Source organism: Neisseria sp. RH3002v2f (assembly GCF_014596375.1).
Taxonomy (GTDB): Bacteria; Pseudomonadota; Gammaproteobacteria; order Burkholderiales; family Neisseriaceae; genus Neisseria; species Neisseria cinerea.
Genome location: NZ_MAYZ01000022.1, coordinates 1 through 115343, shown reverse-complemented (window position 1 = coordinate 115343; position 115343 = coordinate 1). Strand labels below are relative to the sequence as shown.

Sequence of the window (115343 nt, the reverse complement as noted above, 5' to 3'; positions counted from 1 at the left end):
GAATTGACCGTTACCGCACCCAACCGCAGCGGACGGGCAATCAAACTGAATGCAGACGGGCAACATTACCGGCTTTCCTGCTATGGGTTCGACGGTTTGTGCGCGGAAGGCAATATCGGTAGAACCATCAGGGTGGAGCAGGTTAGAACCGTTTTAAGCGACACCGTCGGAAAAGGTTTTTTAAACGGCGTTCTGTTGGAATACCGCAACAGTGGCAGTATCCATACCAATAAGGAGTTCGCACATCCGGAAGGCCGCCTTATCAAAGTGTTGGCACAACCTGCCATTTTCAGCCTGAAACTGGGTATTTTGCTTTTATTGCCCGCCATTTTTCTGCGTTTGAAAAGAATGTGAAAACAAATTGGCGGGAAGGAGAAAATACCCGCGTGGCAATTTTACGTTTTGGGTTATGAGGATAACCGTTATAATCACAACTTTACAGTCTGCATAGAGAAAAACCGATGCCTTGGAATATCCCCATCTTCCTCACATGGTTGAGGGTCTTGCTTATTCCCGTCTTGATTTCCCTGTTCTACCTGCCTTTTTCATGGTTTGAAGAGGAAACGATCAATCTTGCCGCCGCTATAATTTTTGCTATCGCCGCATTGACCGATTGGTTTGACGGATTCTTGGCAAGGTTGTGGAAACAGACATCGGATTTCGGCGCCTTCCTCGATCCCGTTGCCGATAAACTGATGGTTGCCGTATCTTTGCTGTTGCTGGTGAAGCTCGACCGAACTTACGTCTTGTTTGCCATCATCATTATCGGCAGGGAAATCACTATATCCGCACTGCGAGAATGGATGGCGCAAAAGGGTAGGAGGAATAGTGTTGCTGTCGCCACAATCGGCAAGTTTAAAACTGCCGCACAAATGCTGGCAATCTTCCTGTTACTGTTGAATTTTCCCAAATTATATGGATTTGATTCCGTTTTTGTTGGCAATGTATTGATGTTTATTGCATCTTTATTGACAGTTTGGTCGATGTTGTATTATCTGAAGATGGCATGGAAAGAAATTACCTAAAAAATAATAAAAATAGCTTGACGGCAGAAACGGAATCCATAATAATTGCGTCTTCTTCGATGTCGGAGAATGATATAGGGCGGGAATAGCTCAGTTGGTAGAGCGCAACCTTGCCAAGGTTGAGGTCGCGAGTTCGAGACTCGTTTCCCGCTCCAAAAAAATCATTCTCTTACAATCAATGCGGGAATAGCTCAGTTGGTAGAGCGCAACCTTGCCAAGGTTGAGGTCGCGAGTTCGAGACTCGTTTCCCGCTCCAGAGTTTTATTTTGAATGTGTCAATGCGGGAATAGCTCAGTTGGTAGAGCGCAACCTTGCCAAGGTTGAGGTCGCGAGTTCGAGACTCGTTTCCCGCTCCAAAAAATTGATACGTTTGAATTTGCGGGAATAGCTCAGTTGGTAGAGCGCAACCTTGCCAAGGTTGAGGTCGCGAGTTCGAGACTCGTTTCCCGCTCCAAGTTTTGAGATAAGCCAGTTTTAGGCGAGATAGCAAAGTGGTTATGCAGCGGATTGCAAATCCGTCTACGCCGGTTCGATTCCGACTCTCGCCTCCATTATCGTACTATGGCGGGGTGGCAGAGTGTTTATGCTATGAGGAGTGCAATCTTCATACAGGCCGGTTAAAATCCGCGCCCCCGCCTCCACCTTTCACAAATGCCCGGGTGGTGAAATAGGTAGACACAACGGACTTAAAATCCGTCGGGACTAAACATCCCGTGCCGGTTCGATTCCGGCTCCGGGCACCAATAACTATCTGGTTTTATTGGAAAACTTAGGTTCTAAATTTCTAATTGACAGCTTGTTTATAAGGCTGTCTTTTTTATTTGCGTCTGATTTATGTCTAATAAGACAAGTACCTGTAAAACTTGAGGATATCTCTGCGTTATCTGCCCCATATAAAAATGCTGCGTTTCCCGCACGACAGGTTGAGAAAATAAGTCTTTAAAACTTCCGAAGGTATATTTTCCTTCAAGCCCTTATGCGGTTTTACTGTCTCATAAAAATTCACAAAACGGCACAGTTTTTTTGCCGGTATTCCGAATATTTAAACAGAAAATTATTTCCATCAAAGTGTGGCTATCCATTCTGCTTTGCCGAGATACTCCATGCCGTTATCCGAGTGGGTGTGGGGCAGGAGTCAATGATACCGTGGAAAAGAGACTTGTTACACCTGTTTCGTGCGGTCAGGTAGAATGATCATATACGGTTCTTGGGAATAGCCGTTAATGGTGATGAACGGGCGATTTTTTGGGGCGGTTGCTTTCTGATTGGTGCAGTACTAAATTGGCAGGGAACATTTGAACAACGGTTAAGTAAAGTTTTTTGTTTGATTTTTAAAATAATTAGTAAATTGGGATTTATCCTGGTTGTCTAGGGACGCCCTTATTTTTACCGCTCTGATAAGTGTGGGCGATGTGGTCATCTATGTTTAAAAAAAAAGAGGAAGTACAATTAATGTGGAAAGAAATTTTATTGAATTACGGCATTTTTCTGCTTGAACTGCTTACTGTTTTCGGAGTAATCGCACTTGTTGTGCTGATTATCATACAGAGCAAGAAACGGCATGAAAACGGGACGGTTGTACTGACGGATTTGTCGGAAAATTATCAAAAACAACAACAATCGTTTGAAACTTTTTTCTTGAATGAGGAAGAAGCCAAGCATTGGGAAAAAGAAGAAAAGAAAAAGGAAAAAGAAAAAGTTAAGGCACAGAAAAAGCGTTTGAAAGAAGGGGTTGAAAAATCTGCCGAAACGCAAAAACCCCGCCTTTTCGTGTTGGATTTTGACGGCGATTTGTATGCGCGTGCCGTGGGGGCTTTACGCAACGAGGTTACTGCCGTGCTTTCGATTGCCCGGTCCGAAGATGAGGTTTTGCTCAGATTGGAGAGTCCCGGTGGAGTGGTTCATGGTTACGGTTTGGCAGCCTCCCAGCTTCGGCGTTTGCGGGAACGCAATATTCCGTTGACTGTCGCCGTCGATAAGGTGGCTGCAAGCGGAGGTTATATGATGGCATGTGTTGCAGATAAAATTGTTTCCGCTCCTTTTGCCATTATCGGTTCGGTGGGCGTGGTTGCTGAGGTTCCGAATATTCACCGCCTGCTGAAAAAATACGATATCGATGTGGATGTGATGACGGCGGGTGAGTTTAAGCGTACGGTTACCTTTATGGGTGAAAATACGGAGAAGGGGAAGCAGAAATTCCAGCAGGAACTGGAGGAAACGCATCAGTTGTTTAAGCAGTTTGTCAGCGAGAACCGCCCTCAATTGGATATTGAGAAAGTGGCAACGGGTGAGCATTGGTTCGGTCGGCAGGCGTTGGAGCTGAATCTGGTCGACAGTATTTCAACCAGTGATGATTTGCTGTTGAAAGCGTTTGAAAACAAGCAGATTATTGAAGTGAAGTATCAGGCGAAGCAAAGCCTGATTCAGCGCATTGGTTTGCAGGCGGAAGCCTCTGTTGAGAATCTGTTTGCCAAGTTTGCGAATAGGCGGGCGGATGTGATGTAATTTGACATTGTCGGATGACAATGCCGTCTGAAGCGTATTCAGACGACATTTTTCAAGTTCCGGCTTTGATGTTCCGTTCCGCCTACCCCTATCCGTTGTCCGATGTCTTTCAAATTGGAATATTGTTCGACCAATCGCGGCACGTCGTCCAAACTCATGGCAAACATCCACAGATAAGTGCTGACCGAATAGACATGCCCCGCGCTGCCGTAGCCTTTGAGTGTCATCATTACAAAAGCAAAGCCGAATAAAATACTCATCGCCGCGCCGACGCAGAGATAGCCGAAGGCTTCGCGATTGGAAATCAGCACACGCAGGCGCGCAATCAGTCCGTAATGGCGGTACAGCTGCCGCCGGTCGCCTTTTCGGATAAAGTGGTTGTCGCGTTCCAAGCTGTTGTTCAGGCGGAAATACAGGTTTTCGCTGATGGCGGCAAAACGTGGCAAAAGCCATAAAAACAACGCAAGTATGCATACCGCCAACACTCCGACCCAAAATTCCAGCACCAGCAGCATGATGCACGCGCCGAATATGGATACGACGGATGTCGCGGCAATCGGCAGGTGTTCTTCAAAAAAGCTGACAAACTCACGCGACAGGGCAACCCGCGCTGTTACCGCCGAATGCGGGACTTGCCGCTGCCGCTGTTCCAACACAACCGGCACGGCGATTTCGGTATAAATCCGCGTAAACGTGCGCGTATCGGCAATCCGCCGTGCCGCACCGACCAGCCACATTAAAAGCACAACCAAAGCGTACAGCAACGCCTGCCACACCTTCCCCGCACTTACGGCATTAATTGCCCAGCCGCCAAACACCGGATACACCAGCATCAAAATGTTTTCCAGTCCGACCAGAGAAAACGTGCCGAGCAGACGCTTGCGGTGGGTTTGGGCTATGTGTTTCAACATTTTCCACATATTTGTTCTTCCTATTTTTTATTTTCCGAGATTGTTTTTTCCATCACTTCCGCCAGTGCATCCAAATCGGCAAACAGCTGAGTTGTGCGCTTGTCGCCGAATGTGGCAAATACTTTGTTGCTGAATTCCTGCGCGTTTTCTGTTAAAGGTGCGGCATGAGCTTTGCCTTTTTCGGTCAGCGACAGCAACCGTTCGCGCCGGTCCTGTTCGCCTTCCTGCCATTCAATCAACCCTTGTCCGGTAAGGGTTTTGCATACGCCTGAAACGGTCTGTTTGGGCAGACTCCACTCTTCGCCGATATGCTTTTGCGTGCGGCTGCCTTCGGTTGCCAGGGTATAAAGTACGGCAAAGAGGTTGTAATTCAGATCCTGCTGCCAGATCCATTTGTCGAAGACATTGCAAATCAGGTTGATACGGGTTCCAAGTTGGTCGAGTTGGTTCATAATTGGTCTTGATATTGACTAAATTTGTGCAGGTTATAGTCATAATCAGGACTAATTTTAAGCGTGGGGCGATAAAAATGCCGTCTGAAAATATTTCAGACGGCATTTTGTTTGGAAAGGGAAGTCAGTGTTCTGCCAATTTCAGGTAAACGCCGGAAACGTCCTGTTCGCCGTAGCCGGCTTCGACTGCTTTGCGGTAGCTGGCAGCAACGGTTTCGATGGCGGGCAGGGTGTTGCCTGCCTGTTCAAGCTCTTTGACGGCGAGGTTGAGGTCTTTGGAGGCGTGTTTGAGGGCGAAGGCGGGCGGGAATTCACGGTTTGCCCACAGGGATTTTTTGGTTTGGAACATGGGCGAGTCCATTGCCGAGCCACCGATGGCCTCAATAATGGCGTCGGTATCGATGCCGAACTGCAGAGCCATCAGCATGGCTTCGCTGTACGCTTCGCCGAAGATGCCCAAAAGTGAATTCAAGACAAGTTTTGCGCCCGAGCCTTTACCCACCTCTCCGAAGTGGAAAGTTTTCTTGCCGACAAGGGAAAATACTTTCTGCAACGGGTTTAAAACAGTTTTATCGCCGCCGAACAGAATGAGCAGCGTACCATTGGTGGCCGGACCGACCGAACCGGAAACTGGGGCTTCGGCAAATTGTCCGCCGGCAGATTCGACAAGTTCTTTGACGGCAAGGTTTTCGGTTGGTGAGATGGTGCTCATATTGACGATTATTTTGCCTTGGAGTTTTGTGAGCATTTCTCCTGCTAGGATGTCGCGTACTGCAGCATAGTCGGAGACCATTAGGAAAATAACGGGATAGTCGCGGACAAGTTCGATGGTGCTGCCATAGACCTTTGCACCTTTGGCGGCAAGGGAATCAGTTTTCCCGGGCGAGCGGTTGTATATGCCGACTTCGATATTGCCGCCCAAAAGCCGTGTTACCATGGGGTTGCCCATTTGACCCAAACCTATCCAGCCGATTCGTGTATATTCGTTTACAGGCATGTATCTGCTCCTTTGTTTGTAGTGTTCTGTAATCTTATAGGCTCCGATGCCGTCTGAAAAGCCTGCTTCTGATTTTGCAAGGTAGAAATGCGGAAGATTACGGTATCCGGTTCCTTTTGAATGCAGAACCTACGATCATATGTTTTTGGGGCGGATATAGGCTTTATCCGAGCCATTGGCAAATTTTAATCCCGGCAGGGATTTCTGCTGCAGCCCTAATGTTTCGGCAACATCCTTTTCTTGGGTAAATGTAAAGCGATAGGCAGTCAGGGTTTTACCGTTTCTGACGGTCTCTTCCGTCTCGAAACCTGCTACCTTATAGGCACATACGACCGCGTTGTCCGAATCCGTATCAATACCGATGAGATATTTCACTTTTTTGGCCAAATCTTTGGCAACCGTCCAAGTGCCGCGTGCCCGATTTTCACGTTCTGCGGCAGATTCGTTACGGTTTGCGGCTTGAGGTAGTTTGACTGCCAAAATCAGACCGTCCGGATTCAGTTTGCCAACATCTGCCGGCTCGAAGCAGAAACGGTTTTCCCAATCTTCGGTACGGATGCCTTGTATCGAACCGTCAAGGTTCTTCAGCTTTTTACCGCAAACGCTGCGGGCAAATGCAATCAGAGACTGTTGTGCGACCAGTGCCTCACTTTCGGTTAGGTGATGGGCCAAGATAAAGCGTCCGAGCTTGCGGCATTTGGATACGGCTTTTGCCGTAGGTGCGTCGAAATGGTCAAATTCGAAAATACGGTTGCCACAGCCTGTACCGATATACAGTACTTTGCCTTTTTTCAAATCGGTCAGGCAGTACACGTAAAAACGGTTGGTACCGCTACCCAAGGCAGCCTGTGCGCTTTCAGAAAAACCTTTGTCCTCAGTATCCATATCGTCCTCCGTTATAGTTGTGGGAAAAAACAGAAATGCCGTCTGAAGAAAACCATGCGCCGTCCAAACCTTTAAAGATATGGGTAACAGGTTCGGGCAATGCTTATTTTACCTTCGGCGTGTTATCGCAGAAAACTAAATCCAAAACCATGCCATTTGACCTGTCGAGCGGCACAAACCTAATCAGGCTGTAAGTTTGGCAAGGTTGACGCAGACACCTTATTGTGTAAAACGATATACGTTTATTCTGCATATTGCGCGTAATTTTTGGGCGTTATCCCGATTACGAAGCTGCTTTACCGACAAGGCGATGGCTGGCGAACTATCCGGTATGGTATGTAAATACATTATGTCTTGGAATGATGATGCCGTTTGAACGGTTTTGTGGTTCAGACGGCATACAGTTGTATTTAGAGCAGGGTTCTTACGTCGGCAGCAATGGTTTCCGGCTCGCTTCCGTAAGGAGAGAAAATCGCTACCTCCCCGTTTTTATCAATCAGATAAGCACCGGAAGAGTGGTCGACCAAATAGTTTTCGCTGTCGTCTTTTTGATTGACCTTGGCAGAAACTACGCGGTATTGCTGTTTGATAACCGGCAGGCTTTGATCGCCGGTCGCGGTCAGTCCGATGAAGTTGGGATTGAATTGTTTGGCGTATTTGCCGATGATTTCAGGCGTATCCCGTTCGGGGTCGATGCTGACGAACACGACTTTCACATCTTTAGCCTGATCACCAAGTTGTTTTAGCGTGTCGCTGTATGTCAGCAGCTCGGTCGGGCAGACATCCGGGCAGTGTGTATAACCGAAAGACAGAATCACCACTTTACCTTTTAAGTCGCTCAGGCTGAACGGTTTGCCATCGCCATCGGTCAGCGTAAAGTCGCCGCCGATATCTTCCTGGCGCATATCTGTGCCGCGTGTTTGAGGTTTCGGTGAGTTTTCGGCAGCAGATGCAGCAGACGCGGCAGATGCAGTAGCTTGTGCCACATTGTTTTCTTGAGGTTTGCAGGCAGCAAGCGATGCAAGGGCGAAGATACTCAGCAGGAAGGAACGTGGTATAGAAAGCATGACAATCTCCTAATAAATGTAAACAACCGAATTCGTACAGAACTTGAATGTTTCCATCTTAACGCGTTTATTAGATTAAATGTAGCATTTTTTGTACTGCAGTATGGCAGTGGTCATCAGAGTTAATGCGGCATAATTTTTATTCAGTAGGTTTCTTAAATTACGGTGTAGATGTGGCATGGTTTAATTATCTTTAGAATCAAATAGTAAATAATAATTGGTAAAAAAAATCAACAAAAGGGTTTACAGAGTTTTAAAAGCCATTATAATAGCGACTTCTTCACCAGCCCAGGTGGCGAAATTGGTAGACGCAGGGGACTCAAAATCCCCCGCCGCAAGGTGTGTCGGTTCGAGTCCGACCCTGGGCACCACAACCGCTTTTAGAGCGGTTATTTTTTTTGTCTATCGTACTCCGTACCGTAAATCACAGTCAAAGCAGATAAAGTGTTCATGTGGTTTTGTATCTATAATCATCTAATCCTATCTGTTTCCGTATAATTGAATCAACCTGTATAGCAGACGCAATCTGAAAATACCTCCGGAAATATACCGTGAAGGCTGCTAAATAAAGAATGGCTAATCTGTTAAAGTAGGGAGTAATGTACGTTCTTTGTATTCGGTATGGGAGTGTGAAATGTCAACAATGTAGTTGTTTGCTGTTTCTCTGATTTATAAAAATTCATATAAATCATAATATAATAATTTTACAGATATTTAATGTTAAAAAGTAAAAGATTTTTCCTTGCCTGAATCTTCAGTTTGCGTTATCGTTGACGCTCTTTCATTTCATAAACTCTGTGTTTCTTCCCAATTGATTGGATGGTCTGTCTGTTACCGTGTTCCCTCAATGCGCGTACCCTAAATCGCTGCTTGGCGGAATTGCATTACAGGTGCTGTGGTAAAGCAGTTCGTCCCTATTGGTTTGAAACCATATAAAAGAGGTCATTATGCAATTATCAGGTGCACAAATCATAGTGCAAAGTCTCAAAGCCGAAGGCGTAGAGTATGTTTTTGGCTATCCGGGCGGCGCAGTCATCGAAATCTACGATGCTATTTTCCAACTCAATAAATTCAAGCACATTCTGACCCGACACGAGCAGGCGGCGGTACACGCGGCAGATGCGTATGCGCGCGTCAGCGGTAAAGTCGGTGTCGCGCTGGTTACTTCCGGTCCGGGAGTTACCAATGCGCTGACCGGCATCGCCACTGCATACAGCGATTCGATTCCGATGGTGGTTATCAGCGGACAAGTCGGCAATTCGCTTATCGGTACGGATGCGTTTCAAGAGGTGGATACGGTCGGCATTACCCGTCCGTGCGTCAAACATAATTTCTTGGTAACCGATGTCAACGAGCTTGCCGAGACCATCAAGAAAGCATTCCAAATTGCCGCCAGCGGCCGTCCCGGTCCGGTTGTGGTTGATGTTCCCAAAGATGTAACTCAGGCGATGGCGAAATTCAGCTATCCGCAGGAAGATATCTTTATCCGCTCTTACCAACCCGTTGTTCAAGGTCATATCGGGCAGATTAAAAAAGCCGTTCAAATGTTGGCTTCTGCCAAACGTCCGGTTGTTTATTTCGGTGGCGGCGTGGTATTGGGCAATGCTTCGGAAGAGCTGACAAAATTCGTCCGCATGATGGGCGCACCGTGTACCGGTACGCTGATGGGGCTGGGCGCATATCCTTCAAGTGACCGACAATTCTTGGGTATGCTGGGTATGCACGGTACTTACGAAGCCAACCTCGCCATGCAAAACGCAGATGTCGTGTTGGCAGTGGGTGCGCGTTTTGACGACCGTGTCGTATCCGTTCCGTCCAAATTCTTTGAAAAAGCTAAAAAAATCATTCATATTGATGTTGACCCGTCCAGCATTGCCAAACGCGTCAAAGTCGATATTCCGATTGTCGGCGACGTGAAAAACGTGTTGACCGAAATGATCGGCTTGTGGGGCAAACAAGATACGACCCCTGCTCCCGATTCTTTAGACAAATGGTGGAAAAGCATCGAAGAATGGCGTTCGCGTAACTGCCTGTGGTTTGACAACGACAGCGAAATCATCAAGCCGCAATACGTCGTACAGAAACTTGCCGAAATCACCAACAACTCCGCCATCATTACTTCGGATGTAGGGCAACACCAAATGTTCGCGGCGCAATATTATCCGTTCGAACGCCCGCGCCAATGGCTTAACTCCGGCGGATTGGGCACGATGGGCGTAGGTTTGCCGTATGCAATAGGTGCGAAACTTGCCGCTCCTGATCAAGATGTGTTCTGTATTACCGGCGAAGGTTCGATTCAGATGAACATCCAAGAATTGTCAACCTGTTTCCAATACCGCGTTCCGGTGAACGTCGTTACCCTCAATAACGGCTACCTCGGCATGGTTCGCCAATGGCAGGAGCTGTACTACGGCAACCGCGAATCGGAAACCTATTTCGATTCTCTGCCTGATTTCGTCAAATTGGCGGAAGCATACGGACATATCGGCATCCGCGTGGACAAAAAATCCGATGTTGAAGGCGCATTGTTGGAAGCGGTCAAACAAAAAGACCGTCTGGTATTTATCGACTTCTTGACCGATAAGAAACAAAACGTGCTGCCTATGGTCGGCAACGGCAAAGGTTTGGACGAAATGGTCCTGCCGCCGCATATGCGCGAAAACCCGAAAGCGTAAGGAGAACGACAATGCGACATATCTTATCTGTTCTGATGGAAAACGAATCAGGCGCGATGAGCCGCGTGGTCGGTCTTTTCTCCGCTCGAGACTACAACATCGATTCCTTGGCGGTAGCTCCGACCGAGGACAAAACGCTTTCACGCATGACCATCGTTACCCACGGCGACGAGCATGTTATCGAACAAATCACCAAGCAACTCAATAAATTGATTGAGGTGATTAAAGTGGTCGATTTGAACGAAAGCCGTTTTGTCGAACGCGAATTGATGCTGGTAAAAGTCCGCGCCGTCGGCAAAGACCGCGACGAATTTTTACGTCTGACAGAAATCTACCGTGGCAGCATCATCGATGTAACTGACCGCAGCTACACCATCGAAATCACAGGCTCAACCGACAAACTCGACTCTTTCCTCGAAACTGTCGGACGCACCCAGATTCTGGAAACCGTACGTACAGGCGCAGCCGGCATCGGCCGTGGCGAGCGTATCTTGAAAATTTAATACCGCCGTTTTTCAGACGGCAATATGCCGTCTGAAAAACAAAGCGGTAGGAGAGATTGATGTCAAACATTAAAATCGTCGCACTGGTTACTGTTAAACCCGAATACACGGAAACGCTGAAACCCTTGTTCCAAAGCCTGGTCAAAGCCAGCCGCGCGGAAGAAGGCAACGTCAGCTACGACCTGCATCAGGAAATCGGCAAGCCAAACCGTTTCGTTTTCGTCGAAAACTGGAAATCTCAGGCTGCCATCGATGCGCACAATGCCAGCGAACATTTTCAAGGTTTCGTTAAAGCCATCGATGGCAAAACCGACGCGCTCGAAATTGTTTTGATGGAAGATATCTCCGTTTAACCCTTTACCCTCAATCCAACCGTCCGGCATTCTCAACACAAAGCCGGAACTCATTTTATTCAAAGGAAATCAAATGCAAGTTTATTACGATAAAGACGCCGACCTATCTCTGATTAAAGGCAAAACCGTCGCTATCATCGGCTACGGTTCACAAGGCCACGCACACGCAGCCAACCTGAAAGACTCAGGTGTCAACGTAGTCATCGGTCTGCGTCACGGTTCTTCTTGGAAGAAGGCAGAAGCCGCTGGTCATGTTGTTAAAACCGTTGCAGATGCGACTAAAGAAGCCGATGTGGTTATGTTGCTGTTGCCTGATGAGACCATGCCTGCCGTTTATCATGCTGAAGTTGCCGCCAACTTGAAACAGGGTGCAACCTTGGCTTTTGCGCACGGTTTTAACGTACATTACAACCAAATTGTTCCCCGTTCTGATTTGGATGTTATTATGGTTGCTCCTAAAGGACCGGGTCATACTGTACGCAGCGAATATAAACGAGGCGGCGGTGTTCCTTCATTGATCGCCGTTTACCAAGATAATTCCGGCAAAGCCAAAGATATTGCCCTGTCTTATGCGGCTGCCAATGGCGGTACCAAAGGCGGCGTGATTGAGACGACTTTCCGCGAGGAAACCGAAACCGACCTGTTCGGCGAGCAAGCGGTGTTGTGCGGCGGTGTGGTCGAATTGATTAAGGCCGGTTTTGAAACTTTGACTGAAGCAGGTTATGCACCTGAAATGGCTTACTTCGAATGTCTGCACGAAATGAAATTAATCGTCGACTTAATCTTCGAAGGCGGTATTGCGAACATGAACTACTCTATTTCCAACAATGCAGAGTACGGCGAATATGTTACCGGTCCCGAAGTAGTAAATGCATCGAGCAAAGAAGCCATGCGTAACGCCCTGAAACGCATCCAAACCGGCGAATATGCGAAAATGTTTATCCAAGAAGGTAATGTAAACTACGCATCTATGACTGCCCGCCGCCGTTTGAATGCCGACCATCAGGTTGAGAAAGTTGGTGCTCAATTGCGTGCGATGATGCCTTGGATTACAGCCAACAAACTGGTTGATCAAGATAAAAACTGATTTTTCCTAATCAAACAAACTGCCTGTCTTATGACAGGCAGTTTTCTTAGTGCAGCTTTTAAAGGTTTTGGCTTTTTCTCATCATCTTGGCAAAGCGGGGAGGATAAGATGATATTCTGGAAAACGGTGTCAGTCGCCCAAAGCTGCAACCATCACTGCCTTAATCGTATGCATCCGGTTTTCCGCTTGGTCGAACACGATGCTGGCAGGGCTTTCGAATACTTCTTCCGTTACTTCTACACCGTTTAAGCCGAAGGTTTCATAAATCCATTCTCCGACTTTGGTTTCCCGATTGTGGAAGGCGGGTAGGCAGTGCATGAATTTGACCTTCGAGTTGCCCGATACCGCCATCAGCTCGGGGGTAACGCGGTAATCTTTCAATAAATCAATGCGTTCCTGCCATACTTCTTTTGGCTCGCCCATGCTGACCCATACGTCGGTATGGATAAAATCTGCGCCCTTAACAGCTTCTTTCGTGTTTTCGGTCAACAAAATCTTTCCGCCAGTTTCTTCGGCAACGGCGCGTGCGCGTGCAACGATGTTTTCAGACGGCCACAAGGTTTTCGGAGCGCCGATACGCACGTCCATGCCGAGCTTCGCGCCCAACACCAGCAGCGAATTCGCCATGTTGTAACGCGCATCGCCGATGTAGGCAAATGCGGTTTGGTTCAAAGGTTTGCCGCTGTGTTCACGCATGGTCAGCGCGTCGGCGAGCATTTGGGTCGGGTGGAACTCGTTGGTCAGACCGTTGAATACGGGCACGCCGGCGTATTTCGCCAATTCTTCGACAGTTTCCTGAGCGAAGCCGCGATATTCGATGCCGTCGTACATCCTGCCTAATACGCGGGCAGTGTCTTTGATGCTTTCCTTATGCCCGATTTGGCTGGCGGACGGCTCTAAATAAGTCACTCCCGCTCCTTGGTCGCGCGCGGCAACTTCAAACGCGCAGCGCGTCCGAGTAGAGGTTTTTTCAAAAATCAGGGCAATGTTTTTTCCTTTCATCCGCTGCGCTTCGCACCCTGCCTTTTTGGCGGCTTTCAATTCGGCGGCAAGGTCAAGGTAGGCGGTGATTTCTTCCGGTGTGAAGTCTAAGAGTTTCAGGAAATGGCGGTTTTTCAGGTTCATATTATCGTCTGCCTTGTATGGCGGATGGGGAGGATTCATTATACTGCCCGTTAAAAGGGGAGATTGGCAGAATATTATAATGCCGTCTGAAAAACTTTCAGACGGCATGGTTGCCAACCCCTTATATCACGGGGTTGCTCCGGTTAAACATTCACCGTTTCGGCCACTTCGTTGTAGCTGTCAATTTCGTTGAAGTTCATGTAGCGGTAAATTTGGTCACCTTGTTCGTTGATGATGCCGATGTTGGCTTGGTATTCTTCAACGGTCGGGATTTTGCCCAGTTTGGAGCAGATTGCCGCCAACTCAGCCGAGCCGAGGTAAACGAAGGTGTTTTTACCCAAACGGTTCGGGAAGTTGCGGGTCGAAGTGGACATGACGGTTGCGCCTTCGTGTACTTGGGCTTGGTTACCCATACACAATGAGCAACCCGGCATTTCCATACGCGCGCCGGCGCGACCGAGCACACCGTAGTGACCTTCGTCGGACAACTCTTTCGCGTCCATTTTGGTCGGCGGCGCAACCCACAAGCGGACGGGGATGTCGCTCTTGCCTTCCAAGAGTTTGGAAGCGGCGCGGAAGTGACCGATGTTGGTCATGCACGAACCGATGAACACTTCGTCGATTTTGGTGCCTGAGCGTTCAGACATGAAGCATACGTCGTCGGGGTCGTTCGGGCAGGCGATAATCGGCTCTTTGATGTCGTCCATATTGATTTCAATCACGGCGGCGTATTCGGCATCTTTATCCGCTTCAAGCAGCTCCGGATTCGCCAGCCATTTTTCCATGGCTTTGATACGGCGTTCCAAAGTGCGCGGATCTTGATAGCCGTTGGCAATCATGTTTTTCATCAATACGACGTTGGATTTCATGTACTCGATAATCGGCTCTTTGTTGAGCTTCACGGTACAGCCGGCGGCGGAGCGTTCGGCGGATGCGTCAGTCAATTCAAAGGCTTGTTCCACTTTCAAATCAGGCAGGCCTTCGATTTCGAGGATGCGGCCGGAGAAGATGTTTTTCTTACCGGCTTTGGCAACAGTAAGCAGACCTTGTTTAATCGCGTACAGCGGAATGGCGTTCACCAAATCGCGCAGGGTTACGCCCGGTTGCAGCTTGCCGCTGAAGCGTACCAATACAGACTCGGGCATATCGAGCGGCATTACGCCGGTGGCTGCTGCGAAAGCAACCAAGCCGGAACCGGCAGGGAAGGAAATACCGATAGGGAAACGGGTGTGGCTGTCGCCGCCGGTGCCGACGGTATCAGGCAACAGCAGGCGGTTGAGCCATGAGTGGATTACGCCGTCGCCCGGACGCAGAGATACGCCGCCACGGGTAGAAATAAAGGCGGGCAGTTCTTTATGGGTTCTGACATCGACAGGTTTCGGATAAGCCGCGGTGTGACAGAAAGACTGCATCACCATATCGGCGGAGAAGCCCAAACAAGCCAAGTCTTTCAACTCGTCGCGGGTCATCGGGCCGGTAGTGTCTTGCGAGCCGACAGTCGTCATGCGTGGTTCGCAATAAGTACCCGGGCGCACGCCTTGTCCTTCTGGCAGACCGCAGGCGCGACCGACCATTTTTTGTGCCAAGGTAAAACCGGCTTTGCTTTCGGCAGGCGCTTGAGGCAGACGGAATTCGGTAGAAGCAGGCAGTTTCAGTGCGTCGCGCGCTTTGGCGGTCAGACCGCGACCGATAATCAGGTTGATACGACCACCGGCTTGCACCTCGTCCAACAATACTTGTGATTTCAAGCTGAACTCGGCAACGGTTTCGCCGTTTTTCACGATTTTGCCTTCGTAAGGCAGAATGTCGACGACATCGCCCATTTTCAGCGCGGAAACATCGACTTCAATCGGCAATGCACCGGAATCTTCTTGAGTATTGAAGAAAATCGGTGCAATTTTGCCGCCCAAGCACACGCCGCCGAAGCGTTTGTTCGGTACGAACGGGATGTCTTCGCCGGTATGCCAAATGACGGAGTTGGTCGCAGATTTACGTGAAGAACCGGTACCGACCACGTCGCCGACGTAGGCAACGGGATGACCTTTAGCTTTGAGTTCTTCCAACAGTTTAATCGGACCAACTTCGCCCGGTTTATCGGGATTGATGCCGTCGCGCGGGTTTTTCAGCATGGCCAGCGCGTGCAGCGGAATATCGGGACGGCTCCACGCGTCAGGCGCGGGAGAGAGGTCGTCCGTATTGGTTTCGCCGTCAACTTTGAAGACGGTAACGGTGATTTTTTCGGGAACTTTGGCGCGTGAGGTAAACCATTCGGCATCCGCCCAAGATTGCAAAACTTCCTGAGCGTATTTGTTACCTTTTTCAGCTTTTTCCTGAACATCGTGGAAAGAATCGAACATCAGAAGCGTATGTTTCAAGCCTTTAGCAGCGATTGGCGCGAGTTTGTCGTCGTCCAAGAGTTCGATTAAGGCGTGAATGTTGTAACCGCCGAGCATCGTACCTAAGAGTTCGGTCGCATATTCGGGGGAAACCAACGGGCTGGATACGCTGCCTTCGGCAACGGCAGCCAGGAATGAGGCTTTGACTTTGGCGGCATCGTCCACACCGGGCGGAACACGGTGAGCAAGCAGTTCGACCAAGAACTCGCCTTCGCCTGCGGGCGGGTTTTTCAGCAGCTCGACCAAATCGGCGGTTTGCTGCGCGTTCAAAGGGAGGGGTGGGATACCGAGGGCGGCGCGCTCGGAGACGGCTTTGCGATAGGCTTCTAACATCTCTTTGTTCCTTTTTTCTGTTTTTTCTTCTGACCGTTGCAAATGATTTGCAATCAAAGAATTGTAAACAATCCTTTTGGGTATCATAGACCAGTTTTAACAAAAATGGAACTGTTATATTGCCCGATATAATAGAGCTTGACTATCTGTCGGTATGGACATGTCAATGAAAATGAATGCCGTCTGAAAAGAAGTTCAAACGGCATGTTTTTAACGTTTTTCCTGCCTCCGTATCAGCCAAACGGCGAGCAGGGCGAAGGCTATGGTGGGCAGTGCGCCGGCGAAGAAGGGCGGGACGCCGTAGAGTTGGCTGGTAAAACCGAAAAGCCGTCCGGCGAAGTGGAACAGCAAGCCTAAGCAGATGCCGCCGAAGAGTTTCAAACCCATATTGCCGTGGCGGGTGGTTTGCGGGGTGAAGGCGAAGGCGACGAGTGCCATCACCCAGGCGGCGACGGGGTAAACCAATTTGCGCCACCAGGCGATGGCGTAGATTTGGGTGTTTTGGTTGTTGTTTTCGAGGTGGCTGATGTAGGTGGTCAGTTCGCTGATGGACATTTGGTCGGGTTTGACGAGCAATACGTCCATCAGGTTGCGCTTGACGGCAATCGGCCAGGTTTCTTCGGCGGCGGTGGAGACTTCGACTTTGTCTTCGCCAAGTGTGCTGCGGCGGATGTTTTTCAACTGCCAACTGCCGTCGTTGTTTAAAACGGCGGATTCGGCTTCTGTTGCTTGCGTCAGCTCGTTTTTGTCGTTGCGCGCCCAAATTTTAATGCCCAGCAGGGTGTGGTCGGGCAGCATTTCACGCACGTTGATGATGCTGTTTTTTTCTTTCAGCCAAAGGCCGGTATTGCCGGTGCTGATTTTGCCGTTGATGGCGGCAGATTTGATGTTTTCAGCTTTTTGGCTGAGGACGGGGGCAATCCATTCGCCGAGTGCGGCGGTGGCGAGGGCAAAAATCAAACCGAACTGCGACAGAATCAACAGCAGCTTTTTGGTGCTCATGCCGCTGGCTTTGATAACGGTCAGCTCGCTGCCGGAAGCCAGTTGACTGAGGGAAATCAGGCCGCTGATCAAAACGGCAAGCGGCATCAGTTCATATGCGCGCGCGGGCATCTGCATGAGGACGTATTGCCCCAACTTTGCGCCGTTATAGCTGCCTTTTCCAAGATCGCCGACTTCGTTGATGATTTCAAAAAAGCTGTACAAAGCGAGGAAGGCAAGGAGGGCGTAAACCGCCATAACCGCCATTTGACGGATGATGTAACGTGAAATCAGGTTCATTTTCCGCCTTTCAATGTCAGACTTTTGGCAACCGCCTGCCAGAAGGGTTGGCTAGGCATACTACGCACGCGCAGCAGGACGACGGCAATCACAAACATGATGATGTGCATAGGCAGCAGTCCGAGCCAGAAATGGATTTTGCCGTCTTCCACGGCATTGCGCAGAAATGTCAGCCCGTTTTGGTAAACCAAAAACAAACCGATGGCAATCAGGATATTGTAGGTATGGCCGCTGCGCGGATTGAAATAGGAAAGCGGCACGGCAAGCAGGCACAGCAACAAAACGCTGACAGTCAACGAAATACGCCACATCAATTCCGCCTGGTGTTGGGGATTGCTGCTACCAATCAGTTGTGCGGTCGGAATGGTTCGGCGGTGTGAAACAGGGTCGATGAGTTTGGGCGTGGTGCTGATAATCAGGCTGAGGTGTTGGAAAGAAACGCGGTTGTAATCGGCTTTGCCGGGCGTACCGCTATAACGGTAGCCGTCGCGCAATTCAAGCGTGCGTTTGTTGTCGGTCAGCGAAAAATTGCCCTCTTTGGCGAAGATAATGTTGTCGTTGCCGTTTTTGTCCTGCTCGCGCAGGAACAGGTTTTTCATGATGCCGGATTCGGTATCGAAGGTTTCGACAAAATAAACCCTGCCGTTGCGCTTGCCCAAGTTATTGAACTCGCCGGCTTCCACCAAAGACAACTCCTGCTTCTGCTTCAAAATTTCGGCATATTCGCGGCTGCGCAACTCTGCCCACGGCATTACCCAAAGCTGCATGACGGCAATCAAAATGGCAAACGGCACGGCAAACTGCATGACCGGGCGTATCCATTGTTTCAATGCCAATCCGCAAGAGAGCCAAACCGACATTTCGCTGTCGCGCCAGTAGCGGGTCAATACGGTCAACGTACTGATAAATGCGGTCAACACCAGCAAAAGCGGGGTCATGCCGATGACCCAGAAGCCGACCAATGCCAACACGGCATCGATGGCGACGCGCCCGTCGGCGGCACGACCGAGCAGGTTGATTGCCTGCGTGGAGACCAACACCGCCAGGAGGACGACGAAAATGCCGACAGCGGTAAAGGAGAGTTCTTTGATGAAGTTTCTTTGATAAATCATAGAATCGCGGCTAGGAGCGGTAAGCGGTTCGGCGCAGGCGGATTGTCTGCGCAAGGTTTCAGACGACCTCTCAAATGGAGTACAATCTTTCCAACCGTTTTCAGACGACCTCTTGATGCAAAGGGTCGTCTGAAACTACCCGAAACCATCTCAATCAGGAGAATAAACGTGGAATTTAGCACAAAAGCCGGAACCTTGCAGCCGCAACAGGCAGGCGCACAGTTATTTGTCTGCACCGAAGCAGCGCAATTAAACCACCCGACCTCCCTTGCCCTTTTGTCTTCCCTTGAAGAAGGTCAAAATTTCGCCGACACCAAAATCCCGACGGACAACGGTTTGCAGGCAGTCGCCGTCGTCCGTCTCGAAAAAACCGACCGCGCCGCGCTGAACAAAGCCGCAGCCGAAGCCGCCAAATGGGCGCAAAATCAAGAAACGGTTAATGTGGACATCCATGCCTTCGATGAAGCGCAAGCGGCAGCCGTTGCCGAAGCGTTTGCGATTGCGTTCGGCAATGCTGCCTACCGTTTCGACCGCTACAAAAAAGAAGCAAAGCCCGCCAAATTCGCACAAGCCGTGTTCCACACCGCACACGAAGCCGCCGTCAAAGAAGCCCTGCGCGTCGCCGAAGCACAGGTTTACGGACAAAGCCTCTGCCGCGATTTGGGCAACGCCGCGCCCAACGAATGCACGCCCGAATTTTTAGCGCGCACAGCCAAAGCCGAAGCCGAAAAACTCGGTGCACACGCCAAAATCATCGAAAAAGACTACATCAAAGAAAACATGGGTTCGTTCTGGTCTGTCGCCAAAGGCAGCGTCGAAGACCCATATTTGGTCGAACTGAGCTATTTCGGTGCAGCCGACAAAGAAGCCGCCCCCGTCGTCTTGGTCGGCAAAGGCATTACCTTCGACACCGGCGGCATTTCCCTCAAACCCGGTCTGAACATGGACGAAATGAAGTTCGACATGTGCGGCGCGGCAACCGTCATCAGTACCTTCTGCGCCGCCGTCAAACTACAACTGCCGATCAACCTGATTGCCGTCGTCGCCACTTGTGAAAACATGCCTTCCGGCGCGGCCAACAAACCGGGCGATGTCGTGAAAAGCATGAAAGGCTTGACCATCGAAGTGTTGAACACCGATGCCGAAGGCCGTCTGATTTTGTGTGACGCGCTCACTTACGCCGAGCAGTTTAAACCCAAAGCTGTTATCGACGTCGCCACCCTGACCGGCGCGTGCATCATCGCCTTGGGTCATGATGTCAGCGGCGTGATGGGCAACGATCAGGATTTGGTCGACAGCCTGCTCGCTGCCTCCCGCAACGTGGACGACAAAGCATGGCAACTGCCGCTCTTTGAGACCTATAAAGACCAGCTCAAATCCAATTTTGCCGACATCCCTAATATTGGTACACCCGGTGCAGGCACGATTACCGCCGCCACCTTCCTGTCTTACTTCACCGAAGATTACCCGTGGGCACACCTCGACATCGCGGGTACGGCATGGAAATCCGGCAGCGAAAAAGGCGCGACCGGCCGCCCCGTTCCCTTGTTGCTGAACTATCTGCGTCATCTTTAATGGTATCATGATGCCGTCTGAAGCCTTTCAGACGGCATCATCCTGTCAAATACTCAAACAATATGCCGAAAGTTACCTTTTATACCCATGTTGACCAAATCCCCCTTTTTACCTGTCGGTTGATTGCGCGCGCCATCCGGGACGGGGGTAGGGTGCTGGTGTGGTCAGACTCGTTCGGGCAGGTTCAAGAATTGGACAAAACACTCTGGCAATATGAAGCGGAAAGTTTTGTTCCTCATGAAGTCTGGACAACAGAGTATCCGATGCCGACGGATACGCCGGTTTTGTTGGCGGCCGGCGATAGGATTCCCGAAATTGCGGAAAATATGACGGTTCTTAATTTATCGGATGATTTTTGGAATGCTGCGCCCGTATTGCCGGAACGTATCTTGGAAATCGTCGGCAGCAGCCTTGAGGAACTTGCCGAGGCACGTGGGCGTTTTGCCGCCTACCGTAAAAGCGGTTTCCACATCGAACACCACGGCATGGGTGGGAGGGGTTAATGCCATCTTGCCGCTATACTTACAAAATTTAAACAGCTTTGATTCTATTTGATTCAAACTCGGCTATAATCCCGTTTTTCCGACCTTATTAACAGCGAAGAGCTATTATGAACAAAATTTTCAAAATCAGCGCACTGACCCTTGCCGCCACTTTGGCACTTTCTGCCTGCGGCAAAAAAGAAACCGTACCCACATCATCCGCATCTGAGCCTGCCGCAGCTTCTGCCGCGCAGGGCGATACTTCTTCAATCGGCAATACCATGCAGCAGGCAAGCTATGCTATGGGTGTGGACATCGGACGCTCCCTGAAACAGATGAAGGAGCAGGGTGCGGAAATCGATTTGAAAGTCTTTACCGAAGCACTGCAGGCAATGTATGACGGCAAAGAAATCAAAATGACCGAAGAGCAGGCTCAGGAAGTGATGATGAAATTCCTGCAGGAGCAGCAGGCTAAAGCCGTAGAAAAACACAAGGCGGATGCGAAGGCCAACAAAGAAAAAGGCGAAGCCTTCCTGAAGGAAAATGCCGCCAAAGACGGTGTGAAGACCACTGCTTCCGGTTTGCAGTACAAAATCACCAAACAGGGTGAAGGTAAACAGCCGACAAAAGATGATATCGTTACTGTGGAATACGAAGGCCGCCTGATTGACGGTACCGTATTCGACAGCAGCAAAGCCAACGGCGGTCCGGCAACCTTCCCGTTAAGCCAAGTGATTCCGGGTTGGACCGAAGGCGTCCAACTCCTGAAAGAAGGCGGCGAAGCCACGTTCTACATTCCGTCCAACCTTGCTTACCGCGAACAGGGTGCGGGCGAAAAAATCGGTCCGAACTCCACTTTGGTATTTGATGTGAAACTGGTTAAGGTTGGTGCACCCGAAAATGCACCTGCCCAACAGCCGGCACAAGTCGACATCAAAAAAGTAAATTAAGTCCGAATCCATGCCCGAAACAGGTTTTCGGGCATTTTTACGGTCAATGCCGTCTGAATTGCGCATCAAGCGTAGGAAACAGACGGTGCATACTCCAAAAAGTACACCCATATGAAGAAGATCGTCATTCTGATTTCAGGGCGCGGCAGCAACATGCAAGCCATCGTCAATGCTGCCGTTCCAAATGTCCATATCGCTGCCGTGTTAAGCAACAGCGAAACGGCGGAAGGACTGAAATGGGCGGCTGGTCAGGGTATTCCGACCGACAGCCTGAATCATAAAAACTTTGAATCACGACTTGCCTTCGATACGGCCATGATGGAAAAAATCGATGCATATCAACCCGACTTGGTGGTTTTGGCAGGTTTTATGCGGATTCTGACCCCCGAGTTTTGCGCCCATTACGAAGGCAGGCTGATGAACATTCACCCGTCCATCCTTCCTTCGTTTACCGGGCTTCATACGCACGAACGCGCTTTGGAGGCAGGTTGCCGCGTTGCCGGCTGTACTATTCATTTTGTTACGGCCGAGCTGGATTGCGGCCCGATTGTATCGCAAGGGATTGTGCCGATACTTGATGGTGATACGGCAGACGATATTGCCGCACGGGTTTTAGCTGTCGAGCATAAACTTTACCCGAAAGCTGTTGCCGATTTTGCCGCCGGCCTCCTGAGCATCGAGGGTAACCGTGTGAAGAAAAAGGAAAGTGCGGATGCCGCTTGTTTCTTGCTGGCATGAACCGAAAGGGAGCAAATGATGAAACCTCTTAAAAATGTATTTTCAGCCGTCATTTTATCTGCCGCATTACCGTATGTGTATGCGGCAGAGCTGCCTCAGTCTGCCACGCTGCACTATTCGGGCAGTTACGGCATTCCTGCCACTATGGTGTTTACGCGCAGCGGCAACGGCTACAAAATCGTTTCGACGATCAAAGTGCCTTTGTACAATATCCGTTTCGAATCAGGAGGTACGGTTAGCGGCAATACACTGCATCCTGCCTACTACAAAGATATACGTGGCGGAAAACTATATGCGGAAGCCAAGTTCGCCGACGGTAGCGTAACTTACGGCAAAGCCGGAGAGAGTAAAACCGAGCCAAGCCCCAAGGCTATGGATTTATTCACATTGGCATGGCAGCTGGCGGCAAACGACGCGAAACTTCCCTCCGGTCTGAAAATTACCAACGGTAAAAAACTTTATCCCGTTGGCGGCCTGAATAAAACAGGCGTAGGCAGATACAGTATAGACGGTGTGGAAACCGAGATTGTCAAATATCGTGTCAAAAGGGGTGATGATACGGTAACTTATTTCTTTGCGCCGTCCCTGTATAATATTCCGGCACAAATCGGGTACAACGACGACGGCAAGACCTATACATTGAAACTCAAGTCGGCGCAAATCAACGGTCGGCCGGTCAGACAGTAGGCAGGCTTTAGAAGGAAGATTGCCGCCTTTTTTGGTTTTTTTGTATAGACCGCTTGGAATTGTTTACAATAATGCCATATAAACGGCGGTTTTAATGTTATTTTTAGGAACTCCATCATGCAGATTACATCAAAATGGATAGACGGGATGTGTTTTGTCGGTACGACTGAAGGCGGGCACAGTGTCGTTATGGAAGGTGCGGCGGCAGAAGGTGCGGTCAAGCGGGGACCCAGCCCGATGGAGATGCTGCTGTTGGGCGTGGCGGGTTGTTCGAGTATCGATGTTGTGATGATTGCCGAAAAACAGCGTCAGAAAGTTATTGACTGCCAGGCGACGGTAACGGCGAAACGGGCAGACGATGCGCCGCGCGTGTTTACTGAAATCCACATCCATTTCAAGGTAATCGGGCATGATTTGAAAGAATCGGCCATTGAGCGCGCCGTTCAGATGTCTGCCGAAAAATACTGTTCGGCTTCGATTATGTTGGGCAAAGCGGCAAAGATTACCCATAGTTTTGAAACTGTCGAGGCGGAGAAATAAGCATCAGACGGCATCATGAGGAAAATATCCGATGCCGTCTGAAAGGAAAAGGAATGGCGGATAAGTCAGAAGTGCATAAAAAAGCAGATATATTCAGGCTACACCCCCGAATATATCTGCTTGCTTCTTTCTCTCTCTACCAGCCTTTATAATACTTGGCTTTGTCTGCACATTGTGCAGCCTTGATTTAAGATTGTCAACAATTTTTAATTATATCTTAAGAAACTTTTGAAAGCGTGAAAATACGGGAGACATCATGAACCTTGAAAACGACAGCATTATCCATGCGCCCACAACTTCTTCCCTGATTCTTGAAGAGCGGCACGATTCGGAACTTTTCCGTGTTTACGCACGTATTTTGGACGGTATTACCGACCATGTGCTGCTTCCGGGTAAGAAGCTGACCGAATCCGAGCTTTGCCGTCAGATGGTGTGTTCGCGAAATACGGTTCGGGGTGCGTTGTCACTTTTGGCGCACGATAAGATTGTCGATTTACAGCCCAACAGGGGGGCGTTTGTTCATGTTCCCGACCTGAAGGAGATGCGTGATGTATTCAATGCGCGCATTGAGATGGAGACAATGATTTTAAACATACTTGCCGGGCTGCCTGATTTGGAAACCTTACTCAAACCGCTTTATGCGATGATAGAGCGCGAAGAGGAGGCATCCGGAAAAGGCGACCGCGTGGGTTGGAACCGCCTGTCCAATGCGTTTCATGTCGAACTGGCCCGGTTGTTGGGCAACGATGTGCTGTTTGATATTATGAACACGCTGTGCGCGCGATCTTCCCTGATTGTCGCCGTGGCGGGCGTGCACCGGAAGGAAAAGCACGCAATCAATACGCACACGCATTCCGAACATCGGGAAATCCTCGACCTGCTGCTGGCGGGTAAGCGGAACAGGGTGGTCAAGATTCTACGCAAACATTTGGGCAAATGCATGGAGCGTTTGGAAAAGACTTTGGAAGTTTAAGTTTTGGAACGGCCGGCCGTCTGAGTGTGTTCAGGCGGTTTTTTAATGGCAGTTCGGATGTCGTCTGAAATATGGATGCGGGTATTTACAATTTTCAGACGGCATTTTCAAGCCGAACATATTATGCGGCAATAAAGGAGAACAGGGGATGAACAGCCTGATGACGTTGCTTTCGGTATTGGTACCGATGTTCGCCGGATTTTTTATCCGTGTTCCCAAACCTTATCTGAGCGTGTTGGACAGAATGTTGTCGGTTTTGGTGTATGCCGTGCTTCTGCTAATCGGTGTATCGCTTGCACGTGTGGAAAACTTGGGTACGCAGTTGGACGATATCGCACTGACGACCTTATGGTTGTTTTTTTGTACGGTAGGGGCGAACCTGATTGTCTTGGCAGTTTTAGGAAAGTTATTTCCGTGGCGGCCGAATGGGAAAGGGAAGGGTGTTTCGGTCGGTGTGTCGGGCAGTGTGAGGCAGCTCGGATGCGTGGTGCTCGGTTTTGTGTCCGGTAAATTGATGCGCGATATTTGGATGCCGTCTGAAAACGCGGGCATGTATTGTCTGATGCTGCTGGTGTTCCTCATCGGCGTACAGCTCAAAAGCAGCGGCGTATCGTTGCGGCAGGTTTTGGTCAACCGCAGGGGGATTCGGCTGTCGGTCTGGTTTATGCTTTCATCTCTTTCAGGCGGGCTGCTGTTTGCCGCATCGGCAGACGGTGTGTCGTTGACGAAAGGTTTGGCGATGGCTTCCGGCTTCGGTTGGTATTCCCTCTCGGGTTTGGTCATGACCGAGGCTTACGGGGCGGTATGGGGCAGCATCATGCTGCTGAACGATTTGGCACGAGAGCTGTTTGCACTGGCATTTATTCCACTGCTGATGAAGCGTTTTCCAGATGCGGCGGTGGGAGTCGGAGGTGCGACCAGTATGGATTTCACATTGCCCGTGATTCAGGGTGCGGGTGGTTTGGAAGTCGTACCGGTAGCGGTCAGCTTCGGCGTGGTGGTCAATATCGCCGCCCCGTTTCTGATGGTGGTGTTTTCTACGCTGGGCTGAACGCGGTAAAATCCACATTCGTAGGAAATGAAATAAAAACATATGAAACTGAAAATTCAAAGGCACGGACAAATTTTGAGCCTTGTCCAAAAATATCAGTTTATGACGGTTGACGATCTTGCCGCCAGATTGGAAGTTACACCGCAGACGATACGCCGTGATATTCAGGAATTGAGCGAAAGCGGCAGGCTGAAGCGTTATCACGGCGGCGCATCATCAAACGGAAGCCTGTCAGACAGCCTGCCTTCAAACCGCCAGATTCAATGTCAAAATGAAAAAAATGCCATTGCCCGGCTGATTGCGGAACATATTCCTGACGAGTCATCATTGTTTGTCAGTATCGGTACGACCATGGAGGCAGTGGCATCGGAGCTGGTGAAGCGACGCAGCAGCCTGCGGATTATTACCAACAACATCCACGTCGCCTCCATCGTTTCGGCACGTACGGATTATACGGTCATTATCACTTCCGGAGTCGTCCGCCCTTTGGACGGCGGCATTACCGGCGTGGCGACCGTCGATTTCATCAACCAGTTCAAAGTCGATTATGCCGTGATGAGCACACACGGTGTGGAAAGCGACGGTTCGCTTTTGGATTACGATTACAAGGAAGTCAGCGTCATGCAGGCGATGATTGCCAACGCGCGCGTCCGCTTCCTGGGTGTCGATCATAGCAAATTCCGCAGCAACGCGTTGGTCCGGCTTGGCGACATTACGGCGTTTGACAAAGTATTTACCGACCGGTTGCCCGATACCGTCATGCAGAAGATGCTGAAAGAGGCAGGTGTGGAATGTTTGGTTTCCGATGCCGTCTGAACGCTATGTCAAAGCCTGCAAGTCGGGTACAATAAACACATTCCCAAACCGTTTCAGACGGTATTCCGATAACATTTATGCCGTCTGAAACCATCCATTTGAAGAAAACCATGCTCAATAAAGACCAATTCGCGGACAACCACTTCATCCGCACCCTCATCGAAGAAGACCTCAAAAGCGGCAAACACAATGCCATCCAAACCCGTTTCCCGCCAGAACCCAACGGCTACCTGCACATCGGCCACGCCAAATCCATCTGCCTGAACTTCGGTTTGGCTTATATTTACGACGGCTTGTGCAACCTGCGTTTTGACGATACCAATCCTGAAAAAGAAAACGACGAATACGTCAACGCCATCAAAGAAGACGTCGAGTGGTTGGGCTTCCATTGGGCGGGCGAGCCGCGTTTCGCTTCCAACTATTTCGATCAGCTCTATGATTACGCCGTCGGTTTAATCAAAGACGGCAAAGCGTATGTCGATGATTTGACGCCTGAAGAAATGCGCGAATACCGCGGTACGCTGACCGAAGCAGGCAAAAACAGCCCTTACCGCGACCGCAGCGTCGAAGAAAACCTCGACCTGTTCACGCGTATGAAAAACGGCGAGTTTCCCGATGGCAGCAAAACCCTGCGCCTGAAAATCGACATGGCATCAGGCAACATCAATATGCGCGACCCCGTCATCTACCGCATCCGCCGCGCCCATCACCACAACACTGGCGACAAATGGTGCATCTACCCGATGTACGACTACACGCATTGCATTTCCGATGCCATCGAAGGCATCACGCATTCCTTGTGCACACTCGAATTTGAAGCCCACCGTCCGCTGTATGACTGGGTGTTGGACAACATCCCCGCGCCGCACGCCACACGTCCGCGCCAATACGAGTTTTCCCGTTTGGAGCTTCTGTATTCCATCACGTCCAAACGCAAGCTGAACCAACTGGTTTCAGACGGCCACGTTTCCAGCTGGGACGATCCGCGTATGCCGACCATTTCCGGTATGCGCCGCCGCGGCTACACGCCCGAAGGCCTGCGTCTGTTTGCCAAACGCGCCGGTATTTCCAAATCTGAAAACATCGTCGATATGAGCGTATTGGAAGGTGCGATTCGCGAAGAGTTGGAAAACTCCGCTCCGCGCCTGATGGCAGTCTTGAACCCGCTCAAAGTAACACTGACCAACTTTGAAGCCGGCAAAACCCAAAGCCGCCGCGCCGCGTTCCATCCGAACCACGAGGAAATGGGCGAGCGCGAAATCCCCGTGTCCCAAACTATCTACATCGAAGCGGACGACTTTGCCGAAAATCCGCCTAAAGGCTTCAAGCGCCTGATTCCCGGCGGCGAAGTGCGTTTGCGTCACGGCTATGTGATTAAGTGCGATGAAGTCGTAAAAGACGAGGCAGGCAATGTGGTCGAACTCAAATGCAGCATCGACCACGACACCTTGGGCAAAAATCCAGAAGGCCGTAAAGTTAAAGGCGTGATTCACTGGGTGTCCGCCGAACATGCAGCCGAAATCAAAGTCCGCCTGTACGACCGCCTCTTTACCGTCGAGCGTCCCGATGCCGTACGCGGCGAAGACGGCGAATACCTGCCGTTTACCGATTTCCTTAATCCTGAATCCATCAAGGAAATCACCGCTTACGCCGAACCTGTCGCAAAAGATTTGCCGGCAGAAAGCCGTTGGCAGTTCGAGCGTATCGGCTATTTTGTTACCGACCGCAAAGACCACAGCAAAGACACGCCGGTGTTTAACCGCACGGTCACGCTGAAAGATTCTTGGCAGCCTAAGTAAAACCTCATCCTTGCCGTCTGAATATTGTTCGGACGGCATTTCTCCTTTACCCGCGAAATGCGGCACATTCGGCACACCGGAAAGGAAACATGATGAAAGTCCTCTTTATCGCCGACCCTATGGCAAGTTTCAAAACTTACAAAGACACTACCTACGCCATGATGCGCGAGATGGCAAAACGCGGCTGGCAACTGTTTCACACATTGAGCGGGGAATTGTCTGTAAACGGCGGTTTGGTAACGGCACAGGCATCGGCATTTGAATTTTTGGGTGCAAAAGCCGATGATGATCATGCGTGGTTCGAATCCGCTGGGAAAGTTCAGACGGCATTAAAAGAATTTGATGCCGTCATTATGCGCACCGATCCGCCGTTCGATATGCAATACCTCTACGCCACACAGCTTCTGACGCTGGCGGAGCAACAGGGCGCGAAGGTCTTTAACAGCGGACAGGCGATGCGTGACTTCAATGAAAAACTGGCGATTTTGAATTTCAGCCGGTTCACTGCGCCTACGCTGGTAACGACCCGTTCTGCCGATGTCCGCGCATTTTTGAAAGAACACAGCGACATCATCATCAAACCGCTCGACGGCATGGGCGGTATGGGCATTTTCCGCCTGACCGAAAAAGACCCTAACATCGGCAGCATCCTCGAAACCCTGATGCAGCTTGATTCCCGCACCATCATGGCGCAACGCTACCTTCCCGAAATCGTACACGGTGACAAGCGCATCCTGATTATCGGTGGAGAAGTCGTCCCCTATGCTTTGGCGCGTATTCCTCAAAACGGCGAAACACGCGGCAATCTGGCGGCAGGAGGGCGCGGCGTGGCGCAGGAATTGAGCGAACGCGACCGAGAAATTGCAGAGACTCTGGCTCCCGAGCTTAAACGGCGAGGCATCCTGCTTGCCGGTTTGGACGTTATCGGAAGCAACTTGACCGAAGTCAACGTAACCAGCCCGACCGGATTCCAAGAAATCATGAAACAAAAAGGTTTCGATGTGGCAGCAGTGTTTGCAGATGCCGTTGCCGAGTGGTCTGTACATTAAAAACCATGCCGTCTGAAATGTTTTCCTGTTTTCAGACGGCATTTTTGAAAAGATTTTTATGAAACCGTCTTCTTATGCGACTAGTAAAAAAGGCAAAAGCGGCATCAGGCGCATCATCAACGCTTTCGACTACTCTATAGACGGCATCGCCGCCGCCTACCGTTATGAGGCTGCATTCCGTCAGGTTTTGTGGCTGAACGTGCTGCTGGTGTGCGCGGCATTTTTTTGGGTTTCCGAAACGTCCCTCCGCCTGCCGTTGGTTATCGCGTCTTTTGTATCGGTCATTGTCGAATTGGTCAATACCGCCATTGAAGCCGCCGTCGATCATACGTCGACTGAGAGGCACGAACTGGCCAAACGTGCCAAAGATGCAGGTTCTGCCGCACAACTGGTTGCCATGCTGATGTTGGCGGCGGTTTGGCTGCCTGTCCTTTTTGGATAAAATACTTGCGGCAGGTTTTATAATCATTTAGGATTAGTATGTAGTATTTATTATTCGCTTAATCTATATCAAATTTCCGAACGGTATTTGTCTGTAAGATGAGCGCATCCTCGTTTGACATTTAAGGAGTAGAAAGATGAAAAAACTATTGGCAGCCGTAATGATGGCAGGTTTGGCAGGAGCGGCTTCCGCGGCGGGCGTTCATGTTGAAGACGGCTGGGCGCGTGCCACCGTCGAAGGTATGAAAATGGGCGGAGCGTTCATGAAAATCCACAACGACGAAGCCAAACAAGACTTTCTGCTCGGCGGAAGCAGCCCTGTTGCCGAACGTGTCGAAGTGCATACCCATATCAATGATAACGGCGTGATGCGTATGCGCGAAGTCAAAGGCGGCGTGCCTTTGGATGCGAAGTCCGTTACCGAACTCAAACCCGGCAGCTATCATGTCATGTTTATGGGTTTGAAAAAACAATTAAAAGAGGGTGAGAAAATTCCCGTTACCCTGAAATTCAAAAATGCCAAGGCGCAAACCGTACAATTGGAAATCAAAACCGCGCCTATGCCGGCAATGGACCACGATCATCACCACGGCGAAGCGCATCAACACTGATTGTCTAATATATCCGAATGCCGTCTGAAGGAATGTCCCTTTCCTTCAGACGGCATTTTTATACCTGTTGGCAAAGTATGTTAGAATATGCCTTTAAAAACCGCCGTTTCCAACCATATTCTACGCATGAATACGACAGCAAACACCACCAATATCATCGTCGGACTCTCTGGCGGTGTCGATTCTTCCGTAACCGCCGCCCTACTCAAGCAGCAGGGTTATCAAGTGCGCGGTGTATTCATGCAAAACTGGGAGGATGACGACAATGACGAATATTGCAGCATTAAACAGGATTCGTTCGATGCGATCGCCGTTGCCGATATTGTCGGTATCGATATCGACATCGTTAATTTCGCCGCGCAATATAAAGACAAAGTCTTTGCTTATTTTCTTCAGGAATACAGTGCGGGGCGCACGCCGAATCCGGATGTGTTGTGCAATGCCGAAATCAAATTCAAATGCTTTTTGGACTATGCCATAGAGCAGGGAGCCGATATCATCGCCACCGGACACTATGCGCGCAAAGAAGTCCGCAATGGCGTGCATTACCTGCTCAAAGGTTTGGATCAAAACAAAGACCAAAGCTATTTCCTCTACCGCCTCAAGCCTTTCCAACTCGAGCGCGCGATTTTTCCGTTGGGCGGTTTGGAAAAACCCGAAGTCCGCCGCCTTGCCGCCGAATTTAATTTGCCGACTGCCGCTAAAAAAGACAGCACCGGCATCTGTTTCATCGGCGAGCGTCCGTTCCGCGAGTTCCTGCAGAAATACCTGCCGACCGACAACGGCAAAATGGTGACACCCGAAGGGAAAACCGTCGGCGAACACGTCGGGCTGATGTTTTACACGCTCGGACAGCGCAAAGGATTGGGCATCGGCGGCGCGGGTGAGCCGTGGTTTGTCGCCGCGAAGGATTTGACGAAAAATGAACTCATCGTCGTACAAGGTCATGACCATCCGCTGCTCTATACCCGCAGCCTCGTCATGAATGATTTGAGTTTTACGCTGCCCGAGCGTCCGAAAGAAGGGCGCTACACCTGCAAAACCCGCTACCGCATGGCGGACGCGCCGTGTGAATTGCGTTATCTAGACGATGAAACGGTCGAGCTGGTGTTTGACGAACCGCAATGGGCGGTCACGCCCGGTCAATCCGCTGTGCTGTATGAGGGTGATGTCTGCTTGGGCGGCGGCATCATCCAATCAACCGACAAGCCTGTCATCATCACGCGATAAAGGTAATGCCGTCTGAAACGGTTTTCAGACGGCATAGTTCTGCTTCATTTTACTCTAAAAGACCGAAAATTATGGAAAAAATCTGGTTAGACAGTTACGAACAGGGTGTGAATGCCGAAATCGACATCACGCAATACGGTTCCGTCAGCGATGTATTTTGCCAAAGTGTCAGGAAATTTGCCGGTCAACCTGCTTTTCAAAACATGGGCAAGACGCTGACTTATGCCGAAACCGGCAAACTGGCAACAGATTTTGCTTCTTATCTGCAAAACGTCCTTAAATTGCCTCGAGGAGAGCGTGTGGCAATAATGTTGCCCAATGTACTGCAATATCCGGTTGCGCTTTTTGGTATTTTGCAGGCAGGTTTGGTGGCGGTGAACACCAATCCGCTCTATACCCCGCGCGAGCTGGAGCATCAGTTGAAAGACAGCGGCGCGACCGCCATCATCGTTTTGGAAAATTTCGCCAACACGTTGGAGCTGGTGTTGCCGCGCACGCAGATCAAACACGTCATCGTCGCCTCCGTCGGTGAAATGTTCGGGCTGCTTAAAGGTTCGCTGATCAATTTCATCATCCGAAAAATCAAGAAAATGGTTCCCGAATACCGTATTCGGGAAACCGTTTCCTTTCAGACGGCATTGAAAGAGGGGGCGAAGCACGTTTTCCAACCTGTCGCATTAAACCGCGAAGATACCGCGCTGTTGCAATACACGGGCGGCACGACAGGTGTTGCCAAAGGGGCGGTGCTGAGTCACGGCAATATCTGCGCCAATATGCTTCAGGCAAAAGAATGGATTAAAAACCAGTTGCGTGAGGGAAAAGAAACCGTTATCGCCGCCTTGCCGCTGTACCATATTTTTGCCTTAACCGTGAATCTGATGATTTTTGCCAATGCAGGTTCAAAAATTGTCCTGATTACCAACCCGCGCGATATGAAAGGCTTTATCGGAGAACTGAAAAAACAGCGGATTAATGTATTTATCGGCGTAAACACACTGTTTAACGCGATGGTTAACCGTCCTGATTTTGCCGAAGTCGATTTTTCAGGATTGCGGCTGACTTTGGGCGGCGGTATGGCGACCCAAAAAGCCGTTGCCGAAAAATGGAAAAAAATTACCGGTACGCCTATTGTCGAAGCCTACGGTTTGACCGAAGCCAGCCCCGGCGTGTGCTGCAACCCGCTCAATATCGAAGCATACAGCGGCGGTATCGGACTACCCGTTCCCTCTACCGAAGTCGAACTGCGCGATGCGGACGGCAAAGAAGTTGCCGTCGGACAGCCGGGCGAACTTTGGGTGCGCGGCCCGCAAGTCATGAAAGGCTATTGGAACCGTCCCGAAGAAACCGCCAAAGCCATAGACGCGCGCGGTTTCTTGGAAACCGGCGATATTGCCGTCATGGACGAAAAAGGCTGGTTAAAGCTGGTTGACCGTAAGAAAGACCTCATTGTTGTTTCCGGTTTTAATGTTTATCCGAACGAAATCGAAGAGGTAATCGCACACAACGACAAAGTCATGGAAGTTGCCTGTATCGGCGTTCCCGACGAAAAAACCGGAGAAGCTCTCAAAGTGTTTGTCGTCAGAAAAGACCCGTCTTTGACGAAAGAAGAACTTATCGCCTTTTGCCGTACCGGGCTGACCGCATATAAAGTTCCGAAAAACATTGAATTCCGTGAGGAACTGCCCAAATCCAACGTCGGTAAAATCCTGCGTCGCGAGTTACGGCAAAGTGTCGGAAAATAAAGAAAATATGCCGTCTGAAAATATCCGGTTGCCGTTGAAACGGTATTCGTTTGTTTGCCAGAACCAAGTGCTTCAAGTTAAAATCACACATTCCAACATGGGTATTCCATCATGACAAAATTTATTTTCGTAACCGGCGGCGTCGTATCTTCACTCGGGAAAGGTATCGCCGCCGCTTCTATTGCCACTATCCTCGAATCGCGCGGTCTGAACGTGACCATGCTCAAGCTCGACCCTTATATCAACGTTGACCCCGGCACGATGAGTCCGTTCCAGCACGGCGAAGTGTTCGTGACCGACGACGGTGCGGAAACCGACCTCGACTTGGGACACTACGAACGTTTCATCAATGCCACCATGACCCGCCGCAACAGCTTCAGTACGGGGCAGGTGTACGAAAACGTTATCGCCAAAGAACGCCGCGGCGACTATCTCGGCGGTACGGTTCAAGTCATTCCGCACATTACCGACGAAATCAAACGACGCATCCATGAAGGCGCGGCGGGTTACGATGTGGCCATCGTCGAAATCGGCGGTACGGTCGGCGACATCGAATCGCTGCCGTTTTTGGAAGCCATCCGTCAGATGCGCAGCCAGTTGGGACGCAACAACACCTTGTTCGCCCACTTGAGCTACGTTCCCTACATCGCCGCTGCCGGCGAAATCAAAACCAAGCCGACCCAGCACACCGTTAAAGAAATGTTGAGCATCGGTTTGCAGCCCGACATCCTGATTTGCCGCATGGACAGAACCATGCCCGCGGACGAACGCCGCAAAATCGCCTTGTTCTGCAACGTGGAAGAGCGCGCGATTGTGGGCAGCTACGACGTGGACAGCATCTACGAATGCCCCGAAATGCTGCACGACCAAGGCATCGACAACATCATTACCGAGCAATTGCAACTTAACGTGCAACAGGCGGATTTGACCGCGTGGAAAAAAATCGTCCACGCCATCCAAAACCCGAAACACACCGTCAAAATCGCCATGGTCGGCAAATACGTCGATTTGACCGAGTCCTACAAATCATTGATTGAAGCCTTGAAACACGCAGGCATTCACACTGAAACCGACGTACAAATCACCTTTGTCGACAGCGAAAGCATCGAGAAAAACAACGGCGACGTTTCTATGCTCAAAGACATGGATGCCATCCTCGTTCCCGGCGGTTTCGGTTCGCGCGGCGTGGAAGGCAAAATCGCCGCCGTGCGCTATGCCCGTGAAAACAACGTGCCATACTTGGGCATCTGCCTCGGTATGCAGATTGCGCTGATTGAATACGCCCGCGATGTGGCAGGCTTGAAAGGCGCGAACTCCACCGAGTTCGACCTCAAATGCGCCGCTCCAGTAGTCGCCCTGATTGACGAATGGCAAACCGCCGACGGCAGCGTCGAAACCCGCGACGAATCCGCCGATTTGGGCGGCACGATGCGTTTGGGTGCACAAGAGGTTGAATTGGAAGCAGGCAGCCTCGCCGCCAAAATCTACGGCAGCGAACACATTCGCGAGCGCCACCGCCACCGCTACGAAGTCAACAACAACTATGTTCCTCAGTTGGAAAAAGCAGGCTTGGTTATCGGCGGCGTATCTGCCGGACGTGAACGCTTGGTTGAAACCATCGAGCTGCCGAACCACCCTTGGTTCTTCGCCTGCCAGTTCCATCCTGAGTTCACCTCCAATCCGCGCAAAGGACATCCCTTGTTCACCGCGTTTGTCAAAGCCGCGTTGAACAATAAAAAAGGGTGATAACGCGGTATGTGGTGATTAGAATGCCGTCTGAAAATCTGAATAAAGGTTTTCAGACGGCATTTTTGCAGGTAAGGAGGGGTGGTTTGATTTTGAAGTTTGACTTTGATGATACATTCAACGGCTTTCAATTTTCGGAAACTTTTTATCAAATAATATAAAATGTAAATTTAAAAATTTGTTTGGGTTAAATTCTTTGGCTGCAAATATTAGGATATTTGTTTTTAAAGATAATATATGGTTCCGGATCACGGATTCTAAGGAATAATCATGACTACATTTCAAATTGCGCGTGCCGACGGGAAAACGCTCGAAATCCAAGGCAAAATGGCGAACCGCCACGGTTTGATCGCCGGTGCGACCGGTACGGGCAAAACCGTTACCCTGCGCCGTATGGCGGAGGCTTTCAGCAGTGAGGGCGTTCCCGTATTTTTGGTTGACGTCAAAGGCGATTTGTCGGGCATCGCGCAAGCGGGTGCCAACAGCGGCAAAGTGGGCGAGCGCATTGCCGAGTTTGGCTTGGGCGAGCAATGGCTGCAAAGTTTCCCCGTGCGCTTTTGGGATGTTTACGGCGAAACCGGCATTCCGGTGCGCGTAACCGTTTCGGAAATGGGCCCGCTGCTGCTGGCGCGTTTGATGAATTTGAACGACACGCAGGAAGGCTTGTTGAACCTTGTGTTTAAAGTCGCCGACGACAAAGGCTGGCACATTCTGGATTTGAAAGACCTGCGCAGTATGCTGAAACACGTTTCCGACCATGCTTCGGAATACCGCACGCAATACGGCAACGTCTCCGCCGCCAGTATCGGCGCGATTCAGCGTCAGCTTTTGACGCTAGAGAACGAAGGTGCGGAAAAATTCTTCGGCGAGCCGTCGCTCAACCTGCAAGATTGGATGCAGACCGACAACGGCAAAGGCGTCATCAATGTCCTCAATTCGGAAAAACTGATGCGCTCGCCGCGTATGTACAGCGCGTTTTTGCTGTGGATGTTGGCGGAGTTGTTTGAAACCCTGCCCGAAGTCGGTGATTTGGAGAAACCGAAATTCGTGATGTTCTTCGACGAAGCGCATTTGATGTTCGATAACGCCGCCAATGCGTTGGTGGAACAGGTCGAGCAAGTCGTGCGCTTGATCCGTTCCAAAGGCGTGGGTGTGTATTTCGTGACTCAAAATCCGCTCGATTTGCCCGATACCATCCTCGGACAGCTCGGCAACCGCGTGCAACACGCCTTGCGCGCCTTCACGCCGCGCGACCAAAAAGCGGTCAAGGCCGCCGCCGAAACCTTCCGCAGCAACCCGAATATCAAAGTTGCCGAAGCAATTGCCGAACTGGGTGTCGGCGAAGCGCTCGTTTCCTTCTTGGATGAAAAAGGTATGCCCGAACCGGTAGAGCGCGCGCTCGTGCTGCCGCCGCAATCTTCCTTGACCCCGCTTGCCGCAGAGGAACGCAACCGTTTGTTTCAAAACGACGATTTGTATCCAACCTATAAAGACATGGTGGACAATTATTCCGCCTTTGAAGCTTTAGCCGAAGCCGACAGTCAGGCTGCGGCGGAGAAAGAGGCGGCAGCAGCGGCAAAAGAGCAGGAAAAAGCGCAAAAAGCCGCTGAAAAAGAAGCCGCTAATGCCGACCCCGGCATACTAGGCGGATTCTTGGGCGGGTTGAGCGGCGGACGTAAAAAATCAGGACAGGGCTTGGGTTACAACGTTGCAGATGCCATCGGTAGCCAAATCAACCGTCAAGTGACCAACGCCATCTCCCGAAGCGTGATGGGCATTATTAAAAATATGTTCAAATAATCAGCCGGCGATCGTAAAAAACTGTCTGAAAATCAAACTGCACCTGAAAGTTATCTATCTTCTCAAGTTATTAAGGTGCAGTTTTTTATCATTAGATATAAAGCAGCCTCCCCTCCATTTTAGGAGGAGAGGCTATCAAGAGTTGTTGATTGGCTCGTTTTCAGACGGTTTTTATCAGACAATAACGCTGTATGGAGGATGTCAGATTATTCAGCCAACAATTCTTCCGGTTTGACTTTTTCGCCATATACGGGCAACAGGGTTTTTTCATAGGCGGCTTTCAGACGGCCGTCTTTTTTCATAGCGGCGATTTCGCCGTTGATCCAGTTCAGGAGGTCGGTGTTGCCTTTTTGAACAGCCGGGGCGATGAATTCGGCAGGGCCGAGGTTGCCGATGGCAACTTCAAAATTCGGGTTTTCTTTTGCCCATGCCCACAGCAGGGCGTTGTCGTGGGCGAGTGCTACGCCGCGGCCGTCTTTCAGTGCGTCGAAGGTTTCGGTATTTTGGTCAAATTTCAGTAGTTTGACTTCAGGATGGCTTTTGGTGAAGAAGGCGTCAGCAGTAGTACCTTTGTTGACCAGAAGGGTTTGGTCTTTCAATTGCGCAACGTCGGTAACCGGTTTGTCTTTGGGGGAAACTACGCCCAAGGCCACTTTCATGTAGGGGGCGGCGAAATCGACAGCTTCGGCGCGTTCGGGTGTTTTGGTGAAGTTGGCCAGGATGAGGTCGACTTTGCCGGAACGGACATATTCGACGCGGTTTGCGGCCTCGGTCAGGACGAATTCGACTTTGTCGGGGCTGCCGAGCAGGTCTTTGGCCAGGTCTTTGGCGATTTCAACGTCAAAACCTTGGTTTTTACCGTTGGCATCAACATAGCCGAACGGAGGCTTGTCGCCGAATACGCCGATACGGATGACGCCTTTTTCTTTGATGGAGGCAACGGTTGCCGCGCCGCCGCTTTGTGAAGATTGGGTATCGCCGGAGCCGCCTCCGCAGGCGGTCAGACCGACGGCGATGGCAGCGGAAGCCAAAAGGGCTTTGAATTTTGCGTTCAGTTTCATTGGGAATCTCCTTTTTGAATGTTTGCTTGGGATGGAATGCCGTCTGAAAGGGGGTTCGGACGATTTGCGGTAAATCAGTAGTCCATGCCTGCCAGAAATTGGCGGGCGCGTTCGCTTTTTGGTGCGGAGAAGAAGGTTTCGGGGTCGGACGATTCGACGATGCCGCCTTTGTCCATGAAGACGATGCGGTCGGCAACTTTGCGTGCAAACCCCATTTCATGGGTTACGATGAGCATGCTCATGCCTTCGCGGGCGAGTTCCAAAACCACTTCCAAGACTTCGCGCACCATTTCGGGGTCGAGTGCGGCGGTAATTTCGTCCAGAAGGATGACTTCCGGATTCAGGCACAGGGCGCGGACGATGGCGATGCGTTGTTTCTGGCCGCCGGAGAGTTCGCGCGGATAGGCGTTTTTGCGGTCGAGCAGGCCGACGCGTTCCAACAGTTTGTCGGCTTGTGCCTCTGCTTCGGCACGGTTGCGGTTTTGTACTTTCACCGGGCCTAAGAGGATGTTTTCGATGACGGTCATATGGGCAAACAGTTCATAGCTTTGAAAGACCATGCCGACTTTTTGCCGGGCGGTTTGCCAGGAAACGTCTTTGCCGAATTCGCCGATACCGTCCATCACGATGCTGCCGCCTTGGTGCGGCTCCAAACCGTTGACGCAGCGCAGGAGTGTGGATTTGCCGCAGCCGGACGGGCCCAGCAGTACGATGACTTCGCCTTTTTCCAAGACCAAGTCTAAGGATTGGATGGCGGTTACGTTGCCGTATTGTTTGTGCAGGTTGCGGATGCTCAGTAAAGCCATGTCAGTGTTCCCATTTTTGTTCAAGTTTTGCCGCCAGCAGCGACAGCGGCCAGCAACAGAAGAAATACAGCATAAAAATCAGGCCGTAAACCCAAAATGAAGCATTGGGTTGCGTCAGCAGCGAGTTTTCGATGATTTGCTGGCCGACTTTGACGACTTCGATGACGCCGATAAGGGAGGCGAGCGAGCTGGTTTTGATCATGCGCGTGAACAGGTTGACGGCGCCGGGCAATACGCGGCGGATACTTTGCGGCAGCTCGATGTAACGGAATACCTGCCCGCGGCTCAAGCCGAGTGCCAAGCCTGATTCGACCTGGTGTTTTTCAATCGATTCCAATGCGCCGCGGACCAAATCGCCCATTTCGGCGATGCCCCACATGGTAAATACCCAGACGCAGACCCAAAATCCGTCGATGTGGATGCCTGTCCAGACGGATAGGCCGAAATACAGGCCGAACAGCCATACCAAAATCGGCACGATTCGGATGGTTTCGAGATAAAACCGTCCGACAAAGCGGATGAGCCGGTTGCGTGAACGCAGAACCAAGCCGAACAGCGTGCCCAATACGCAGGAGGCGGCAACGGAAGCCAGGGAAATCTGCGCCGTCAGCAACAGGCCTTCGCCCAAGCGCGCCGCGTTTTGTCCTTCAAACAGCCAGTCAAACACCATATTTTGCACTCCGTACGCGGTTTTCGGCCCAGCGCGCCAAAAGCGAAACGGGCAGAAGGATAATCAGGTAGCTGGCAAACAGCAGGAACAATGCCTCGTTGGTTTTGTAGTCCATGCCGATGATGTCTTTGGTAACGAACAGCAATTCCGCAATGCCGACTGCGCTGACGATAGATGTTTCTTTCATCAGAAACAATACGTTTGCGCCGATGGCGGGAACGGCGACCGCCCATGCTTGAGGCAATTCGACATAGCGGAAGACTTGAAATCGGTTTAAACCGATTGCCTTGCCCGCTTCAATCTGTCCTTTGGGGACGGCTAGAATGCCGGCGCGGATGGCTTCCGCCATGTAGCTTGCACCCAAGAAAACCAGTGCAATCACGCCGCAGGTGAAGCCGTCCCATTTGATGCCCATTTTCGGCAGGCCGTAATACAGGAAAAACAGCTGAATCAGCAGGGGCGTATTGCGCGACAACTCGATATAGGTGCGTGCCAATGCGTAGAAGGGGCGGATGCGGTATGCCGTAACCACGGCAACGGGCAAGCCGAACAACAACGATAAAACGATGCCATAAGCCGACAATTCCAGCGTCAGCTTTGCTGCGTCAACGAATTTGGGTATGGCGTCAATCAGATAAGGCCAGTTCATCAGAATCAGACAATCAACGTAATAACGGCGGTATTTTAACGGCTTTGTAAGGGAGTGTTAAATAATGGATAGGAATATCAACCGTGGATAAAACACAAAAATGGAATAAGGGAAATGCCGTCTGAAAATGGTTCAGACGGCATTTATCTCTTGTTTTAGGTATGGGTTTGGAAGGCGGCTTAAGGCGGATAAAATGCCCGCTATAAAAAAACGCAGGTTTTACAACCTGCGTTTTGTGTCGGGTTTACAACTTGCTGTCTTCACTGTCCAAGAAGCTTCTCAAGCGGTCGCTGCGAGTCGGGTGGCGCAACTTGCGGAGTGCTTTTGCCTCAATTTGGCGGATGCGTTCGCGGGTTACGTCAAACTGTTTGCCAACTTCTTCAAGCGTATGGTCGGTATTCATGTCGATGCCGAAGCGCATACGTAAGACTTTGGCTTCACGAGGCGTCAGGCTTTCAAGGATTTCTTTGGTTACCTCGTGCAGGCTGGTGTACATTGCCGCATCAGCCGGCGCAATATTGTTGGAATCCTCGATAAAGTCGCCCAAGTGCGAATCGTCATCGTCGCCTATAGGTGTTTCCATGGAAATCGGTTCTTTGGCGATTTTCATGATTTTACGGATTTTGTCTTCAGGCATCTGCATCAGTTCGGCAAGTTTGGCGGAATCCGGTTCTTCTCCGGTTTCTTGAAGGTGCTGGCGGGAGATGCGGTTCATCTTGTTGATGGTTTCAATCATATGCACCGGGATACGGATGGTGCGTGCCTGGTCGGCGATCGAGCGGGTAATCGCCTGACGGATCCACCATGTCGCGTAGGTGGAGAATTTGTAGCCGCGGCGGTATTCGAATTTATCGACCGCCTTCATCAAGCCGATATTGCCTTCTTGAATCAAATCAAGGAACTGTAAGCCTCGGTTGGTGTATTTTTTGGCAATGGAAATCACCAGCCGCAAGTTTGCCTGAATCATTTCCTGCTTGGCGGCTGCGGTTTCTTTTTCGCTCGACACCATATTTTTGTTGATTTCTTTCAGCTCTTCGATGGAAATACGGGTTTCTCTTTCCATGTTTGCCAACTCGGTTTGTTTTTCGAGGATGGCGTGGCGGAAGCGGTCGAGTGCGTCGCTCCAGACCCTGCCTTTGGCAACTTCTTCTTCCACCCATTGCAGGTTGGTGATTTCGGGCAGGAAGTTTTGGATGAAATAGTCGCGTTCCATATGGACGCGGTCAAGGCAGATATCGCGGATTTCGCGTTCGAGTTTGCGGATGTTTTCGACACGGCTGCGCAGGTTGCCGCTTAGGCTCTCGATTTGTCGGGTGGCGAAGCGGACTTCCAAAAGTTTGTTGGCGATGGCATCGCGGTAGGCGAGATAGTCTTTGTGCCGGCTGTGGTGTTTTTCCAAACGGCTGATCATTTTCTTATAGTCTTTTTCAATTTGCGCAAAATGATCGATGACCTTTTGTTTCAGTTCGGCAAGATTGGCTGCAGAGATGGCATCCGCATCGCCTTCCGATTCTTCATCATCTTCATCTGCATCCGGGTCGTCATTGGCCGGTTCTTCGTGTGCAGTGTTTTCCAGGTGTCCGAGTCCCAATTCGTTCAGCAGGACTTCGTTGGGGTCGATAATGGCCTCGACGACTTCATCGACACGGATTTCGTCTTTGCGGATTTTTTCGATTAGCCCTAGGATTTCCGCGACGGAACCAGGGCAGGCGGAAATTGCCTGAACCATGTTTTTCAGGGCATTTTCGATTTTTTTTGCAATGATGATTTCGTCTTCGCGGGTCAGCAAGTCGACCTGTCCCATCTCACGCATATACATACGGACGGGGTCGGTGGTTCTGCCGAATTCGGAATCGGCGTTGGAAAGGGCGGCTTCAGCCTCTTCGACCGCATCATCGTCGGTAACGGCGGCATTGTCGCTTAAAAGGATGTCTTCTGCATCCGGGGTGTGTTCGGTAACTTGGATGCCCAAGCCGGAAATCATGCTGACGATATTGTCGATTTGGTCGGCATCAGACATATCGTCTGGCAGGGCGTCGTTGATTTCGGAGTAGGTGATGTAGCCGCGTTCTTTACCCATGATGATGAGCTGACGCAGGCGCGCGCGTTGCTCTTCAATGCTTAACGGACGGGTGTCGTCTTGATATTCTTCGTGATTTTGGTTTCTGGACATTGTCTGCTTTCTGTTGGTAAGGTGCCGACGGTTTGCGTTTGAACGCACCTGAAGGCGTGGCAGAGTGGGGTACTCTGATGCCGTATGAAAGTTTGTCTAATCGGATGTTCTGCCGGTATGTTATGCAGCTGTGCCTAATACTTTTCAGACGGCATGATGGTTTATGGACGGCGTATTTTGCCGGTCAGTTCTGTTTTGCGGTCAGTAGTGACAACAAAAGTTTTTTTTCACTTTCACTTAAGCCCGATTTTAGGCTTTTTTGTTTCAATGCTTCGATTTGGCTGTATTTTAACTCATTGAGCAGTTTTTTCATGCCGATTTGGAAATTCTCGCAATCTTCTTCGCTGCTGCTGTTCATTTTTTCCGACTGGAGCGTCGAATGGAAGATTCGGTTTACCGTTTCTTCGTAAGGCGAGCCGCGCATATACTCTAAAACCTGAGCGGTTGCGGGTACGGCGGCATGGCTTTTAATCGATTCGGCAAGATTGGCAAGGCAGGCGAAATCGCCATCTAATACCAAATAATCGGGCAGGTCTATATATGCAGCCCAATCAGGATTTATCAAGAGGCTGCGGATTTGCCGCTGTACTAGCGTCAGCATAACGGGCTGTTTGACGGAAATCGGAGGCAGTTTGTAGCTTTTTTGTTTGACGTGCCGCTTCGGCGCTTCCTGTCCCATCAGTCGGGCGAGATTGTCGGGATCGATGCCGACCAGCTCGCTAAGCCGTTGTTTCAACAAATAAGCCAATGCCGGAGCGGTAATCTGTGCCAAAAGCGGCGAACTGGTTTTCACCAATTCCGCCTTGCCTTCCTGCGTATTGAGATTAATGCCGTCTGAAAGATGTTTCCAGAAATATTCCGACAGCGGCTTGCTTTGATTCAACAGCGCATCTTCAAATTGCGCTTTTCCGTAGGCACGGATGTAACTGTCGGGGTCGTGTTCTTCCGGCAGGAATAAAAAATGCAGCGATTTGTCGTCTTTCAACTGCGGCAACGCGTTTTCCAGTGCGCGCCAAGCGGCTTTCCGTCCAGCGCTGTCGCCGTCGAAACAGAAATAAATACTGTCTGCCTGACGCATCAGGATTTTGACGTGTTCCGCTGTTGTTGCTGTGCCCAAGGCCGCCACACCGTAGCCTACGCCGAACTGCGCCAGCGCGACCACGTCCATATAGCCTTCGACCACCAAAATCCGTCCTGCCTCTTTTACAGCAGCGCGCCCCTCATACAAGCCGTAAAGGTTTTTCCCTTTATCAAACAAAGGTGTATCGGGAGAGTTTAGATATTTGGGTTTGGAGTCATCCAACACCCTGCCGCCGAAACCGATTACCTGCCCGCGCGGATTTCGGATAGGAAACATAATCCGATGACGGAAGCGGTCATAATGCCGACCTTCATTGTCAATCACCATACCCGTATCCACTAACGCGGTATTAGGATACGGTTGGAACACTTGCGCCAAAGGCTGCCAGCCGTCGGGCGCATAGCCCAAACCATAATGCGCGATGACTTCCGCACTCAAGCCGCGCTTGTCCAAATAAGCTTTCGCAGTCGGATTAAATTTCAACTGTTGCGCGTAAAAATCCGCTGCCGCAGCCGTCGTTTCCTCCAGCGTCTGCTGTTTCTTCTTACGTTCGGCACGGACTTCGGGATTATCGTTCTGCCCGCGCACTTTAGGCACAACCATGCCCACACGGTCGGCAAGAAACTGCACTGCCTCTGGAAACGACAGCCCCTGATGTTCCATCACAAAACCAATCGCCGAACCGTGCGCCCCGCAACTGAAACAATGGTAAAACTGCTTGGTCGGACTGACCGAAAACGACGGTGTCTTTTCCTTGTGGAACGGACAACAAGCCATATAGTTCGCTCCGCCCTTCTTCAGCGGAACCTGCTCGTCGATAATATCGACAATATCGACTTTGGCCAAAAGTTCGTCAATGAAATCGGATGGAATCATAGTTCGGCGGGGCGGATGCCTGTTTTTAGTTCGGACGGTATCAAATCGGGAGTTTTCGGATTGTCGGTCGGATACGGTGATTCAGGCAAAATGCCGTCTGAAACCGGAAATCGGATGTTCAGACGGCATACCTACTCAGATGCTTAATCCAGTTTTCCGTGGCACTGTTTATATTTCAAGCCGCTTCCGCATGGGCAGGGATCGTTCCTATGGACGATTTGCCCCCGCGCTTCTAAGGCTTCGGGACTGAAATCCGTTCCATCCGGATTAAAGGCCTCGGTAACCAGATCGGTTTGCGACTGCCCCAAAAGTTCTTCCATATCGGGAGATTCCGAATGGATAGACTGGATGTTGCCGACGGGTTGCTCTTCAACTGCAGCAGCAGCGTTTTGTTCGATTTGAACCGATGTAAGCAGGGAAGCAATATGGAATTTGATGCCGTTCCACAGGTCTTGGAACATGGTAAAGGCTTCACGTTTATATTCCTGCTTCGGATTTTTTTGAGCATAGCTGCGCAGGTGTATGCCTTGTCGCAGGTAGTCCATGGCGGCAAGATGTTCGCGCCATTGGGTGTCGATGACCTGCAGCATGACGTTGCGCTCAAAATCGGCCATTGCCTGTTTGCCGACCAGTTCGGTTTTGGCGGCATATTCGTTTTCGATGCGTTCGATCAGGCGCTCTTTGATGTCTTGACCGTCAATTGTATTGTCTGCTTTCAGCCAGGACTGAATGTCTTCGTGCAGTCTGAATTCGGCAGCCAGACGGTTTTCCAGAGTCGGAATGTCCCATTGTTCTTCCATGCTGTCCGGCGGCATATATATGTCTACAAGTCCGCCGATGACATCAAAACGGATTTCCTTCATCAGGTCGCTGATGTCTTTGCTGGTTAAAATTTCGTTGCGTTGGCTGTAAATGACTTTGCGTTGCTCGTTGGCGACGTCGTCGTATTCCAGAACCTGTTTGCGCATATCGAAGTTTCTACCTTCGACTTTGCGTTGAGCACCTTCGATTTGGCGCGTCAGCAGGTTGTGTTCGATGGCGACGCCGCGTTCGGGTGCAAGGCGGTTGAGGATGGCGGCGGCACGGTCGAGCGCGAAGAGGCGCAGCAATGGGTCTTCAAAGGAGAGATAGAAGCGACTGGAGCCGGGATCACCCTGACGGCCGGAACGTCCGCGCAATTGGTTGTCGATACGGCGGCTTTCGTGGCGTTCCGTACCGATGATGTGTAAACCGCCTGCTTCCATTACTTTATCGTGTTCTTCTTGCCAACCGTCTTCCAATGCGGAAATTTGTGCGGCTTTTTCATCATCGTTCAGGGTTTCATCAGTTCTGATAGCATCAATCTGGTGCTTCAGGTTGCCGCCCAATACGATGTCCGTACCGCGCCCCGCCATATTGGTGGCAACGGTAATGGCACCGACTTTACCTGCTTGGGCGACAATCAGCGCTTCGCGTTCGTGTTCTTTGGCGTTCAGAACGTTATGCGGCAGACCGGCTTTTTGCAGGAGATGGGAGACCAGTTCGGAGTTTTCGATGCTGGTGGTGCCGACGAGGACGGGTTGTCCGCGTTTGTGGCATTCTTCGATGTCTTTGACGACAGCTTCAAATTTTTCTTCGGTAGAACGGAAAATCTGGTCGTTGAAGTCTTTGCGCTGTACGGGGCGGTTGGTCGGGATAATGACGGTTTCGAGGTTATAAATGCTTTGGAACTCGAAAGCTTCGGTATCTGCCGTACCGGTCATGCCGGAGAGCTTGGTGTACAGGCGGAAATAGTTTTGGAAGGTGATGGAGGCAAGGGTTTGGTTTTCGCGTTTGATTTCCACGCCTTCTTTGGCTTCTACGGCTTGATGCAGGCCTTCGGACCAGCGGCGGCCGGACATCAGCCGGCCGGTGAATTCGTCCACAATGACGATTTCGCCGTCTTGGATAACGTAATGTTGGTCTTTGTGGAACAGCGAGTGCGCGCGTAATGCTGCCATAAGGTGATGCATCAGGGAGATATTTGCCGCCGAGTACAGTGAGTCGTTTTCTGCCAGCAGCCCCATTTGGGTCAGGATTTGTTCGGCGTGTTCGTGACCTGCTTCGCTCAGGATGACCTGATGTGCCTTTTCGTCGACCCAATAGTCGCCTTCGCCTTCTTCTGTCTCTTGACGGACGAGGTGGGGCGGAACGGTATTCATGATTTGGTAGAGCTGGATATTGTCGTCCGCCTGACCGGAAATAATCAGCGGAGTACGCGCTTCGTCAATTAAGATGGAGTCCACTTCGTCAACGACGGCGAAATTCAATTCGCGCTGCACTTTGTCGTATTGGTCGGTAACCATATTGTCGCGCAGGTAGTCGAAGCCGAATTCATTATTGGTGCCGTAGGTGATATCGGCGGCATAGGCGTTTTGACGGTCGAACGGCTGCATGTCTGAAATAATCACGCCCACGGTAAGGCCGAGGAAATTATAGAGGGGCTCCATGATGCCCGCATCGCGTGAGGCAAGGTAGTCGTTGACGGTTACGACGTGTACGCCTTTGCCGGCAAGTGCGTTGAGATAAACGGCAAGGGTGGCTACCAAGGTTTTACCTTCGCCGGTGCGCATTTCGGCGATTTTACCGTTGTGCAGCACCATGCCGCCGATCAGTTGCACGTCGAAGTGGCGCATGCCGAGCACGCGGCGGGATGCTTCGCGGCAGACGGCGAAGGCTTCGACCAAGATGTCGTCCAGAGTCTGTCCGTCGGCCAGGCGTTGTTTGAATTCGGCTGTTTTGGCCTGTAAATCCGCATCGCTCAAGGCTTTCATTTGTTCTTCGAGTGCGTTGATTTTGACAACGGATTTGCGGTATTGTTTGAGCAGCCTATCGTTGCGGCTGCCGAAAATTTTCTTAGCGATGTTTGTCAGCATGAATAATTCCTACGCCTGATATAATAGTGGGCGAAAACGTAATTTTAACACAAGCGGTTGCGTAAAGTGCTAATGCCGTCTGAAATAAAGGCGCGTTTGCGGTATTTCAATCTTTCGGGGTGTGCGTTTTATGAATCTGGAACATCTGGGCAGGCAGGATTCACTGCTTTCGGAGCTTTTGAAACAGGCGGGGAAATGGCGGCGTTTGGATGCTGCGGTAAAAAAATTGCTTCCCCCTAATCTGCATCCGCACTTTCAGACGGCATGCATTGAAGATGGAGGGCTTATCCTTTTGGCGGCAAACAATATGGCGGCATCGCGTTTGAAGATGATTGTGCCGTCGGTTCTGCCGCAATTGACCGGTTTGGATGAGGCAATACGGTCTGTTTCGGTTAAGGTTGTACCGAAGCCCGAAAGCCGGCCGAAAACGAATAATCTACACTTGAGTAAAGCTGCATTGGAAAGTTTTGATTCGGCGGCAGCCAGGCTGGAAAAGCGACATCCTGAATTGGCAGAAGCTTTGGCGGAATTGGTCAGGAAACACGGTGCATAAAATTTACTTTCGGAAAATTGTAAATTTCAGTTAATTTGCGAAGTAAAATGGTGGTTAATCTAATACTAAATACATAGCCTTAAGGTGAGTCTTCCTGGTTTTTGGGTAAACTGGTGTAAACTTACAAACAGGCTTTGATTTCAAGTAAAGTTTGTAGCAAAATACCGTACTGAGACATCTGTTTATGCAATCGTTACCATACTTTTTTTAAGGTTTGTTAATATCGGTTGCATTTTAATTTTCGTAAAATTTAACACAATTTCATCAATTGGAGATTTGTTATGAAAGCTTATCTGGCTCTGATTTCTGCTGCCGTTATCGGTTTGGCTGCCTGCTCTCAAGAACCTGCTGCACCGGCTGCTGAGGCAACTGCCGCTTCTGAGGCCCCTGCCGCTGAAGCACCTGCTGCCGAAGCACCTGCGGCCTCTGAGGCTGCATCGGCTGATACCGCAGCCGCCCCTGCCGCCGGCAACTGTGCAACTACTGTTGAAGCCAACGATGCTATGCAGTACAACACTAAAGAAATCCAAGTAAGCAAAGCTTGTAAAGAATTTACCATCACCCTGAAACACACCGGTACCCAACCTAAAACCAGCATGGGTCACAACCTTGTTATCGGTAAATCCGAAGACATGGATGGTATTTTCAAAGATGGTGTTGGCGCAGCTACAACCGACTATGTTAAACCTGATGATGCACGCGTTGTTGCCCACACCAAACTGATTGGCGGCGGCGAAGAAGCTTCCCTGACTCTGGATCCTGCCAAATTGGCCGGCGGCGAATATAAATTCGCTTGTACCTTCCCAGGTCACGGTGCTTTGATGAACGGTAAAGTGACTTTGGTTGACTAATCCGTCTAAAGCTTGGAAACAGACAGCCTGCCTTGCGCAGGCTGTTTTGTTATAATCTGGAAACGTTAATTTAAGAATAAAACCTAAGAACCATGAACCCGTTTGAAACCAAAAGCGTTACCTTTGCCGAACCGATTGAAATGCTGTATGCCTGTCACGGCAAAGTGCGCCGTTTCTGCGGCCAGGTCGCCATGCTGTCGGACTACATTGCCGAAAACGGCTGCAATCAGATTGTTTTGCAAACCATCCGCCAAATCGCCCAGTATTTCAACGTTGCCGCGCCGCTGCACCATGAAGACGAAGAAAAAAACTTCTTCCCGCTCCTGCTGCAATACGCGCCGCAAGCCCAAGAAAGCGTGGACGAGCTTTTGCGCCAACATGTGAGCCTGCATGGCAACTGGGATGCCGTGGCTGCCGAATTTGCTAAACTCAAAGCAGACAACGCCTATATCCCTGATGCGGAAGCGTTCAAACGCTTTGTGGCGGGTTACGATGTGCATCTGGCGATTGAAGAGCCTTTGTTCGACATGGGCAAAACTTTTATCCCCAAAGAGAAACTGACCGAGATCGGCGAAATCATGGCGGCGCGCCGACGCAGATAAGGTCGTTTGTAGATTACCGTTTCTTCAAACAAAGGTCGTCTGAAAACTTGAAAACAGAGTTTCAGGCGACCCCAGTATCCCCGTAACACAACCACATCGTCTGAAAAGGAAGCCAACCATGCTGACCCCGAAAAGCTGCGATTTGTTCAATATCCCGTTTTTCCAGTTTGCCCAGCTCAAGAAATACCAGCCCGAAAGCATTCCGCAAATCAAAGCTGACTACAAGGAAAACTGGCAGATATGGCAGCAGCTGATACAGCAGGTCGCTGCAGACTTGGGCGAACCTTTCGCCCCGCCGCATATCGAACGCTGGTGTAACGGCTGGCAGGTGCGCGCCCATTTTTTCGCCTACTTCAAATACGCACAATACAAAAACTCCGCCGCCATCCTGTCGATACTGCTCAACCGCCGCCGCCTGAGCGTCAGCTTGGACTGGCACTGCTACAAAGCCGATGTGTCGCCGATTGCGCTGCCCGAGTACAATCGCTGGCTAGACAATTTTGATATCGAAAAATACGCCGCATTCGATATGTGGCACGGCGCAGAAAGCGAATACGACGACTACCGCACCGTCGCGCAACAAAGCGAATCCGACCGAAAATTGCAAAACGACGAAGACTTCTTCTGCATTGGCAAACACATTGAACGCGATGATTTGGGCAAGCAGGATGTAGCAAAATGGATAGCCGAAACGGTGGAAGATTTGCTGCCGCTTTACGAAGCCTGTCATGGTGCTTGACCTGAAGAATCCGCTTCGCTATCGTTAGCCCGTTCCATTCAACATCAAATGCCGTCTGAAAATCTGTTCAGACGGCATCTCAAACAGAAAAGCCGAAAAATGACCGAAACCCGATCCCTAGAACTCGCCAAAGAATTGATTTCCCGCCCATCCGTTACCCCTGACGACCGAGATTGCCAAAAACTGCTTGCTGAACGCCTGCACAAAATCGGTTTTGCGGCTGAAGAACTCGATTTCGGCGACACTAAAAACATCTGGTTGCGACGCGGCACGAAAGCTCCCGTCGTCTGTTTTGCCGGGCATACCGACGTTGTACCGACAGGCCCTGTTGAAAAATGGGATTCGCCCCCGTTTGAGCCGACCGAACGCGATGGAAGACTATACGGACGCGGCGCGGCGGACATGAAAACCAGTATCGCCTGCTTCGTTACCGCCTGCGAACGCTTCGTTGCCAAACATCCCGACCATCAAGGCAGCATTGCGCTCCTGATTACTTCCGACGAAGAGGGCGACGCGCTGGACGGCACGACCAAAGTCGTCGATGTGTTGAAAGCGCGCGACGAGCTTATCGACTACTGCATCGTCGGCGAACCGACCGCCGTGGACAAATTGGGCGATATGATTAAAAACGGCCGGCGCGGCTCGCTGTCGGGCAACCTGACCGTCAAAGGCAAGCAAGGCCATATTGCTTATCCGCATTTGGCAATCAATCCTGTGCACACTTTTTCCTCGGCCTTGTTAGAGCTGACGCAGGAAGTCTGGGACGAAGGCAACGAATACTTCCCGCCGACCAGCTTTCAAATTTCCAATATCAACGGCGGTACAGGCGCGACCAATGTCATTCCGGGCGAGCTGAACGTCAAATTCAATTTCCGCTTCTCCACCGAGTCCACCGAAGCAGGGCTGAAACAACGCGTTCACGCCATTTTGGACAAACACGGCGTGCAATACGATTTGCAGTGGTCGTGTTCGGGGCAGCCCTTTCTGACCCACGCGGGCAAACTGACCGACGTGGCACGCGCAGCCATTGCCGAAACCTGCGGCGTAGAGACCGAATTATCCACCACCGGAGGCACTTCGGACGGACGCTTCATTAAAGCCATTGCGAAAGAACTCATCGAATTAGGTCCGTCCAATGCCACCATCCACCAAATCAACGAAAACGTGCGGCTGGACGATATTCCGAGGCTGTCTACGGTGTATGAGGGGATATTGGCGCGGTTGTTGGCTGAAAAGGCCGTCTGAAAACGGTATGTCAGTGGCAGTATTGCTATACTGCTATTTTGGTTCGACTTTGACACTTGGTCAGATAAAGAGGTAAAACATGATTACCTTGCCTTCTTTGAACGGCTTTCCTTCAAAATGGGATGAAATCCGCGAGCGACTGGAAACCGATTTTCCCGCCGACCTCGAAACCCTGATGTATGAATGTTTGACGGAACACGAAGCCAAGCAGTTCGAGCAGGATTTTATCGACCGTATCGGCTGCGCGCCTGAAGAATATGTCCGTATCCGCCGAGCCATCCGTCTGTTGGAAGCGCGTTATCTTGACAGCCTGAACGAATTAACTACTGCCGCCATTGCCACGCCTTTGGGCGAGATGCTGGCAGTGTTCGGCAGCAGGGGTTTGTGTTTGCTGGAGTTTGTCGGGCAGAAACATATGGAGCAGGAAATTACTGCCGTCCAAAAAGCTTTGCGCGGGCGGTTTGTGTTTCGGGAAGATGAGCGAACGCAACTTCTGCGGCAGGAATTGGACTTATACTTCAAATGCCGTCTGAAAATCTTTTCCACGCCTTTAGAGCAGATTGGTACCGAGTTTCAAAAGCAGGCATGGGATGAGCTCTTGGCGATTCCTTACGGCGAAACGCGCAGCTACAAAGAGCAGGCGCAGCGTTTGGGCAATCCCAAAGCCGTCCGAGCCGTTGCAGCCGCCAACGGGCAGAACAAAGTGTCTATCCTGATTCCCTGCCACCGCGTCATCGGCAGCGACGGCAAACTGACCGGCTACGCAGGCGGCTTGAACCGCAAACAATCGCTGCTTGCTTTGGAACGCGGCGAAGTTCAGACGGCATTATTTTAAGCGGGGAAATGCAGAACGGTTCACTGAGCTTAAATATGGTGTGATGACGGCTGTGGAAACTCATACAACGGCAATCCTTTTAAGGCATCGGTTTAAATATCTTTTCCATTCATATGCTTGTAGTTTTGTTTCCCATTTTTCCGAGATTAAGGATTGACACTTTTTTTGTGGACGCTATAATACGCCCCATTCCCCGATAGCTCAGTCGGTAGAGCGACGGACTGTTAATCCGCAGGTCCCTGGTTCGAGCCCAGGTCGGGGAGCCAAAATTCTAAAGCCTGAACATGATTGTTCAGGCTTTTTTATTGTTTTCCCAGATGTTTTGTAAATTTTTACCCGTCAGGTTGGGGATGTGGGGAGCAGATTGTGAAGTGTTCCTAAAGTATTGGATTTCACTTGGTATGCTTGGTAAAAATGGGGTATGAAGTGGAAACCCTCGTTGTTGTCGTGTGCACAATATATCGTAAACTTCAGTAGGTGTGCCTTTGCTTTAACCGTGAAGATGCCGGGTTTAGTGTCTGGGATACGGCGAGATAGGTTTTCCAACGGTTTCGCGGTAAAATTCTGTCTGTCTGATTTCGGTTTCGTTTTATGTCCATAAAAATCCTGATTATTTCTCCCAGTTGGATAGGCGACTGCGTGATGACCCAGCCCTTGTTCCGCCGTTTGAAGGAACTTCACCCCGGTTGCACGATTGATGTGTTTGCTCCGAAGTGGTCGATGGCGGTGTTTGAGCGTATGCCTGAAGTGAATGAGATTCTTGAAAATCCGTTCGGACACGGTGCGTTGGAGTTGAAACGCCGTTGGCAGGTCGGTAGGGATTTGGGACGGCGCGGCTACGATCAGGTTATCGTGCTGCCCGGTTCTTTGAAATCGGCAATCATCGCCCTGGCGACAGGTATCGGTAAAAGGACGGGTTATGTCGGTGAAAGCCGTTATTTTTTGCTGAACGATATACGGAAGCTGGATAAAGGGCGTCTGCCGTTGATGGTGGACAGATATACGGCTCTTGCGCATCAGAGTCAGAAAGATTTTGACGGGCGTTCAGGATTTCCCAAGTTTTCAATTGATGAAAGACGGAGGAAAATTTCTGTCGAAACCTTTGGCTTGGATATTGGAAAGCCTGTTTTGGCTTTTTGTCCGGGTGCGGAATTCGGACCGGCAAAGCGTTGGCCGGCAAAGCATTTCGCCGAGTTGGGCAAACATTATCTGGCAGCGGGCTGGCAGGTTTGGCTGTTCGGTTCGCAAAAAGATTATGAAATTGCCGAGGAAATCAACTGTCTTTCAGACGGCATGTGTGTGAATTTATGCGGTAAGACCGATTTGTCTCAGGCAATGGACTTGTTGTCGTTGGCAGATACGGTTGTGTGTAACGACAGCGGATTGATGCATTTGGCGGCAGCTTTGGGCAGGAGGGTAGTGGCGGTATATGGTTCGTCCAGTCCGACACACACGCCGCCTTTGAGCGATAAGGCAAAAATCGTCAGCCTCCATTTGGAATGTTCCCCGTGTTTTAAGCGGGAATGTCCGCTGGGGCATACAGACTGCCTCAATAAGCTTTATCCCGACAGGATTGTGCAGGCGGTTGAAGAAGCGGTATGATGTTTTTGTTTTCTAATTTTGCCCGGCGGCGGCTGATTATTGATAGGGGTGTTTATGGCTATTGCGAATAATAAAAAAGCATTTCACGATTTTTTTATTGAAGACCAGATTGAAGCCGGTTTGGTATTGGAAGGCTGGGAAGTCAAGGCGATCCGTGCTGCACGCGTACAGCTTAAAGAGAGTTATATTTATTGGAAAAAAGACGCGTTTTATTTGGTCGGTTGCCATATTACTGCGTTGCCCACAGCCTCGACACACATCAAGCCTGATGCCACACGCCCGCGCAAGCTCTTGTTGAAACAGTCGGAAATCAATAAGTTAATCGGAAAAACCGAACGTGCCGGTTACACTATCGTGCCGCTCAACCTGCATTTTTCACGTGGAAAAATCAAGATGGAAATCGGTTTGGCAAAAGGTAAGAAACAGCACGATAAACGACAAAGTATGAAGGAAGCCGACTGGAAACGTGAAAAACAGCGGTTGATTAAGCATACGCGCTGATTGTGGAAGCAGTGTTTCAGACGGCATGGGTAAGGCTGCCGTCTGATACGGTTTCTGTTTATAGAAATGATGCTGGTAAGGAAAGGGACAGTTTATTACTGTCCCTTTCCTTATTGTGTATGAAAATCAGAAATAACGGTCGTTTTTGTCAGTACAAGATATGGTCGGCCTACCGTTTATGGAAGCAGTTTTCCAGGGTTCATGATGTTATATGGATCAAGGTGTTGTTTGATGCTTTTCATCAGGGAGATTTCGGCAGGGGTGCGTACTTTGTCCAGCCATTGTTTTTTGATGATACCTATGCCGTGTTCTGCGGCAACTGTACCGTTGCAGGTAAGTATGTTGCGATAAACCGTGCCGTTGATATCATCTTCGTAACGATATGCCTCGTTACTGAGTATATCCGGCAGAAAAGTATTGTAGTGCAGGCTGCCATCGCCTAAATGTCCGAAGCAGACAATTTGTATTCCTTTGAAGCTTTGTTCCAAATCTTTGGCGCACCGGCGGACAAAGTCGGCAACGCGCCCGATGGGGACGGCAATATCATGTTTGATGCTGGTGCCCAGTTTGCGTTGTGAAGCGGAGATGTTTTCACGCAATGCCCACATATGGCTACGTTCTTGTTCGCTTTGTGCCAATACGCTGTCGGTAAAGCCCTTTTCATATAGGAATTCGGCAAGTTGCCCGTTAAGGCTGCCGTTTGGCAGTGAATCGGTCAATTCAAGCAGGATGTGCCATTCTGAGTGTGTCGGCAGGGGGAGGTTGCTGAATTCGGAGGACAACTCGGCAGCAAAACGACTGATCAGCTCAAAACTGCATAGGCGTTCGGCAAAGTGTGCTTGGGTTTCGGTCAGCAGGCGGACTGCGGATTCGATGTCGGGTATGCCGACCCATGCGGTTGCTTTGTCTAAGGGGTTGGCAAACAGCTTGAGCGTGGCTGCGGTGATAATGCCCAATGTACCTTCGCTACCGATAAACAAATGGCGTAAATCGTAACCTGTGGTGTTTTTGTGTAGCGGGTGAAGATGGGAAATCAGTTCGCCGTTTGGCAGGACAATTTCCAGTCCGATGACCAAATCGCGCATTGTACCGTAGCGTAATACGTTCAATCCGCCGGCGTTACAGGCGATGTTTCCCCCGATTTGACAGGAGCCTTCGCTAGCAAGACTGAGCGGGAACAGACGGTTGGCAGCTTCTGCCGTTTGTTGTACGGTTTTAAGGACCGTACCTGCTTCGACGGTAATACAGTTGTCTGCCAAATCGATGTTGCGGATGCGGTTAAGTTTGGAAAGGTTAAGCAATACACCGCCTTGTGCCACTGCGGCACCGCATAAACCGGTATTGCCGCCTTGAGGAGTTACCGAAATATGGTGTTGGTGGCAAAAGCGCATTATGGTTTGCACATTCTTGACGCAGTGAGGTTGCAGAATGATATCGGGCGTGGAGGTAAAACGGTTGCGCTGATCTTTTAAAAGTATCGGGGAAGGCTCAATGATTTCGTCTGCCGGAAGGAGTTGGGAAAATTCGGTATGCAGGTCAATCATGTTTTTGGGAAAAAGAGTGGAGATTGAGAAATAGGATTAGATGCGTCCGGGAAATTAAAAAAGCAGGATACACAAAGTATCCTGCTTTTTTGCAAGCAGAAAATGCTTATTTTGCAGCTTCAGAAGCAGGAGCTTCGGAAGCAGCAGCCTCAGCAGCAGGGGCTTCAGCAGCAGGAGCTTGGGAAGCAGCAGCTTCGGCAGCAGGAGCTTCAGCGGCAGGAGCCTCGGAAGCAGGAGCTTCGGAAGCAGCGGCTTCAGAAGCAGGAGCTTCAGCAGCTTTTTCTCCACCACAGGCAGCCAGAGCCAAAGACAACAAAGCAGCAGCAAACAGGGATTTTTTCATTTTAGTAACCTTTAAAATCAATTTAAATTATTGAAACAAACTGGTCTTCATTGACCGTACTACAAACTGGGTTGGAAATTCATTGCTGAATTTTGCGTAATTATGCACCATGAAATAAGGGATTGCAATGTCGTAAAAATGCTAAGTAAAGATTGAATGAAAAGTTTTTAGGTAGGGAGAGTGATAAATCCTGTAAAACAACTGTCTCATTGAAAGCCTGATGGTTAGGAACATTGTATAGATTGATATAATTCAGTATGTTGTATGATTTATTGGGGCATGACAGGGAGGATGTTGGATGAAAAGAGCGGTATTTATTTCATGTTGTATAAAAACAACATGATAACAAAATAACAAAACTTTACATTTTAGCAAGCGGGGAATAGTCTGTGAATAGGTTAATGGTAATCGATGGGGGAGGGGGTTGTGTTAGAATTCGCCTGTAATCAATCTGCTGTCCCTGAAAGGATAAATATGGCTATCGTGAAAAATTCCGTAGTTTCTCTGCATTATGAAATGTATGATGTCAATAATCAGCTTCTGGATAAGACTGAAGAACCGATTGTATATTTACATGGCGGTTATGACGGTATTTTCCCTTTGGTGGAAGAGGCGTTGCACGGCAAGGGTGTCGGCGATACGATAGATGTGGTGCTTTCTCCAGATGATGCGTTCGGCGAGCAGGAGCCGGATTTGGTGCGTATCGAAGATGTCGGCGTGTTCCCTGTGGAGGTCGAAGTCGGCATGATGTTTGAAGCCGACGATCCGGAAACCGGCGAAGTTATTATTTACCGTGTAACCGATGTTGCCGACGGCAAGGCGGTAGTGGACGGCAACCATCCTTTGGCCGGTATGAAGATACGCTTTAAGGCAACGGTTGAAAGTGTGCGCGATGCATCTGATGAGGAAATCGCACACGGACATGTCCATGGCCCGCACGGTCATCACCATCATTGATGTGCCGGCAACTTGTCAATATTGGATGCCGTTTGAAAATGGTTTGCTCCGTTTCAGACGGCATTTTTCCGTATGGGGGTTAAATTATGTCGGTTAGGCATTATGAGAATTTTCCTGTCGGCTCATTGATTTTGCCGCGCAGGTTAAGAAAGCCGGTCCATGCTGTATATGCGTTTGCACGGACTGCGGATGATATGGCGGATGAGGGGGATTTTCCGATTGAGGAGAGGTTGGAAAATTTGGACGTATTGCGGCGCGAGTTGGATGTGTTGGCATCCGGCGGACAGTCTGCACATCCTTTGATTGCCCGGTTGGATGCCGAGGCTGTTGCACCGTTTGGTTTGGATTTACAGCCGTTTTATGATTTGCTTTCTGCATTTTCTCAGGATGTGGTTAAAACAAGGTATGGAAATTTTGGCGAACTGGTCGATTATTGCCGGCGTTCTGCCAATCCTGTCGGACGCATCATGTTGGCTTTATACGGAAAAACAGATGCGGTGAGCGTGGCGCAAAGCGACGGCATCTGTACGGCTTTGCAGCTTGTAAATTTTTGGCAGGATGTGGCTGTCGATTGGCGTAAAGGGCGTGTCTATATCCCTCAGGACGATTTGCTGAAATTTGGTGTTGCTGAAGAACAGATTGCGGCAGGCAGGGCGGATGCGGCGTTTCAACGTCTGATGGCCTTCCAATGCCGACGCGCATTCCGTATGCTGAGGGCCGGTTCCCCCTTGGCAAAGGAATTAAAGGGGCGAATCGGTTTGGAACTTCGTATGATTGTGTTGGGTGCGCAGATGATTTTGCAGAAACTGGATGCGTGTCGATATGATGTGTTTGCCCAGCGTCCCCTTTTGGACAAGAAAGATTGGCTGATTATGTTGAAACGTGCGGTATGGCGATAAGGCGGCATATTCGAACCGATATGCCGTCTGAAAAGGTTTGTTCGGTTTCAGACGGCATATTGCAACCGGTTCGATGCTCCTAGGAGATTTCGTGAGGGTTGGGTCTGGCATTGTCTTCAGCCCCCAAACCGACAAGCCTGCGTAACCTGGTCATGTAGGCGTTGACATCTAATCCTGTTCCGTAGCGCTGCGCCGTCCATAAGGTTTCTGCCAAGGCCTCCATCATGTCGTGTTCGGCTTTGAGCCAGCCGTTTTTGGCACACAATGTTTTATGGATGGCATGTATCCCGTGCGGTTGGTCTATGCCTGCCTGTTCTTGGATGGAAAGGTGCAGCGACATGTGAAGAAACGGGTTGCTTTCTCCGTTTTCCGGCAGCCAGCAGGTATCCAGATGGTTTTCAATATGTTCGAGGTAACGGTGGTATTCGGGATGTGCTTCGATAATGCGAAGAGCCTTTTGTTCTAATGCGCTCAGCTGTAACGGGCGGAGACGGTGTTCCCATACTTTGGCGAAAAATCGGCGGACATCGTGTGTATTTACATCATACATGGCGTATTATCAGGTAGGGTGTTTATAGGTTTGATCAATGGTGGTTTTACATAAATTAAATTCAGCAGTCAACCGCACCCTATATAATGTCGGAAATTTATCTGTCCGAAACGGGCTTGGTTATGAAAAAACTGATTTACTTTTTTACCTTATTTTTCGTTTTGTGCGGTCAGGCTTTTGCGCTGGACGCGAACGATTTGTTACCGCCGGAAAAGGCATTTGTGCCTCAGGTCAGCGTGGCGGATGATGGTGTAAACGTCCGCTTCAAGATTGCCGACGGATACTATATGTATCAGGCAAAAATTATCGCGCAAACCAATCCCGCGGGTTTGTTGGGCCAGCCTTCGTTTGGCAAGGGTGAGGAAAAAGAAGATGAGTTTTTCGGCAAACAGACGGTTTTTCATCAAGAGGCTCTGGTTGCCTTCCCATACACCAAACCTGTCGGCAAGCCGTATAAATTGGTCTTGACCTATCAAGGGTGTGCGGAAGCAGGTGTATGCTATCCGCCTGTAGATACGGAACTCGACATTTCCGGCAACGGTGTTTATCAGGCTCAGAGTGATGAACCTGTATCGGCAAAAGACCGGTTCCTGCAAAAAGAACCTTCAGGCGGTGAGCGTTCTACAAGTCCGAAAAATACTCCGGACAGCAGCCGTTTCAAACTGTCTTGGGATACGCTCAACGCCAATCTTTTGGCGTTTTTTCTCGCTGGTGTGGGCCTGAGCTTCACCGCCTGTATGTATCCTTTGCTTCCGATTGTTTCCAGCATCGTGGTTGGGGATAAAAAGGCGAGCAAGGGACGGGCATTTGCATTGACCGTCGTTTATGTTCAGGGGTTGGCGTTGACTTACACATTGGTCGGTATCATTGCCGGACTGACGGGTGCGCTGCTGACAGTTTGGCTCCAGCAGGCATGGGTGGTTTTGGCGGCATCGGCTTTAATGGTCATATTGGCGTTATCCATGTTCGGCCTGTTCAACATCCAACTGCCCAATGCCGTACAGTCATATTTTCAGAATCAAAGCAGCAGGCTTTCCGGCGGCAAGATAGTATCCGTTTTCGTAATGGGCATATTGTCCGCATTGATTGTCGGGCCGTGTGTCGCTCCGCCGCTGGCATTTGCTTTAGGTTACATCGGTCAGACGGGTGATGCGGTCCTCGGCGGTTTGGCACTTTATGTCTTGGCACTCGGTACCGGCGTACCGCTGATTATTATTGGTACATTCGGCGGACACATCCTCCCTAAAGCCGGCGACTGGATGAATGCCATCAAATACGCTTTCGGCTTTATCCTTTTGGCCGTAGCAGTTTATCTTGCCACACCGCATCTGCCTTATTATCTGGTAGTGGTGCTTTACACCCTTTTGATGCTGGTTCCGGCCTTTATGCTTTTGGGTAACGGACGCAAGCAGAAATGCCGTCTGAAAGCAGCGGCGTATGCATTTGGGGGCGTATTGTTGATAGGCGGTGTATGGTTCGGCTGGCAGAGTGCAAATGGGAAAACGACTGCACTTCACCATTTTCTGACGCTCAATCCGCCGTCTGGAGTAGGTAACCCTGCCGAACATGGAAAAATGTTTACCGATGTTGCGGCACTGAAAGTTGCAATGGCGGATGCATTGAAAGAATATCCCGATAAACCGGTTATCTTGGATTTTTATGCGGACTGGTGTATTTCCTGTAAAGAAATGGCGGCGTATACGCTCAATCAGCCGGAAGTTCATCAGGCAGTCGATATGGGACGATTCTTCCAAATCGATGTAACTACCAACACGCCGGATCATCAGGCATTATTGAAAGAATACGGATTGTTCGGGCCGCCGGGTGTATTTGTCGTCCGCGCGGACGGCAGCCACAGCGAACCGCTGTTGGGGTTTGTCAAAGCAGACAAGTTTATCGAGTGGTATGAACGGAACCGTTAATCCGATTTTTATAATGCCGTCTGAAATTTCAGACGGCATTTTATTTGGCAGGGCAATGCCCGCTATACACATGGAAACCGCCTGAAGATGTGAAAATCTTGTGTATAAGCCGGTTTGTCATTTGAAAATAAAGCAGAAAAAATAATTGATGGAAAAATAAGCAGTCAAAAGTAAACACAGGAAGTGTTTGCCGGTGTGTGTACCTTTTGTGGATAAATATTTTAAGAATATGTATTTTATAGAAAATAACGTATTGATTAAAAAATAGTCAGCTGCACGGTTTGAATGGGTGCCGATAAGTGCCGATACCTTGAAGCCATCAAGTGTGTATTGTTTGGCATTAGGATAGAAAAAAACTGCCTCTGTTTCCAGAGGCAGTTTGCGTGCGGATTGAATCTTACAAACCGCTCAAGCGAGCGGTATCGTGTGCAATCATCAATTCTTCATTGGTCGGAATCACAACGGCAACGGCCGTGCTATCGGCTGTCGTAATTACGCCTGCGTTACCGAAGCGTGCCTTCAGGTTGGCCTCGTGGTCGGCTTTCAGACCGAGGAAGCCCAAGTAGCCGAGTACGCGCTCACGGATGATGTCGGAGTTTTCGCCGATACCACCGGTGAAGACGAGTACGTCCAGACCGCCAGCAGCCACAGCCATGCTGCCGATGTATTTGGCGAGGCGGTAGATGAAGACGTCCAGGGCGAGTTTCGCGCCGGGATGGCCTTTACCGGATTCTTCTTCGATAGTGCGGCAGTCGTTGGACAGGCCGGACAAACCGAGCAGGCCGGATTTTTTGTTCAGCATCTCGGTTACTTCTTTGACGGACATGTCGGCATTATCGGCCAGGAAACCGAATACGGCAGGATCGATGTCGCCGCTGCGCGTACCCATTACGAGGCCTTCCAGCGGTGTCAGGCCCATGCTGGTGTCGCGTGATTCGCCGTTGGCGACGGCGGTAATGGATGCGCCGTTACCCAGGTGGGCGATGACCATGCGCAGGTCTTTTTTGTCTTTGCCGAGGAAGCGTGCGGTTTCGTCAGCAACGAAGCGGTAGCTGGTACCGTGCGCGCCGTAGCGGCGCAGGCCGTATTTTTCATAGTATTCTTGCGGAATGGCGTATTTGTAGGCGTGTTCCGGCATGGTTTGGTGGAAGGCGGTGTCAAAAACGACGACGTTGGGCAGGCCTTTGAAAATGCTTTGTGCGGCACGCAGACCCAAGAGGTGGGCGGGGTTGTGCAGAGGGGCGAGCGGGATGCATTTTTCGATACCGGCAATGACTTCGTCGTCAACGAGGATGGATTCGCTGTACAGTTCGCCGCCGCTGACGACGCGGTGACCGATGGCGCCGATGCGGCTATCGAGGCCGTGGGCTTTGAGTTCTTCCATCAGGGCTTCGACTGCGCCGGTGTGGTCGGGCTTGGCAGACAGGTCGACTTTGTGTTTTTCGCCGTTTACTTTGAATGTGATGTACGCGTCGGGCAGGTTGAGTTTTTCGGCAAGGCAGCTGAGCAGCACTTCGCCGCTATTGTTATCTAAGACTGCACCTTTGAGGGACGAGCTGCCGCAGTTCAAAACCAAGATTAATTTTTGGGACATTTTCTAGCTCCGGAAAGTTTCAGACGGCATTGGAGTCGGACCCGGATACTAACCAAGTCCCGTGCCGAAACCGTTTTGCTTTCCTTGACGGGAAAGTAGTGGGGCCGGCTGAAACGGTTGATGAATAAAAACGCGCTATTTTATCAAAAAACAGTTGCGGCTGCTTGGCTTAATCGGGAGTTTGCGTGAAAATGGCGGAAGTTGGGTATTTTGACGGGGAAGGGAAAATATGCGGTATGTCGGTATTTTTCGAGGTTGCGGAGAGGGTTCTTTGCGTTTTTCCCGTTCAAGCTGGTACATTCACCCTGTTTTTAGTTGATGCCGTCTGAAAAAGGCGGGTGGGGAATTTATGCATTATTTCAGTATTCATGACCAATCTGGACAGCATATAGGCTTCTTTGTCTTGCTTGCCGATGATGAGTCGGAGGCACGGCCACAGAGCGGACGTTTTGCCGTTAAATTGGAAGATGGGGCGGGCAACCATGTCCTTTCGCCGTTCGGTCAGACGGAAGTTCCCCAGTATTGGCGTGTCGTCAAAGACCGTATCGAGCTGTTTTTTGACGAAGCGGCCGTAGGGACTTTACGCAATGAGTATTTGAACGTGTCGGGGCAGACTTTTATTCTGACCGACCTGACCGGAGCGGTGTGATGGAAAGTATGTTTATACTGGTGCCTATCAGCATTATTTTGGCATTTGTTATCGGCTGGTTTTTTTGGTGGTCGGGTAAAAACGGGCAGTTTGACGACTTGGAAGGACCGGCGCACCGCATTCTGATGGATGATGATTCGACAAGTAAACTGACTGAAAGAAAAGAGGAAAAAGATGAGTGCTAAGGGCGGGGGGCAGCCTTTGTTCCGCAGCCGCCGTTTTGCCCCGCTTTTCGGCACGCAGTTTCTCGGCGCGTTCAACGACAATGTGTTCAAAACCGCGCTGTTTGTGATGATCAGCTTTTACGGTTTGGGAAAAAACGGCTTCCTGCCTGCAGGACAGATGTTGAATTTGGGTGCATTGCTGTTTATCCTGCCGTATTTCCTGTTTTCTGCACTGTCGGGACAGTTGAGCAATAAATTCGATAAGGCTGTTTTGGCACGTTGGATTAAGGTGCTGGAAATGATCATTATGGCAGTGGCGGCATACGGGTTTTATATCCGGTCTGCCCCGCTGCTTTTGGCCTGTCTGTTTTGCATGGGCGCCCAATCGACGCTGTTTGGCCCGCTGAAATACGCCATCCTGCCGGATTACCTCAACGACAAAGAGCTGATTATGGGAAACAGCCTGATTGAATCCGGTACGTTTATCGCCATCCTGTTCGGTCAGATACTGGGGACTGCGGTGGCAGGTGCGCCGCCTTATATTGTTGGGATACTGGTTTTGCTGGTCGCCGTCGGAGGGACGGTCAGCAGCCTGCTTATGCCGTCCGTACCCGCCAAAGCAGCAGATACGGAAATCGAGTGGAATATTGTCCGGGGTACAAAATCCCTGCTTCGTGAAACGGTGCGGTACAAACCCGTCTTTACCGCCATTATCGGTATTTCGTGGTTTTGGTTTGTCGGCGCGGTCTATACTACGCAACTGCCGACCTTTACCCAAATCCATTTGGGCGGCAACGACAATGTTTTTAACCTGATGCTTGCTTTGTTTTCCATCGGTATTGCAGCCGGTTCGGTACTGTGTGCCAAGTTCAGCAGGGAACGCCTAATGTTGGGTTGGGTAACGGTTGGTGCGTTCGGTTTGACGGTTTGCGGCCTGGTTTTGGTGTGGCTGACGCACGGTCATCGTTTTGAAGGGCTGAACGGCATTTTCTGGTTCCTGTCGCAAGGATGGGCATACCCCGTCATGCTGGTGATGCTGCTGATCGGCTTTTTCGGCGGTTTCTTCTCCGTCCCGCTCTATACTTGGCTGCAAACCGCCAGCAGTGAAACTTTCCGTGCCCACGCTGTTGCCGCCAACAATATCATTAACGGTATCTTTATGGTTTCCGCCGCCGTTTTGAGTGCGGTACTGCTGTTTTTGTTTGACAGCATTTCCTTGTTGTATCTGATTGTCGCTTTGGGCAATATTCCGTTGTCGGTATTTTTGGTAAAACGTGAAAGGCAGTTTTTAGGCGTAGTGGCGGCAATCAGGAAAAAACGTTGAATGCCGTCTGAAAAGTTTGTCCCCGCAATACACAATACGCCTGCCCAATGTTGTGAACACACTGTGAATAAGTGGGTTTGTGCATTGAAATAAAAACAAAAAAATGCTCTGCCTAAAAAATAGTCAGCCAATGTAAAACCGAAGAAAGAAAACAGACATGATTAAACGACAGATTATCCTCGATACCGAAACCACCGGTCTGTATGCCGACGGCGGCGACCGCTTGGTCGAGTTTGCCGGTCTGGAAATGGTCAACCGCCAAATGACCGACAAAAACCTGCACCTCTACATCCATCCCGAGCGCGATATGCCTGAAGAGGCGGCGAGGGTGCACGGTCTGACGATAGAGGTTTTGGAAGGGAAAAACGCCCCACCTTTTGCCCGGGTCGGCAGGCAGATTGCCGATTTCCTGCGCGGTGCGGAGTTGATTATCCACAATGCGAAATTCGACGTAGGCTTCCTCAATATGGAGTTCCGCCGGATGGGTCTGCCGACCGTCGAGGAACTCGGCTGTACTATTACCGATACTTTGTCAATGGCGCGCGAGATGTTTCCGGGGCAGAAGGCCAGTCTGGATGCTTTGTGCAACCGTTTTTCCGTCGACCGCAGCAAGCGCGTTCTGCACGGCGCACTGATTGACTGCGAGCTTTTGGGCGAGGTCTATCTTGCCATGACACGCCAGCAGTTCGACTTGATGGGGGAGGCAGAGGAGGAAGGGCCAGCAGCCAAACCGGTTGCATCTGCCGAAATGAAACTCGGTGCCAAACTGAAAGTGATTAAGGCAGATGAAGCCGAACTGGCTGCACATGAAGAATATCTCGACGGCTTGGGCGAGTCCTGTATTTGGCGTAAGGAAGCCGTGCCGTCTGAAAACGGCGGGGAAAACGCATGAAGCGCAAAAATATCGCGCTGATTCCCGCTGCGGGCGTCGGTTTGCGTTTTGGTGCTGGTAAGCCTAAGCAATATGTCGAAATCGGTGGAAAAACGGTTCTGGAGCATACGGTTTGCATTTTTCAAAATCATCCGTCCATCGATATGACGGTTGTTATCGTATCGCCGGAAGATGTTCTTGCCGATGGTTTTCAGATGGCATTTGCCGGTGTGGAAGTCTGGAAAATCGGAGGGCGGACACGTGCCGAAACCGTCCGCAACGGTGTGGCAAAACTGTTGGAAACCGGCTTGGCATCGGCGGATGACAATATTTTGGTGCATGATGCCGCGCGTTGCTGCCTGCCGTCTGAAGCATTGACGCACCTGATTATGCAGGCGGGAAATTTGGAACAGGGCGGTATTTTGGCGGTTCCCGTTGCAGATACGCTCAAGCGTGCGGACGGTGGGCATATTAGTGCAACCGTTGAGCGGACGGGCCTTTGGCAGGCGCAAACGCCCCAGCTTTTCCGTGCCGGGCTGCTGTACCGCGCATTGACTGCGGAAAACTCGGATGGCGTTACCGATGAAGCATCCGCCGTAGAAAAATTGGGCATCCGGCCTTTGCTGGTGCAGGGCGATGTATGCAACTTGAAGCTGACGCAGCCTCAGGACGAGCGGCTGGTCAGGCTGCTGCTCAATGCCGTCTGAAATTTAATCAAGTCATCAGGAACAAAAATTATGACGAATATCCGTATCGGGCAGGGTTATGATGTCCATCAGCTGACAGAAGGCAGGGATTTGATACTCGGAGGCGTGAAGATTCCGTTTGAGAAAGGGTTGCTCGGACATTCCGATGCCGATGCGCTGTTGCACGCCATTACCGACGCTCTGCTCGGTGCGGCAGGTTTAGGCGATATCGGCAGCCATTTCCCCGATACCGCCTCAGAGTTTAAAGATGCGGACAGCCGCGCCCTGCTGCGCGAGGCCTATCGGAGCGTTGAAGTTAAGGGGTGGCGTGTCGTCAATGTCGATACGACCGTGATTGCACAGAAACCCAAACTCGCGCCGCACATCCCTCAAATGCGGGCAAACATCGCCGCCGATTTGGGCATAGATGTTTCATGTGTCAACATTAAAGGGAAAACCAACGAAAAACTCGGTTATCTCGGGCGCATGGAAGGCATAGAGGCGCAGGCGGCGGTATTGCTGGCGCATATTTGAATACGATGATAACAATCGGGCATAACATGCAAAAAAAATGTTAAGATTCCGGTTGTTTGTTGATACGGTTTCCCAAAGGACAAAAATATGGCAACACAAGACGAACTTAAGCGCATTGCAGCGGAAAAGGCAGTCGAATTCGTACCTGAAAACGAATATATCGGCATCGGTACCGGTTCGACCATCAATTTCTTCATCGAAGCCTTGGGTAAGAGCGGCAAAAAAATTAAAGGCGCGGTATCTACTTCCAAAAAATCCAGCGAACTGCTTGCACGGTACGACATTCCCGTCGTTTCTTTGAACGAAGTGTCCGGTTTGGCGGTCTATATCGACGGTGCGGACGAAGTCAACCACGCCCTGCAAATGATTAAAGGTGGCGGCGGTGCGCACCTCAACGAGAAAATTGTCGCCAGCGCATCAGAAAAATTCATCTGCATTGCGGACGAAAGCAAATATGTTTCACGTTTGGGCAAATTCCCTCTGCCTGTGGAAGTCGTCGAAAGCGCGCGTTCGCTCGTGTCGCGCCGCCTGCTTGCCATGGGCGGGCAGCCCGAACTGCGTATCGGCTATACCACTTTCTACGGTAACCAAATTGTCGATGTCCACGGTTTGAATATCGATCAACCATTGACGATGGAAGATGAAATCAACAAAATCACCGGCGTACTCGAAAACGGAATATTCGCCCGCGATGCCGCCGACGTGTTGATTTTGGGGACGGCAGCAGGTGCGAAAGTCATTTATCCCTGCCAAGGGTAAATTTCAGACAAAAATGCCGTCTGAAAGGCTTTGCCCGGTTCAGACGGCATCACCGTACGAATGATATGCAGATTAGAAAAATCATGAAATGGCTTCCCGTCGTCTTGTCTCTTTTAGGTGCTTTGGGTTATACGGGGTACGACAGCGAACCGGTGCGAACCGCCATCGCCGTACTCAACGGAGCGGGTGTGCAGGAAGGTGCGGATTGGAGCGGAACGCCGGAGCACCGTCAGACATCGGCAAAATCCGGGCGCAGCTACAAAGGTACGGTGTCTAAAGTCTATGACGGCGACACCCTGCACGTTATCGATGTTAACGGCGCAAAGCACAAAATCCGTATGGCGTATATCGATGCGCCGGAGATGAAACAGGCTTACGGTACACGTTCGCGCGATAACCTGCGGACGGCGGCGGAGGGCAGGAAAGTCAGCGTACGTGTGTTTGAAACCGACCGCTATCAGCGCGAAGTGGCGCAGGTATCCGCCGGCAAAACCGATTTGAACCTGATGCAGGTTGAGGACGGGGCTGCATGGCATTACGAAAGCTATGCCAGGAAACAGCAGGATAAGGCAGATTTTGCCGATTATGCGGATGCACAGAATCGGGCAAAAAAAGACCGTAAAGGTTTGTGGAAAGACAAAAAACCGCAGGCACCGTGGGCATACCGCAAAGCCGGGAGAAACGGCGGAAGCAACAGGGATTGGGCAGATACCGTGGGCGAATGGTTGGGAATCCGGTAAGAATGCCGTCTGAAAACTTTCGGAGGATATCCGCGGCGCAAGCGCAAAGTTGCCGTTTGCCTCGATAAAAAAGTCCAAAAAGCGGTTTTTACGGTAGAATGGCAGATTATTTTGAAACGGCGGCAGTTTCGCCGGTTTTTGATACGGACACTATATGGATTTTCGTTTTGATATTATTTACGAATACCGCTGGATGTTCCTTTATGGCGCACTGACGACACTGGGGCTGACGGTCGTGGCGACCTCGGGCGGTTCGGTATTAGGATTGCTTTTGGCGTTGGCGCGCCTGATTCACTTGGAAAAAGCCAGTGCGCCGATGCGTGCTTTGGCATGGGTGCTGCGTAAGTTTTCCCTGTTGTACGTTACCTTGTTCCGCGGTACGCCGCTGTTTGTTCAAATTGTGATTTGGGCATATGTGTGGTTTCCGTTTTTCGTCCACCCTTCAGACGGCATTTTGGTCAGCGGGGAAGCGGCAATCGAGTTGCGTCGGGGATACGGTCCTTTGATTGCCGGTTCGTTGGCTCTGGTTGCCAACTCTGGAGCATATATTTGTGAAATTTTCCGTGCCGGCATCCAGTCTATCGACAAAGGGCAGATGGAGGCTGCGCGTTCTTTGGGTATGACCTATCCGCAAGCCATGCGCTATGTGATTCTGCCGCAGGCATTGCGCCGTATGCTGCCGCCTTTGGCAAGCGAATTTATCACATTGCTGAAAGACAGTTCCCTGTTGTCGGTGATTGCTGTGGCGGAGTTGGCCTATGTTCAGAATACGATTACGGGCCGGTACTCGGTTTATGAAGAACCGCTTTATACCGTCGCCCTGATTTATCTTCTGATGACGACTTTCTTAGGCTGGATATTCCTGCGTTTGGAAAACCGTTACAATCCGCAACACCGTTGATAGAGGTGATACGCAAAGAGGCTGCTTCGGCAGCCTTTTTTAATGCCGTTTGACGGATTTGGGGACGGTATTTGCTTGCGGCGGCGTACCTCTGTGGAGAATGTAGGTTGTGTAATCGACCGGATATATCGGTCAGATGTGGCATTAGTCCCTGTTTTTATGTTTAGGCTTGCTATTTACCCAAAGTCTCGGGGCGGCTTCTAATCTAAATTTCTACAAGAAATCAAATAGAAAGATGTGTTGTTGCAATTGGCAGACTGAACGGGATATGTAGAAAAGCCGTCTGAAACGGTATTCAGACGGCTTTCATTTTGACTATGGAGATGAGTCTTACATCACGTCCAACACATCAATGCCTAACAATTCCAGACCTTGTTTCAGCGTGTCACCGGTCAGTTTCGCCAGTTGCAGGCGGCTGTTGCGGGTTGCGCCTTCGGCTTTGAGTATCGGGCAGGCTTCGTAGAAGCGGCTGAACAAGGTAGCGATTTGATAGAGGTAGGCAGCGAGATAGTGCGGATACGCGGTATCTGCCACGCTTTGCAGTACGTCTTCAAATTTCAGCAGCTCGGCAGCCAGTTGCTTTTCCAAAGGTTCGGTCAAAACGGTTAGCGCAGTTGCGTCCCATTCGCCGGCTTTGCGGAACACGCTTTGTACGCGGGTGTAGGCGTATTGCAGGTAAGGGGCGGTGTTGCCTTCAAACGAGAGCATGGCGTCCCAGTCGAACACATAATCGCTGGTACGGTTTTTGCTCAAATCGGCGTATTTGACCGCGCCGATGCCGACGGTTTTGCCGATTTTGGCGGCTTCGTCCGCGCCCAATTCGGGATTTTTTTCTTTCACCAAAGCGGTGGCGCGCTCGACGGCTTCGGTCAGCAGATCAACCAGTTTCACGGTGTCGCCGCTGCGTGTTTTGAACGGTTTGCCGTCTTTGCCCATCATGGTGCCGAAGCCGATAAACTCGGCTTTTGCATCTTCTGGCAGATAGCTTGCTTTGCGTGAAGTGGTGAAAAGTTGTTCGAAGTGCAGGGCTTGGCGGTGGTCGACGACGTACAGCAGGCGGTCGGCTTTCAGACGGCCTATGCGGTAGCGCAGACACGCCAAATCGGTGGAGGCGTAGAGGAAGCCGCCGCCTTGTTTTTGCACGATAAATGCGGCGGGTTCGCCTTCTTTGTTTTTGAATTCCTCCAAGAACACGACTTTCGCGCCGTCGTCTTCGACCGCTAGACCTTTTTGAACCAAATCATCGACCACGGTTTGCAAATCGTCGTTGTATTTCGATTCGCCCGCCACGTCTTCAGGGCGCAGTTTCAAGCCCAGCGTGTCGTAAACGGCTTGGGCGTGCGAGAGCGAAATATCGACAAACTGTTTCCACAATGCCAATACGGTTTCATCGCCGCCTTGCAGCTTCACAACGTATTCGCGCGCGATGTCGGCAAAGGCAGGGTCTTCGTCAAAGCGTACTTTGGCGGCGCGGTAAAACTGCTCCAAATCCGCCAGCTCGAACGCGGCGTTGTCTTTTTGCTGCTTGACCAAATAAGCGACCAACATGCCGAACTGCGTACCCCAGTCGCCGACGTGGTTTTGGCGGACGACGGTGTTGCCCATAAATTCCAACACGCGCGAAATGCTGTCGCCGATGATGCTGGAACGCAGGTGGCCGACGTGCATTTCCTTCGCCAGATTGGGTGAGGAATAGTCGATGACGACGGTTTGCGGTTTGTCGGTTTTCGCTATGCCGAAACGCGCGTCGTTTAAGGCAGCATGAATGTTCTGAGCGAGGAAGTCAGGACGCAGGCGCAGGTTGATGAAGCCCGGGCCGGCTACTTCCGCGCTTTCAATCACGGCGTTGTCGGCCAATGCTTCGGCGACCTTTTGCGCCAATTCGCGCGGATTTTGTTTGGCTTTTTTCGCCGCACCCATCACGCCGTTGATTTGGAAATCGCCGTGTTCGGCGTTTTTGGTCGGCTGCAAAACAATAGGGCTGTCGGCGATGCCTGCGGCAGCAAAGGCGGCGACGGCTTCGTGTTCGACGGTTTGGTGTAGGTTCATGAAGTTCGGTCTTTCGGTTAAATTCAAATCAGGCGGTATTTTAAAAGAATTTGTACGGCAGCAATAGGAATTGTGGGATTGTTGCCGGGGACTAGGATGTTTGTACGGCGGGAACGCCGAATACCTGCCTCAGGTAGGCAAGGAAGGTATTGTTGTTGGTCATGGTTTTTCCGGGGGAATCGGAGAGCTTGGCGACGGACTGACCGTTGCATTCGACCAGTTTCAACACGATATTCAAAGGCGTATGTCCCATATCGTTAGTCAGGTTGGTGCCTATGCCGAAACTGGTTTTGAAGCGGTCTTTGAAATATTGGTGCAAAGCCCAAGATCGGTCGATATCCAGTCCGTCGGAGAAGGTCAGCATTTTGGTTCGGCTGTCGATTTTGAGTTTTTTATAGTGTGTGTAGGCTTTGTCCCCCCATTCGTAGGGGTCTCCGCTATCATGCCGCAAACCGTCGAAGAGCTTGGCGAAATAAAGGTCGAAATCGCGCAGGAAGGCATCCATGCCGACCACGTCGGTCAATGCGATACCGAGGTCGCCGCGGTATTCGTGTACCCAGCTTTCGAGCGCGGCTTTTTGGAAATTCCGCAATTGTACGTCGAGGGCCTGGAATGCCTGCAGGAACTCGTGCGCCATGGTGCCGATGGGGGTAATGCCGAGTTTTTTGGCGAGATAAACGTTGCTGGTCCCGCGTACGATGCCGGGGGCGGCTTCAAGCAGGGTGCGTATGACGTGTTCCTGCCATGGGAGGTTGTAGCGGCGGCGTGTGCCGAAGTCGGAAATCAGGAAGGGCGGATCGTCCGGATTCTGTGTGGCGGCTATTTCTTTCAGACGCGCGGCTTTGGCTTGAAGCCGGCGTTCGCCTTCTTCTATGACCGCAGGGGTTTCCAGGCGGCGGAAGTAAAGTTCGTTGACAATGGCAAGGATGAAGATTTCAAAGAACATCGCTTGAATCATGGGGCCTTCGATACGGATGTTCAGACGGCCTTCGGCATCGGTGCCGACTTCGACAAAGCGGCGCTGGAGCTGGAAGAGTTCGAGATAGTCGACAAAATCGCTTTTAATGAAACGCAGGCTGCGGAGGTAGCCGAGTTCGTCATGGGTGAAGCGCAGTTGGCAGAGTGAGTCAAGTTCCTTTTCCAAGTCTTCCTTGATATCGGCAAGCGGATAGGGAGTTGAGGCATTGCGGCATCGGAATTCGTAAAGGCTGTGTGTCTGCGGAAACTGGTGCAGAACCACTTGCAGCATAGTGAATTTGTAGAGATCGGTGTCAAGAAGTGAATGTATGATGCCTGTCATGCGGCGGTTCTCCCGGTTTCTGGTGGCGGCTTAGGACGTATTAGAACACATCACATTTGCACTGTGTACCGAAAATGCCGTCTGAAGGTCTTTCAGACGGCATGGTTTCAGGATTTTTTCCTTACGGCCGCATTGAGCAGGCAGCCTAAGGCAAAGCAGGTTAAAGAGGGAATAATCCAACCCAGTCCTATGCTGTATAGGGGAAGGGCTTTGTCGATGGCTTTTGCTGCCGTTTCGCTGAAACCGAAGGCGGTTTTGTATGCATCGAGCAGGCCGACCGCCAGTGCGGGCATTATGGTGCAGAAATAGACGATGCGGCTGCTGCCGAACAGCCTGTCGGTCAGGGCCAGCAGGATGAGTACAATGGTCAGCGGATAAAGCAGCATGAGCATGGGGACGGAAATCTGCAGGATGGCTGACAGACCCTTGTTTGTCAAGACAATGGAAACCAGCGTATTGATGATGACGAAGGTTTTGTAGGAAATGCCCGGACAGAGACGGTTGAAATATTCGGCGCATGAGGTAACCAAGCCGACAGCGGTGGTCAGGCAGGCAAGCAGTACGATAACGCCCAGCAGCAGGTTGCCGCCCAGTCCGAAATAGTATTGTGCCGATTTCGACAATACCAGCGCACCGTTTTCCTGTAAACCGATTCCCGCCACACTGGTTGCCCCCATATAGCCTATCAGCAGGTAAACTGCAGCAAGGCAGCCTGCAGCCATCAGGCCTGATATGGCGGTGGTTTTCAGCAGGTCCGAACGGTTGTCGACACCCATGGCGCGGACGGCGTCGATAACGATAATGGCAAAGACGAGTGAGGCGAGGGCGTCCATCGTGCCGTAGCCTTCCAAAATGCCTTTAATCATCGGGCGGACGGCAAAATCACCTTGTGCGGCAAGCGGTGCGCCGATAGGGTTGAGTGCGGCATAACCGACCAATACGGCGATGGTCAGCAGGAGTGCGGGCGTCAGGATTTTTCCGATGCGGTCAACCAATTTGCCCGGAGACATCGAAAGCCAGTAAGTCAGCCCGAAAAAAAGCAGGCTGAATACTGCCTGAGCCATATTCGGGGAAAGATTGCCGATCAGCGGTAAAACGGCGATTTCAAAGGAAACCGTCGCCGTCCGAGGCATGGCGAACAGCGGACCGATGGCAAGGTAGAGGGAGGCGGCAAACGCTACGCCGTACCAGGGCGCGACACGCGAGGCGAGTGCTTCGACATCACGGGAACCCGAGTAGCCGATGGCGATTACGCCCAATAGCGGCAGGCCTGCGCCGGTCAATAAGAAGCCGGGCATGGAAATCAGCCAGTTTTCTCCCGCCTGTTGGCCGAGATACGCTGGATAGATGAGGTTGCCTGCGCCGAAAAACAGGGCAAACAGCATGAGTCCGACCGCCCATAATGAGGCTTGGTTTTGTTTGCTTGTCATCATGTTCCTTTTTAAATAGGTCAATCCGGTGTTTCTGTCCCGGTCGTGCCGTCTGAATGCGCCCCTTCATGATGGAGGCTGATTCGGATTTCTCCGAAACTGTCTTCCTGTACGATTCCGACCAATCCTTCTTTGGCAAGCTCCAACAGTGCGATGAAGTTAACGACCACGTAAGCCACACCCTGTTCGGGATTGAACAGGTCGTGAAACCTGCATATTCCGTGTCCGTTCAAACGGCGCAGGATTGCCGTCATTTGTGCTCGCACGGAGATGGTTTCTTTGATCACTTCGTGGCTGCGCGTATGTTTTGCCCGAGACAAAATACCCAGCCACGCTTGCGTCAAGTCGGTAATATAGACTTCGGGCAGCTTGGCTTCGACGGCAATTTCCAGAGGTAGGTATGCCCATGCGAAATCCCTGCCTGCACGAGGAAGTGCATCCAATCCTTGTGCCGCCAGCTTCATCTGTTCATAAGCCAACAGGCGGCGTACCAGCTCGGCACGCGGGTCGACCTCGCCTTCCTCGATTTCCTCGGGGCGTGGCAGCAGCAGGCGGGATTTGATTTCAACCAGCATGGCCGCCATAAGCAGGTATTCCGCCGCCAAATCAAACTGATATGCTTCCATTTGGGCAATATAGTGCAGATACTGTTCGGTAATCTTCACCATCGGAATATCCAGTACGTCGATATTCTGTTTGCGGATCAGATACAGCAGTAGATCCAAAGGGCCTTGGAAGCTGCCCAATACGACTTTCAATGCATCGGGCGGAATAAACAAATCCTGGGGCAAATCGGTAACGGGTTGACCGAATACCCATGCGACAGTGTGCTCGGATGGTGCGGATAGGGCAGGGATGGGCGGCATGGCGTGAATCGAATAATGCATTTTAATATAAGTTAACAAAAGAAAACAATCCGCCGGCATTCACGCGTAATGTGGTCGGGCAGATGTTCAGACGGCATTTTATTTTTTGCCTGCGATGTGTTCCACCACCGCCTGTGCGCAATATAGTCCGAACGAAGCGGTAACGAGCATGCTTGCACCGTAGCCCGCGCATGACAACCCCTGAGGTGCGGCATCTGCCGAACAAGCCTCCCCAGACTGTGGCGGCACGATATTTTCGGTCGAATACACGCAAGGCACGCGCATTTTTGCTTTCGTATCGCGGCTGAATTCGTAGCGTTTCCGTAAGGTATAGCGCAGGTTGGCAAGCAAAGGGTCGTGTGTGGTGCGGCTTAAGTCGGCGGTTTGAATCAGGGCGGGATTTTTCTGTCCGCCTGCGCCGCCGCTGATGATAAAAGGCTGACGGTTTTTCACAAAATAAGCAGCCATTGCCGCTTTGACGCGGACTTGGTCGATGGCGTCAATGACGAAATCAAAGCCCTTGCCAAATAGGGTTTCGATATTGTCTTCGCTGACAAAATCTTCAATTTCAAATACTTGGCATTCTGGGTTAATTTGGGCGACGCGTTCGCGCAAGGCGGTAACTTTCGCCTTGCCGAAGTCGTCGGTCAGGGCGTGCAGCTGGCGGTTGACATTGGATTCGGCGACATTGTCCAAATCAATCAGGGTTAAATGTCCAATGCCCGTCCTTGCCAAAGCTTCGACAGCCCAAGAGCCGACTCCGCCTACGCCGACCACGCAAACGTGAGCGCGGGCAAAGTGTGAGAGAGCTTCATCTCCGTAGAGCCGTGCAATGCCTCCGAAGCGTCGCGAAGAAGTCAAACCGGTATCGGACATGGTCAAATCCAGGGGAAGTCGGAAATAAATAAACAGAAGACGGCAGAACTGTCCGTCCGAGCCGCACATTATACTGGAAAGCGGGCGCGCTGTTGTATAAAACCTGACGGCGGGTCTATAATGAAACGGCGCAGACTGCCTTTGCGCAAACCTGAAGAGACGGCACCGTGAGACGGTGCAAAAGGAGAATACGATATGTACAAACATCTGGTCGTTGCCGTTGACGGCAGTGAAACTTCCATCAATGCCCTGAAACATGCCGCCGAACTTGCAGGAGTCAACAGCGCGCGCCTGACTTTGGTGCACGTTGCCAATCCTGCCGAATATATGGCGCTTGCTCCTGAATTTTTGCAACACGAGAGTTACGAGGCAGCCGCCATTGCACAAGGTAACGAGGTTTTGGATAATGCCGAGCGGAGTGCCCGCGAACTGGGGGTTGGAAATACGGTCAAACATCTCTTGGTGGCGAATAAAGGCGCGCGCGAAATGGCACAGGATTTGGTCGATTATGCCGATGAAAACGGTGCCGACCTGCTGGTGTTGGGTACGCATGGACGTACCGGGCTGATGCACCTTTTGATGGGTAGTTTTGCCGAAACGGTAATGCGCCAAAGCCACCTGCCGCTTTTGATTATCCGCAGCAAAGCCGAAGAGGCGTAGAAATTTTCAGTTTGAAGGCCTTAAATGTGATTTTTCATATTTAAGGCTTTTTAATTTATCTGTTTTTAACGGGAGGGCAGTATGCCTGATTACATCCGCACCTCACGCGCCGCCGACAGCCTGCGCGATATCAAAATCACCCCTCATTTCCTGCCGCATACGGACGGTTCGTGTCTTATTGAATGCGGTAATACCAAAGTTATCTGTACCGCTTCCGTGGATGAAAATGTCCCACCGTTTTTGCGCGGTAAAAACCAAGGCTGGGTAACGGCAGAATACGGGATGCTGCCTGCGTCCACCGCTTCCCGGATGCGCCGCGAAGCTTCGGTGGGCAAACAGTCCGGGCGTACTCAGGAAATCCAGCGCCTTATCGGACGGTCGCTGCGCGCGGTCGTGGATATGGAAAAACTCGGCGAACGCCAAATCCTGATTGACTGCGACGTGATTCAGGCAGACGGCGGTACGCGTACGGCATCTATTACCGGCGCATTTGTGGCACTGCACATTGCCGTCGGAAAGCTGATTTCAGACGGCATATTGACTGAAAATCCGATTCGTGAGGCCGTTGCCGCCATATCCGTCGGCATAGTCGGTGGAGTGCCGCTTTTAGATTTAGATTATCCTGAAGATTCCGGTTGCGACAGTGATGTGAATATCGTTATGACCGCATCGGGGAAAATCATCGAAATACAGGGGACGGCGGAAGGCGCGCCATTCAGTTTGGAAGAATTGGGCAAACTGATCGGACTGGCCGAACAAGGCATAAGAGAGCTGGTGCGATATCAGCAAAATGCATTGTCCGTTGCTTAATTATTGTCCGTATGCCGTCTGAAAACCGTTCAGACGGCATTTTGTCGGCAATATGAAACAACAGGCATTTGCAGGGCAGGTTTCGAAAAGGGTCGGAGAAATCTTTGCCCGTTCTTGAACTCTGTATAAAAAATAGTAATAATAAGCCCTTTTCCAGCAAACCATGCTGCCCGACCAACCCTACACAAGAAAGCACGAAACATGGCGTTAATCGTACATAAATACGGCGGCACATCCGTAGGCTCGCCCGAACGCATTAAAAACGTAGCCAAACGTGTCGCTAAAGCCCGCGCCGAAGGACACGATATCGTCGTTGTCGTATCCGCCATGAGCGGCGAAACCAACCGTCTGGTTGCGTTGGCGCACGAAATGCAGGAGCATCCCGATCCGCGCGAGCTGGACGTCGTCTTAGCTACCGGCGAACAAGTAACCATCGGCCTTTTGGCAATGGCATTGAAGGATATCGGCGTGGATGCCAAAAGCTACACAGGCTGGCAGGTCGCCCTTAAAACCGATACTGCCCACACCAAAGCCCGCATCGAAAGCATTGATGACGAAAAAATGCGCGCCGACCTCGCTGATGGCAAAGTCGTCATCGTTGCCGGCTTCCAAGGCATCAGCAGTGAAGGCAATATTTCCACGCTCGGACGCGGCGGTTCCGACACTTCCGCCGTTGCGCTCGCTGCAGCCCTCAAAGCGGACGAATGCCAAATCTATACCGATGTAGACGGCGTTTACACCACCGACCCCCGCGTCGTACCCGAAGCGCGCCGCATGGATACGGTTACATTTGAAGAAATGATTGAACTGGCCAGCCTCGGTTCGAAAGTTTTGCAAATCCGTTCAGTAGAATTCGCCGGAAAATACAAAGTGCGCCTGCGCGTACTGAGCAGCCTGCAAGACGGCGGCAACGGCACCTTAATTACCTTTGAAGAGGACGACAACATGGAAAGAGCTGCCGTAACCGGTATCGCATTCGATAAAAACCAAGCCCGCATCAACGTGCGCGGCGTACCCGACAAGCCCGGCGTTGCCTATCAGATTTTAGGCGCAGTTGCCGATGCTAACATCGAAGTCGATATGATTATCCAAAATGTCGGCAGCGAAGGCACAACCGATTTTTCTTTCACCGTACCGCGCGGAGATTACAAACAGACTTTGGAAATCCTGTCGGAACGTCAAGACAGTATCGGCGCGGCTTCTATCGACGGCGACGACACCGTGTGCAAAGTCTCCGCAGTCGGTTTGGGTATGCGTTCGCACGTTGGCGTAGCCGCCAAAATCTTCCGTACCCTTGCAGAAGAAGGCATCAACATCCAAATGATTTCAACTTCTGAAATCAAAGTTTCCGTATTGATTGATGAAAAATATATGGAACTGGCAACCAGGGTATTGCATAAAGCCTTTGATTTGGGCTGATTGCCTGAGTCGGTGTCTAATTAGCAACGGCACAGCCTTTATCGGGCTGTGCCGTTTTGTATGCCGTCTGAACGTTCAGACGGCATATTTTGATTCGCCGGACGGATAAAACCCTTTCCCGCTTTTAAAACTTGTAGCTCATCGTTATTAAAAAGGTGCGTCCGCGTGCAAAATTGGTCAATACGCTTTGGCTTGTGCCACCATATTTGCCGTTGCACAACGTTTTATCATCATTACACGTTACGTCTTCGTCCTTGTCTTTCGGGTCGAACGAGCTGTAATAACGCTGCGTTGCCGCATCATTGCCCGCATCGAGTGGGTCAATATAACGCCTGTCGAACAGATTTTTGACTTCGGCGCGGAAAATAAGGTTTTTCTTTGGTTCGTAAGCGGCGTAAAAATCAAAAATCAAAGGCTGGCGGGCAAGGGTTTCAGTCTGCTTGATGGTGCGTTTGCCTAGTTGTCGAACATTGCTGGTATTTCCCCCGTTGGTGCCGTCGATATAGCGTTCTTCCGCTGTAGCGCGGATGCTCTTGCCGAAATAGCGCATTGCACCGCCTAAAGTCAGTTTGTTGCCCAACCAGCGCGTACCGACTTCCAAACGTCCATAATCTCGCGGCAGAGCGGAAACTCTGCTTAACCCATAACCTTGTTTGAGTTGGTCTTCTTTGGAGGCATTGTTGGGGGACTCGCTCGCATCACTGAAGTTGGTCGGTTGTGTGCTTTTTTGATAGGCGTAAGAAAGGTTGGTAAAAAAACGTCCATAATCGTAATTCAGCTCCAACTCAAAACCGTGTTTGTGTACTTTGTCTTTGAAATTGCGGTGTTGGATGGTGTAGGCAAGCCTCGTGCTGTCAACCCAGCTCGGGATATCCCCATTCAAGTCCCACCATTTCCCGTAAACGTTGTGGATGTAGTTGTCAATGCGACTGCGGTAGCCGACCAGTTTTAATCCTAATATATCATCTTGTTTTAAAAATCCTTTTTTATAGGTATTGAAGCCAAATTGCCAAGTGTTTGCGCGCTCTGGTTTTAGGTCGGTGTTAACGCCGGAGTCGCCGATTTGGGAAAAATACATTTCTTGGATGTTGGGCATACGGTGTGTGCGCGAATAGCCGGCAAATGGCATGAAATAATCGCCGAAGTCCGCACTAATACTAACCGAATGGTTGTTGGCGCGCTTTTTGCCGTATTTTTTCAATACGGGTTCATAAAGCTCGCAGCTCGGATTGCAATGTTCCCTGTATATCGGCGAGTTTTCTCCGAATGTCTGCTTAAATTCGTCTTCCGAGCCGTAATAGCCTGTATATTCGCCGCCGAAACGGTAGTTGATTGTATTGGTGCTATAGTTTAAGCGGTAAATGTCTTTTTTGAGCGCGGCATCGAAGTAGAAAGTGTTGAAATATTGGCTGCCAGCCGGTTGGACAATGGTTGATTTTTGAGGCAACAGTCCTTTATCGCCCTTAAACCGCCCCAAATAGGAATAAAGGCCGCTGTCCTGGTCGGGGCCGTCGAAAAATAGGCCTAATTCTTCAGGGAAGCGGTTTTTGCTGTATTTGTTGTTGAAATAATTGAAACCCAAAGTGGTTTTCAACTCGGTTTCACGGGGCAGTTGGAAGGAGGAAGTATTATTGAGGTCAAGGATTTTTGCATTGTTGTTGGTTTCAAAATCCTTTAAAAGTCCCCAGCCTGTAAACTTCGACCCTTTCGGATATCTCTGTCTGCCCGAATTATACGCGGCGGTCAGATTGAGGTTGGCATATGGGTTTAAAGATAAACCGTAATTGAACTGATAATTGCGGTTGATAATTTTCCGGCTGCCGATTTTGGTGTTTAAATCGCGAAATTGAGCAGTCCATTTGTTGGACAGCCCGTCGTATTCCAATTTAAACAGATTGCCTGCCGACTGCTGTGTCAGGCTTGACGGATCGATGGGGGTGATGTCGTATTGCGGCGCCAGGTCCTCCCGCCAGCTTTTATCATGGTCTTCGATATATTTTTGCAGTTCTTGAGGGTCTTCGTATTTTTTATACCACTTGGTTCCCCAGTATTGCCTTTGTAAATCCCGCTCCCATTTTCCGCTGTCGGAATTGAATTTCAAACCACCCTCTTGTACAAAATATTGCTGTTTGCGCCGTTCCAGATATTCTTCACCAAAATTTCCGATGTGCTGCCCGCCGCCGCCCACCCGGTAATTTTGAGCCACGCTATGCCTGCTGTGTCCGTAAATCAAACCGACAGACGCTCCGCTTTCCAGCCATTTGCGCGCACCTAGCGTTGCCATCGCATTGCCTTTGTTTGAGTTGGTTCCGGTCAGACCTTTTAGCAGCAGTCCGTAGGTATTGTCGCCCTGTACGACGTCATCCACGCTTAAAGTCCGAAGGTTCGCCGAACCGGCAAGGCTGTTGATGCCTGCCGAGCCGCTGAAGCTGCCTTTGACGACATCCATGCCGGCAATAAAATTGCTATCGACAGATGCGCCGAATTGCGAAGAACCGCCAGCCCTACCTGCATCGGTCGAAGTCGAATAAAAGGTCTGCGTGATACCGTCCACCATCGTATTGACCCGTCCGAACCCGCTGTCGCCGCGAATATTCAAAGACACAATGCCCGAGCTTTTATCTTGCTGTGTAAACGCACCGGGTATGCTGCGGACGATGGCATCGAGGTTTTCGCTGGATTTGAATATATCCTGACGGGTCGATACGGCACGTGCATCGGTGAATACCTTTTTGTCTTTCGGTACGCGCTTTGCCTTGACGTGCACATCTTCCAAAACCTGTATCTGCGCCTCACTGCCCGCGCGTCCTACATCTTCTGCATAACTATAATGATATAACATAACACTCATAAGATAAAAACAAATCGGCTTTAACCGGAAAGAAGATCTCATATTTTCCTCAAATGTAATCAAATAAATTTGCCATGATATCACTTTTCAATATAAATAAACATCAGAATGATGAAGAAAAGTTGGAATAAAGATAAATATTGATGCTATTTGTATTTAAAATGATGAGTTTTGTTTGTTTTCAAATGCAGATCCGAGTTTTCTAAATGGTAATCCGATGCAAAATAAGGTTTGCCGGCTGTTGTAAAATGCCGATGCGGTCAAACTGTACAGAAGCAGCAGAAGCGGGTTTAAAAGGATAATGGCAGGGCAATGCGGCTTTATGGCTTGAACGGAGCGTATATCCATTCTCCGGGTTTTAAATCCAAATCAAATAGTTTCAGTCTGCCGCTGGCTACTCTGACCAGGCGCAGGCAGGGGTATCCTGCTTTGGCAGTCATGCGTCTGACTTGGCGGTTTTTTCCCTCAGAGATGGTGATTTCTATCCAAAAATCGGGAATGGTTTTGCGGACGCGTATCGGGGGGATACGCTCCCATAACGGATCTGTTTCTTCGTGTTTCAAGATGCGGACGGTTGCCGGACGGGTAACGAAATCGCCTAAGTCTATTCCTTTTCTTAACCTTTCCAACCGGGTTTCGTCGGGTATGCCCTCCAGTTGCGCCCAGTAGGTTTTGGGGTGTTTGAATTTGGGGTCGGTAATTTTTGCCTGAAGCCAGCCGTCGTCGGTCAGCAGTAGCAGCCCTTCGCTGTCGGTATCCAGCCTGCCTGCAGGGTAGAAACCGGGAAGATCGATAAAGTCTTTCAGGCTTTTGTGTTTTTCGTGCGGTGAAAATTGGCAGATAACGCCATAGGGTTTATTGAAGATGATAAGGTTTTTCATGGTTGGTCTATAGGGGCTTGATGCCGGATATTGTAGCCGTTTGCCTTTTGGTGTGGAACTTCAAGATAAAATGCCGTCTGAAATTGGTTTCAGACGGCATTTGTTTTCAAGCAGGTTTAACAGCAGCGTCCGCCGTTTGCACCGCAGCGGCGTTTGCGGCAGTAGTCTTGAAATTGCAGCTCGGTCATGACGGGGGCGTTGGGATTATGTTTGCGTTGTTGTGCAACGTAGTTTTCATAATCGGGCACGCCTGCCATGAGGTTGGCGGTCAGTTTGGCGGTTTCCCACCAAGCAGCGAGTTTACGCTTCACCTTGTGCCTCCGGTTGTTTGCCGTCACGGTACACTGCCGGGATTTCTTTGGCGGTTGGCCAGCCGACTTTGCGTGCTTTCATGGCGGTACGTACGCCGTAGATGGCAACGATGACGACGACTAAGAGGAACAATGCGGTCAGACCGGCATTAATTTGGTCGTTGAAGATGATTTGCGACATTTCGCCGATGTCTTTAGCGGGTGCAAGGACTTCGTTTTTAGCCAATGCGTCGCTGTATTTGCCGGCATGGGCGAGGAAGCTGACGCGCGGGTCGTTGTGGAACAGTTTTTGCAGACCGGCGTAGCAGGTTACAAACAGTACGCCGACGGCAGGAACGAGTGCCACCCAGACATAACGGTCGCGTTTCATCTTAATTAACACAACGGCACACATAATCAAGGCTACGCCTGCCAGCATTTGGTTGGCGATGCCGAACAAAGGCCAGAGTGAGTTGATGCCGCCCAACGGATCGGTCACGCCGGTGTAGAGGAAGTAGCCCCACAATGCCACGGCGAAGAAGGTCGCAACCAGGTTGGCAGGGATGGAGTCGGTGTTGCCGAAAGGTTTGTAGAAGATACTGCCCAAGTCTTGAATCATGAAGCGTGCGACGCGCGTGCCGGCATCGACGGCAGTCAGGATGAACAAGGCCTCAAACAACAGGGCGAAGTGATACCAGAATGCCATCATGGCTTCGCCCGGAATCAGACGGCTCATAATGTGTGCCATACCGACTGCGAGGGTAGGTGCACCGCCTGCACGGGAAAGGATGGTGTTTTCGCCGACTTCTTTAGCGGTGTGCAACAGGGTTGCGGCATCGACAGGGAATTGCAGCTTAGTGGTAATCACTTCGGCGGCGGTATTGGCATCCGTACCGATCAGGGCGGCAGGGCTGTTCATGGCGAAGTACACGCCGGGATCAAGCGATGCGGCGGCGGCAAGTGCCATAATGGCTACGAAACTTTCCATCAACATACCGCCGTAACCGATCATGCGGACGTGGGTTTCGTTTTCCAGCATTTTCGGCGTAGTACCGGAAGAAATCAGCGCGTGGAAGCCTGAAACCGCACCACAGGCGATGGTGATAAAGAGAAACGGGAACAATGCGCCTGAGAATACAGGGCCGGAACCGTCGATAAAGTGGGTCACGGCAGGCATTTGCAGCGCAGGACCTACGATGAGGATACCGATGGCGAGTGCGACAATCGTACCGATTTTCAGGAAGGTAGAGAGATAGTCGCGCGGAGTCAGCAGCAGCCATACCGGCAATACGGAAGCCACGAAACCGTAAATCATAATCGCCCAGGTGAGCTGGATGCCGTCAAGGTCAAACCAGTGACCGATGGAGCTTTGCGCCACATTGTCGCCGTAAATTACGGCTAGCATCAGCAGGATAAAGCCGACGATGGAAATCTCGCCGATTTTGCCCGGACGGATATAGCGGGTGTAAATACCCATAAACAGCGCAATCGGCATAGTTGCGGCAATGGTAAACGTACCCCAAGGGCTGTGAACCAGTGCTTTCACCACAATCAGCGCCAACACAGCCATGATGATGACCATAATCATCAAAATACCGATAGACGCAATCACACCCGGCACGGTGCCGAGTTCTTGTTTGACGATATCACCCAAAGACTTACCGTCGCGGCGCATGGAGACGAATAAAACCATCATGTCTTGTACCGCACCGGCGAACACTACGCCGAAGATAATCCACAGCGTACCAGGCAGATAACCCATTTGCGCAGCCAGTACGGGACCGACCAAGGGACCTGCGCCTGCAATCGCGGCAAAGTGGTGTCCGAACAATACGCCTTTGTGTGTCGGCACATAGTCCAAACCGTCATTGTGCCGTTCGGCGGGCGTGAGGCGGTTCGGATCAAGCTGCATCACATATTTGGCGATGTAGAGACTGTAAAAACGGTAAGCGATGCAGTACACCGATACGGCGGCGGTGACCATCCATACCGCACTGACCTGCTCGCCCCGACTGAGGGCTAAAGTGGTAAAGGACGCTACGCCGACCAAAACCACAATACCCCAAATGAGGAACGTTTTGAGTGATTTCATGGAATTAATCCTTATCTCATACTGTCGGGATATGTCGGAGCGGACGGGTAACGGTTGGCTACCCGTAATCCGATGCCGACACAAACCGGAGTTTGACTGATTGATAAAGTGGCCGAGACAGTGGGTTTAGCAGAGCACCTATTCTTACCTTTGCGTAAAAACGGAATGGGAAAATATGTGCAAAACCACTGAACAGCGTGAGTAATTTTAACGCAAGTTGACACTGTGATAATAGTTTTTACCTGCTATTTGAGGGAATTTTACATTTCTGCCGGAGTGACGGGAGGGGGATTGCGTATTCGGAAGGCATAGGCAGACAGAATGGTAATATCAGAATGTTAAAGATGGATTATATAATCTGTATATTCATGGACTTTGGGTAAATTCGGGTTATCCGGCTTGTGCAGAAGGGAATCTGTTTATAGTATGATACAGCCGTCGGTAAGGAATCAGGGCGGTTAATTTATATTTTGTTTCTTATTGAGGAGTTTTCATGAATATCAAATTCTTTACACCGGCCGTATCGGTTTTACTTCTTGCTGCTTGTGCCGCGCCTGAACTTCATCATCATGGCAGATACGATTCTATGCAGCCTGTTCAACATACGGTTACTCAGGTTTCGGATGGGGTATTCTCATGTGAGAACGGTTTGTCCGTACATGTCCGTCAGCTAGGCAGCGGAAAGGTTGAATTACGTTTGGATGACAAACGTGCTGTTTTGTCTTCCGCCGTTGCTGCATCAGGTGAACGTTATACTGCAGAAAACGGTCTGTTCGGACACGGGGCGGAGTGGCATCAGAAAGGTGGCGAAGCCTTCTTCGGTTTTGCAGATGCGTACGGCAATGTTGTTGAAACCTCCTGCCGTATCCGTTAAATAGAACAAGGTTCGGGTTGCCGTCCGATTGTGTCGGACGGTTTTCTCTTTTATGCCGTCTGGGGCGGATATTTCAGACAGCATGGAAGAGTTTGCAGTTTTCGGGGATGAAGATGATGATTTCTGCAAAAAGGTATATTGCTTCATCAAACAGATATCCAAAGTCGGCAACCCTGTATATAAGGAAACGAAATGTATGATTTTTCATATCTGATTGCGCACCCCGATATTTTCCTTTCCCCGGTTTCAGACGGCATCAAAGTCGATAATCCGGCAACAGGCGAGACTTTGGCGTTTGTCCGCACAACCCGTTCAGACGGCCTCAAGTTGTTGATTCAAAAGGCGGCGGCAGCGCAAAAATTATGGGCGGCAAAAACTGCGTTGGAACGCGCCGATGTGTTGTGGCGTTGGTATTTTTTGATAAAGGAAAACAAAGAAGCACTGGCGCGTCTCATGACGATGGAGCAGGGCAAAAGTCTGACCGAGTCGCGCGGTGAGATTGATTATGCGGCTTCGTTTGTGCGCTGGTTTGCCGAAGAGGCGCGGCGGATTGACGGCGATGTGCTGACGAGTGTGAAAGCATCGCAAAAACTGGTCGTGTTGAAACAGCCTGTCGGCGTTACTGCCGCAATTACGCCGTGGAACTTCCCATCTGCGATGATTGCACGTAAGGCTGCACCTGCTTTGGCGGTGGGCTGTGCGATAATAGTCAAACCTGCATCGCTCACGCCCCTGAGCGCGTATGCGCTGGCGCTATTGGCTTACGAAGCGGGCGTGCCGCAGGATTTGCTTCCCGTCGTTAGCGGCCGCGCTTTGGAAATCAGCCATGAATTTGCCACGAACCCGACTGTACGCAAAATCAGCTTCACCGGCTCGACCGAAGTCGGTGCGAAAATCTTTGCCGACAGCGCGGCGGACATTAAAAAACTCAGTTTGGAACTGGGCGGCAACGCGCCATTTATCGTGTTTGACGATGCCGATTTGGACAAAGCCGTCGAAGGCGCGCTTGCCAGCAAGTTCCGCAACAGCGGCCAGACCTGCGTCTGCACCAACCGCGTGTACGCTCAATCGGGGATTTACGACGAATTTTGCCGCAAATTGAGTGAAAAAGTAGCCGAGCTCAAATTGGGCAACGGCTTGGAGGATGGCGTAAACCAAGGGCCGCTGATTGAGGAAAAAGCGGTGGAAAAAGTCGAGCAGCACATTGCTGACGCGCTTGCTAAAGGCGCAAGTTGTCTGACCGGCGGCAAACGCAGCGCGTTGGGCGGAACGTTTTTCGAACCGACTGTCTTAAGCGGCGTTACGGAGCAAATGGCGGTAGCTCGCGAGGAAACCTTTGGGCCTTTGTGTCCGGTATTCCGTTTTGAAACCGAAGCCGAGGTCATCGAGGCTGCGAACAATACGGAATACGGTTTGGCAGCTTACCTTTTCACCTCCGACACCGCCCGTCAATGGCGCGTCGGTGAAGCCTTGGAATACGGCATGGTCGGCATCAATACGGGTTTAATCAGTAATGAAGTAGCACCGTTTGGCGGCGTGAAACGCAGCGGTTTGGGACGTGAAGGCAGCAAATACGGTGCGGACGAATATTTAGAATTGAAATATCTGTGCATTGATGTCGGGTGACGGATGCCGTCTGAACGGCAGGTTTTCAGACGGTGCCGCATTTTAAGGAGTCTTTATCTGTTGTACAATGCGCCCTGTTTTTACGGTTATTTTTGATTTGAATTAAGATATGATGGAAAACGGAAAAACAGTCCCGAGATGGCGTTTTGCCTTGAAAAGTGCGGGCTGGCACCTCTTAATCAGCCTATCGGTTGCAGGGCTGGCGGCATTGCTGGTTTTTAAGGTTTGGTATCCTTATCCTTATGCCGAGCTGACGGGAGGGCTGTCGCTTTATAAGCTGGTGGTGGCTGTCGATATTGTATGCGGACCCCTGTTGACGCTGATATTGGCAAGTCCGAAAAAGAAAATCAAAGAGCGCGTGGTTGATTTCTCTTTGATCGGTATGATTCAGTTTGCAGCACTGGTGTACGGTTTGCACAGCGTTTCTTTGGCGCGTCCTGTGATAGAGGCTTTTGAAAAAGACAGGATTAATATTGTTACCGCCGCCGAAGTGGTGGTTGAGGATTTGCACAAGGCGCCGGAAGGGCTGCAGAGCCTGTCGTTGTCCGGTATCCGCCGGGTTGCGCTGAAAGAACCTGCCGATGCGGATGAGCAAAACAAATCGTTGGAGTTGTCGTTGCAGGGCATAGAGCCGAGCATGCGTCCGGATCAGTGGCTGCCTTATTCCGACCAAGAGGCGGAGAGGATACGTAAGGCGATGAAACCACTGAAAGAACTGGCTTATGCAAGAAAGACCACGGTCGCCCAAATCTTGAAACAGGCAGGTATTTCTGAAGATAAAGACTGGTATTACCTGCCTTTTACCAGCAGCAGGCAGAAAGATTGGATTGTGGTGATGGACAAGCAGGGAAATGCTCAAGGTTATGCGCCGATAGACGGTTTTATTTCCAAGTAGCTTCCCATGCCGTCTGAATCCGATTCAGACGGCATGGCTTGTTTTGCCGTTGCATTATGAGATGTTAAACTGTGTGTCCCGTTTTTACGGAAGGTATGCGTATATATGAAATACTGCGGGCAGGGCGGCTGTTCCGCCTGCTGTTTTTTGCGTATGCAGTTTGTTCAGGCAGCTTGAACGTTTCAGGCTGCCTTTCTGCGTTGGAACATTAAGGAATACAAAAATCATGGATTTCAGTTGGTTGGCAGAACCGCATACTTGGATAGGTTTTGCCACACTTTTGGTCTTGGAAGTTGTTCTTGGGATAGACAATCTGGTATTTGTGGCGATTTTGGCAAATAAGGTCAAACCCGCAAAGCGGGATCGTGCACGGATTACCGGCCTGGGGTTGGCAGTCGTTATCCGCATCATCATGCTTGCCTTTATGGCACATATCATCACGCTGACCCGGCCTCTGTTCCAAGTCGGCAGCCTTTCTGTTTCCAGCAAGGACATGATTATGTTTGCCGGCGGCATTTTCCTGCTGTACAAAGCCACAACCGAATTGCATGAACGCCTTGAAGGGCATAACCGTTTTACCGTTGCCGACAGCCAGAAAAAACATGCGCCGTTTTGGGGCGTGGTCGTACAAATCCTGATACTGGATGCCGTATTTTCCATTGATTCGGTCATTACCGCAGTGGCGATGGTTGACCATATCGTCGTGGCGATGGGTGCGGTGGTCGTCGCGATGGCTGTAATGATTTCCGCCAGCAAACTCTTGACCGAATTTGTCGACAGACACCCTACGGTCGTGATGCTTTGCCTTGGTTTTTTGTTGATGATCGGTTTCAGCCTCATTGCAGAAGCGTTCCATTTCCATATCCCTAAAGGTTATCTCTATGCCGCTATCGGTTTTTCCATCCTGATAGAACTGTTTAACCAGATTTCACAGAGGAACAGCCGTAAGAACGACTATATCAGCAGCTCTTGGCGCAAACGGACTGCTGAAAATGTCTTGGGTATGATGGGTATACGCGAGAGCGTGCTGGCCAAAGCGGGTAATGAAGCCGAAGACGACGCCCATTTTGAAGAAAACGAGAAATCCATGATACGCAGTGTTTTAACGCTTGCCGAGCGTCCGATTCCGGGCATCATGATTCCTCGGCGCGACATTGAGCGTCTGGATATTTCCCAAAGCCGGGAAGAACAGTATGCCCAACTGCAAAATACGCCTTACAGCCGCCTGCTTGTTGTCGGTAAGGCAGGTGTTGACGAACCGTTGGGTTATGTCAATAAAAAAGACTTGCTTGCCCAACTGCTCGAAACAGGGGAACTCAACATTCAGACGGCATTGCGCCAACCGCTCGTATTGCCCGACAGTACCACTGCGCTGGGGGCAATCGAGCTCTTTAGGCAAAGCAGTGCGGATTACGCCCTCATCGTAGACGAGTTTGGTGCGGTATTGGGTATGGCAACCATGAAAGACCTGCTTGAAACCATTGCCGGCGATTTCCCTGAAGAATTCGAACGGGAAGAAGAGCCGTCCGTTCAAGAAAATCCCGACGAAAGCCTGACGGTGGAAGGTTCGTTAGAATATGTCGAACTTGCCCCTCAACTTAATTTGCCGCAGCAGGAGGAAGATGCTGATTTCCATACAGTTGCAGGGTTGATTATGGAAGAGCTGCAAAATATTCCCGATGTTGGAGATTTTGCCGATTTTCACGGTTGGCGGTTTGAAGTGATCGAGAAGGAAGGACAGCGCATCGAACGGGTCAGGATTACCAAACTCTCCGAAGAATGATTCAGGATAAGAAATGAATGTTTTGATTTCCAATGACGACGGTTATCTTTCCGAAGGCATTGCCATTTTGGCGCGTGTAACGGCAGAATTCGCCAATGTCAGGGTGGTTGCGCCGGAGCGCGACAGAAGCGGTGTCAGCAATTCGCTGACGTTGGACCGGCCTTTGGAGATGAAGCAGGCGCAAAACGGTTTTTACTATGTCAACGGTACGCCGACCGACTGTATCCATGTCGGTCAGTCCGCCTTGTCTGACTTCAAGCCGGATGTTGTGTTTTCAGGCATCAACCGTGGCGCAAATATGGGGGATGACACGCTTTATTCGGGAACGGTGGCTGCAGCAACCGAAGCCTATCTGATGGGTATTCCCGCATTGGCTTTTTCCTTGAATGACAGTTTGGGACGCTATTGGGAAACCGCAGAGAAGGCTGTGTGGGCGGTGTTGGCGCATTTCTTCAAGAATCCGCCTTCCTCACCAGTTTTATGGAATATCAATATTCCTGCCGTCGCCCCGGATGAAATCAGGGGAATTAAGATTACCCGTTTGGGCAGGCGGCATCACGAGCAGAGTATTGTACCGTCGCGAAATCCGCGTGGTGAGCAGATTTACTGGATAGGTCCGGTCGGCAGGGTTTCCGATAATGAAGAGGGAACGGATTTCGGAGAATGCGCGGCAGGCTTTATCAGCCTAACGCCGCTGCAAATTGACCTGACCGCTTATTCGGAGATGGCGGATACGGCGGCTTTTTGGCATGCGGACTAAGCCTTTCTTCAAAGGCGGATGGGCTTTGCGCTTGAGAAGAACGCGCATTTTTATTATGATATAGCGCATTCAGGCTATATATCGGAACATGAAGGTTATCTTATGTTGAAACAAACGACACTTTTGGCAGCTTGTGCCTCCGTTGCCGCACTGTTGGGCGGTTGTGCCACCCAACAGCCTGCCCCCGTCATTGCAGGAAATTCAGGAATGCAGGCTGTACAGTCTGCGGCGGTCTACAACAACCCTTATGGTGCAACGCCGTACAGTCCTGCTCCTGCCAACGATGCACCTTATGTGCCGCCGGTGCAAAGTACGCCGGTTTATACGCCTCCTGCTTATGTGCCGCCTTCTCCGGCGGTTTCGGGTGCATATATTCCTTCTTATGCGCCTGTCGACATCAATGCGGCGACGCACACGGTCGTGCGTGGTGATACGGTATACAATATTTCCAAACGCTATCATGTTTCCCAAGAAGATTTCCGCGCATGGAACGGGATGGCGGATAATACGCTCAGCATCGGTCAGGTCGTGAAGGTCAAACCGGCAGGATATACCGCACCGAAAACCGCCGTTGCAGAAAGTAGGCCCTCTGCACAAGTCGCTGCACAGCCGACAGTGAAGCCTGCTGCGCAACCTGCCGTACAAACAGCGACGCAACCTGCCGCTCCCGTTGTAGAAAATAAAGCAGTTTCTGCTCCTGCGCCAGCCGTTTCACAGGCTTCTGCCTCTTCGTCATCCGGTACGCGCTCGGTTGGCGGCATTGTTTGGCAGCGTCCGACGCAAGGTAAAGTGATTGCCGATTTCGGAGGCAGCAACAAGGGTGTTGATATTGCAGGAAATGCGGGACAGCCCGTTTTGGCGGCGGCAGACGGCAAAGTAGTTTATGCAGGTTCCGGTTTGAGGGGGTATGGAAACCTGGTTATCGTTCAGCATAATTCTTCTTTCCTGACCGCATACGGACACAATCAAAAGTTGCTGGTCGGAGAGGGTCAGCAGGTTAAACGCGGGCAGCAGGTTGCCTTGATGGGCAATACCGATGCTTCCAGAACACAGCTTCATTTCGAGGTTCGGCAAAACGGTAAACCAGTTGACCCGAACAGCTATATCCCGTTCTGACTTTCTGTTTGAAATCAGGCTAAAAATGCCGTCTGAAAGCTTTTCAGACGGCATTTTATTTAAGGATAGTTTGGGTTGACGGCGATAACCGGCCTATATGCCTGTTTCGGATGCCGCCGTCAGCAGCCGCAGGACATGTCTTCAGAGGCTTGCAGGCTGATGTTTTTACGTTTTTTGGCTTTTTCGTAGCGGCAGCGTTGACGGTCGGTCTGGATTTCCAGTGGCGGTACGGGAACGGGTTTGCCGTCTTTGACTGCAACCATGGTGAAGTAGCAGCTGTTGGTATGGCGGATTTCTCCCGTACGGATGTTTTGTGCTTCGACACGGATGCCGATTTCCATAGAGGTACGCCCCGTGTAGTTTACGCTGGCGTAGAAAGTAACCAGGTCGCCGACATGGATGGGTTCTTTAAACAGGACTTTGTCTACTGAAAGGGTTACGCAATAGTTGCCGCTGTAACGGCTGGCACAGGAATAGGCAACCTGGTCGAGCAGGCGCAAGAGTTCGCCACCGTGTACGTTGCCGCTGAAATTGGCGGTGTCCGGCATCATCAGTTCGGACATAATGAGTTCGTGGGAAGGCAGTTGGCGTTGTTGTGTCATAGTGTACCTGTTTTAAGAAAGGGTATTTTGAAATGAGTGTGGAAAAATTTTAGGGAATGGGAAAGTGGAATTCAAGCTAAAAAAAGCTATGATGGGATAGCCTGCCAAAATGGGCTGCCGATGCCGTCTGAAGGTTTCAGACGGCATTTTGTTTAGGAAAGCCAAAAACGGAAGACTAGGAAAAACACGAGTGCCAATACGGCGGCCCAAACGACGAGCATGAATCCGGCAACTGCCTGACCCATACGGTAAACCGGGTTTTTGCGTTCATCTTCAAGAAGCGGGTTGTGATTTTTCTCGGATTGTTCGGACATTTTATTCTCAATCAGAAAAGTTGGAAATGGAGGTAAGGTTACGCCGTCATGCAAAAAGATTCAAGGATTCAGTTCAGCAGTCTTCCTCCCAGCCGTCATCCCAGGCATGTTTCAATGCCGTCTGAACGGTATCAGCATCAAAACCGCGATAGGCGAGGAAGCGTGCCTGTTTTTGTTTTTCTTTAAGGTCGGCGGCCGGATGTTTGAATTTTTTACGCAACACGTCCATGGCGGTCTGTTTTTCGCTCAACCTGTCCGGAAGCAGCTTTCGGCTTGTCTCTTCGTCTATGCCCTGTTGAGCCAGGGCTTGTTTCAGGCGCAGGGAGCCGTGTTTACGGCTTTTGCTGTGGATATAGGCTTCTGCATAGCGTAAATCCGACTGCCAGTTGCGTTCGGAAAATTCGTTCAAGACGTTTTCCAACTCTTCTTCGCTTTCGGCATGTGGGGCGAGCTTGCGCTGCAGCCCGAGGCGACTGACTTCCTGACGGGACAGGATGTCCATCGCTCGGGCTCGGAGTGATTTTTGCGCTTTCATGAGGCGGTTTCAGTATGCGGCAGCATTTAAACGATATAGGGGCAGACTCCTACGTCGCCTGAATGCGTTGTTTATTCTTCTTTATTTTTCTGCGGTTGCAGGTTTTCGTAAATTTCGGGCAGCGAGCCGATAATCCAGTCGGGACGGGTCGCATCATCTTGCGAGAGCAGCGTCATGTCTCCGTAACCGAAGGTAACGCCGACACTCAGGCAGCCGGCGGCTTTGGCGGCAATGATGTCGTTGCGCGAGTCGCCGACCATAAGCATATTGGCGGCATCAATTCCTAAAACTTCGGCAGCGTGTTGCAGCGGCAGGGGACTGGGTTTTTTTTCGGGCAGGCTGTCTCCGCCGAGTATCAGGCTGAAATAGTCGGCAAGTCCGAGCTGCTTCAACAGTTCGGCGGCAAGGATTTCGTTTTTGTTGGTAATGATTACCAGCGGGATGCCCAAAGATTTGAGCAATGCTAGCCCGGCTTCAGTTTCGGGGTAGGCGCGTGTGAAGACGCTTAAATGGTCGCGGTAGTATTCCATATAGGATATGAAACCTTTTTCCCACAGTTCGGGATCGGCTTCGCGGTCTCGGTCGTTGGTTAAAACACGGTGAACCAGTTTGCCGATGCCGTCGCCGACGTAGCTTTCTACCACTTTGGCAGGCAGCGGTTTCATACCGAGGTGTTCCAACATGGCTTCTGCTGCTGCGGCAAGGTCGGGAACGGAATCGCACAGTGTGCCGTCCAAGTCAAAGGCAACGGCCTGGACGTGTTCGATGGCAGCGTTCATAGTTTGGCTTCCTGTAGATTGCAAGAGTTTATTTTAACATTGTTTGAGCCGGGGTGCGATGTATGGATTGTTAACAATCATAATGGACTTCAATGGTGATGATGGATGGTCGGTACATTGCTTGGACGTGGTGGCTGGCAGGCTTGCAATATATCGATTAAATTTTTAAAAAATAAAAAGATTTCCATATTTTTATTTAATTGGACATTCTGTTTTAAGATGAAAAACTACTTTTTAGTGGCAGTGTCCGGCTTTTTTTCATGCAGCATGGAAAAGAAAATCATATATAGATTAATTAAATCCCCTCGGTTTGGACTACATGCTATTACATTTTGTTTGGAAATTGGTTATAGTTATAACTGTGATGGCTGAAAATCTTTTTGTGAAAGGAAGCAAAATGTCTCATGCTGCTGTAAAAGAAACCCTCAATCCGTTTGAAATTGCCCGCAAACAGGTGAAAACCGCCTGTGACCAACTGAAAACCGATCCGGCTGTTTATGAAATTCTGAAAAGTCCGAAGCGCGTTTTGGAAGTTACCTTTCCTGTCAAACTCGACAATGGCACGGTTAAAACCTTTACCGGTTACCGTTCGCAACACAACAACGCCGTCGGTCCCTACAAAGGCGGCGTGCGCTTCCATCCTGGTGTGAATTTGGACGAAGTCAAAGCCTTGTCGATTTGGATGACCATCAAATGCTGCGTGGCCGGTATTCCTTATGGCGGCGGCAAAGGCGGCATTACCTTGGATCCGCGCGATTATTCCGAAGCGGAACTGGAACGCATCGCACGCGCTTATTCCGAAGCCATTTCTCCGCTGATTGGCGAGAAAATCGACATTCCCGCACCTGATGTGAACACCAACGGCAAAATCATGTCTTGGATGGTTGATGCCTATGAAAACGTGATGAAACATTCCGCACCGGGCGTATTTACCGGCAAACCAGTTGAGTTCGGCGGCTCTTTGGCGCGTACCGAGGCTACCGGTTACGGCGTGAACCTCGCTGCGGTCCAAGCTTTGGAAAAACTGGGCAAAGACGTGAAGGGTGCCACTTACGCCATTCAAGGCTTCGGTAATGTCGGTTACCACACAGGTTATTACGCGCATCAATCCGGCGCAAAAGTCGTTGCGGTTTCTACTGTTGACGTTGCTATCTACAATGAAAACGGCTTGGATATGGAAGCTCTGTTTAAAGAGTTCCAAGAAAAAGGCTTCATCACCAACGAAGCTGGTTACGGCAAAGAAATTACCAACGCCGAACTTTTGGCTTTGGATGTGGACGTACTTGCCCCTTGCGCGTTGGAAAACCAACTAACTTCTGAAAACGCCGGTAAAGTCCGCGCGAAAATCGTGGTTGAAGGCGCAAACGGCCCGACTACTCCCGAAGCCGACGTTATCCTGCGTCAAAACGGCGTATTGGTCGTGCCCGATATTCTGGCGAACTGCGGCGGCGTGGTGGTATCCTATTTTGAATGGGTACAAAATTTGCAAGGCTACTACTGGGAGTTTGACGAAGTTCAAGAGAAAGAAACCGTTGTCCTGCGCCGTGCGTTCCGCGATATTTGGAACTTGGCTCAAGAATACGATGTCGACCTGCGTACCGCTTCTTACATGATGAGTATCCGTCGTGTTGAAAAAGCGATGAAACTGCGCGGCTGGTATTGATGTTTGAATGAAGGATGCCGTCTGAAACCATTTCAGACGGCATTTTTGTTTGGACGGAATTAATGGTGCGAATGGCCGATTTGGAAGGTTAAAGTCGAGTAGTTCGCCTGTTTTTGGCACACGGTTTGATCGGGGAAGTCGGCTTTGTGTTCGACACTGGCTTTCCAGAAGCCTTGGCGCAACGGGATGATGTCTACTTCGCCTTTGTCGTCTGTGCTGTCGGAGAATGCCTGTGCTTCGGTTTTGTGCGTTTTGCTGCGGTCGCTGGTGTCGAAGCCGTCAAAGGTTGCCGTCAAGGTTGTATTGGGCAGCGGTTCGCCGTTAAAGAGTACGCGTACTTTAAACCGTTCGCCGACATGGATATTGGCAGGATTGTCCAGCGGGACGATTTCAAGGTTTTGTCCGACCTGCTTGGTGATAACGGCGGTATCTGCGCTTTCATGGCCGACGTTGACAATGTTTTTACCGAACATACGGGTTTGCTCGCAATAATCCGCATCAGGCATTTCTTTGATGTTCGCCTGTTTCCAGCCTGCTTTATTTTTCGACCAGAAGGTCGGCTGGTATTCGGCGGTAACGAGGTAGCTACCGTCCTTGACGGGACGGTTGCTGCGGTACTGGTAGTTGTATGTGCCGCGTTGAATCATGTTTTCCTTACCTTCTTCGGTAACCAGCTGCATCGGTTTGCTGAAGATATGCTGGCGGTCACGCGCGATGGGTTCTAATTCGGGAAACTCACCGTAACCTAATTCTGCTTCAAGGTATTCGCCGCCATGTGTGTGGGCGGTTTCAACCCAGACGCGGTGGGCGTGTGCGGATGTGGCAAATAGTGCGGATGCGGCAAGCAGCATTAATGTCTTCTTCATGATAAGTCCTCATATCAGGGCGGGTTTAAAATAATGTTATAATATAACACATATAATTATATGTGAAGGATGTTTGTTATTTATGAATAAGATTCTGTTTTATATATATTTTGTTATAAATGAAAAAGTGGGTTGGGTGTAATGGCGTTGTCTGATAAGATGGTAAAATTTTTGAATGGAGATCAATCATGCCCTATGTCAATATTAAAGTAACCGGTGGTAAGGAAGCGCCGAGTACGGAGCAGAAGGCGGAGCTGATACAAGGTGTAACGGAATTGTTGGGTCGTGTATTGGGTAAAAATCCTGAGACGACAGTGGTCGTTATCGATGAAGTGGATACCGATAACTGGGGCATAGGCGGGAAAAGTGTCAGCGAACGGCGCAAAGAGGGCAGGTAAAAAGCCTGAAAATCTTGGTTTGATGCTTTAAATTCGAAGTTAAAAAGAGTACATTTCCATCCATCGCCAAAAATAACGGAACACATCATGGATAAATTTCCCAAGTCTGCAAAACTCGATCACGTCTGTTACGACATTCGTGGCCCCGTACATAAAAAAGCTCTTCAGCTTGAAGAAGAGGGCAATAAAATCCTTAAACTCAATATCGGCAACCCTGCGCCGTTCGGCTTCGAAGCACCTGATGAAATCTTAGTCGATGTCATCCGCAACCTGCCGACTTCTCAAGGCTATTGCGATTCGAAGGGATTGTATTCCGCACGCAAAGCCATCGTTCACTACTATCAAACCAAAGGTTTGCGCGATATTACGGTTAATGATGTCTATATCGGCAACGGCGTGTCCGAGCTGATTACTATGTCTATGCAGGCGCTGTTGAACGACGGTGACGAAATCCTGATTCCTGCGCCCGATTATCCTTTGTGGACGGCGGCGGCAACGCTTGCGGGCGGTACGGTACGCCATTATCTGTGCGACGAAGAAAACGGCTGGTTCCCCAACCTTGCCGATATGGAAGCCAAAATTACGCCCAAAACTAAAGCCATCGTCGTCATCAACCCCAATAACCCGACAGGAGCGGTGTACAGCAAGGAAATCCTGCTCGAAATCGCCGAACTGGCGCGCAAGCATGGTTTAATTATTTTCGCCGACGAGATTTACGACAAAATCCTTTATGACGGCGCGGTTCACCACCATATTGCCGCGCTCGCCCCCGACCTTTTGACGGTAACGTTCAACGGTTTGTCCAAAGCCTACCGCGTCGCCGGCTTCCGCCAAGGCTGGATGGTGCTCAACGGGCCGAAACATCATGCAAAAGGTTACATCGAGGGTTTGGATATGCTTTCGTCCATGCGCCTGTGTGCCAATACGCCGATGCAGCATGCGATTCAGACGGCATTGGGCGGTTATCAGAGCATTAACGAATTCATCTTGCCGGGCGGACGGCTTTTGGAACAGCGCAACAGGGCGTGGGAATTGGTCAACCAGATACCCGGCGTATCCTGCGTCAAACCGATGGGCGCGATGTATATGTTCCCAAAAATCGATACCGAAATGTACCGTATCCACGATGACATGAAATTCGTTTACGATTTGCTGGTGCGCGAAAAAGTCTTGCTGGTACAGGGAACAGGGTTTAATTGGATTAAACCCGACCATTTCCGCATTGTCACACTGCCTTACGTCCATCAGATTGAAGAGGCGATGGGCAGGTTGGCAAGATTCCTGCAAACCTACCGCCAATAAGGGGGAACGGGCAGGTTGTCTGCCGGAGATATAAAATGCCGTCTGAAACGGAGATTCCCGTTTCAGACGGCATTTTCAACAGCAGGAACGAATCAGGCAAATTCCAGTCTGTCGCCGTCGGCTTCCACCCTGATTTCGCTTTCGGGCGCATAGTTTCCGGCAAGCAGGGCTTTGGCCAGCGGGTTTTCGATTTCCGACTGGATGGCGCGTTTGAGCGGACGTGCGCCGTAGACGGGGTCGAAACCGGCTTTGGCGATGATGTCCAGTGCGGCATCGGAAACAGTCAGGCGCAGGTTTTGTTTTTCCAAACGTTTTTCCAAACCTTTAAGCTGGATTTTGGCAATGCTGCGGATGTTTGCCTGATCCAGTCCGTGGAACACGACTACTTCGTCGATGCGGTTAATCATTTCAGGACGGAAATGTTCTTTCACATCCTCCATCACAACTTCTTTCACCGCTTCGTAATCCTGAATGCCCATTTGTTGGATGTGCTGGCTGCCGATGTTGGAAGTCATCACAATCACGGTGTTTTTAAAATCTACCGTCCTGCCTTGTCCGTCGGTCAGGCGGCCGTCATCCAATACTTGCAGCAGGATGTTGAACACGTCGGGATGCGCTTTTTCCACTTCGTCCAAAAGAATCACGCTGTACGGTTTGCGGCGCACTTGTTCGGTCAGGTAGCCGCCTTCTTCGTAGCCGACATAGCCCGGAGGCGCGCCGATCAGGCGGGCAACGGCGTGTTTTTCCATGTATTCGGACATGTCGATACGGATAAGGTGGTCTTCGCTGTCGAACAGGAAGCCTGCCAAAGCTTTACACAACTCGGTTTTACCCACGCCGGTCGGGCCTAGGAACAGGAAGCTGCCGTAGGGTTTGTTCGGATCGGCAAGACCGGAGCGGCTGCGGCGGATGGCATCGGACACGGCACGCACGGCTTCGTCTTGACCGACCACTCGGCGGTGCAATACTTCTTCCATTTTCAGCAGCTTGTCGCGTTCGCCTTCCATCATTTTGGACACAGGAATGCCGGTCATGCGCGATACGATTTCGGCCACTTCGTCCGCGCCGACTTCGGTGCGGAAGAGTTTGTTTTGTTTTTTGCCGTCAGGGTTACTTTCCGCCGCCTGCAACTGCGCACCTAATTTCGGCAACTCGCCGTATTCGAGTTCGGACGCGCGGGCGAAGTCGCCTTGGCGTTTGGCCTGCTCGATTTTGACTTTGATGTCGTCCATCTGTTTCTTGATGTCGGCAGTGCTGGATGATGCCGCTTTTTCGGCTTTCCAGATTTCGTCCAAATCGGCGTATTCTTTTTGCAGCCCGTCGATTTCTTCGTCTATCAATTCCAGACGTTTCTTACTGGCATCATCGGTTTCTTTGGCAACGTGCATTTTTTCCATTTTGAGCTGGATAATGCGACGGTCAAGTTTATCCATTTGCTCAGGTTTGCTGTCCAACTCCATTTTGATGCGGCTGGCTGCTTCGTCGATCAAATCAATCGCTTTATCGGGTAGGAAGCGGTCGGTGATGTAGCGGTCGCTCAATTCCGCGGCGGCAACGATGGCGGGGTCGGTGATGTCGATGCCGTGGTGGATTTCGTAACGTTCCTGCAAACCGCGCAGGATGGCGATGGTGTCTTCCACGCTGGGTTCGCCGACCAATACTTTTTGGAAGCGGCGTTCCAGTGCCGCGTCTTTTTCGATGTATTGGCGGTATTCGTTCAAGGTGGTCGCGCCGATGCAGTGCAGTTCACCGCGCGCTAAAGCCGGTTTCAACATATTGCCCGCATCCATTGCGCCGTCGGTTTTGCCCGCGCCGACCAAAGTATGGATTTCGTCAATGAAAATCAGGGTGTTGCCGTCGTCTTTCGCCAAATCGTTCAACACACCTTTCAAGCGTTCTTCAAATTCGCCGCGGTATTTCGCGCCGGCAATCAAAGCCGCCAAGTCCAAAACCAAAAGGCGTTTGTTACGCAGGGATTCGGGTACTTCGCCGTTGACGATGCGTTGCGCCAAGCCTTCAACGATGGCGGTTTTACCCACACCCGGTTCACCAATCAACACTGGGTTGTTTTTGGTTCGGCGTTGCAGCACCTGAATTGCGCGGCGGATTTCGTCGTCGCGGCCGATAACAGGGTCGAGTTTGCCGTCGCGGGCGCGCTGGGTCAGGTCGAGCGTATATTTTTTCAGCGCATCGCGTTGGTCTTCGGCATTGGCATCGTTCACGTTTTGTCCTCCTCGTACCGCGTCAATCGCGGCATTGATGTTTTGTTCGGTCGCGCCGGCTTCTTTCAGGATTTTGCCGGTCGCATCGTTCTGCTGCACCAAGGCAAGTAGGAAAAGTTCGCTGGCGATATAGGCATCGCCGCGTTTGGTTGCAGCTTTATCCATCAGGTTCAACACCGCCTGCAATTCACGGCTGGGCATAATGTCGCCGCCCTGGCCGGACACTTTCGGCAGGTTGTTTAAATGCTGCTGTAAACGCTGCTTCACCTGCGGCACGTTCACGCCCGCATGAGCCAAGAGCGCGGCAGCTCCGCTATTTTGGTCGTCAAACAGGGCTTTCAGTACAAAGCCCGCTTCCAGATAGCTGCTGTCTGCAGCCAACGCCAAACTCTGAGCTTCTGCAAGGGCTTGTTGGAATTTGGCGGTTAATTTGTCGAATCGCATTTTCTTTTCCTTTTGGAAACGTCCATTGTTGAAGCCTATATGTGCATGACTGTGGATAACTCAAGTGTTGTTTTCTGTTTTTTTATATTTAATTCGATATATTATTGAATTTAAAGTATATAAAAATATATAATAATGTGTATAACTATATCTTCTTAATATGGAAAAGTCTGTTGTCGGCTGGATGTATGTGGCAAATCGGGTATAATCGGCACATTCTTTTCCCTTTCAGACGGCATTGATGCCGTAAGGACATTTTATGAGCAAAAAACGAGTTCTGACCGGCGTAACCACCACCGGCATCCCGCATCTGGGCAACTACGTCGGTGCTATCCGCCCCGCCGTCCGCGCGGCGCAAAACCCCGATACCGAATCCTTCCTCTTCCTCGCCGATTACCACGGCATCATTAAATGCCACGAACCGGAGATGATTCACCAATCCACCCAAGCTGTTGCCGCCACTTGGCTTGCCTGCGGACTCGACCCCGAGCGCACCACCTTCTACCGCCAAAGCGACATTCCCGAAGTGATGGAATTGAACTGGATTCTGACCTGCATCACCGCCAAGGGTTTGATGAACCGCGCCCATGCTTACAAAGCCGCTGTACAGGCAAATGCAGAAAACAATCAGGAAGATCCTGATTTCGGTGTGGAAATGGGTTTGTTCAGTTATCCGATTCTGATGACTGCCGACATCCTTATGTTCAACGCCAACGAAGTTCCCGTCGGACGCGACCAAATCCAACATGTCGAAATGGCGCGCGACATTGCCGGCCGCTTCAACCACCGCTTCCAAGAACTTTTCACCCTGCCCGAAGTGAAAATCGATGAAAACGTCGAACTCTTGGTCGGTTTGGACGGACGCAAAATGTCCAAATCCTACGGCAACACCATTCCGCTTTGGGAAAACGACAAGAAAACCCAAAAATCGGTCAACAAAATCATCACCAACATGAAAGAGCCTGGCGAGCCGAAACAGCCTGACGAAAGCCCCTTGTTTGAAATCTACAAGGCCTTCTCCATGCCGTCTGAAACAGCAGCGTTCACACAAATGCTGGCCGAAGGCCTGGCATGGGGCGAAGCCAAAAAACTCTTGGCTGCCAAAATCAACGCCGAGCTGGCAGAACCGCGCGAACGCTACAACGAGCTGACCGCCAATCCTTCGCAAATCGAAGACATCCTGCAGGCAGGCGCGGCCAAAGCGCGCAAAGAAGCGCGCGAACTTTTGAATAAGGTACGTGATGCGGTCGGTATCCGTCCTTTGAAATAAACCCATGCCGTCTGAACATTCATTGTCCGTGTTTCAGACGGCATTTTGAAACCATCAGGAGTGTGGAATGCTTAAAACATCTTTTGTCGTGTTAAGTGGCTGCCTGCTGCTTGCAGCCTGCGGTAAATCTGAAAATACGGCGGAACAGCCGCAAAATGCAGTGCAGGGTGCACCGAAACCGGTTTTCAAAGTCAAATATATCGACAATACGGCGATTGCTGGCTTGGCTCTGGGCGGGGTACAAGAAGGAAAAACGGCTGAAGGCAAAAAACAGCTGACTTATCCGATTGAGGGCTTGTCGGAACAGAATGTGTTGCAACTGATCGGCAAGCATCCCAACGACTTGGAAGTCATCAGCGGCAAATGCATGGAAACCGACGATAAGGGTGGTCCGGCAGGTTGGTCGGCAAACGGCGTGTGTCATACCTTGTTTGCCAAACTGGTGGATAATGTCGCACAAGACGGCGGGAAGCTGACGGATTACCTAGTTTCGCATGCCGTACTGCAACCTTACCAGACAGGGAAAAGCGGATATGCAGCCGTGCAGAACGGACGCTATGTGCTGGAAATCGACAGTGAGGGGATGTTTTATTTCCGCCGCCGCCATTATTGAGGTATTCAAAAATCCCATAATGCATTTGAGTTTTCCTAGCCCTTTCAGGAAAGTGGCTGCAACAAGTTTTTTGTCCTGATGGAGACGGTCAGGGAATTGTTTGCAGAAATGGAAATTCGTCAGATAGGAAAAGTAAATATAAAAGTGGTTTTGTTCCAATAGGGGCAATAGCTACATAGAGAAGAGGACGGTAAGGAGCATTTCTGTCAGCTGGATAATCTATCCATCCGTGATGGCGATTTGGTCGAGTTTACACTGACGGGAAACTCAAAATGAGGAGAATGTGTGTTACAATTTTCCCGCTGTTTTCATAAAATAGTTTTTTAACTGAAATTTAAATCAAAAATGTAAGAAGGATAGGATATGAAAAAATTACTGATTGCTGCAATGATGGCGGCTGCTCTGGCGGCATGCTCACAAGAGGCTAAAGAAGAGACTAAGGAAGCGGCTCAAGCCGTTCAGTCCGATGTTAAAGATACCGCGGCTTCTGTCGCTGAGTCTGCTGCTTCTGCTACTCAAGAAGCGAAAGATAAAATCAAAGATGCTGCAGCTGATGCAAAAGAAAGTGCCGATCAAGCTGTGACTGAAACCAAAGAAGCTGTAACTGAAGCAGCTAAAGATACTTTGAACAAAGCTGCTGATGCGACTCAAGAAGCGGCAGACAAAATGAAAGACGCTGCTAAATAATTTTTTGACTGTTTAAAAAAGCGGCAGCCATCCGGTTGCCGCTTTATCTATGCCTTAAGTCCGGCTTTGCTTGGACGGGATAGACTGCACCATGCACGCGGGTTATGGAAAGACTTGCTTGTTCTTATCCGGGTTGGCTGAATTTGCCGCGCATATAAGCAGGTTTTTGCTTGGAGTTGCAAATCGACCCGTCTGCCGTTATAGATACAAGGCAGTCGGTTTTTTGGGTGTTGTGGATAGGGAAATGCCGTCTGAACATCATTCAGACGGCATTTGGTTTGTAAAGGTCAGACGGCTTCAACTTTAAACGGCATATTGACTTTTTGCCATTGGACGCTTTCATATTCCAATGCGTCGGCAATCAGGGGGTGGCGTTCCAGCCATTCACTGTCAATACGCAGGATGAAGCCGTGGCTTTCCGTATCCGTGCGCAACTGCATGTTTTTCGGGAAAGACAGGTCTTGACGCGAACGGCAGAACAGGGCGGCAAGGCGCAGGGACAAAACGGCATACCACAACATTTCGTTGGTGCCGATAATGCCGCCCATTTTTTTCATATCGCCGCGATGACCGATGACCAGTTGGGCAAGTATGGTCTGTTCTTTACGTGAGAACCCCGGCATATCGGCGTTTTCCAGGATGTAGGCGGAATGTTTGTGATATCCCGTGTGGGCGATGTCCAAACCGATTTCGTGCAGGCGCGCGGCCCGTCCGAGATATTGTTTCCAAAGGGCAAGCTCTTGGACGGTAACGTTTTTGACGTGGCAGAGGCTGTCCATAAAGGTTTGTGCGGTATCGGCAACGCGTTTTGCCTGATTGAGGCTGACGTGATAGCGGTGTTGAAACTCCGAAACCGTTTGTTCTCGCATGTCTTCGTTCAGCGCACGGCCTATCAGGTCGTAGAACACACCGTCCCGCAGTGCAGCTTCGGTTACGGTCATTTTATCGAGTTCCAATTCTTCAAATGCCGCCATCATCACGGCAAGCCCGCCGGCAAAGACTTCGATGCGTTCCGGTTTCAGGTTTTCAAATTTGGCCTTTTTGACCGAGCCGGCTTCGACGATGCGTTCGGCAAGGGCGCACATGCCTTTATAGGTAATGTCTGCCTCTTGCGGCAATTCGGCTGCAAGGACGTCGCGGATGGATTTTGCCGAACCCGAAGTTCCGACGGCGAAATCCCAACCTTCGCGCTTCATGTTTTTGCTGATGCGTTGGATTTCGTTACGGGCGGCAGAAATGGCAGATTGGAAGTCTTTGGCGGTGATTTTGTTTTGGAAGAAGCGCAGGCTGTAGGTAACGCAGCCTAAAGGCAGGCTTTCGGTAATGTCGGGGCGCAGGGTTGAACCGATAATGAATTCTGTCGAGCCGCCGCCGATGTCGATAACCAGCATTTTGCCGCCTTCCGGGGGAAGGGTGTGGACGACGCCGGTATAAATCAGCCGGGCCTCTTCGCGCCCGGCGATGATTTCTATGGGGAAACCCAGTGCCGCTTCGGCCTTGGGAAGGAAATCTGCGATGTTTTTGGCAACGCGGAATGTATTGGTTGCTACGGCGCGTACCTGTTCAGGGCGGAAGCCGCGCAGGCGTTCGCCGAATTTTGCCAGGCAGTCTAAAGCCTGTTCCTGCGAGGATGCGCTGAGGTTTTTCTGTTCGTCCAGACCGGCGGCAAAACGGACCATCTGTTTGAAGGAATCGATGACTTTTAATTGTCCATTGTTGTTTTCGCAAACCTGGAGGCGGAAACTGTTGGAACCCAAATCGACGGAGGCGAGGATGTTTGCGGGGGTGGTAGTCATGTGGTGGATACCGGTGGGGAAAAACGCAATGTTACTCTGCCGGTATGGGCGTTGACAATAAATGATGAGGTTGTTTTTGATTACGCTCACAGATGTTTTACCCGGATTTTCCCGATGTAAGGTATTCAGTATGCTTGGACAAGCGTTCTTCATGGCGGTAGAATCGGTGCTTTCCGCGAGGGACGGTTTCTTTGCGGACGAAACAGCGCATAGTGTTGCCTTATGTGCGTTTCGGATATGGAAACCTGAATATTGAATGCCGTCTGAAACATTCGGGCGCGTAGCCATCCAGATATTATGAATAAAACGACCGATAATTTATCCGTCAACACGTACCGACGCCGCCTGTTGTGTGCTGCCGGCGCGCTGTTGCTCAGCCCGCTGGCACAAGCCGGCGCGCAACGTGAAGAAACGCTTGCCGACGATGTGGCTTCCGTGATGAGGAGCTCTGTCGGCAGCATAAATCCGCCGAGGCTGGTGTTTGACAATCCGAAAGAGGGCGAACGTTGGTTGTCCGCCATGTCGGTACGTTTGGCAAGGTTTGTCCCCGATGAGGAGGAGCGGCGCAGGCTGCTGGTCAATATCCAGTATGAAAGCAGTCGGGCCGGTTTGGATACGCAGATTGTGTTGGGGCTGATTGAGGTGGAAAGCGCGTTCCGCCAGTATGCAATCAGCGGAGTCGGTGCGCGCGGCCTGATGCAGGTTATGCCGTTTTGGAAAAACTACATCGGCAAACCGGCGCACAACCTGTTCGACATCCGTACCAACCTGCGTTACGGCTGCACGATTCTGCGCCATTACCAGAACCTTGAAAAAGGCAACATCGTCCGCGCACTTGCCCGTTTTAACGGCAGTCTCGGCAGCAATAAGTATCCGAATGCCGTTTTGGGTGCATGGCGCAACCGCTGGCAGTGGCACTGATTTTGAATCCGGGCTGCAACCGAAACGTAGCGAATCCTGTATAATCTGAAATCTGTTTATTGGAAATTCAGACGGCACAGCAGCAGCTGATGCCGTCTGAAAAAGTATTATGGCAAGAGATAACCGAATTCAAATGTTTCCGCACGAATGGCGCGCAAGCACTACGCTTTCCGGCGTGTACGCATTGCGTATGCTGGGTATGTTCCTCGTGCTGCCTGTTTTGGCGATGTATGCCGCTTCGCTGCCCGGCGCGGAAGACAATAAAACGCTGGTCGGGCTGGCAATGGGTATTTACGGTCTGACGCAGGCGCTGCTGCAGCTGCCTTTGGGTATTGCTTCCGACAAATTCGGACGCAAAAAAACCATTTATGCGGGACTGGTCGTCTTTGCAGCGGGCAGCTTCCTTGCCGCCGCCGCCGATACATTGCCCTTATTGGTTGCAGCCCGTGCCATACAGGGTGCGGGAGCGGTCAGTGCGGCGGTTACCGCGCTGCTGGCGGATTTGACGCGCGACGGTGTACGTACCCGCGCGATGGCAATGATAGGTTTGAGTATCGGTTTGACTTTTTCGGTCAGCCTGGTGGTTGCCCCGATGATTGCCGACGTGGTCGGCGTACGCGGCTTGTTCCTGCTGACCGGCATTTTGACCGTTGCCAGTATCGGCGTGGTGGCGTTTATGACTCCCGACCCGGAGGTTTCCAAGCTGCACGAAGATACGCAGGCCCAGCCTGCACGTATAGGCGAAGTTTTGAAAAACCGCCAACTGCTTAACCTCGATTTCGGTATTTTTGCCCTGCATGCCGCGCAAATGGCATTGTTTACCGCCCTTCCTTTCGCCATGACGCAGCTTGGCTTGGAAAAAATACAGCATTGGAAAGTATATCTTCCTTCTACCGTTGCCGGTTTGGTGGTAATGGTTCCGCTGATTATCATCGGTGAAACACGTAACAGGCTCAAGCAGGTTTTTATCTTAGGTATCGTCTGTATTGCGGCGGCACAGATAGGTCTTTTGTCCGACATGCATTCTGTCTGGCTGATTACCGTATATCTGATTGTTTATTTTATCGGTTTTAATGTGTTAGAGGCCAGTTTGCCGTCTATGGTTTCCAAAATTGCACCGTCCGACCTGAAAGGTACGGCGATGGGCGTGTACAACACGATGCAGTCGGTCGGACTGTTTGCCGGCGGTGCGGCAGGCGGGTTGCTGTTCCAAAAATACGGCTTTGTCGGCGTGTTTGCCTTTTGCAGTACATTAATGCTGCTGTGGCTGGTTCTTGCCGTTTTGTCTCCCGCTCCCAAACCTGTCAAAAACCTCAGTTATCCTGTCGGCAGCGTATGGCAGGGCAATCAGGAAGGGTTATACCGTGCCTTATCTGGGCTTGAGGGCGTGGAAGACATCAGTTTCAGTTTCGACAGGCAAACTGTTTATATCAAAGTGTTGCAGAAGGGTTTCGATCAGGCTGCCGCTGAAGACATCATTATAGGAGTTTAAAATGTCATTAAATAAAGTTATCCTTATCGGCCGTCTCGGACGCGATCCCGAAGTGCGCTATATGCCCAACGGCGAAGCCGTCTGCAATTTTTCAGTCGCTACCAGCGAAACATGGAACGACCGCAACGGCCAACGTGTAGAGCGTACTGAGTGGCATAACATCACCATGTACCGCAAACTGGCCGAAATTGCCGGCCAATACCTCAAAAAAGGCGGGCTGGTTTATTTGGAAGGGCGGATCCAAAGCCGGAAATATCAAGGTAAAGACGGTATTGAACGTACTGCCTACGATATTATTGCCAGTGAAATGAAGATGCTTGGCAGTCGAAATGAAAACAGCGGCGGCGTGCCTTATGACGAAGCTTACGGTCAGAATCAAGAGGGTTATCAACGTCCTGCACCGCAAAGGCAGCAAGCTTCTCCTGCTGCTACGTCTTATCCCCAAGAAACACACGAAGAAACACCTGCCGCGCCACGCCGCCAACCGGCTCCCGCAGCTCATGCCATACCGGTTGAGGATATTGACGACGATATCCCGTTCTAGCACCCATATATCCTATAAGTGTTAAATTTGATATTTAAATAGCTGGAGAACCTAGGTGTTGACTAGGTTCTTTTTTTTTGCACAAAAATTGAATGATCTTTATCATTCTGTTAGTATTTATATATAAAATTGTAAAATTAAAATTTGCTATGGTTAGATTGGAAATTATAGTTTTCACTAATGGTGAACGATATCCTATCCTTATAGATAATGGAAAAAATATTCCACATTATTATTCTACTTTGTGGACCACATCTATTTTAAGGAGTAGTTGCTCTGTAAATACGATTCGCAATAAGCTATATGCTATACGGTGGCTTTTTAAATGGGAGTATAGTAATAATAGAAATATTGTTAATGAATTTAAAAATGGGAATCTTTTAAGTTATAAGGATATGATTAATTTAAGAGAGCATTTTAGGCTAAGTGAGAAAACAGATAAAAAGAAGTTAAGTTTTAGTAATAGACTATCTGGAAATAAAAAAAGTATCAATTCAATAATTATTAGCCATTCTCATCAATACAATAGGATGACAGCTGCAATTGAGTACTTGGAGTTTATATCCAGTCTTTTTATGAATAAAGGATTATATACACCAAAAGATGTAGAAAAAATGACGGTTACGTTTAAAAACCTGAGACCGAATATTCGGAGTTTTTATTCTTCTGAAATTTTTGATAATGCTAGTATTACAGATGGTTTACTCGATGAATTTCTTGGTATTGCGGATTATCTGAACCCAAAAAATCCTTTTAAGAATGAAGGAATAAGAAAAAGAAACTATTTAATGTTCATGCTGCTGCGTAAATTAGGCATTAGACGTGGAGAGCTTCTATCAATAAGAGTCGATGATCTAATTTTAACAGGAAATCATCCTGCTATATTTATAAGACGTACACATGATGATCCAATAGATTCAAGAATGAATCAGGCTGTAGCGAAGACAAAAGAAAGACGTTTAGTAATCAGTCTTGAATTATCAAATCTTATAGATGAATATATACTTAATTATCGAAATAAAATACCAAATTCGAATAGGCACCCTTATTTATTTGTAACACATAAAAAAGGAATTTCACAAGGAAAACCACTTAGTATTAGTTCCTTTGATAATATTATAATACCTACTATGAAAAAAGTAGACAAAAAATTTTCTATTATTCATTCTCATATATTTAGACATGAGTGGAACTTAGATTTTTCTAGAAAAGTAGATCTTAATAATAAATTAGCTAAAGAGAATAAAACCAATCATACTGAAATTACTCCTGAGAATGAAGCTAAGTATAGACAACACTGGATGGGGCATACATCAGAGAAAAGTTCATATATTTATAACAAGAGACATATTATTGAACAAGCTAATAAATTAGTTCTTCTTGAGCAAGAAGAATTATTAGGTAAACTTTCTAATAAAATTGTTGAAAGAAATGACTAAAATTTCAAGAGATGGATATTCATTTAATCAGAATGATACGATATGGATATTAAATAAAGATATAAAGATAAAATTAACAAGAGATATTTTATCTTTGGATAGCTCATTGCTAGATGGATTTAAAAATATTTTATCTGACTATGCACAAGAGATGTCAGCTCATCATACTAGAAATATGTTGTTTATGTTTAGGCGGTTAATAAAATTTTCTAATGGGAATGCTATTACAACAGACAGTATATTGAATTGGCGTGCAAGTTTAACTAGGGAAAATGAATGGTATTTAGGATCATTAAAAGGATTTTTACATACTTGGTATAAAAGAGGTTATTTAGGAATTTCTCTGGAAGTAGTTAAATTATTAGAAACATTTAATATAAAAGGAAATAAAAAGGGGAAATCAGTTGCTAATCATTGTCCATACGCAGGACCGATGACGAATAATGAACTATTAAGCCTAGTGAGTGAACTTAATGAGCTATGGAAACAAAACAGAATCAGCTTTGAGTGTTACGCATATATTAATGCTCTAATAATAACTGCTAGACGTCCTTCGCAGTTGAAGCAACTAAAAATGTGTGATTTGATTAAGGATAATAATGATTATTATATTAATATACCAAGAGTTAAACAACGGCATTCAAACTTTAGGAAGTCATTTAGGAAATTAGCAGTTACTGAAGATCTGTATTTAATTATAAGAAACTTAGCTGAAGATCAAATTAAAAAAATTGAAACACATATTGGTAATACTTTACCTTTTGAACAAAGAAAATTAATACCTATTTTCATGAGTCATCAAACTTTATTAGAGATTAATAAGGGTAATGTGGGACTGTATCTAGAAAAAGACTTATTACATTCAACTATTCAAGAAATGAAGAAACTCATGGTGGAATTCAATAATGCCCAACATGCTATTTCTGAGCGTACTGGAAAAGTTATATATGTGAATGCAAGACGTTTTCGTTACACACGTGGAACTAATTTGGGGCGGAAAGGTGTTGGTGCCACAGTTATTGCAGAATTATTAGATCACTCAGATATACAGAATGTAAAAGTTTATACAGAAAATACTGCCGATACTGTTCAGTATATTGATCGTGTAATGGGTGCCGAAATGGGGAAATTGGCTCATGCCTTTTCTGGAAGAATAATCTCTAGCTTGAATGAAGGTGAGAGGGGGAATGATCCAACATCTTTTATAACAAACAATGGATCAGACACTGTTGGGGCTTGTAGTACAAATAAATTTTGTATAAGTTCTTATGAAAACTGTTATCTATGTAGAAAATTTAGGCCTCTTCTTGATGGCCCTCATCAACAGATATTAGATAAATTATATCGAGAAAAAGAAGAGCGACTGAGAGTGTCTAAAAGCATAGATTATGCGAATTCTAAAGATCGCATTATTTTAGCGGTTGAGTATGTAGTTAAAGCTTGTAGCCAAATGAAAAAATCTCGAGAGATTCATTAATATGAGTAGCCAAATTTTTGAACCAATAAGTAATTCCCCTACTAAAAATCTAGAACAGTTCATTTATTTCTGTAGATATAGATTAGATGCTTTTGGTGCTGATTGTTGGGAAAATAATCAATGGAGAACAAAGTTTAATATCCATTCAGTACAAGTTCGATTTTCTACAGATAGATTTCCATCAAATAGTTATAAATATGAACCGTTATCTTCACCATTTATTGAGTTTGCTAAGGCTTATATCCGTTATACTTATTCGTTAAGACCTATTCGTCAATTCGCTAGACATATGGAAGCATTGCGTTTTGTTGAAATGGCTTTACATAATGTAAAGAAAAAAGCAGATATTCTATATTTGGATAGTTTAGTTATTCAAGAAGTTCAAAATTTAGTTGCTAAAAAATATCCTAAAATGAATGAATCAACAAATAAACTAGGTTATCAATTAGAAACATTATTTAATTTTTGTATAGAATATCAAATTGTTCTAAAGCCCCCTATATGGACTAATCCTTATAGTCGTCCTAGAGATTTAACAATATTATTAGATAAGAGAGGAAAAGATTATCGTTCCAAAAAAATGCCATCTGATGAGGAAATGCTACTTACAGCAAAACTCTTTCATGATGCACCAAATTTAGATAAAGAAACTGAGTATTATACAGCAGTTATGGCTCTACTTATGGTTGCTCCATCTCGTTGTTCTGAGTTGATGTCTTTATCTGTTAATTGCTTAGAATGGGAAGAAGATAGCTTAGGAAATAGGCAATTAGGTATTCGATGGATACCTGCAAAAAATGGAAAAGAGGGTTTGAAATGGGTTCCTAGTAGCATGCAAGATGTGATTATTGAAGCAGTCAAACGTTTAACAGATATAGGAGCTTTAGCAAGAAAAGCAGCAAAGTTTGCAGAAGAAAATCCTAACACAGTAATGATATCACCAGATCAAGGTATGCAAGTATCCCATTATTTATCTCAAAAACCTTTAACTGAAATAGAAATAGGTAAGATTTTAGAAATTAATGGAAAGCATGGGATTAAAACTAAGTGGTTTGAAAAGTTAATGAAAGAAAATAATGGCGTTATAACTTCTAATGTTTTGGGAAAGTACTTATACGAAAAATATACCTCAAAATTTAATTACTGGCCATATATTGATAAAAATAGAAACGTTAAAGCTTCTGAAGCCTTATTATTATTCAGAGAAAATGAATTTCATGATGATTTTTCCCCTAAACGTTTTTCTTTTGTGTTACCAACAGTGAATCAAATTAATGATAGATTTTGCTATTCAGAAACTCGTCCTAAAACATCATTATGGGAAAAACATTGTATAGGTACATCTAAAGGAGAATTTATTAGATTGCCATCGCATAATGCAAGGCATTGGTTGAGTACAAAAGCTGAGCGAGGTGGAATGGATGAATTAACTTTAGCTAACTGGGCAGGCAGAGCTAGAGTGGCAGATAATAAAGCTTATGATCACAGAACAGAAGAAGAAAAAAGTGAGGCTGTTCGAGATTTACTCATTCCTGAGGATATTTCAATATTAGACAAAATTCATTTAAATCTTCCTATTACCTATGAAGACTTAGGAAAAAATAGAATTGGAATTGCAACTATAACAGAAATAGGCATTTGTGAGCATGATTATGCAATGTCGCCATGTTCTCGCCATGGAGATTGTGAAACATGTAAAGAACTTATTTGTATTAAAGGATTAGAATCATCTTTAGAAATATTAAAGCATAGAGAAATTCAGCTTACAGAGCAAATTAATAAAGCAAAAGAACACCATAAATTAGGAGCTTTTGGTGCAGATCGTTGGATAAGTAACCTAGGGTGGAGATTGGCACATATAAGAACCAAAATTGCATTCTTGGAAAATAGTGAAATTCCAAATGGTGCACTATTACGAATACCTGACGAATATGATCCTTCACCAGTCAAGTTAGCCTTATTGGAAAAAGGAATGGATATAGATGTTAAAAAACCAGAAACGGCTAAACTTGATGATGATTTATATAGGTTAATGGAGATGTAGTATGCCAAAAATTCTTATTACAGAAGAAAATTTGGAAGATATCATTATGTTGATTAAAACCTGGGAGGGGAAGTTAACATGGAAATTACTTTGCTCTAAAGTCTCAGAGTTATTGAATATTAAGAGTATTGAGAGGCAGTCACTGTCTAATTATCCTGATATACAAAAAGCCTTTAGCCAACAGAAGCAAAAAATGAAGGAGGATGCAAAAAAAGAACCAGTACCAAATATCACGATGGATTATTTGCTAAAACAAGTTAATAATTTGAAGGCTCAGGTACAACGCTTGGAAGAAATTAATGAGCGATATAAACAGCAATTTATTGTATGGCAATATAATGCATATATGCATGGGATGACACAAGACACACTAAATAAACCTCTTATTGCTGTTAACCGTCAACGTAGGTAATTTATAGGATGTAAGGTAAATTATTTTTACTATAGTAGTCTCTACAAAAGATCGTCTGAAAATCAATTTTCAGACAATCTCTTCATACCTATTAAACTTCTTGATGGGTAGAGTAGAAAACAATTTTCGTCAACATCTACTTCTTCTGGCCGGAGAAATATAGCAGTTTAATGGCGCGTCAAACACTATTGTACTGAACTACTTTCTGCTCAAGCCCGCACCCCAACTTGCAGTAGTCTCCACTAAATCTTTATTTTGTTAACAATATGGATTTGCTCAGCCTCGCTCACGTCTTGCCGGAGACAAGCACACGGTCATGTATGCAAAAATTCAAGACTGCTGCATGGTTATTAATCCCAAAGGTATTCCAAAAAATAATTGTGCAAACTAGTTATCGGAACAGGAACGCAATTGAAGTGTAACGCGAAATTTCAGACAATCTGCATACCTCGCAATGACTGTGGCTGTCTAAACCTCGCCATTTCAGGAATGAGCCCATGCCAAACACCCACACTCATACCATCCAATCAACGCATGTCTACGACTGTACAATATCCACTTGCATGCTGGCTGATTGGACCTTCACCCGCTACCACACGCCCGGCAAATCAGGGTATGCCGTGGTGTACGGTACGGTCGCCCAAGATGGTTCAGGACGCTTTGCCACAGGCAGCCGAATCCGCACCTCGCCCGTTACCCGATGGGCGGCACCGCTGGTCCATACGAACAACTCGGTGTATTGTCTGCCGGAAGGTGCAGGCTGCTTTTGCAACCTGCCCGCAGCTTTGCAGCCTGCCATAGATAGTTTAGGTATCGCCCCTGCCGAAGCGGCCGTTATCCTGCAAAACGCCTTCATGCAGCCTGCACATGCCTTGCCTGAAACCGCTTGTTTCGGCGTTCCGGTGGTGCGACCGGCAGAACAGGGCGACAGTCCGGTCGTCATGGAGCGCCACATCGCCGAATTGCCGTTCTATTCATTTTGGCGGGACAGCAGCATCGGTTCCGCCCAAAGCCTGATAGACGGACAAGCCGCCGTATTTCTGCACGATTGGAACGCATTCTGCCGCCGGTTTGTCCGTACCGGTAAACACCGCTGCCAAACCGACCACACAGACAACCAAGCCGTAGACGGCCAATACAGCTATTTCGGCCTGCCGATTGTGCATACGCCAGAACAGGATAATGCCCCTGCCGTATCGGAAGCCGACATCGCCAAACTACCGTTTTACACCTATTGGCACACCGCCTGCGCTTCCGATGTACACCGGTTAGCAGACGGCACACGCGTTGTACCCCTTGCCGATTGGGAAGCCTTCTGCCAACGGTTGGTATTGACCGGCAGATAGGCAGGCAAAAAAGTGCAGGCTGCTTTTTATCGCCCCAACCCTGTTTCAGACGGCCTCTAAAGCAGCCTGCACCTTATTGTTTATTGTCAGATGACCAGAAACCGAGTATCCCATGCCTCAAACCTATTTCACCGCCGACTGGCACTTCTCCCATCCCAACATCGCCCGATACTGCCCGCAATTCCGCCTACAAAGCGATAACACCAACGAGCTGAATGAATACCTGATCGACTGCTGGAACCGCGTCGTTACCCCGCAAGACACTGTGTACAACCTCGGCGATGTCTGCTTTGCCAAAAATCCCGCACACATCGAAGCCGTGCTGCAACGGCTTAACGGGCAACACCATTTGATCTACGGCAACCACGACTACCTGATTCGGCAAAAAGAAGCACATTTCCTCAACACGCGCAAAGCAGACGGCCATCCGTTACTCTCGTCCGCCAGCCATTACCTGCGGCTCAAACTGTCCGAAATCAACAATACCGCGATTTTGTGCCACTATCCCTTATACGAATGGGACGGCATCCACCACGGCCTATACCACCTCTACGGCCATCTGCACGACCGCATGGCCGCCGTCAAAGGGCGTGCCCTCAATGTCGGCTGGGATATGCACGGCCGTTTCCTGACCGTACAAGATATTGACAGCTTCCTGCGCGACCTGCCTGCCGTGCAGTATTTCGACGACAAGCAAAACGTTATCGTTGGTAACAGCACGGAAGATGCGGCTGCAAAAGTTCGGGCGAGATTGGCGGCATTGAACCAATGAGCTTTTATTTTAGAAATGAATTTTCAGGTAGCCTTGAATGGTGCAGGCTGAGACCTTTGCAAAATCCCCCCAAAATCCCCTAAATTCCCACCCGGACATTTAGGGGATTTTTCATGAGTACCTTCTTTCAGCAAACTGCTCAAGCTATGATTGCCAAACACATCGACCGCTTCCCACTATTGAAGTTGGATCAGGTGATTGATTGGCAACCGATCGAACAGTACCTGAATCGTCAAAGAACCCGTTACCTTAGAGACCACCGCGGCCGTCCCGCCTATCCACTGTTGTCCATGTTCAAAGCCGTCCTGCTCGGAC

The 115343-nt window shown here is 49.8% G+C and carries 104 protein-coding genes, 8 tRNA genes and 2 pseudogenes (1 of these 114 running past the window's edge); 78 read left to right on the top strand and 36 right to left on the bottom strand.

The window, feature by feature from the left end; all coding sequences use genetic code 11:
- From BBW69_RS06755 to sohB, 9 genes are all read left to right on the top strand, one after another.
- Positions 1-354: the 3' portion of a hypothetical protein gene (locus tag BBW69_RS06755; protein ID WP_188210856.1), read on the top strand. 69 nt of this gene lie to the left of the window's left edge; the window shows 354 of its 423 coding nt (coding positions 70-423); its start codon lies beyond the left edge, outside the window; its stop codon occupies positions 352-354.
- Positions 355-461: 107 nt separating this feature from the next.
- On the top strand, positions 462-1025 hold the full coding sequence (gene pgsA / locus BBW69_RS06750; RefSeq protein WP_107859713.1) for a CDP-diacylglycerol--glycerol-3-phosphate 3-phosphatidyltransferase: 564 nt from the start codon (positions 462-464) through the stop codon (positions 1023-1025).
- Between the two features lie 79 nt (positions 1026-1104).
- Positions 1105-1180: transfer RNA gene (locus BBW69_RS06745), tRNA-Gly, on the top strand.
- A 25-nt stretch (positions 1181-1205) separates the two neighbouring features.
- Positions 1206-1281: transfer RNA gene (locus BBW69_RS06740), tRNA-Gly, on the top strand.
- 24 nt (positions 1282-1305) lie between these two features.
- A tRNA-Gly gene (locus BBW69_RS06735) sits at positions 1306-1381 on the top strand.
- Between the two features lie 22 nt (positions 1382-1403).
- Positions 1404-1479: transfer RNA gene (locus tag BBW69_RS06730), tRNA-Gly, on the top strand.
- Between the two features lie 23 nt (positions 1480-1502).
- A tRNA-Cys gene (locus BBW69_RS06725) sits at positions 1503-1576 on the top strand.
- 102 nt (positions 1577-1678) lie between these two features.
- A tRNA-Leu gene (locus BBW69_RS06720) sits at positions 1679-1768 on the top strand.
- Between the two features lie 709 nt (positions 1769-2477).
- Positions 2478-3530: a protease SohB gene (gene sohB / locus BBW69_RS06715; protein ID WP_107960844.1), complete on the top strand. Its 1053-nt coding sequence runs from the start codon at positions 2478-2480 to the stop codon at positions 3528-3530.
- Between the two features lie 52 nt (positions 3531-3582).
- Here sohB and BBW69_RS06710 read toward each other — a convergent pair.
- The 4 genes and pseudogenes from BBW69_RS06710 to BBW69_RS06695 all read right to left on the bottom strand — a co-directional run bounded on the left by BBW69_RS06710 (position 3583) and on the right by BBW69_RS06695 (position 6775).
- A pseudogene (locus BBW69_RS06710) lies at positions 3583-4450 on the bottom strand (ABC transporter six-transmembrane domain-containing protein).
- Between the two features lie 11 nt (positions 4451-4461).
- Entirely contained in the window at positions 4462-4893 is a 432-nt protein-coding gene (locus BBW69_RS06705; protein ID WP_188210823.1) for a MarR family winged helix-turn-helix transcriptional regulator, read from the bottom strand.
- A gap of 124 nt (positions 4894-5017) precedes the next feature.
- Positions 5018-5890: an NAD(P)-dependent oxidoreductase gene (locus BBW69_RS06700; RefSeq protein WP_188210822.1), complete on the bottom strand. Its 873-nt coding sequence runs from the start codon at positions 5888-5890 to the stop codon at positions 5018-5020.
- Positions 5891-6025: 135 nt separating this feature from the next.
- Entirely contained in the window at positions 6026-6775 is a 750-nt protein-coding gene (locus BBW69_RS06695; RefSeq protein WP_188210821.1) for an endonuclease, read from the bottom strand.
- A gap of 35 nt (positions 6776-6810) precedes the next feature.
- On the opposite strand from BBW69_RS06695, the gene BBW69_RS06690 reads away from it, so the two are divergent.
- Positions 6811-6969 carry a hypothetical protein gene (locus BBW69_RS06690; RefSeq protein WP_188210820.1) on the top strand — a complete coding sequence of 53 codons (159 nt, stop codon included), beginning with the start codon at positions 6811-6813 and terminating at the stop codon, positions 6967-6969.
- 216 nt (positions 6970-7185) lie between these two features.
- Here BBW69_RS06690 and BBW69_RS06685 read toward each other — a convergent pair whose 3' ends face one another.
- The gene (locus BBW69_RS06685; protein WP_188210819.1) at positions 7186-7842 is read right to left on the bottom strand and encodes an SCO family protein; all 657 of its coding nucleotides are present in this window, start codon (positions 7840-7842) and stop codon (positions 7186-7188) included.
- Positions 7843-8128: 286 nt separating this feature from the next.
- On the opposite strand from BBW69_RS06685, the gene BBW69_RS06680 reads away from it, so the two are divergent.
- From BBW69_RS06680 to ilvC, 5 genes are all read left to right on the top strand, one after another.
- A tRNA-Leu gene (locus BBW69_RS06680) sits at positions 8129-8213 on the top strand.
- Positions 8214-8789: 576 nt separating this feature from the next.
- Entirely contained in the window at positions 8790-10517 is a 1728-nt protein-coding gene (ilvB, locus tag BBW69_RS06675; protein ID WP_107996562.1) for a biosynthetic-type acetolactate synthase large subunit, read from the top strand.
- An 11-nt stretch (positions 10518-10528) separates the two neighbouring features.
- A complete protein-coding gene (gene ilvN / locus BBW69_RS06670) occupies positions 10529-11020 on the top strand; it encodes an acetolactate synthase small subunit (protein WP_188210818.1) in 492 nt (163 codons plus the stop codon).
- 59 nt (positions 11021-11079) lie between these two features.
- Positions 11080-11373 carry a putative quinol monooxygenase gene (locus BBW69_RS06665; protein ID WP_188210817.1) on the top strand — a complete coding sequence of 98 codons (294 nt, stop codon included), beginning with the start codon at positions 11080-11082 and terminating at the stop codon, positions 11371-11373.
- Positions 11374-11446: 73 nt separating this feature from the next.
- Complete coding sequence (ilvC, locus tag BBW69_RS06660; protein WP_003674891.1) at positions 11447-12460, top strand: ketol-acid reductoisomerase; 1014 nt, start codon at positions 11447-11449, stop codon at positions 12458-12460.
- Positions 12461-12589: 129 nt separating this feature from the next.
- On the opposite strand, the gene argF is transcribed toward ilvC, so the two are convergent.
- The 4 genes from argF to lptF form a co-directional block, all read right to left on the bottom strand.
- Complete coding sequence (gene argF, locus BBW69_RS06655) at positions 12590-13585, bottom strand: ornithine carbamoyltransferase (RefSeq protein ID WP_188210855.1); 996 nt, start codon at positions 13583-13585, stop codon at positions 12590-12592.
- Positions 13586-13728: 143 nt separating this feature from the next.
- Entirely contained in the window at positions 13729-16314 is a 2586-nt protein-coding gene (acnB, locus tag BBW69_RS06650) for a bifunctional aconitate hydratase 2/2-methylisocitrate dehydratase (protein WP_188210816.1), read from the bottom strand.
- Positions 16315-16524: 210 nt separating this feature from the next.
- A complete protein-coding gene (lptG, locus tag BBW69_RS06645; RefSeq protein ID WP_188210815.1) occupies positions 16525-17595 on the bottom strand; it encodes an LPS export ABC transporter permease LptG in 1071 nt (356 codons plus the stop codon).
- Positions 17592-18707 (bottom strand): LPS export ABC transporter permease LptF, encoded by a 1116-nt coding sequence (lptF, locus tag BBW69_RS06640; RefSeq protein WP_188210814.1) that lies wholly within the window; start codon positions 18705-18707, stop codon positions 17592-17594. The genes lptG and lptF overlap by 4 nt, the downstream gene beginning before the upstream one ends.
- 168 nt (positions 18708-18875) lie before the next feature.
- On the opposite strand from lptF, the gene BBW69_RS06635 reads away from it, so the two are divergent.
- From BBW69_RS06635 to BBW69_RS06555, 17 genes are all read left to right on the top strand, one after another.
- The gene (locus tag BBW69_RS06635; RefSeq protein ID WP_188210813.1) at positions 18876-20282 is read left to right on the top strand and encodes a leucyl aminopeptidase; all 1407 of its coding nucleotides are present in this window, start codon (positions 18876-18878) and stop codon (positions 20280-20282) included.
- 62 nt (positions 20283-20344) lie between these two features.
- Positions 20345-20785: a DNA polymerase III subunit chi gene (locus tag BBW69_RS06630; RefSeq protein ID WP_188210812.1), complete on the top strand. Its 441-nt coding sequence runs from the start codon at positions 20345-20347 to the stop codon at positions 20783-20785.
- A gap of 107 nt (positions 20786-20892) precedes the next feature.
- The gene (locus BBW69_RS06625; protein WP_188210811.1) at positions 20893-21714 is read left to right on the top strand and encodes an FKBP-type peptidyl-prolyl cis-trans isomerase; all 822 of its coding nucleotides are present in this window, start codon (positions 20893-20895) and stop codon (positions 21712-21714) included.
- A gap of 111 nt (positions 21715-21825) precedes the next feature.
- Positions 21826-22452: a phosphoribosylglycinamide formyltransferase gene (gene purN, locus BBW69_RS06620; RefSeq protein ID WP_003674877.1), complete on the top strand. Its 627-nt coding sequence runs from the start codon at positions 21826-21828 to the stop codon at positions 22450-22452.
- 15 nt (positions 22453-22467) lie between these two features.
- Positions 22468-23139 carry a DUF3108 domain-containing protein gene (locus BBW69_RS06615; RefSeq protein ID WP_188210810.1) on the top strand — a complete coding sequence of 224 codons (672 nt, stop codon included), beginning with the start codon at positions 22468-22470 and terminating at the stop codon, positions 23137-23139.
- 117 nt (positions 23140-23256) lie between these two features.
- A complete protein-coding gene (locus BBW69_RS06610; RefSeq protein ID WP_107996571.1) occupies positions 23257-23679 on the top strand; it encodes an OsmC family protein in 423 nt (140 codons plus the stop codon).
- 256 nt (positions 23680-23935) lie between these two features.
- Entirely contained in the window at positions 23936-24652 is a 717-nt protein-coding gene (locus BBW69_RS06605) for a GntR family transcriptional regulator (protein WP_003674870.1), read from the top strand.
- Between the two features lie 148 nt (positions 24653-24800).
- On the top strand, positions 24801-25703 hold the full coding sequence (locus BBW69_RS06600) for a lysine exporter LysO family protein (protein WP_188210809.1): 903 nt from the start codon (positions 24801-24803) through the stop codon (positions 25701-25703).
- 42 nt (positions 25704-25745) lie between these two features.
- Positions 25746-26519: a DeoR/GlpR family DNA-binding transcription regulator gene (locus tag BBW69_RS06595; RefSeq protein ID WP_188210808.1), complete on the top strand. Its 774-nt coding sequence runs from the start codon at positions 25746-25748 to the stop codon at positions 26517-26519.
- A gap of 110 nt (positions 26520-26629) precedes the next feature.
- Complete coding sequence (locus BBW69_RS06590) at positions 26630-28318, top strand: glutamine--tRNA ligase/YqeY domain fusion protein (protein ID WP_188210854.1); 1689 nt, start codon at positions 26630-26632, stop codon at positions 28316-28318.
- A gap of 92 nt (positions 28319-28410) precedes the next feature.
- Complete coding sequence (gene gshB / locus BBW69_RS06585; RefSeq protein ID WP_188210853.1) at positions 28411-29367, top strand: glutathione synthase; 957 nt, start codon at positions 28411-28413, stop codon at positions 29365-29367.
- A 58-nt stretch (positions 29368-29425) separates the two neighbouring features.
- Positions 29426-29809 carry a diacylglycerol kinase gene (locus tag BBW69_RS06580; RefSeq protein ID WP_188210807.1) on the top strand — a complete coding sequence of 128 codons (384 nt, stop codon included), beginning with the start codon at positions 29426-29428 and terminating at the stop codon, positions 29807-29809.
- Positions 29810-29945: 136 nt separating this feature from the next.
- Positions 29946-30419, top strand: coding sequence for a copper chaperone PCu(A)C (locus BBW69_RS06575; RefSeq protein ID WP_003674857.1), 474 nt, complete (start codon positions 29946-29948; stop codon positions 30417-30419).
- 126 nt (positions 30420-30545) lie between these two features.
- Positions 30546-31649, top strand: a complete 1104-nt coding sequence (gene mnmA, locus BBW69_RS06570; protein WP_188210852.1) for a tRNA 2-thiouridine(34) synthase MnmA — start codon at positions 30546-30548, stop codon at positions 31647-31649.
- Positions 31650-31720: 71 nt separating this feature from the next.
- Positions 31721-33391: an AMP-binding protein gene (locus BBW69_RS06565; protein ID WP_188210806.1), complete on the top strand. Its 1671-nt coding sequence runs from the start codon at positions 31721-31723 to the stop codon at positions 33389-33391.
- 111 nt (positions 33392-33502) lie between these two features.
- The gene (locus BBW69_RS06560) at positions 33503-35137 is read left to right on the top strand and encodes a CTP synthase (protein ID WP_111727201.1); all 1635 of its coding nucleotides are present in this window, start codon (positions 33503-33505) and stop codon (positions 35135-35137) included.
- 270 nt (positions 35138-35407) lie between these two features.
- A complete protein-coding gene (locus tag BBW69_RS06555; protein WP_188210805.1) occupies positions 35408-36937 on the top strand; it encodes a helicase HerA-like domain-containing protein in 1530 nt (509 codons plus the stop codon).
- Between the two features lie 206 nt (positions 36938-37143).
- Here BBW69_RS06555 and BBW69_RS06550 read toward each other — a convergent pair whose 3' ends face one another.
- The 7 genes from BBW69_RS06550 to secA all read right to left on the bottom strand — a co-directional run bounded on the left by BBW69_RS06550 (position 37144) and on the right by secA (position 47147).
- Positions 37144-37998 (bottom strand): amino acid ABC transporter substrate-binding protein, encoded by an 855-nt coding sequence (locus BBW69_RS06550; RefSeq protein ID WP_188210804.1) that lies wholly within the window; start codon positions 37996-37998, stop codon positions 37144-37146.
- A gap of 74 nt (positions 37999-38072) precedes the next feature.
- Positions 38073-38804, bottom strand: coding sequence for an amino acid ABC transporter ATP-binding protein (locus BBW69_RS06545; protein WP_188210803.1), 732 nt, complete (start codon positions 38802-38804; stop codon positions 38073-38075).
- Position 38805: 1 nt separating this feature from the next.
- Complete coding sequence (locus BBW69_RS06540) at positions 38806-39474, bottom strand: amino acid ABC transporter permease (protein ID WP_107996583.1); 669 nt, start codon at positions 39472-39474, stop codon at positions 38806-38808.
- Positions 39464-40123: an amino acid ABC transporter permease gene (locus BBW69_RS06535; RefSeq protein ID WP_107859741.1), complete on the bottom strand. Its 660-nt coding sequence runs from the start codon at positions 40121-40123 to the stop codon at positions 39464-39466. The genes BBW69_RS06540 and BBW69_RS06535 overlap by 11 nt, the downstream gene beginning before the upstream one ends.
- A gap of 244 nt (positions 40124-40367) precedes the next feature.
- Positions 40368-42296 carry an RNA polymerase sigma factor RpoD gene (rpoD, locus tag BBW69_RS06530; protein WP_188210802.1) on the bottom strand — a complete coding sequence of 643 codons (1929 nt, stop codon included), beginning with the start codon at positions 42294-42296 and terminating at the stop codon, positions 40368-40370.
- 184 nt (positions 42297-42480) lie between these two features.
- Positions 42481-44253, bottom strand: coding sequence for a DNA primase (dnaG, locus tag BBW69_RS06525; protein ID WP_188210801.1), 1773 nt, complete (start codon positions 44251-44253; stop codon positions 42481-42483).
- Positions 44254-44396: 143 nt separating this feature from the next.
- Entirely contained in the window at positions 44397-47147 is a 2751-nt protein-coding gene (gene secA, locus BBW69_RS06520; RefSeq protein ID WP_188210800.1) for a preprotein translocase subunit SecA, read from the bottom strand.
- Between the two features lie 130 nt (positions 47148-47277).
- Here secA and BBW69_RS06515 point away from each other — a divergent pair, with 130 nt between their 5' ends.
- The 9 genes from BBW69_RS06515 to smpB all read left to right on the top strand — a co-directional run bounded on the left by BBW69_RS06515 (position 47278) and on the right by smpB (position 54075).
- Entirely contained in the window at positions 47278-47700 is a 423-nt protein-coding gene (locus tag BBW69_RS06515; RefSeq protein ID WP_188210799.1) for a DciA family protein, read from the top strand.
- A gap of 281 nt (positions 47701-47981) precedes the next feature.
- On the top strand, positions 47982-48551 hold the full coding sequence (gene azu, locus BBW69_RS06510; RefSeq protein ID WP_188210798.1) for an azurin: 570 nt from the start codon (positions 47982-47984) through the stop codon (positions 48549-48551).
- A 92-nt stretch (positions 48552-48643) separates the two neighbouring features.
- Positions 48644-49153, top strand: coding sequence for a hemerythrin domain-containing protein (locus BBW69_RS06505; protein WP_188210797.1), 510 nt, complete (start codon positions 48644-48646; stop codon positions 49151-49153).
- A 118-nt stretch (positions 49154-49271) separates the two neighbouring features.
- Positions 49272-49892, top strand: a complete 621-nt coding sequence (locus BBW69_RS06500; protein WP_003674827.1) for an HI_0552 family protein — start codon at positions 49272-49274, stop codon at positions 49890-49892.
- Positions 49893-49991: 99 nt separating this feature from the next.
- Entirely contained in the window at positions 49992-51137 is a 1146-nt protein-coding gene (dapE, locus tag BBW69_RS06495; RefSeq protein WP_188210796.1) for a succinyl-diaminopimelate desuccinylase, read from the top strand.
- 79 nt (positions 51138-51216) lie between these two features.
- Complete coding sequence (locus BBW69_RS06490; protein ID WP_188210795.1) at positions 51217-51972, top strand: methylated-DNA--[protein]-cysteine S-methyltransferase; 756 nt, start codon at positions 51217-51219, stop codon at positions 51970-51972.
- A gap of 190 nt (positions 51973-52162) precedes the next feature.
- Positions 52163-52238 (top strand) — tRNA-Asn (locus tag BBW69_RS06485).
- A gap of 325 nt (positions 52239-52563) precedes the next feature.
- On the top strand, positions 52564-53574 hold the full coding sequence (waaF, locus tag BBW69_RS06480; protein WP_188210794.1) for a lipopolysaccharide heptosyltransferase II: 1011 nt from the start codon (positions 52564-52566) through the stop codon (positions 53572-53574).
- A gap of 54 nt (positions 53575-53628) precedes the next feature.
- Positions 53629-54075 (top strand): SsrA-binding protein SmpB, encoded by a 447-nt coding sequence (gene smpB / locus BBW69_RS06475; protein ID WP_003674814.1) that lies wholly within the window; start codon positions 53629-53631, stop codon positions 54073-54075.
- A gap of 176 nt (positions 54076-54251) precedes the next feature.
- On the opposite strand, the gene BBW69_RS06470 is transcribed toward smpB, so the two are convergent.
- Together BBW69_RS06470 and BBW69_RS06465 are read right to left on the bottom strand one after the other, a co-directional pair.
- A complete protein-coding gene (locus BBW69_RS06470; protein ID WP_188210793.1) occupies positions 54252-55619 on the bottom strand; it encodes an FAD-binding oxidoreductase in 1368 nt (455 codons plus the stop codon).
- 106 nt (positions 55620-55725) lie between these two features.
- Complete coding sequence (locus BBW69_RS06465; RefSeq protein WP_188210792.1) at positions 55726-55962, bottom strand: hypothetical protein; 237 nt, start codon at positions 55960-55962, stop codon at positions 55726-55728.
- 474 nt (positions 55963-56436) lie between these two features.
- Between BBW69_RS06465 and BBW69_RS06460 the strand changes: the two genes are divergently transcribed.
- Entirely contained in the window at positions 56437-56919 is a 483-nt protein-coding gene (locus BBW69_RS06460; RefSeq protein ID WP_188210791.1) for a peptidylprolyl isomerase, read from the top strand.
- A gap of 86 nt (positions 56920-57005) precedes the next feature.
- The gene (gene hpnC / locus BBW69_RS06455; RefSeq protein WP_188210790.1) at positions 57006-57818 is read left to right on the top strand and encodes a squalene synthase HpnC; all 813 of its coding nucleotides are present in this window, start codon (positions 57006-57008) and stop codon (positions 57816-57818) included.
- Positions 57819-57897: 79 nt separating this feature from the next.
- Here the strand turns inward: hpnC and BBW69_RS06450 are convergent, their stop codons facing one another.
- On the bottom strand, positions 57898-58368 hold the full coding sequence (locus BBW69_RS06450; RefSeq protein ID WP_107960802.1) for a DUF1841 family protein: 471 nt from the start codon (positions 58366-58368) through the stop codon (positions 57898-57900).
- 86 nt (positions 58369-58454) lie between these two features.
- On the opposite strand from BBW69_RS06450, the gene dsbD reads away from it, so the two are divergent.
- A complete protein-coding gene (dsbD, locus tag BBW69_RS06445; RefSeq protein ID WP_188210789.1) occupies positions 58455-60290 on the top strand; it encodes a protein-disulfide reductase DsbD in 1836 nt (611 codons plus the stop codon).
- A 397-nt stretch (positions 60291-60687) separates the two neighbouring features.
- Here the strand turns inward: dsbD and BBW69_RS06440 are convergent, their stop codons facing one another.
- Entirely contained in the window at positions 60688-61884 is a 1197-nt protein-coding gene (locus tag BBW69_RS06440; protein WP_108043829.1) for an acetate kinase, read from the bottom strand.
- Positions 61885-62233: 349 nt separating this feature from the next.
- Between BBW69_RS06440 and BBW69_RS06435 the strand changes: the two genes are divergently transcribed.
- The 9 genes from BBW69_RS06435 (at position 62234) to BBW69_RS06395 (ending at position 68512) form a co-directional block, all read left to right on the top strand.
- The gene (locus tag BBW69_RS06435; protein WP_003674790.1) at positions 62234-62533 is read left to right on the top strand and encodes a hypothetical protein; all 300 of its coding nucleotides are present in this window, start codon (positions 62234-62236) and stop codon (positions 62531-62533) included.
- Positions 62533-62718 (top strand): cbb3-type cytochrome oxidase assembly protein CcoS, encoded by a 186-nt coding sequence (gene ccoS, locus BBW69_RS06430; protein ID WP_188210788.1) that lies wholly within the window; start codon positions 62533-62535, stop codon positions 62716-62718. The genes BBW69_RS06435 and ccoS overlap by 1 nt, the downstream gene beginning before the upstream one ends.
- Positions 62708-64021, top strand: coding sequence for an MFS transporter (locus BBW69_RS06425; protein WP_003674784.1), 1314 nt, complete (start codon positions 62708-62710; stop codon positions 64019-64021). The genes ccoS and BBW69_RS06425 overlap by 11 nt, the downstream gene beginning before the upstream one ends.
- 157 nt (positions 64022-64178) lie before the next feature.
- Complete coding sequence (gene dnaQ / locus BBW69_RS06420; RefSeq protein WP_003674783.1) at positions 64179-64913, top strand: DNA polymerase III subunit epsilon; 735 nt, start codon at positions 64179-64181, stop codon at positions 64911-64913.
- Entirely contained in the window at positions 64910-65599 is a 690-nt protein-coding gene (gene ispD, locus BBW69_RS06415; protein ID WP_107960808.1) for a 2-C-methyl-D-erythritol 4-phosphate cytidylyltransferase, read from the top strand. Before dnaQ ends, ispD begins: the two co-directional genes overlap by 4 nt.
- A 30-nt stretch (positions 65600-65629) precedes the next feature.
- A complete protein-coding gene (gene ispF / locus BBW69_RS06410; protein WP_107960809.1) occupies positions 65630-66112 on the top strand; it encodes a 2-C-methyl-D-erythritol 2,4-cyclodiphosphate synthase in 483 nt (160 codons plus the stop codon).
- Positions 66113-66199: 87 nt separating this feature from the next.
- On the top strand, positions 66200-66871 hold the full coding sequence (gene rpiA / locus BBW69_RS06405) for a ribose-5-phosphate isomerase RpiA (protein ID WP_188210787.1): 672 nt from the start codon (positions 66200-66202) through the stop codon (positions 66869-66871).
- Positions 66872-66936: 65 nt separating this feature from the next.
- A complete protein-coding gene (locus tag BBW69_RS06400) occupies positions 66937-67611 on the top strand; it encodes a thermonuclease family protein (protein ID WP_188210786.1) in 675 nt (224 codons plus the stop codon).
- A 154-nt stretch (positions 67612-67765) separates the two neighbouring features.
- Positions 67766-68512: an amino acid ABC transporter permease gene (locus BBW69_RS06395; protein WP_107996605.1), complete on the top strand. Its 747-nt coding sequence runs from the start codon at positions 67766-67768 to the stop codon at positions 68510-68512.
- Between the two features lie 330 nt (positions 68513-68842).
- Here BBW69_RS06395 and argS read toward each other — a convergent pair whose 3' ends face one another.
- The 5 genes from argS to BBW69_RS06370 form a co-directional block, all read right to left on the bottom strand.
- Complete coding sequence (gene argS, locus BBW69_RS06390) at positions 68843-70561, bottom strand: arginine--tRNA ligase (RefSeq protein ID WP_188210785.1); 1719 nt, start codon at positions 70559-70561, stop codon at positions 68843-68845.
- A 91-nt stretch (positions 70562-70652) separates the two neighbouring features.
- Positions 70653-71861: a nicotinate phosphoribosyltransferase gene (pncB, locus tag BBW69_RS06385; RefSeq protein ID WP_107996607.1), complete on the bottom strand. Its 1209-nt coding sequence runs from the start codon at positions 71859-71861 to the stop codon at positions 70653-70655.
- A gap of 107 nt (positions 71862-71968) precedes the next feature.
- Positions 71969-73294, bottom strand: a complete 1326-nt coding sequence (brnQ, locus tag BBW69_RS06380) for a branched-chain amino acid transport system II carrier protein (RefSeq protein ID WP_188210784.1) — start codon at positions 73292-73294, stop codon at positions 71969-71971.
- A gap of 17 nt (positions 73295-73311) precedes the next feature.
- Positions 73312-74157, bottom strand: a complete 846-nt coding sequence (locus BBW69_RS06375; RefSeq protein ID WP_107860096.1) for a ScpA family protein — start codon at positions 74155-74157, stop codon at positions 73312-73314.
- A 99-nt stretch (positions 74158-74256) separates the two neighbouring features.
- The gene (locus tag BBW69_RS06370; RefSeq protein WP_107860097.1) at positions 74257-75033 is read right to left on the bottom strand and encodes a ThiF family adenylyltransferase; all 777 of its coding nucleotides are present in this window, start codon (positions 75031-75033) and stop codon (positions 74257-74259) included.
- A 195-nt stretch (positions 75034-75228) separates the two neighbouring features.
- Here BBW69_RS06370 and BBW69_RS06365 point away from each other — a divergent pair, with 195 nt between their 5' ends.
- The 3 genes from BBW69_RS06365 to BBW69_RS06355 all read left to right on the top strand — a co-directional run bounded on the left by BBW69_RS06365 (position 75229) and on the right by BBW69_RS06355 (position 77922).
- Positions 75229-75693: a universal stress protein gene (locus BBW69_RS06365; RefSeq protein WP_003674753.1), complete on the top strand. Its 465-nt coding sequence runs from the start codon at positions 75229-75231 to the stop codon at positions 75691-75693.
- An 81-nt stretch (positions 75694-75774) separates the two neighbouring features.
- A complete protein-coding gene (gene rph, locus BBW69_RS06360; RefSeq protein WP_107859766.1) occupies positions 75775-76503 on the top strand; it encodes a ribonuclease PH in 729 nt (242 codons plus the stop codon).
- Positions 76504-76704: 201 nt separating this feature from the next.
- Positions 76705-77922, top strand: a complete 1218-nt coding sequence (locus BBW69_RS06355) for an aspartate kinase (protein WP_003674745.1) — start codon at positions 76705-76707, stop codon at positions 77920-77922.
- Positions 77923-78046: 124 nt separating this feature from the next.
- Here BBW69_RS06355 and BBW69_RS06350 read toward each other — a convergent pair whose 3' ends face one another.
- From BBW69_RS06350 to BBW69_RS06335, 4 genes are all read right to left on the bottom strand, one after another.
- Entirely contained in the window at positions 78047-80815 is a 2769-nt protein-coding gene (locus BBW69_RS06350) for a TonB-dependent receptor domain-containing protein (protein WP_188210783.1), read from the bottom strand.
- Between the two features lie 278 nt (positions 80816-81093).
- On the bottom strand, positions 81094-81654 hold the full coding sequence (locus BBW69_RS06345; protein WP_188210782.1) for an rRNA large subunit pseudouridine synthase E: 561 nt from the start codon (positions 81652-81654) through the stop codon (positions 81094-81096).
- Between the two features lie 116 nt (positions 81655-81770).
- Positions 81771-81965, bottom strand: a complete 195-nt coding sequence (locus tag BBW69_RS06340; RefSeq protein WP_039853870.1) for a YbdD/YjiX family protein — start codon at positions 81963-81965, stop codon at positions 81771-81773.
- On the bottom strand, positions 81955-84036 hold the full coding sequence (locus tag BBW69_RS06335) for a carbon starvation CstA family protein (RefSeq protein WP_107859768.1): 2082 nt from the start codon (positions 84034-84036) through the stop codon (positions 81955-81957). Before BBW69_RS06335 ends, BBW69_RS06340 begins: the two co-directional genes overlap by 11 nt.
- Before the next feature lie 493 nt (positions 84037-84529).
- On the opposite strand from BBW69_RS06335, the gene BBW69_RS06330 reads away from it, so the two are divergent.
- The 6 genes from BBW69_RS06330 (at position 84530) to BBW69_RS06305 (ending at position 91090) form a co-directional block, all read left to right on the top strand.
- On the top strand, positions 84530-84910 hold the full coding sequence (locus tag BBW69_RS06330; RefSeq protein ID WP_107996614.1) for an MliC family protein: 381 nt from the start codon (positions 84530-84532) through the stop codon (positions 84908-84910).
- Positions 84911-85102: 192 nt separating this feature from the next.
- Complete coding sequence (locus BBW69_RS06325; protein ID WP_188210781.1) at positions 85103-86536, top strand: NAD-dependent succinate-semialdehyde dehydrogenase; 1434 nt, start codon at positions 85103-85105, stop codon at positions 86534-86536.
- Positions 86537-86645: 109 nt separating this feature from the next.
- A complete protein-coding gene (locus tag BBW69_RS06320; protein ID WP_188210780.1) occupies positions 86646-87431 on the top strand; it encodes a fimb protein in 786 nt (261 codons plus the stop codon).
- 226 nt (positions 87432-87657) lie between these two features.
- Positions 87658-89214 carry a TerC family protein gene (locus tag BBW69_RS06315; protein ID WP_188210779.1) on the top strand — a complete coding sequence of 519 codons (1557 nt, stop codon included), beginning with the start codon at positions 87658-87660 and terminating at the stop codon, positions 89212-89214.
- 13 nt (positions 89215-89227) lie between these two features.
- Positions 89228-89974, top strand: coding sequence for a 5'/3'-nucleotidase SurE (gene surE, locus BBW69_RS06310; RefSeq protein WP_188210778.1), 747 nt, complete (start codon positions 89228-89230; stop codon positions 89972-89974).
- Between the two features lie 102 nt (positions 89975-90076).
- Positions 90077-91090, top strand: coding sequence for a peptidoglycan DD-metalloendopeptidase family protein (locus tag BBW69_RS06305; protein ID WP_188210777.1), 1014 nt, complete (start codon positions 90077-90079; stop codon positions 91088-91090).
- Between the two features lie 119 nt (positions 91091-91209).
- Here the strand turns inward: BBW69_RS06305 and BBW69_RS06300 are convergent, their stop codons facing one another.
- The 4 genes from BBW69_RS06300 to BBW69_RS06285 all read right to left on the bottom strand — a co-directional run bounded on the left by BBW69_RS06300 (position 91210) and on the right by BBW69_RS06285 (position 93320).
- The gene (locus tag BBW69_RS06300) at positions 91210-91692 is read right to left on the bottom strand and encodes an acyl-CoA thioesterase (RefSeq protein WP_107859774.1); all 483 of its coding nucleotides are present in this window, start codon (positions 91690-91692) and stop codon (positions 91210-91212) included.
- 152 nt (positions 91693-91844) lie between these two features.
- On the bottom strand, positions 91845-92006 hold the full coding sequence (locus tag BBW69_RS06295) for a hypothetical protein (protein WP_003674702.1): 162 nt from the start codon (positions 92004-92006) through the stop codon (positions 91845-91847).
- Positions 92007-92079: 73 nt separating this feature from the next.
- Positions 92080-92541 (bottom strand): recombination regulator RecX, encoded by a 462-nt coding sequence (recX, locus tag BBW69_RS06290; RefSeq protein ID WP_188210776.1) that lies wholly within the window; start codon positions 92539-92541, stop codon positions 92080-92082.
- Between the two features lie 71 nt (positions 92542-92612).
- The gene (locus tag BBW69_RS06285; protein ID WP_107859777.1) at positions 92613-93320 is read right to left on the bottom strand and encodes a phosphoglycolate phosphatase; all 708 of its coding nucleotides are present in this window, start codon (positions 93318-93320) and stop codon (positions 92613-92615) included.
- A 397-nt stretch (positions 93321-93717) separates the two neighbouring features.
- Here BBW69_RS06285 and BBW69_RS06280 point away from each other — a divergent pair, with 397 nt between their 5' ends.
- Positions 93718-94983 (top strand): Glu/Leu/Phe/Val dehydrogenase, encoded by a 1266-nt coding sequence (locus tag BBW69_RS06280; protein ID WP_188210775.1) that lies wholly within the window; start codon positions 93718-93720, stop codon positions 94981-94983.
- A 59-nt stretch (positions 94984-95042) separates the two neighbouring features.
- On the opposite strand, the gene BBW69_RS06275 is transcribed toward BBW69_RS06280, so the two are convergent.
- Positions 95043-95849, bottom strand: coding sequence for a DUF4198 domain-containing protein (locus BBW69_RS06275; RefSeq protein ID WP_188210774.1), 807 nt, complete (start codon positions 95847-95849; stop codon positions 95043-95045).
- Between the two features lie 188 nt (positions 95850-96037).
- Here BBW69_RS06275 and BBW69_RS06270 point away from each other — a divergent pair, with 188 nt between their 5' ends.
- Both BBW69_RS06270 and BBW69_RS06265 read left to right on the top strand, forming a co-directional pair.
- Positions 96038-96247 (top strand): 2-hydroxymuconate tautomerase family protein, encoded by a 210-nt coding sequence (locus BBW69_RS06270; RefSeq protein ID WP_003674694.1) that lies wholly within the window; start codon positions 96038-96040, stop codon positions 96245-96247.
- A gap of 87 nt (positions 96248-96334) precedes the next feature.
- Positions 96335-97549: a pyridoxal phosphate-dependent aminotransferase gene (locus BBW69_RS06265; RefSeq protein ID WP_111727172.1), complete on the top strand. Its 1215-nt coding sequence runs from the start codon at positions 96335-96337 to the stop codon at positions 97547-97549.
- A gap of 92 nt (positions 97550-97641) precedes the next feature.
- On the opposite strand, the gene clpB is transcribed toward BBW69_RS06265, so the two are convergent.
- Complete coding sequence (gene clpB, locus BBW69_RS06260) at positions 97642-100215, bottom strand: ATP-dependent chaperone ClpB (RefSeq protein ID WP_188210773.1); 2574 nt, start codon at positions 100213-100215, stop codon at positions 97642-97644.
- Positions 100216-100474: 259 nt separating this feature from the next.
- Between clpB and trpS the strand changes: the two genes are divergently transcribed.
- The 3 genes from trpS (at position 100475) to BBW69_RS06245 (ending at position 102785) form a co-directional block, all read left to right on the top strand.
- Positions 100475-101485 (top strand): tryptophan--tRNA ligase, encoded by a 1011-nt coding sequence (gene trpS, locus BBW69_RS06255; protein ID WP_188210772.1) that lies wholly within the window; start codon positions 100475-100477, stop codon positions 101483-101485.
- 67 nt (positions 101486-101552) lie between these two features.
- Positions 101553-102098, top strand: a complete 546-nt coding sequence (locus BBW69_RS06250; RefSeq protein ID WP_188210771.1) for a hypothetical protein — start codon at positions 101553-101555, stop codon at positions 102096-102098.
- Positions 102099-102461: 363 nt separating this feature from the next.
- On the top strand, positions 102462-102785 hold the full coding sequence (locus tag BBW69_RS06245) for a hypothetical protein (protein WP_003674689.1): 324 nt from the start codon (positions 102462-102464) through the stop codon (positions 102783-102785).
- A gap of 287 nt (positions 102786-103072) precedes the next feature.
- On the opposite strand, the gene BBW69_RS06240 is transcribed toward BBW69_RS06245, so the two are convergent.
- Positions 103073-104581 carry a Ppx/GppA phosphatase family protein gene (locus BBW69_RS06240; protein WP_108043852.1) on the bottom strand — a complete coding sequence of 503 codons (1509 nt, stop codon included), beginning with the start codon at positions 104579-104581 and terminating at the stop codon, positions 103073-103075.
- A gap of 297 nt (positions 104582-104878) precedes the next feature.
- Between BBW69_RS06240 and BBW69_RS06235 the strand changes: the two genes are divergently transcribed.
- From BBW69_RS06235 to BBW69_RS06190, 10 genes and pseudogenes are all read left to right on the top strand, one after another.
- Entirely contained in the window at positions 104879-105502 is a 624-nt protein-coding gene (locus tag BBW69_RS06235) for a lytic transglycosylase domain-containing protein (RefSeq protein WP_188210770.1), read from the top strand.
- 109 nt (positions 105503-105611) lie between these two features.
- A complete protein-coding gene (locus BBW69_RS06230) occupies positions 105612-106994 on the top strand; it encodes an MFS transporter (RefSeq protein WP_188210769.1) in 1383 nt (460 codons plus the stop codon).
- Position 106995: 1 nt separating this feature from the next.
- Positions 106996-107538 (top strand): single-stranded DNA-binding protein, encoded by a 543-nt coding sequence (locus BBW69_RS06225; protein ID WP_188210768.1) that lies wholly within the window; start codon positions 106996-106998, stop codon positions 107536-107538.
- 395 nt (positions 107539-107933) lie between these two features.
- On the top strand, positions 107934-108977 hold the full coding sequence (locus tag BBW69_RS06220; protein WP_223169966.1) for a site-specific integrase: 1044 nt from the start codon (positions 107934-107936) through the stop codon (positions 108975-108977).
- Positions 108970-110454, top strand: a complete 1485-nt coding sequence (locus BBW69_RS06215) for a site-specific integrase (protein ID WP_188210767.1) — start codon at positions 108970-108972, stop codon at positions 110452-110454. Before BBW69_RS06220 ends, BBW69_RS06215 begins: the two co-directional genes overlap by 8 nt.
- A gap of 1 nt (position 110455) precedes the next feature.
- On the top strand, positions 110456-112498 hold the full coding sequence (locus BBW69_RS06210; RefSeq protein ID WP_108043855.1) for an integrase: 2043 nt from the start codon (positions 110456-110458) through the stop codon (positions 112496-112498).
- A gap of 1 nt (position 112499) precedes the next feature.
- Positions 112500-112910 (top strand): hypothetical protein, encoded by a 411-nt coding sequence (locus tag BBW69_RS06205; RefSeq protein ID WP_013448774.1) that lies wholly within the window; start codon positions 112500-112502, stop codon positions 112908-112910.
- Between the two features lie 563 nt (positions 112911-113473).
- The gene (locus BBW69_RS06200; protein ID WP_188210851.1) at positions 113474-114256 is read left to right on the top strand and encodes a hypothetical protein; all 783 of its coding nucleotides are present in this window, start codon (positions 113474-113476) and stop codon (positions 114254-114256) included.
- A gap of 112 nt (positions 114257-114368) precedes the next feature.
- Positions 114369-115028 (top strand): phosphoesterase, encoded by a 660-nt coding sequence (locus BBW69_RS06195; protein ID WP_108043857.1) that lies wholly within the window; start codon positions 114369-114371, stop codon positions 115026-115028.
- Between the two features lie 113 nt (positions 115029-115141).
- Positions 115142-115343, top strand: a pseudogene (locus BBW69_RS06190) (IS5/IS1182 family transposase); the annotation flags it as partial.

Bases quoted from the DNA above. Each gene is read 5' to 3' on its own strand.
- pgsA (WP_107859713.1), top strand. From the start codon at position 462: ATGCCTTGGAATATCCCCATCTTCCTCACATGGTTGAGGGTCTTGCTT.
- sohB (WP_107960844.1), top strand. From the start codon at position 2,478: ATGTGGAAAGAAATTTTATTGAATTACGGCATTTTTCTGCTTGAACTG.
- BBW69_RS06705 (WP_188210823.1), bottom strand. From the start codon at position 4,893: ATGAACCAACTCGACCAACTTGGAACCCGTATCAACCTGATTTGCAAT.
- BBW69_RS06700 (WP_188210822.1), bottom strand. From the start codon at position 5,890: ATGCCTGTAAACGAATATACACGAATCGGCTGGATAGGTTTGGGTCAA.
- BBW69_RS06695 (WP_188210821.1), bottom strand. From the start codon at position 6,775: ATGGATACTGAGGACAAAGGTTTTTCTGAAAGCGCACAGGCTGCCTTG.
- BBW69_RS06690 (WP_188210820.1), top strand. From the start codon at position 6,811: ATGCCGTCTGAAGAAAACCATGCGCCGTCCAAACCTTTAAAGATATGG.
- BBW69_RS06685 (WP_188210819.1), bottom strand. From the start codon at position 7,842: ATGCTTTCTATACCACGTTCCTTCCTGCTGAGTATCTTCGCCCTTGCA.
- ilvB (WP_107996562.1), top strand. From the start codon at position 8,790: ATGCAATTATCAGGTGCACAAATCATAGTGCAAAGTCTCAAAGCCGAA.
- ilvN (WP_188210818.1), top strand. From the start codon at position 10,529: ATGCGACATATCTTATCTGTTCTGATGGAAAACGAATCAGGCGCGATG.
- BBW69_RS06665 (WP_188210817.1), top strand. From the start codon at position 11,080: ATGTCAAACATTAAAATCGTCGCACTGGTTACTGTTAAACCCGAATAC.
- ilvC (WP_003674891.1), top strand. From the start codon at position 11,447: ATGCAAGTTTATTACGATAAAGACGCCGACCTATCTCTGATTAAAGGC.
- argF (WP_188210855.1), bottom strand. From the start codon at position 13,585: ATGAACCTGAAAAACCGCCATTTCCTGAAACTCTTAGACTTCACACCG.
- acnB (WP_188210816.1), bottom strand. From the start codon at position 16,314: ATGTTAGAAGCCTATCGCAAAGCCGTCTCCGAGCGCGCCGCCCTCGGT.
- lptG (WP_188210815.1), bottom strand. From the start codon at position 17,595: ATGAACCTGATTTCACGTTACATCATCCGTCAAATGGCGGTTATGGCG.
- lptF (WP_188210814.1), bottom strand. From the start codon at position 18,707: ATGATTTATCAAAGAAACTTCATCAAAGAACTCTCCTTTACCGCTGTC.
- BBW69_RS06630 (WP_188210812.1), top strand. From the start codon at position 20,345: ATGCCGAAAGTTACCTTTTATACCCATGTTGACCAAATCCCCCTTTTT.
- BBW69_RS06625 (WP_188210811.1), top strand. From the start codon at position 20,893: ATGAACAAAATTTTCAAAATCAGCGCACTGACCCTTGCCGCCACTTTG.
- purN (WP_003674877.1), top strand. From the start codon at position 21,826: ATGAAGAAGATCGTCATTCTGATTTCAGGGCGCGGCAGCAACATGCAA.
- BBW69_RS06615 (WP_188210810.1), top strand. From the start codon at position 22,468: ATGATGAAACCTCTTAAAAATGTATTTTCAGCCGTCATTTTATCTGCC.
- BBW69_RS06610 (WP_107996571.1), top strand. From the start codon at position 23,257: ATGCAGATTACATCAAAATGGATAGACGGGATGTGTTTTGTCGGTACG.
- BBW69_RS06605 (WP_003674870.1), top strand. From the start codon at position 23,936: ATGAACCTTGAAAACGACAGCATTATCCATGCGCCCACAACTTCTTCC.
- BBW69_RS06600 (WP_188210809.1), top strand. From the start codon at position 24,801: ATGAACAGCCTGATGACGTTGCTTTCGGTATTGGTACCGATGTTCGCC.
- BBW69_RS06595 (WP_188210808.1), top strand. From the start codon at position 25,746: ATGAAACTGAAAATTCAAAGGCACGGACAAATTTTGAGCCTTGTCCAA.
- BBW69_RS06590 (WP_188210854.1), top strand. From the start codon at position 26,630: ATGCTCAATAAAGACCAATTCGCGGACAACCACTTCATCCGCACCCTC.
- gshB (WP_188210853.1), top strand. From the start codon at position 28,411: ATGAAAGTCCTCTTTATCGCCGACCCTATGGCAAGTTTCAAAACTTAC.
- BBW69_RS06580 (WP_188210807.1), top strand. From the start codon at position 29,426: ATGAAACCGTCTTCTTATGCGACTAGTAAAAAAGGCAAAAGCGGCATC.
- BBW69_RS06575 (WP_003674857.1), top strand. From the start codon at position 29,946: ATGAAAAAACTATTGGCAGCCGTAATGATGGCAGGTTTGGCAGGAGCG.
- mnmA (WP_188210852.1), top strand. From the start codon at position 30,546: ATGAATACGACAGCAAACACCACCAATATCATCGTCGGACTCTCTGGC.
- BBW69_RS06565 (WP_188210806.1), top strand. From the start codon at position 31,721: ATGGAAAAAATCTGGTTAGACAGTTACGAACAGGGTGTGAATGCCGAA.
- BBW69_RS06560 (WP_111727201.1), top strand. From the start codon at position 33,503: ATGACAAAATTTATTTTCGTAACCGGCGGCGTCGTATCTTCACTCGGG.
- BBW69_RS06555 (WP_188210805.1), top strand. From the start codon at position 35,408: ATGACTACATTTCAAATTGCGCGTGCCGACGGGAAAACGCTCGAAATC.
- BBW69_RS06550 (WP_188210804.1), bottom strand. From the start codon at position 37,998: ATGAAACTGAACGCAAAATTCAAAGCCCTTTTGGCTTCCGCTGCCATC.
- BBW69_RS06545 (WP_188210803.1), bottom strand. From the start codon at position 38,804: ATGGCTTTACTGAGCATCCGCAACCTGCACAAACAATACGGCAACGTA.
- BBW69_RS06540 (WP_107996583.1), bottom strand. From the start codon at position 39,474: ATGGTGTTTGACTGGCTGTTTGAAGGACAAAACGCGGCGCGCTTGGGC.
- BBW69_RS06535 (WP_107859741.1), bottom strand. From the start codon at position 40,123: ATGAACTGGCCTTATCTGATTGACGCCATACCCAAATTCGTTGACGCA.
- rpoD (WP_188210802.1), bottom strand. From the start codon at position 42,296: ATGTCCAGAAACCAAAATCACGAAGAATATCAAGACGACACCCGTCCG.
- dnaG (WP_188210801.1), bottom strand. From the start codon at position 44,253: ATGATTCCATCCGATTTCATTGACGAACTTTTGGCCAAAGTCGATATT.
- secA (WP_188210800.1), bottom strand. From the start codon at position 47,147: ATGCTGACAAACATCGCTAAGAAAATTTTCGGCAGCCGCAACGATAGG.
- BBW69_RS06515 (WP_188210799.1), top strand. From the start codon at position 47,278: ATGAATCTGGAACATCTGGGCAGGCAGGATTCACTGCTTTCGGAGCTT.
- azu (WP_188210798.1), top strand. From the start codon at position 47,982: ATGAAAGCTTATCTGGCTCTGATTTCTGCTGCCGTTATCGGTTTGGCT.
- BBW69_RS06505 (WP_188210797.1), top strand. From the start codon at position 48,644: ATGAACCCGTTTGAAACCAAAAGCGTTACCTTTGCCGAACCGATTGAA.
- BBW69_RS06500 (WP_003674827.1), top strand. From the start codon at position 49,272: ATGCTGACCCCGAAAAGCTGCGATTTGTTCAATATCCCGTTTTTCCAG.
- dapE (WP_188210796.1), top strand. From the start codon at position 49,992: ATGACCGAAACCCGATCCCTAGAACTCGCCAAAGAATTGATTTCCCGC.
- BBW69_RS06490 (WP_188210795.1), top strand. From the start codon at position 51,217: ATGATTACCTTGCCTTCTTTGAACGGCTTTCCTTCAAAATGGGATGAA.
- waaF (WP_188210794.1), top strand. From the start codon at position 52,564: ATGTCCATAAAAATCCTGATTATTTCTCCCAGTTGGATAGGCGACTGC.
- smpB (WP_003674814.1), top strand. From the start codon at position 53,629: ATGGCTATTGCGAATAATAAAAAAGCATTTCACGATTTTTTTATTGAA.
- BBW69_RS06470 (WP_188210793.1), bottom strand. From the start codon at position 55,619: ATGATTGACCTGCATACCGAATTTTCCCAACTCCTTCCGGCAGACGAA.
- BBW69_RS06465 (WP_188210792.1), bottom strand. From the start codon at position 55,962: ATGAAAAAATCCCTGTTTGCTGCTGCTTTGTTGTCTTTGGCTCTGGCT.
- BBW69_RS06460 (WP_188210791.1), top strand. From the start codon at position 56,437: ATGGCTATCGTGAAAAATTCCGTAGTTTCTCTGCATTATGAAATGTAT.
- hpnC (WP_188210790.1), top strand. From the start codon at position 57,006: ATGTCGGTTAGGCATTATGAGAATTTTCCTGTCGGCTCATTGATTTTG.
- BBW69_RS06450 (WP_107960802.1), bottom strand. From the start codon at position 58,368: ATGTATGATGTAAATACACACGATGTCCGCCGATTTTTCGCCAAAGTA.
- dsbD (WP_188210789.1), top strand. From the start codon at position 58,455: ATGTCGGAAATTTATCTGTCCGAAACGGGCTTGGTTATGAAAAAACTG.
- BBW69_RS06440 (WP_108043829.1), bottom strand. From the start codon at position 61,884: ATGTCCCAAAAATTAATCTTGGTTTTGAACTGCGGCAGCTCGTCCCTC.
- BBW69_RS06435 (WP_003674790.1), top strand. From the start codon at position 62,234: ATGCATTATTTCAGTATTCATGACCAATCTGGACAGCATATAGGCTTC.
- ccoS (WP_188210788.1), top strand. From the start codon at position 62,533: ATGGAAAGTATGTTTATACTGGTGCCTATCAGCATTATTTTGGCATTT.
- BBW69_RS06425 (WP_003674784.1), top strand. From the start codon at position 62,708: ATGAGTGCTAAGGGCGGGGGGCAGCCTTTGTTCCGCAGCCGCCGTTTT.
- dnaQ (WP_003674783.1), top strand. From the start codon at position 64,179: ATGATTAAACGACAGATTATCCTCGATACCGAAACCACCGGTCTGTAT.
- ispD (WP_107960808.1), top strand. From the start codon at position 64,910: ATGAAGCGCAAAAATATCGCGCTGATTCCCGCTGCGGGCGTCGGTTTG.
- ispF (WP_107960809.1), top strand. From the start codon at position 65,630: ATGACGAATATCCGTATCGGGCAGGGTTATGATGTCCATCAGCTGACA.
- rpiA (WP_188210787.1), top strand. From the start codon at position 66,200: ATGGCAACACAAGACGAACTTAAGCGCATTGCAGCGGAAAAGGCAGTC.
- BBW69_RS06400 (WP_188210786.1), top strand. From the start codon at position 66,937: ATGCAGATTAGAAAAATCATGAAATGGCTTCCCGTCGTCTTGTCTCTT.
- BBW69_RS06395 (WP_107996605.1), top strand. From the start codon at position 67,766: ATGGATTTTCGTTTTGATATTATTTACGAATACCGCTGGATGTTCCTT.
- argS (WP_188210785.1), bottom strand. From the start codon at position 70,561: ATGAACCTACACCAAACCGTCGAACACGAAGCCGTCGCCGCCTTTGCT.
- pncB (WP_107996607.1), bottom strand. From the start codon at position 71,861: ATGACAGGCATCATACATTCACTTCTTGACACCGATCTCTACAAATTC.
- brnQ (WP_188210784.1), bottom strand. From the start codon at position 73,294: ATGATGACAAGCAAACAAAACCAAGCCTCATTATGGGCGGTCGGACTC.
- BBW69_RS06375 (WP_107860096.1), bottom strand. From the start codon at position 74,157: ATGCCGCCCATCCCTGCCCTATCCGCACCATCCGAGCACACTGTCGCA.
- BBW69_RS06370 (WP_107860097.1), bottom strand. From the start codon at position 75,033: ATGTCCGATACCGGTTTGACTTCTTCGCGACGCTTCGGAGGCATTGCA.
- BBW69_RS06365 (WP_003674753.1), top strand. From the start codon at position 75,229: ATGTACAAACATCTGGTCGTTGCCGTTGACGGCAGTGAAACTTCCATC.
- rph (WP_107859766.1), top strand. From the start codon at position 75,775: ATGCCTGATTACATCCGCACCTCACGCGCCGCCGACAGCCTGCGCGAT.
- BBW69_RS06355 (WP_003674745.1), top strand. From the start codon at position 76,705: ATGGCGTTAATCGTACATAAATACGGCGGCACATCCGTAGGCTCGCCC.
- BBW69_RS06350 (WP_188210783.1), bottom strand. From the start codon at position 80,815: ATGAGATCTTCTTTCCGGTTAAAGCCGATTTGTTTTTATCTTATGAGT.
- BBW69_RS06345 (WP_188210782.1), bottom strand. From the start codon at position 81,654: ATGAAAAACCTTATCATCTTCAATAAACCCTATGGCGTTATCTGCCAA.
- BBW69_RS06335 (WP_107859768.1), bottom strand. From the start codon at position 84,036: ATGAAATCACTCAAAACGTTCCTCATTTGGGGTATTGTGGTTTTGGTC.
- BBW69_RS06330 (WP_107996614.1), top strand. From the start codon at position 84,530: ATGAATATCAAATTCTTTACACCGGCCGTATCGGTTTTACTTCTTGCT.
- BBW69_RS06325 (WP_188210781.1), top strand. From the start codon at position 85,103: ATGTATGATTTTTCATATCTGATTGCGCACCCCGATATTTTCCTTTCC.
- BBW69_RS06320 (WP_188210780.1), top strand. From the start codon at position 86,646: ATGATGGAAAACGGAAAAACAGTCCCGAGATGGCGTTTTGCCTTGAAA.
- BBW69_RS06315 (WP_188210779.1), top strand. From the start codon at position 87,658: ATGGATTTCAGTTGGTTGGCAGAACCGCATACTTGGATAGGTTTTGCC.
- surE (WP_188210778.1), top strand. From the start codon at position 89,228: ATGAATGTTTTGATTTCCAATGACGACGGTTATCTTTCCGAAGGCATT.
- BBW69_RS06305 (WP_188210777.1), top strand. From the start codon at position 90,077: ATGTTGAAACAAACGACACTTTTGGCAGCTTGTGCCTCCGTTGCCGCA.
- BBW69_RS06300 (WP_107859774.1), bottom strand. From the start codon at position 91,692: ATGACACAACAACGCCAACTGCCTTCCCACGAACTCATTATGTCCGAA.
- BBW69_RS06295 (WP_003674702.1), bottom strand. From the start codon at position 92,006: ATGTCCGAACAATCCGAGAAAAATCACAACCCGCTTCTTGAAGATGAA.
- recX (WP_188210776.1), bottom strand. From the start codon at position 92,541: ATGAAAGCGCAAAAATCACTCCGAGCCCGAGCGATGGACATCCTGTCC.
- BBW69_RS06285 (WP_107859777.1), bottom strand. From the start codon at position 93,320: ATGAACGCTGCCATCGAACACGTCCAGGCCGTTGCCTTTGACTTGGAC.
- BBW69_RS06280 (WP_188210775.1), top strand. From the start codon at position 93,718: ATGTCTCATGCTGCTGTAAAAGAAACCCTCAATCCGTTTGAAATTGCC.
- BBW69_RS06275 (WP_188210774.1), bottom strand. From the start codon at position 95,849: ATGAAGAAGACATTAATGCTGCTTGCCGCATCCGCACTATTTGCCACA.
- BBW69_RS06270 (WP_003674694.1), top strand. From the start codon at position 96,038: ATGCCCTATGTCAATATTAAAGTAACCGGTGGTAAGGAAGCGCCGAGT.
- BBW69_RS06265 (WP_111727172.1), top strand. From the start codon at position 96,335: ATGGATAAATTTCCCAAGTCTGCAAAACTCGATCACGTCTGTTACGAC.
- clpB (WP_188210773.1), bottom strand. From the start codon at position 100,215: ATGCGATTCGACAAATTAACCGCCAAATTCCAACAAGCCCTTGCAGAA.
- trpS (WP_188210772.1), top strand. From the start codon at position 100,475: ATGAGCAAAAAACGAGTTCTGACCGGCGTAACCACCACCGGCATCCCG.
- BBW69_RS06250 (WP_188210771.1), top strand. From the start codon at position 101,553: ATGCTTAAAACATCTTTTGTCGTGTTAAGTGGCTGCCTGCTGCTTGCA.
- BBW69_RS06245 (WP_003674689.1), top strand. From the start codon at position 102,462: ATGAAAAAATTACTGATTGCTGCAATGATGGCGGCTGCTCTGGCGGCA.
- BBW69_RS06240 (WP_108043852.1), bottom strand. From the start codon at position 104,581: ATGACTACCACCCCCGCAAACATCCTCGCCTCCGTCGATTTGGGTTCC.
- BBW69_RS06235 (WP_188210770.1), top strand. From the start codon at position 104,879: ATGAATAAAACGACCGATAATTTATCCGTCAACACGTACCGACGCCGC.
- BBW69_RS06230 (WP_188210769.1), top strand. From the start codon at position 105,612: ATGGCAAGAGATAACCGAATTCAAATGTTTCCGCACGAATGGCGCGCA.
- BBW69_RS06225 (WP_188210768.1), top strand. From the start codon at position 106,996: ATGTCATTAAATAAAGTTATCCTTATCGGCCGTCTCGGACGCGATCCC.
- BBW69_RS06220 (WP_223169966.1), top strand. From the start codon at position 107,934: ATGATTAATTTAAGAGAGCATTTTAGGCTAAGTGAGAAAACAGATAAA.
- BBW69_RS06215 (WP_188210767.1), top strand. From the start codon at position 108,970: ATGACTAAAATTTCAAGAGATGGATATTCATTTAATCAGAATGATACG.
- BBW69_RS06210 (WP_108043855.1), top strand. From the start codon at position 110,456: ATGAGTAGCCAAATTTTTGAACCAATAAGTAATTCCCCTACTAAAAAT.
- BBW69_RS06205 (WP_013448774.1), top strand. From the start codon at position 112,500: ATGCCAAAAATTCTTATTACAGAAGAAAATTTGGAAGATATCATTATG.
- BBW69_RS06200 (WP_188210851.1), top strand. From the start codon at position 113,474: ATGCTGGCTGATTGGACCTTCACCCGCTACCACACGCCCGGCAAATCA.
- BBW69_RS06195 (WP_108043857.1), top strand. From the start codon at position 114,369: ATGCCTCAAACCTATTTCACCGCCGACTGGCACTTCTCCCATCCCAAC.